Genomic DNA, 113,319 nt, shown 5'->3' with positions numbered 1-113,319 from the left:
GAGTAGCCGCGCACCTCGGCGCCCAGCTCGCGCAACCACAGCGCCAGCCATCCGCCCTTGAAACCACTGTGCCCGGTCAGCAGTACCCGGCGCCCGCGCCAGACGTCCGGGTTCAGCGCCACAGGTGCCACTCCGCTTCGCCACTGCGCCAGCGGTCTTCCAGCAAAGTGCGGTCGCGCAGGGTGTCCATCGGCTGCCAGAAGCCGTCGTGGGTGTAGCTCATCATCTGCCCGTCGCGCGCCAGGTTGCGCATGGGCTCCAGTTCCCAGGAGATCGCATCGTTGTGGATGTAGTCGATCACCGAGGGTTCGAGGACGAAGAAGCCACCGTTGATCCAGCCGCCATCGCCCTGGGGCTTTTCCTGGAAGCCCGCGACACGTTGGCCGTCCAGCTCCAGCGCGCCATAGCGCCCCGGCGGCTGCACCGCAGTCACGGTCGCCAGGCGGCCGTGCTGGCGATGGTAGGCAACCAGCGCACCGACATCGATATCGGCGACGCCGTCACCATAGGTGAAACAGAAGGATTCGCCATCCAGGTAGTCGCGCACGCGCCGTAGGCGACCGCCGGTACCGGAGTTCTCGCCGGTATCGACCAGGGTCACACGCCAGGGCTCGGCGTGACGCTCATGGATGTGCATGCGGTTCTCGGCCATGTCGAAGGTGACGTCCGAGGAGTGCAGGAAGTAGTTGGCGAAGTACTCCTTGATGACGTAACCCTTGTAGCCCAGGCAGATCACGAAATCGTTGATCCCATAGTGGGAGTAGATCTTCATGATGTGCCAGATGATCGGCTTGCCGCCGATCTCGATCATCGGCTTGGGCTTGAGATGGGACTCTTCACTGATCCGAGTTCCCAGGCCGCCGGCCAGGATTACCGCCTTCACGTGCACCTCCGCGTACGAGCACGGGCCTGCGCCCGTTTCAGGGGGGCATAGTAGCTTATGCCCAAATTGCCATCACGCTCAGAGTTTGTTGAACAGGCTGAGCTGGCTGATCCGCGCAAACGCGGCCTGGGCCGCTTCGAGCATGGTCTGCTGCAACACCAGTTGCGACGTCGCCGCGGCCATGTCGGTGTCGCGGATCGAGGATTGGGTCGTGGTATTGGTCAGGGCCAGGCTCTGGTTTTCCTGGGTCAGCACGTCGATGGTGTTGAGCCGTGCGCCGATCGACGACTGGGTCGCGAGCACCTGGTCGCTCGCCTTGTCCAGATTGGTGAGTGCAGTGGCCACCATGTTGCGGATGTTCAGCTGCGCCTGCGGGTCGCCGGCCGTCGGGGTATCCAGCGCCTTGCGCAGGTCGCCGATGGTGTTGAGGATGTTCTGCCGCTCCGGCGAGCTGGCGGTGACGCTGAACTGGTCTCCGGCTGCGGGGGCCGCGCTGATGCTCATGTCCACGCCGGCGACGGTCACCGTCTGCGGGAAGGTCGCGCCCAGCGTGCCGGTGGACAGCGGCGTGGCGCCCTGGCTGGTGGGCAGCGCGTAGACCTCGTAGGCGGTGGCGCTGGTGAATTTGAGCTGCACACCGCTGTTGGGGAACTGCGTGGTATAGGCGGTGTTGTTGCTCACCGTGGCCGAGGTGATCTGCGCGGTCGAAGTGTTGGTGGCGTTGCGCTTGATCGACAGGCTGTCCGACGCGGTGCCGAAGCTGAAGCTGTAGCCGCCGACCAGGCTGTCCATGGCGGTGGCGTCGTCGGTCTTCTGCAACGAGACGTCCAGCTGGAACTGCGAGCCGCGGAAGTTAATGGCGTTGCTGTCGGTGGACGTGGCGTCGTAGATACCGTTGGTAGTGGCCTCGCTGGTGACGTCGTTGCCATTCTTGTCAAGGATCTGGTACTGCGTGCCGCTGAGCACTTTCAGGGTGTACGGCGCGCCGTCACGGAAGCTGGCGTTGTACTGGCTGTCACTGGTGACGGTGCCCTGGGAGAGGAACACGCGCTGGGTGCCGTCGGTGTTCGGGTTGCTGGTCACCGAGCTGATGGTGCGACTGGCATTGGCGGCCATCTCGAAGATGCTCCAGCCATTGTCGTTGGTCGACATCTGCAGGCTGTCGGAGATCTGCAGCTTGAGCGTGCTCTGGTCGCCCTGGTAGCTGAAGCTGCCGTCGGCATTCTGCACGAAGGGCTGCACGGTGCTCTTGCTGCCGGAGAACAGGTAATTGCCGCCGGCGTCCTTGCTGTTCATCAGGGTCAGCAGCTGGTTCTGGATGGCGCCCAGTTCATCGCTGATGGCGCCGCGGTCTTCGTCGGTCATCGAGCCGTCGCCGGCGCGCAGCGTCAGTTCACGGGCGCGCTGCAAGGCAGTGGTGATGGAGTCGAGGACGCTCTGTTCCTGGTTCAGGCTGTTGGTCGCGCTGGTCATGTTGCCGCTGTACTGGGTCAGCAGCGCCTGCTGCTGTTCCAGTTGCAGCAGACGCGCGGCGCCGACGGGGTCGTCGGCGGGCGTCTGGATGCGCGTGCCGCTGGAGATCTGCTCCTGCAGCTTGGACAGGGTCGCGTAGCCGCGGTTGTAGTTGTCGATGTTGGAGTTGAAGATCTGCGGGGTGGAAATTCGCACTACCATTTCGGCCTCCTCAGATGTTGTTGATCAAAGTGTCGAAGAGCGTCTGCGCGGTCTTGATGACCTGCGCGGAGGCCGTGTAGTACTGCTGGAACTTGACCAGGTTGGCCGCTTCCTCATCGAGGTTCACCGCCGACAGCGAATCGCGCGTGCCTTGTGCCTGGGTCAGCACCGCCTCGGTGGCGGTGGCGTCGAGCTTGGCCTGGTTGGCGGTGGCGCCGACGGTCTCCGTCAGGCTGCTGTATGCGCCGGTCAGGCTCATGCCGCTACCACTGCCGGTGCCGCTGCCAACGGTCTTGGCACTCTGCAGGTCGATCAGCTTCTGCGCGTTGGTGTTGTCGGCGTCGCCGTCGCTGTTGAAGGCCACGGAGAAGCTGTCGCCCTGCCCCGGATAGCCGGCGATGGTGGTCTCGAAGGTGAACGATGGCGTGCCCGGCACGGTAATGCTGAGGTCGTTGCTCTGCCCCGGCACGATGTTGCCGGTGCCCAGCGGATTGCCGGCCGAGTCGTAGATGGTATAGCCCTGGGTGCCGCCGCTGGCGGCGTCGAACACCAGCTTGACCGGCAGGCCAGCCTTGATTGCCGCCGACATGGCCGCGCTGTTGGTCGAGTCCAGCTGCGAGGTCAGGCTGGTGCCGCTGATGGTGCCGCTACCGATGTTGCCGGTGGTGGTGCTGGCGGTCACCGCCGAGGCGAAGGCCAGGCGGTTGGAGTCGGTCATGGTGACCGAGATGTCCGCTGCGGCGGTGCGGGTCGGGATCACGGTGAAGCGGTCGCCGGCCTGCACCGTGCCGACGCTCTGCTGGCTGATGCTGAAGCCGTCGAATTCCTTCGGCGGGTTGTCGGTCAGGTCACCGCTGCCCAGCACCGTGCCATCGGAGGAACGCTTGATGGTGTAGCCGGTGGCAGAGGTGAAGGTCACCTCGTAGTCACTGGTGGTCAGCGCGCCGCTGTCGGTGATGTTGACGTTGAGGTTGCCGGTACCGGTGTTATGGGTGTTGGCCAGGCTACGGTTGCCGATCACGCTGGCGTCGTTGATGTCCTTGAACAGCTGCGCGCCGAAATTGCCGTTCAGGTCCAGGCCCTGGGCCAGCTGGCTGTTGAAGGTGTCGGCGAGGACGATGGCCATGCGCCCGAGTTCGTTCTGGGTCGTGTCGAGCACATCGCTGCGGTAGCGCAGCAGGCCACCCATCTGGCCGCCGGTGACCACCGAGGTGACGTCCATGGTCGAGCTGCCGGAGCTCAGGCTCAGGCTGAACTGCGACGGGTTGTTGGCGCTCGGCCCGGCAGTCAGGGTGGAGGAATTGGCGCCCACCACCAGCGGCTGCCCGGAGCCCAGGTAAAGGTTGAGGCTGCTGCCCTGCTTGACCACGCTGACGCCGATCATGCCCGAGAGCTGCAGCACCGCCTGGTCGCGCTTGTCCTGCAGGTCGTTGGCGCTGGCGCCGCCGGCCTCGGCGGCAATGATCGCCTGGTTGTACTGGGCGATGGTCTTGGCCAGGTCGGTGACCTGCCCGGCCAGGCTGTCCATCTGGGTGTTGACGTAGCTGTTCTGGGTGCCCAGCTGGGTGGAAATCGAATTGAAGCGCTGCGCCAGGTTGTTGGCCTGGGTCAACACCAGCTGGCGCGAGGCGGCGTCGGTCGGCGTGGCCGAGGCGGTCTGCAGCGAGGCGAAGAAACTCTGCATGACCTTGGACAGGCCGGTGGTGCTGTCGGACAGCAGCGAGTCGATCTGGTTGACCTGGGACAGGTAGGTCTGCGCATCGCTGTCCACCGAGGTGGCGCCGCGCAACTGGTTGGCCAGGAACTCGCTGTACATCCGGCGCACGTCCTGCACCGTGGTGCCGGTGCCGACGTAGTACTGCCCGGCGAACTGCTCGGCAGAGGTCACCTGCGACGTCGACTGGCGGGTGTAGCCGGCCGTGTTGACGTTGGTGATGTTGTTGCCGGTGGTGCTCAGTGCCGCTTGCGAGGCATTGAGTCCGGACAGTCCGATGGATAGTAGGCTCATGGGCTTTCCTTAGAGCGTTCCCTTGAGGTGGGCATCAAAGGGCGCGGGTCGGGGCGTCGGCCATCGCCACGGTCTGGTAGACCTGCATCTGCTTGGCGATCTGGTTCACCTTCCGTGCGTACTGCGGGTCGGTGGCGTAGCCGGCGCGTTGCAACTCCTTCATGAATTGGTCCGGGCGCGCGGCGGAATCCAGCGCGCCCTGGTAGCGGTCGTTGTTCTGCAGGAAGCTCACGTAATCCTGGAAGCTCTGCTCGAAGGAGTTGTAGGCGCGGAACGACGCCACCTCCCGGACCTGCTTGCCGTTCTCGAATTCGGTCGTGGTGGCGCGGGCGGAATCGCCCTTCCAGCTGGAGCCGCTCTTGATGCCGAACAGGTTGTGGCTGCTGCTGCCGTCGCGCTGGGCGATCATCTTCTTGCCCCAGCCGGTTTCCAGCGCGGCCTGGGCCACCAGGTAGCGCGGGTCGACGCCAATGCGCTTGGCGGCGCGCTCGGCCATGGGCAGCATGGTGCTGATGAAGTCGTCGGCGGAGGCGAACATCGACTTGCCCGGCTTGGTGGAGATGGCCGAGGTGTCGACGTCAGCGACCGGCACGCGGGTATCGATCTGCTGCGTGTAGGCGCGGTTGCCACGCCAGTCGTTGCTGGCCAGCTGCGCCGGCTGGCCGGCGCTGGAAGCCACGGCGTTGCCGCTGTCGGCGCCCGGCACGATACCGGCGGCGATGCGCTGGGCGAGCTTGCCCGGCAGGGCCAGGCGACGCGAATTCAAGGCCTGGCGATCATCGCGGCCGGCTTCGGGCTGGGGCAGGTCCTTGCCGTTGGACGACCACAGGCTGCGGGCTTTCTGGCGGTCGGAGGCGGCCGCGGTGGCCGTCGCGCTCGGCGTCGCGTCGGCAGCGGCCTGGGCACCTGCCTGGGCGAACGGGTTGTTGCCGGTGTGGCGCACGCCCCGCATCTTTTCCATCTGCTTGACCAGCACGTCGGCCAGGCCGATGCCATGGCCCTGGGTGGCCAGCGACACCGACAGCTGGTGGTCGTACATGTCCTGGTACTGCTTGGAGGCCTCGCTGTTCATCGGGTTGTCCTTGGCGAACACCTCGTTGGCCGAGCGCATGGACTTGAGCATCTCGTTCATGAACAGCGATTCGAATTCCTGGGCGACCTTGCGGATGTTGCCGGCGCTGTCGCGGGCCGAACCGGTCTTCATCGCCGACAGGCGATTGAGGTCGGTGTAGGACCCGCTGTCGGTGCTGGAAGTGCTGGAGGAAAGCAGTCTGGCGTCCACGTCGGCGTCCTCAGATCACGATCAGGTCGGCTTGCAGTGCGCCGGCCTGTTTCAGGGCTTCGAGGATCGCCATCAGGTCGCTGGGCGCGGCGCCCACCTGGTTAACGGCGCGGACGATTTCATCCAGCGTGGTGCCCGGGCCGAACTTGAACATCGGCTTGGCTTCCTGGTCGGCGTTCACCCGCGAACGCGGGACCACGGCGGTCTGGCCGTTGGAGAACGGGCCGGGCTGGCTGACGATGGGGTCTTCGGTGATGGTCACGGTCAGGCTGCCGTGGGTCACGGCAGCCGGCGACACGCGCACGTTCTGGCCGATCACGATGGTGCCGGTCCGCGAGTTGATGATGACCTTGGCCACCGCTTCGCCGGCCTGCACGTCGAGGTTTTCCAGCACCGACATGTAGTCCACGCGCTGGTTCGGATCCAGCGGCGCGCTCACGCGCACCGAGCCGCCGTCCACTGCCTGGGCGACGCCCGGGCCGAGCAGTTCGTTGATGCGGTCGACGATGTGCTTGGCGGTGGTGAAGTCCGGGCGGTTGAGGTTCAGGGTCAGGCTGTTGCCCTGGTCGAAGCCGCTCGGCACGGCACGTTCCACCGTGGCGCCCGCCGGGATGCGGCCGGCCGACGGCACGTTGACGGTGATCTTGGAGCCATCGCGGCCCTCGGCATCGAAGCCGCCGACCACGAGGTTGCCCTGGGCGATCGCGTAGGTCTGGCCGTCGATACCCTTGAGCTGGGTCATCAGCAGGCTGCCGCCACGCAGGCTCTTGGCGTTGCCGATGGAGGAGACGGTGACGTCGATGGCCTGGCCCGGCTTGGCGAACGGCGGCAGGTCGGCATGGATGGACACCGCCGCGACGTTCTTCAGCTGCACGTTGCCCGAACCGGCCGGGACCTTGATGCCGAACTGCGCCAGCATGTTGTTGAAGGTCTGCAGGGTGAAGGGCGTCTGGGTGGTCTGGTCGCCCGTGCCATTGAGGCCGACTACCAGGCCGTAGCCGATCAGCTGGTTGTTGCGCACGCCCTGGATGGTGGCGATGTCTTTCAGCCGCTCGGCCTGTGCCATCGGCACCGCCAGCAACGCACAGAACGCCACCAGAACGTAGGAGCGGACTCGGCCCGCGATCGCCACCAGCGTTTTTCCAGAGAAGGCCATGCTCATCATCCTCAGAACGGGAACAGCGGGCTGAGGAAGAAGCGATCGAACCAGCCCGGCTGGCTCGCATCGGCGAACGCACCGGTGCCCGAGTAGGTGATGCGCGCGTCGGCCACGCGGGTGGACGGTACGGTGTTGTCGGTGGCGATGTCGTCGGCGCGGACCAGGCCGGCGATGCGCACCAGCTCGTTGCCGGTGTTCAGGGTCATCCACTTTTCGCCGCGCACGGCGATGATGCCGTTGGGCATGACGTCGGCGACGGTGACGGTGATCGAACCGGTCAGGCTGTTGCTCTGCCCGGCCTGGCTGTCGCCCTTGCTCTCCCGGTTGCCCGAATACTCGGCGGAGAGGCTCAGGTCACCGCTGCCCACCGGGTTGTTGGTGGTCAGGCTGCTGCCGAACATCGAAGTCAGGCCGAGCTTGTTCTTGCTGTCCTTGGAGATGTCCGAACTGGCCTTCTTGCTCGCCTGGGTCTTCTCGTTGAGGGTGATGGTGATGATGTCACCCACGCGGAAGGCCTTGCGGTCGCCGTAGAGGTTGTTCTCGAACCCGGCCTGGTAGATCGACCCGTTGTTCTGCGCAGCCGGCGCGGGCGTGCGCGGCAGCACCGGCGCGTAATAGGGGTCGTCCGGCTTGGGCGGCGGGCTCACGCACCCTGCCAACGCGGCGATGGCCAGCAGCGGAAGGAGGTGGGAACGGTTCATCTACAGCTACCTCTCGGGGAGAGCGACTACGGGATCAGGACTTACAGGTTTTGCGTCACGAACGAGAGCATCTGGTCCGCGGTGGAGATCACCTTGGAGTTCATCTCGTAGGCGCGCTGGGTGGTGATCATGTTCACCATCTCCTCCACCACGCTGACGTTGGAGTTCTCCAGGGTGTTCTGCAGCACGGTGCCCAGGCCGTTCAGGCCGGGAGTGCCAACCTGCGGCGCGCCGCTGGCAGCGGTCTCCAGGAACAGGTTGTTGCCGGTGGCCTGCAGGCCCGCCGGGTTGATGAAGTCGGCGGTCTGGATATTGCCGATGATCTGCGGCGTGGCGTTGCCGGCGACGGTGACCGAGACGGTGCCGTCGTTGCCGACGGTGAAGGTCTGGGTTTCCGCCGGGACGACGATGGCCGGCTCCAGGGCGTTGCCGTTGGAGGTGACGATCTGCCCGTCGGAGTTCAGGTGGAAGCTGCCGTCACGGGTGTAGGCGACGGTGCCGTCCGGGGTCAGCACCTGCAGGAAGCCACGGCCGTTGATGGCCATGTCCAGCGGGTTGTCGGTGGTCTGCAGGCTGCCGGCGGTGAAGTTCTTCTGGGTGCCGACGATGCGCACACCGGTACCCAGTTGCAGGCCCGAGGGCAGCTGGTTGTCCTGGGTAGTGTTGGCGCCGGGCTGCCGCTTGATCTGGTAGAGCAGGTCCTGGAACTCCGCGCGGTCACGCTTGAAGCCCGTGGTGGACACGTTCGCCAGGTTGTTCGAGATGGTCGTCAGGTTCATGTCCTGGGCGGACAGACCGGTCTTGCTGACCCAAAGTGCCGGAAGCATGTTTTCTCTCCTCGGGCGCCGGATTCATGGCGCCTCGAACGGGTAATCAGGTGTTATCAGCTGAATTGCAAAACACGCGCCATGGCCTGGGAGTCATCCTCGGCGGTGCGCATCATCTTCACGTGCAGCTCGAACTGGCGGGACAGCGCCAGGATCGAGGTCATCTCTTCGACGGCGTTGACGTTGCTGGCTTCCAGCACGCCGGACTGCAGGCTGGCGTTGGCATCGGCCTGCGGCGCGGGCTGCCCGGCCTTCAGGCGGATCAGGCCATCGGCGCCCTTCTCCAACTGCTTGGGATCAGGAGTGACCAGCTTGATGCGGTCGACGGTGGCCAGCGCATTGGGCTGGTTGCCCAGACCACGGACGGTGATGGTGCCGTCGTCGCCTATCTCGATCTTCTCTTCCGGCGGCACGGCAATCGGCCCGCCATTGCCGATCACCGGCATGCCATTGCCGGTGCGCAGCTGGCCGAGGGCGTCGATTTCCAGGCTGCCGGTGCGCACGTAGGCTTCGCCGCCGTCGGGCGCCTGCACGGCGATCCAGGCGTCGCCCTTGGCGGCGACATCGAGGTCACGGCCGGTTTCCTGCAGGGCGCCGGCGGTGAAGTCGGTGGCCGGGCGCTCGCTCATGGCGTAAACGCGCGCCGGAAAGCTGTCACCGAAGACCGGCATCGCGCGCGCCTGTTCGAAGTCGCGACGAAAACCGCTCGTGGAAATGTTCGCCAGGTTGTTGGCGTGAGCCTGCATGGCCAGGGTGTTCTGGCTCGCTCCGCTCATGGCGACATACAGCATTCTGTCCAAGGCATTCCTCCAGTGCCGGGTCGGATTCCCGGCGGTGCTGGAGGGACTTCAGCAAGGGTTGTGCCAGAACGCTGAAAACAAGTGCAAGACGCTGACAGAGAAGGATTTATCAAAAAACAAAGGCTCCCGAAGGAGCCTCGATGAGCGTCAGGCGGCGAAGGACTGCCGCCTGCGGCAAAGGACGATTTGCCGACGGAGAGCGTTGTTGCCGGCAGACCTCATCAACGCAGGTTGATGATGGTGTCGGAAATGGTGCTCTCGGTCTGTACGGTCTTGGCGTTCGCCTGGTAGTTGCGCTGGGCGACGATCAGGTTCACCAGCTGCGCCGTCAGGTCGACGTTGGATTCCTCCAGCGTGCCCGAGCCCACCGAGCCGAGGGTGCCGGAGGTCGGCGTGCCGATCACTGCCTCGCCCGAGGCCAGCGACTGCTTCCAGCCGGTATTGCCGACCGGGGTCAGACCCTGAGTGTTGGCAAAGTTGGCCAGAATCACCTGGCCGATCACCTTGGACTGGCCGTTGGTGTAGGTGGCGTACATCTGGCCGTCCTCGGCGAACGACAGGCCGGACATCTGGCCGGTGGCGTAGCCGTCCTGGGTCACCGCGGTCACGGCGAAGGAGCCGTTGGTCTGGGTGGTCTTGGTCAGGTCGATGCTGATGCCGCCGGTCGCCCCCGCCGCGCCGTTGGCGCCCCAGGTCACCGGGCTGGTGGTGGAGTCGGTGACAGCTGCCGGCGTCCAGCCCGTCAGGGTCATGGTCCTGTCGGCGTTGACGGTCATGCCGGTGGAGGTGATGCCCGTCAGTTGGCCGGCGCTATTGAAGGTGATGTCGCTGCTCAGCGGCGTAGTGCTGGTCGGCGTCTGCGGGTTACGGCCGTCGACCAGGGTGTACATGCTCCAGTTGTTGGCGGCGTCCTTGACGAAGTAGTTCGTCATGGTGTGCGAGTTGCCCTGGGAGTCGTAGATGTCCACGGAGGTCGACCAGTTGTAGCTGTCCGAGTCGGTGGCATCGAACGGCGTGGTCTTGGGCGTGGTGGCGTTGGAGTTCAGGCTCAGGGTCGAGGTGATCTTCGAAGTCGGGCTCGGCGGCTGGTTGGCGGTATCGACCTTCAGGTCGGTGATCACGCCATTGACGATGTTGCCGTTGGCGTTGACGCCGTAGCCCTGCAGGCGGTTGCCCGAGCCATCGACGATATAACCGCTGGCGTCGGTGTTGAAGGTACCGTTGCGGGTATAGACGCGGCTGCCGTTGTCGCTGGTCATGAAGAAGCCGTTGCCGCTCACCGCCAGGTCCAGGCTGCGCCCGGTGGTGCTCAGGTTGCCCTGGGTGAACTGCTGCGAGACGGACTGGGTGACCACCCCGTTACCCACGGCGATGCGGCCGGTGCCGAGCATCGAGGAGGCATAGAGGTCGGCGAACTCGGTACGCGACGACTTGAAGCCGGTGGTGCCGACGTTGGCGATGTTGTTGCCGGTGACGTTCAGGTCCATCGACGCGGCGTTGAGTCCACTCAGGGCGGTGTTGAAAGACATGTGTTGCTCCTGTGCCGAAACGCGGCGTTATTTTCCGATGGTCTGAATGCTGGAGGCGGAAATGGCGCCGATGCCCGCCAGGTTCAGGGTCATTTCCCCACCGTTCTGGCCCAGCGTGACGCTGTTGACCGTGGCCGGCAGGTAAGTGGTCAGGGCGGTGCTGGTGCCGTCCAGGGTCGCGGTGGCCTTGACGGTGTAGGTACCGGCACCCACCAGCTCGCCACCGTCGTCCTTGCCATCCCAGGTGAAGTCGATGTTGCCGGCCTTCTGGCTGCCCATGTCGACGGTACGCACCAGATCACCGGAATCGTCATAGATTTTCAGCGTCACGCCATCGCCTTTGGACGGCATCACCAGCGAACCCTTGACGCCAGCGGACGGGTCGTCGACCTGCACCTTGCTGGAATTGACGATCACCGAGCGGCCGACCAGCGACGAGGCCTGCAGGGCCTGCGAGGACTGGAACGAGGAGTAGAAGGTCCCCAGGGTGGTGTCGAGGTTCTGCATGCTCTCCAGGCTGCTGAACTGCGCCAGCTGGGAGACGAACTCGGTGTTGTCCTGCGGGTCCAGCGGGTTCTGGTTGTTCAGCTGGGTGACCAGCAGTTGCAGGAACGAGTCCTTGCCCAGCGCACTGGTGCCGGTCTCGGTGGTGGACGACGAGTTCTTGGAGCCTGCGTTCAGCGAAGACAGGATCGAGCTCGTGCTGTTGTCGGTATTGATGCTCATGGGGCGTCCTCTGCGCTTACTGACCCAGGGTCAGGACCTTCTGCATCATCTGCTTGGCGGTATTCATCATTTCCGCGTTGCTCTGGAAGGAACGGCTGGCGGAGATCATGTCGGCCATTTCCTGCACCACGTTCACATTCGGGTAGTAGACGTAACCGTCCTTGTCGGCAGCCGGGTGGTTCGGCTCGTAGCGCGGCACCAGCGGGCTCTGGTCCTCGACCACGCCCAGCACCTGCACGCCCGAACCCGCCTGGTCGGTCTCGCCGAACAGCGAACCCTGGTCGCTGCCGCCCTGCGCCTGGTTGAGCATCGCCGAGAACACCGGATGGCGGGCACGGTAGGTCTGGTCGATGCTCGAGGACACGCTCTCGGCGTTGGCAAGGTTCGAAGCGGTGGTGTTCAGACGGGTAGTCTGGGCACTCATGCCGGTACCGGCGATGTTGAAGACACTGGCGAGGGACATGATTACTCTCCGCGCAGGGCGTTCATCAGCCCTTTGAACTTGCTGTTGAGGAAGGTGAAGGAGGCCTGGAACTGCACGGAGTTCTCCGCATAGTTGGCCTGCTCGATCTGCGCATCCACGGTGTTCTGGTCGATCGAGGGCTGGTTCGGAATGCGGTACTTCAGCGATTCGTCACCCATGGCCAGGCCATCTGCCTCGATGTGACGAGCGTTGGTCAGGGCGGTGCTGAAGGTGCCGTTCTTCAGCTTGTCGGACTGCGCCGCTAGCACCGAAGCGAAGTCCAGGTCACGCGCCTTGTAGTTGGGCGTGTCGGCGTTGGCCAGGTTGTTGGCCAGCACTTCAGCGCGCTGGGAGCGGAAGCTCAGTGCTTGCTGGTGGATGCCGAGGGCTTTGTCGAAGCTGATGCTCATGGTCGCGAACCTGTTTGCCGGTGTGGGCTTGCCAACACTTCAGCAAGGTGCGTGCCAAACATCTATTTCCTTTATATTCAATGGCTTGAGTAGCCAGCAAGGGCGGCAAGGAGCGGCAAAAGGCGGCAAAGCGGCAACCGATTTCCTTGCCGCCCGCCTCCCGCCGTTGCCGCTCGACGCATCCCGCGGCAACAAGCCGGCTCACTCCAGCGAAAGGTTCCTACGCTTGCGCCAACGCCAGGAACGCGCTCGGCAACCGTGCCTGCCGCCGATCCTTCAGGCAATACAGGTACTCGTCGATCAGGCTCGCGCCCTTGATCTCCAGTACACACAGCTGGGGGTTATCCGGTACTTCCTGGCGGGCAATGATGCTCACGCCCAGGTTGCGGATCACCGCCTCGCGAATCGATTCACGGCTGCCGATTTCCAGCACCGAGGCGGGTACCACTCCGGCCTGCTGCAACATTGCCTCGGTCAGTTGGCGAGTGGTCGAACCCGCCTCGCGCATCAGCAGGCAATGCTGGCGCAGTTCGCCGAGGTTCACCGACTGCATGGCCGCCAGCGGATGGCTGCGGTGCACAGCCAGCACCAGCGGATCGCTGCCCAGCACCACGCGGGTCAGGCGCGCATCATCCACCTGTTGCGAAGAGGCGGCCAGGTCGACCCGGCATTCGATGAGCGATTCGAGCACCTGCTGGGAGTTGCCGATCTCCACCGACACTTCTATCTGCGGGAAGCGCTCGCGGAAATCCTTTATCAGCCCGAGCACATAATAAGGAGAGGTGGCGCCGATACGCAGGGCGCCCTGCATCTGCCCGCAGTTGCGCAGGTAGAACTCGATGTCGGCTTCCTGCTGCAGCAGCGCCTCGACCATCGGCAGCAGGCGCGCGCCCTCGTCGCTCAGGGTCAGGCGCCGGCCGCCGCGATAGAACAGCTCCACCGCGTACTGGCTTTCCAGGTGGCGGATCTGGGTAGTCACCGTTGGCTGGCTGAGGCCGAGCTTTTTCGCCGCCTGGGTAATGCTGCCCAGCTTGGCAACGCGGTGGAACGCCTTCAGTTCAGCGCTGAGCATCGGCGACCCACCTCTTCGAAAAATTCATCAACAGTTTTTCTCAACGCTGCCGGCAAACCGGCGCCAGCCCACTGGCGACGCGGCCTTCAGCCAAGCGACAAAAGCCCTTAAAAGGTCAATGTACCTGACCTGTATCACTGGCATCAGCAGTTGGCGCTGGACAGCCCGGAGTTGAGCGACTTTCATTGCCCTTGGAAAAATCCCACCTGGAACCCGAAGGCGGCCTCACAAGGGTGCGCCCAAGGAGCAATTGATGAAGTACAAAGTCACCATGGTTTTCGGCACCCGTCCGGAAGCCATCAAGATGGCCCCGCTCGCCCGCGTCCTTCGCCGTACCCCGGAAATCGAACTGCGCATCTGCTCCACCGGCCAGCATCGCGAAATGCTACAGCAAGTGCTGAACTCCTTCGAACTGGAGGTCGACGAAGACCTCGACGTCATGACCCAGGGCCAGACACTGAACAGCCTGTCCCTGCAGATGATGGGCAAACTGGATGACAGCTATGACCGTCATCGCCCCGACATCGTGCTGGTCCACGGGGATACCACCACCAGCTTCATCGCCGCCCTCACCGCCTTTCACCGGCAGATCCCGGTGGGCCACGTCGAGGCAGGGCTGCGCACCGGCAATATCCACCAGCCGTGGCCGGAAGAGGCCAACCGCCGCCTCACCGCGGTGATCGCCGACCTGCACTTCCCGCCGACCAAGGCCGCGCGCGACAACCTGCTGCGCGAAGGGGTGAACATCGACCAGATCGAGGTCACCGGCAACACGGTGATCGACGCCCTGCTGTGGATGCGCGAGCACCTGCACGAGACCGATTGGAAGCCCGCCGCCGATTCGCCCCTGGCCAAGTTCACCGGCGACCGTCGTCTGGTCTTGATCACCGGACATCGTCGGGAAAACTTCGGCAAGGGCTTCGAGCGCATCTGCCTGGCCCTGGCCGAGCTCGGCCAGCGCTTCCCCGACGTGGACTTCGTCTACCCGGTGCACCTCAACCCGCAGGTGCAGAACGCCGTCTACGGCCTGCTCTCGGACAAGCCGAACATCCACCTGATCGCCCCGCAGGACTACCAGCACTTCGTCTGGCTGATGGACCGCGCCTACATCATCCTCACCGACTCGGGCGGCATCCAGGAAGAAGCCCCGGCACTGGGCAAACCGCTGCTGGTGCTGCGCCGCGTCACCGAGCGCCCTGCCGTGCTGGAGGGTGGCACCGTGGTGCTGGTGGGGACCAACACCGGCCGCATCGTCAGCGAAGCCAGCCACCTGCTGCGCGACGACGACGTCTATGAACAGATGAGCCGGGTGTTCAGCCCTTACGGCGACGGCCACGCCAGCGAGAAGATCGTCGCCCGGCTGCTGTCCTGGTTCGGTGAATCACGCACGCGTAGCGAGTTCGAATGAGCCTCGAACTGGTCGATATCCTTACTTACGTTCTCTATGCCCTGAAGTACCTGGCGATCATCCTGGCCGCGCTGATGTTCCTGCTCGGTCTGGATGACCTGTTCATCGACCTGGTGTACTGGGGCCGGGTGCTGGTGCGGCGCTTCCGCATCTACAACCGCTTCGATCGGGCCGACGAGGAACGCCTGTTCGCCGCGCCGGAAAAGCCGCTGGCGATCATGGTCCCGGCCTGGAACGAAGTCGGCGTGGTCGGCGAAATGGCGCGCCTGGCGGCCTCGACGCTGGACTACGAGAACTACCAGATCTTCGTCGGCACCTACCCCAACGACCCACAGACCCAGGCGGACGTGGACGCGGTATGCCTGCATTACCCCAACGTGCACAAGGTGGTCTGCGCGCGCCCCGGCCCCACCAGCAAGGCCGACTGCCTGAACAACATCATCGACGCCATCCTGCGCTTCGAGGCCGATGCCCGCATCGAGTTCGCCGGCTTCATCCTGCATGACGCCGAGGACGTGATCTCGCCGCTGGAGTTGCGCCTGTTCAACTACCTGCTGCCGGCCAAGGACCTGATCCAGATCCCGGTCTACCCCTACGCCCCGGAATGGAGCGGCTTCACCGCCGGCCACTATGTCGACGAATTCGCCGAGAACCACGGCAAGGATGTGCCGGTGCGCGAAGCGCTGACCGGCCAGGTGCCCAGCGCCGGTGTCGGCACCTGCTTCAGCCGCCGCGCCATCGCCGCGCTGCTGGAGGACGGCGACGGCATCGCCTTCGATGTGCAGAGTCTCACCGAGGACTACGACATCGGCTTCCGCCTCAAGCAGAAGGGCATGAAGTGCATCTTCGCCCGCTACTCCATCACCGATCCGCAGCTGGCGCTGAAAAGCACCTGGGTGCCGGGTATGGACCGGCGCTTCTCACAGGTCATCTGCGTACGCGAACACTTCCCGCGCACCTGGCAGCACGCCATTCGGCAGAAGTCTCGGTGGATCACCGGCATCGTCTTCCAGGGCACGCGCAACCTGGGCTGGAGCAGCAAGGGCATGCTCAACTACTTCCTCTGGCGTGATCGCCGCGGGCTGATCGCCTACCTGCTGAGTTTCCTGGTCAACCTGCTGTTCCTGGTGCTGATCACCATGTGGCTGATCACCACCCTGTCGCCCAACGCCTGGCGCTTCCCGTCGATCCTCGAAGGTAGCCAATTGCTGGTGGTGCTGCTGTTCCTCAACGGCCTGATGCTCCTCAACCGGCTGTTCCAGCGCTTCTGGTTCGTCACCCGCTTCTACGGCATCTTCGAGGGACTGCTGTCGGCGCCGCGGATGATGTGGAGCAACTTCGTCAACTTCTTCGCCAACCTGCGCGCGCTCAAGCAGGTAATGGAGATGGGCGATTCGCGCCGCGTTGCCTGGGACAAGACCACCCACGAATTTCCCGCCCTCGCCGGCCCGCAGCGCACGCCGCTGGGCCAGCGCCTCAAGGAAAAAGGCCTGATCAGCGAAGAACAGCTGCAATCGGCACTGACCAGCCCGGTGCGCCGACGGCTGGGCCGCGAGCTACTGCTGCGCAAACTGATCACCAGCACGCAACTGGTGGAAACCCTGGCGGAGGAACTGGGCGAGGAATGGGCGCCGCTCAACCCCTTCACCCTCGATGAAAAACTGATCGAAACCCTGCCGCGCAAGCTGGCCCTGCGCTACGCCGTGCTGCCGGTGGCCGTCGAGGGCGAAACCCTGGTCCTGGCCAGCGAACAGCAGATCAGCCAGGTCTCCCTCGGTGCCATCAGCCGGCAGCTCAAGCGCCCGGTACGCGGCCGACTGGCCCCACAAGGCCGTGTCACCCTCGGCCTGCGCCACTGGTACGGCGGGCGCCACCAGACCGATGAAACCCGGGCCATCGTCGAGGTGCTCCGGCGACGCCAGGGCGACGAATCCCTCATGGAACGTCTCTGTGGTCACGTGGTGATGTTCGGTGCCTTGCTGCAGGTACGCGGCATGGTCCCGCCCAGCCTGTTCAACCAGGCCCTCATCGACTTCGACCCGGAACAGGACTCGCTCGGCGAACACCTGATCAAGCGCGGCATGATCACCCAGCAGGTGCTCGAGGAAGCGCTCAAGGAACAGGCCAGCGAACAGCACGAGGCCTATCGCATTGCCCGGGAGGCCGTGTGAAACCGCAACAAACCCTGCTTTACGGGCTCATCCTGGCGAGCATCGCCGCGCCGCTGGCGCAGGCCGCCGACGACCAGCTCAGCGAATTCCAGCGCTTCCGCAGCTATCCCTTTCTCGACAAGGGCTACAAGGAAGCGAAGAAGAACAACTGGGCGGAAGTCGAACGCCTTATGCGCCACCTGCTCGACCGCGTGCCGAGCAACACCGAGGCGCGTGCCCTGCTGATCCAGTCCCTGGCCAAGCAACAGCGCTACGCCGACGCCGAGAGGGAGGCCCAGGCCCTGGCCGGGACCGACGCCGGTGCGCAGGCGCTCACCGAGCTGCGCCTGGACCTGATCGAAAACGGCCCACCGCCCGAAGCCCAGGTCAACCAGTGGCTGGCTCACACCAGTAACGCCAACGAGCGCGTGCGCCTGTGGCAAGCCTACAGCCTCAAGCTCGGCCAGACCCAGGGAGCGGCCAAGGCACTGGACTGGCTCGGCACGCTGCCGCCCGGCAACGACGGCCGCGTGCTGCGCGAGGCCCGTGCCAACTGGGCCGAACAGCTGCGCGACTGGGACACCACCATCGCCCAACTGGCACCGCTGGCTGCCGCGCACCAGCTTTCGGCCGACGACTGGCGACGCCTGGCCAACGCCTACGCCCAGCGCCTGGAAGAAAAGCCGCTGGAGCAACTGATCCAGCAGGCACCTGACGCCGACTCGGCGCGCAGGGCACGGCTGGCGATCATCGACCGCGCCATCGCCGTCGAGCAGACCGAAGTGGCCAAGCGCTGGCTGCTCACCCTGCCCGAGCAGGACCGCCGCGACCCGACGCGCCAGGCACAGCTGCTGGAAGTCGCACGCGACAGCAGCGACGCAGCGCTGGTTACACAGCTCAGCGACGCGCAGAACCGCCCCTGCCTGGAAACCACCGAATGGTTGTCGCGTCACGACCAGGCAGCGGCACTGGCGAAGCTGCAGCAATGCAAGCCCACTGACGATCCGAAGACCTGGCTGGTCCTGGCCCAACGCCTGGAGGCCACCGACCTGCTGGAAAACACCCGGCTGCCCGAGCCCTGGGACACCGCCCGCCGCGACCAACTGGTGGACTCCTGGCGACGCCAGGGCCGCACCGACCTGGCGCTGGCCTGGCTGTCGCGCCAGCCACAGACACCCGACACCGTTCGCCAGCGCGCCGAGCTGCTGCAGGCCCGTGGCCGCACCGGCGAGGCTGCGGCGCTGTGGGAACAGCGCTACCGCCAGACCGGCGATCTCAAGGCACTGGACCAGGCCAGCTACCTTGCGCTCAACGCCGGGCGCACCGAGCGCGCCAAGCAGCTGCTGGAAAGCGCCTACGACCGACGCGGCGGCAACCTGCCGCCCACGTTGCTGCAGCGCCTGGCCGGCATCCATGCGCGCAGTGATACACCGCTGGACGTCGCCCGCATCGAAGCCCTGCTGCCCAAGGCAGACCCGGTCTCGCGCGGCTACCTGCTCGGTCGCCTGGCCGAAGCCGGGCGCTGCGATGCCCTGCAACGCTACCTGAGCCCGGATTCCAACACCCCCGGCGACCTGCGCGCCCTGGGCCGCTGCGCCATGCCCGCGCGCCCCGGCGAAGCGGTGGTCTACTACCAGGCCGCCATCGCCCACGGCGACAAGGACAGCCAGCTGCCGCTGGCCTATGCACTGGAGGCCGCCGGCGACCCGGTCGGCGCCCTGCGCATCTTCAATGCCCTGCCCGCCAGCGAACTCAACGACAATGCCCGCCTTACCGCCAGCCGCGCCGCCCTGCTCACCAACGACAATGCCGGCGCCGAGCGCTACTGGCAGCAGGCGAAGAAAGGCAGCGCGGACGATTGGGCACTGGGCGCCAACATCGCCGACGCCCGTGGCGACTATCCCCTGGCACTCACCCGGCACCGCGAGGCCCTGCAACACGAGCCCAACGGCCAGCACTACTACAATGCCGCCGGCAGCGCCCAGAAGGCCGGCGACAAGCAGCAGAGCAAACTCTGGCTGGCCGAGGCGGTACGCCGCGAGCCGAACAACCCGCGCTTCCGCGCCGACTACGGCATGCGCCTGGCCGGCACCGAGACGCCGGAAGAACGCCGTACCGCGATCCCCTACCTGGAGCGCGCCACCCGCGACTACCCCGAGGACTTCCGCCTGGGCGAAACCCTCGCCTGGCGCTACGACGAGGCCGAGGACAGCTTCGCCGCCCGCCGCGAGTTGCGCCGGGTCATCGACCTGGAGCAGGACCCGGTGGCCGCCGACGACGAATACGGCAGCCTCGAAGCTCGTCGCTTCCGTCAGCGCCGCGCGCATCAGACGTTGTCCCAGCGTGACAACCTGACCATCGCCAGTACCTGGTCGCCGGCGGGCGTCACCACAGTGCCGATCCTCAACGGCGACACCCAGACCGGTGACCGCCGGCGCGCCCAATCGCAGAACCTCCAGACCTTCATCTGGGACCACGCACTGGGCGAGGAACCGACACGCAACGGCAGTACCCTCTCGGTATATGGCCGGGCGATCGCCGGCAACGAAGGGCGCAAGAACTACACCCAGACCCTCGCGGCCGGCTTCGGCCTGCGCTACAAGCCTTTCGGCGACTACAACCTCAACCTCTACGGCGAGCTGTACAAGCAGAACACCGTGAACGACGACGTCGATCCTGAGGACGCCTTCGACGGTCTGCGCTGGCACGAGATCGGCACGCCGGAGAAGTTCGAGCGCTACATCCGCAAGCGCGACAAGTACGGTCAGACCAGCACCGACTTCCTGCTGCGCGCCACCGCTTCCTTCCTCGACCAGGGCGAGTACCGCAACGACTGGCGCGTGGACGAGAGCGACTGGGACGAACGCTTCCTCTACACCGACTTCGCCTGGTGGACCCACGCCGGCGACCACCAGTGGGTCTCGCGCTACCAGCAGGGCCACACCTGGAAACTGCCGGTGGATTCGCCGCAGACGATCATGCCCTACGGCTTTGCCGAATTTTCCGCACAGGACCCCAGCAACGACTGGCGCCAGGACCTGCGAAGCGGCGTCGGCCTGCGCTGGCAGTACTGGTACGGCGAGGACCGCTACAACGCCTACCGCGCCCACGTCACCGTGCGCACCGAGTACCAATTGGGCATGGCGGGCAATCTCTATGAAAAGGCCAACGGCTGGCTGGTGGGACTCGAGGTGAACTTCTGATGCGCCGCCTGATTTACGCCCTCGCCCTGCTCTTCTCCACCGTCGCAGCGCACGCCGACGACCAACTGTTCTATCAACCGCTGAATGTCGATGCCGCACTCAGCGAAGCGCAGTGGCAACAGATCTGGCGCGCCAGTGCAGCCCAGGGTGCGAAGACGCTGATCGTGCAATGGACCGCCTATGGCGACTCCGACTTCGGCGGCGCCACCGGCTGGCTCGCACATGCCCTGCAAAGCGCCCACGACAACGGCCTGCAACTGGTCCTCGGCCTGTACATGGACCCGGCCTACTACCAGCGCCAGAGCGAACTGGACACACCCGGTCTGGAGGCCTACTGGCAACACCAGCTCGGCCGTTCCCTGGCGCAGCAACGGCAAGTGAGCGAGCAATGGAAACTCCCCGTTGCCGCCTGGTACCTGCCGATGGAGCTGGATGACTGGCACTTCCAGGCCGCCGAACGCCGACAAGCCCTGCAACGCCAGCTCAAGGACTTCGCCGGCCAGATGAAGGCCCCGCTGCAACTGAGCGCATTCTCCGGCGGCAAGCTCGCGCCACAGGTATACGGCAACTGGCTGGGCGAGATCGCCGGCCTCGGCGTACAGGTCTGGTGGCAGGACGGCGCCGGCACCGGCGCGCTGCCCGAGCGAGTACGCCAGGCTTACGCTGCCGCTCTACCCTGCTCGGTTGGCATCGTCCGCGAAGCCTTCCGCCAGACCAGCGCTGCTGGCCAGCCCTTCCGCGCCGAACCTTCCACCCCCTCCAGCGCATCCACCGGCTGCCACGCCAGCGCCGTGTTCGAAGTGCGCTACCGGCCCTGGGGCAAGGTGCTGCTGGACAACCAGCGCGCCCACTCCGCCAGCTCCGCAACGCCCTGAAACAGCCGCCCAAACACATGCCCCGCGCCCGTGCGCGGGGCATAGTGAGTTCAGCTATGCTCGCGCAAGCGACCCCACACGCGCACAGGGCGGTTCATGTTCAAGACCATTGAATCCGAAGTACTCAAGCAAAGCGTTCCGGCCGGGATCAGGGCCGAATTCCTCCAGCACGACTTCGAACGACTCCATGGTTTCTGCCTGCTGGTATTTGGCGTCAGCATCGCCATGTGGCTGCTCTTCGACCTGATCGTCAGCTTCCAGGCCGGCCAGGGCTTCACCTGGGTTTCGGTGGCCTTTCTGGGGGCGTTATTCCTCATCACCGCCCTGACCATCTTCGTGCGCAAGGCCGTGCATTTCTACTGGCTCAACCTGGCCTTCGTCTTCGTCTTCTGCCTGGGCGCCCGCCTGGTGATCGACGGCGTTCCCGAGGCCGTCCGCCAGACCTGGCTGGTGATCGCCGCGGCAACTGTGCTCTACAGCGCAACGGCCATGCCGCTGAACAATCCCGCCTTCTATTCGGTCATGACGGTGACCTGGGTCTTCCTCAATCCACTGCTCGGCGACGTGCCGGACTTCGACGCGCGGCGCAGCCTGCTGGTGTGCTACCCGCTATTCATCAGCGCCTTGTCCATCTACATCTTCAACCACCTGAGCAAGGCCAAGCTCTACAACTATGCCATGGCCCGCCTGCTGCTGGACCAGGCCTATCTCGACGTGCTCACCGGCATCCCCAATCGCCGCTCCTTCATGACCCGCGTCGGACAGCGCCTGGCAGACGATGGCGACCAGCGTTACCTGGTGATGATCGACATCGACCACTTCAAGCGCGTCAACGACACCTACGGGCATGACATCGGCGATGAAGTGCTGACTCGCGTCGCGCGGGCCATCAAGAGCGAGATGCACGACTTCGAATTCGCCCGCCTGGGCGGCGAGGAGTTCGGTCTGTACCTGTGGGGCATCAACGCGGAGGACGCGCAGTCTCGGGTCGAACAATTGCGCCGCATCACCGCCGAGTTGCCCGGCACTCCCAGCGTCACCATCAGCCTCGGCCTGGCCCACGTCACCGCCGACGGCACCCTGAGCCAGGCGCTGATCAAGGCTGATCAGGCGCTATACAGCGCCAAGCACAATGGTCGTAACCGGGTGACCTATTCGCCCTGACGCATGACCGGTGCAGAAACGAAAAAGGCCCGCGAATGCGGGCCTTTTCATGCTGGTGTCCCGGAGAGGGGTCGAACCTCCAACCTTCCCCTTAGGAGGGGGACGCTCTATCCAATTGAGCTACCGGGACAATCGGGTCGGCATGTTAACCACCGACAAGCGTTTTGTCATGCCACCGCCACCGGAGCGGTCCATAATTTTGCCGTCAGCCGGAGAATCACCATGACCTCAGAAGACGGCGCCCTGCCCGACTCACCCTTCGCCACCTTCGATGTACGCGTCGCCACAGTCGAGGACGCTGCAGCCCTCGCTCCGCTACTGCAGCAACTGGGCGCCCGCGACCCGCTGCCCGACACCGCGCTGCTGGCCCTGGCCCTGGGCAACCAGTTGCCGTCGCGAGTGACGCTTGTCGCCGAGCGCGATGGAGCCTTGCTGGGCACCTGCACCCTGCACCTGATCGAACACATCGCCCACGGCTTCGCCCGCTCGGCGATCCTCGAAGACATGGTGGTGGACAGCCGTGCGCGCGGCCAGGGCATAGGCCAGGCGCTGATCGCCCGCGCCGTGGAGTGGGCCCGGGACTGGAAGTGCTACAAGCTGGCGCTCTCCAGCCACCAGGACCGGGAAATGGCGCACCGCTTCTACGCCGCAATGGGCTTCGCGCCCCACGGCGTCAGCCTGTCGCTGAGTCTGGACTGACCTCAGCTGGCCTGAGCATCCGGAGGAGCGAGCAGGTTCAGCAGATGGCCGACGGTCACATCCAGGGATACCGAGTTGTCCAACTCCACCAGCGGGCCCGACAGGCCATCGGCGAAGTGCGCATTGCGTGCCAGGCGCTCCTCGATTTCCACCGGCGTCTCCCGCCCACGCTTGAGCAGTCGCTGGCGCAGCACATCGGTCTCGACCTTCAGCAGCACCGCGATCAACGATGGATAGCGACGGCGGGCTTCAGGCAGGTATTTGCGTGAACCATTGACCAGGACGTCGTGACCAGCGGCGAGCCAGTCATCGATCTCGCGGGGGATTCCGTAGTGCAGGCCATTGGCACGCCAGCTCATGGCGAAAGCACCGGAACGCTCCAGGCGAGAGAACTCCTCGACGCTCACCGAAAGCGCCTCCTCGCCACGCGCTTCCGCGGAACGCGTGATGACGCGCCGGACGATCCGGCAATCCATTGCGGCCAGGGGAACGCTGGCTGCCTGCAATACGCTGTCCTTGCCGGATCCCGAAGGGCCCATCAGGAAAATCAGTCTACCTGGGGTCATAAGACTCTCGGTGCACCGGCGGCTCGGCGCTACTTCAATTCTGATCCGCGGGCCGGATAATACGCCGAGCCTTGTGGGATACCAGTGAAACTCGTGATGAAAGCCCCCTGAAGCGGGCATCCGCTGACTCGCCGCCGGGCGCTGTGCCATCATGAAAGCCTGCGTCGAAGCGAGAGTATCGGGCCGCCCAACGGCAGGCAGCCACGGACGACATATCGACTACGCTGACGGATATGGGCACATCGCCAGCTTTCCCCTTAACTCCCATCTAAAGAAAGGTCTGCCTAGGCGGTCTCATTTCGGACGATTGGTGCTGGCATTTAGCCTTCACCCAAGACACAATATGCCGAAGGTTTGACGTCAAGTTATTGGATATTTTCACAAAAGCTTTGACGACGCGCTGAACGGCCATTGGAAATCGCTGTCAAAGGGCCTGAACGAACGCTGACCCATGGCATCGGCCTCCCTGACTTACAGGTTTAAAGTATGCGCCCATTGAAACAGGCAACCCCCACCTACTCCAGCCGTACCGCTGACAAATTCGTCGTACGCCTGCCCGAAGGCATGCGTGAGCGTATCGCCGACGTCGCCCGCAGCCACCACCGCAGCATGAACTCCGAGATCATCGCGCGTCTCGAACAGAGCCTGCTGCAGGAAGGTGCCCTGCAGGACAACCTGGGCATCCGCCTGGACAGCCCGGAACTCAGCCTGCACGAACGCGAACTGCTGCAGCGTTTCCGCCAGCTGACCCATCGTCAGCAGAACGCTTTGATCGCCCTCATCGCGCACGATGCCGAGATGGCGCAGAACGAAGCCTGATTCGTTCGCGATAACCGAAACAGCCGGCCTTGAGCCGGCTTTTTCATGCCCGTGCTTTCGTGCCCTCCAAATCCGCATGACGGACACAAAAAAGCCGCCTCGCGGGCGGCCTTTTCGGCGGGGCGGGCACTACATCAGGAACAGCGTGGCCAACCCGAGGAAGATGAAGAAGCCGCCGCTGTCGGTCATGGCGGTAATCATCACGCTGGAGCCCATCGCGGGATCGCGCCCCAGGCGCAGCAGCGTCATCGGAATCAGCACCCCCATCAATGCAGCAAGCAACAGGTTCAGCGTCATGGCGCCGGTCATGACGGCGCCCAGCTCCCAGTTGCCGTAGAGGTAGAAGGCGACCAGGCCGATCACCCCACCCCACACCAGGCCGTTCACCAACGCTACGCCCAGCTCCTTGCGCAGCAGGCGGTTGGCGCTGCTGGTCTGGATCTGGTCCAGAGCCATGGCGCGGACGATCATGGTGATGGTCTGGTTGCCGGAATTGCCGCCGATGCCGGCCACGATGGGCATCAGCGCCGCGAGTGCCACCAGCTTCTCGATGGAGCCTTCGAAGAGGCCGATCACCCGCGAGGCGATGAAGGCGGTGACCAGATTGGTGGCCAGCCAGGCCCAGCGGTTACCGACCGACTTCCAGACCGAGGCGAAGATATCTTCCTCTTCACGCAGACCGGCCATGTTCAGGACTTCGCTTTCGCTTTCCTCACGGATCAGGTCGACCATCTCGTCGATGGTCAGACGGCCGATGAGCTTGCCGTTCTTGTCCACCACGGGGGCGGAAATCAGGTCGTAACGCTCGAACGCCTGGGCGGCGTCATAGCCGTCCTCATCAGGGCTGAAAGTCACAGGGTCGGTGGCCATGACTTCCGCCACGTCCTTGTCCGGATCGTTCACCAGCAGGCGCTTGATCGGCAGCACGCCCTTGAGCACGCCGTCATAATCGACCACGAAGAGCTTGTCGGTATGGCCCGGCAGCTCCTTCAGGCGGCGCAGGTAGCGCAATACCACTTCCAGGCTGACATCGTCGCGGATGGTGACCATCTCGAAGTCCATCAGCGCGCCGACCTGGTCTTCCTCGTAGGACAGTGCCGAGCGCACGCGCTCGCGCTGCTGCGCATCGAGGGTTTCCATCAGCTCGTGGACCACATCGCGCGGCAATTCCGGCGCAAGGTCGGCGAGTTCGTCGGCGTCCATGTCCCGAGCCGCGGCGAGAATCTCGTGATCGTCCATGTCGGCGATCAGGGTTTCCCGCACGGAGTCGGATACTTCGAGGAGGATGTCGCCGTCGCGCTCGGCCTTGACCAGTTGCCAGACCGTCAGACGGTCATCCAGCGGCAGCGATTCGAGGATGTGGGCGATGTCGGCCGGGTGCAACTCGTCCATCTTGCGCTGCAATTCGGCAAGGTTCTGGCGGTGCACGAGGTTTTCGACGAGGTCTTGATGCTGGCCTTCCTGACGGTGCGTCAGGTCTTCCACCAGCTTGTGCTTGTGCAGCAGGTCGACCACCTGGTTGAGGCGGTCCTGCAGGCTTTCCTGCGGCTTCTTGGCTTCTACTTCGGTCATAGCACGCTCCACCCCCAGTGGCAGAACGGGCCAGAGGGGATCAATACATCAGGTCGTGTGTACGCAATCGGGGTTCTGAGTAACTACTGGGTAAGTCCATGGTGGTGTCCCATGCGCCCATCGAGGGCAGATGCGGGAAATGATAACACTCCGGGGTGTATTGCGCGTTACAAAATGGCGGCTAGAACAATCGCTTGCAGGTGAAAGTTCACTGCCGAATCACTGCCCGGTTCGACGCCCGAAAGCTCCCACAGGACACCCGGCTCCGACTGACAAATTCCACTCCTAGTCTGCAGGCAGGCCCGCCATCATGGAGGAACCATGCGCCTGTCTGCCCTGCTCTATTTGCTCCTGATTTCACAAGTACCGACCAGCCAAGCGGCCTCTGTGTTCCGCTGCACCGCAGCCGATGGCAGCGTGCTGTTCAGTCAGTATGGCTGCCCAACCGAACGGCAGCAGGAAATCCAGGAAGCCAGTAATCAAACACCCGGCTCGGGCGAGCCAGTTCCCATGGCCGCAGTAAAAGCGCCGGCACCACAGAAGGCTCCTGCACGCAGCAAGGGCAAAGGCGGGGAACTCGAAGATCGCTCACTGGTTATCGTGGGAGAGCAGCAGAACGGTTGCGGCAACCGCGTTACCGGCAGCGCGCGGCGCAAGGCGATCATCGAAGGCAGGATCAAGACAGGCATGACCCGCAGCGACGTCGAGAGCGCGTTCGGAAAGCCGGATAAGGTCAGCCAGCACAACGAGACGCTGCGCTATCACTATGACGCGAACAAGAGGCACGGCGCGCGTACCGTGACATTCGACGAGGACGGCTGCGTGACGGGCAAGGCAAAGCGCTGAGCACGCTGCGAAGACTTTTTCGAGAGCAAAGAAAAAGGGCCTGCATTTCTGCAGGCCCTTCCGGTATATGGCGCACTCAGGAGGATTCGAACCTCCGACCGCTCGGTTCGTAGCCGAGTACTCTATCCAGCTGAGCTATGAGTGCGTCGTTGGTAAAGTTTAACCAGATTCACCAACTGGTTGCAGCTAATGGCCTTTCAGCCCCTTCGCCACTGAAGCCCCGCTTTCGCGTTGCCTCGTATATGGCGCACTCAGGAGGATTCGAACCTCCGACCGCTCGGTTCGTAGCCGAGTACTCTATCCAGCTGAGCTATGAGTGCGCTGATGAGGGCGCAAATTCTAGAACGATTTTTCTGATTCGTCAACAAGATTTTTCAATCTTTTCAGTAACTTACGTTACCTGACAAACCATCGCACCAGAGGATGCAATGGCGGAGAGGGGGGGATTCGAACCCCCGACACCCTTTTGAGGTGTACTCCCTTAGCAGGGGAGCGCCTTCGGCCACTCGGCCACCTCTCCGCAACACGGGGCGCATGATATCCATGTTTTCCCCGTTTGCAAAGAAAAATTTTAGAAAAATTAATGGTTTGGTTCTTGGTCTTTCTCTTTCTGGATGCGCTGGTAGATTTCCTCACGGTGCACAGCAACTTCCTTCGGCGCATTCACACCGATACGCACCTGATTTCCTTTGACGCCCAGTACAGTCACGGTGACGTCATCACCGACCATCAGGGTCTCTCCGACCCGGCGAGTCAGAATCAGCATTCCTTTCTCCTTACGTGTTACGGGATAAGCAGTCTGCAAAAAAAGAAATGGTGGCAGATTCGTATAGATCAAGTGCACGAATCCTTCACCCAAGTATTGACCAGTCCTGCCGGAAAGAAAGTTCCTGTCAGACAGTCAAAAACGACAAAAGGCGCGGGGTAGCCGCGCCTTTCGGTAGTTCTCGCCTTACTCGCCCTGTCGGGCCGGGGCGTCGAGTTCGAAAGCGGTATGCAGAGCACGGACCGCCAACTCGAGGTACTTTTCTTCGATGACCACGGAAACCTTGATTTCCGAGGTGGAGATCATCTGGATATTGATGGTCTCCTTGGCCAGGGCTTCGAACATGCGGCTGGCCACACCGGCGTGGGAACGCATGCCGACGCCGACGATGGAAACCTTGGCGATGTTGGTGTCGCCGGTGGCTTCGCGCGCACCGATGCTGGCGGCGGTCTGCTTGAGGATTTCCAGAGCGGCCTGGTAGTCGTTGCGGTGCACGGTGAAGGTGAAGTCGGTGGTGTTATCGTGCGCGACATTCTGCACGATCATGTCGACTTCTACATTGGCGGCACTGATCGGGCCGAGAATCTTGAAAGCAACGCCGGGGGTATCCGGTACGCCACGGATGGTCAGCTTGGCTTCGTCGCGGTTGAAGGCGATGCCGGAGATGATCGGCTGTTCCATGGATTCCTCTTCATCAAGGGTAATGAGGGTGCCCGGACCCTCCTGGAAGCTGTGCAGCACGCGCAGCGGGACGTTGTACTTGCCGGCGAATTCCACCGAACGGATCTGCAGCACCTTGGAACCGAGGCTGGCCATTTCCAGCATCTCTTCGAAGGTGATCTTGTCCAGGCGGCGGGCCTGCGGCACGACGCGCGGGTCGGTGGTGTAGACGCCATCGACGTCGGTGTAGATCTGGCACTCATCGGCCTTCAGCGCCGCCGCCAGGGCCACACCCGTGGTGTCGGAACCGCCACGGCCGAGGGTGGTGATATTGCCGTGCTCGTCCACACCCTGGAAGCCGGCGACCACGACCACGCGGCCAGCCTTCAGATCTGCGCGAATGTTCGCATCGTCGATGCTGAGGATACGCGCCTTGGTGTGGGAACTGTCGGTCAGGATACGAACCTGGTTACCGGTGTAGGACACCGCCGGCACGCCGCGCTTCATCAGCGCCATGCTCAGCAGGGCGATGGTCACCTGCTCGCCGGTGGAGACCATGACGTCCAGCTCGCGCGGGATCGGCTGGTCCATGATCTGTTTGGCCAGACCAATCAGGCGGTTGGTCTCGCCGCTCATGGCGGACACCACCACGACGATGTCGTCGCCCGCTTCACGGAATTTCTTCACCTTCTCGGCTACCTGCTCGATTCTCTCGACGGTGCCGACGGAGGTCCCTCCAAACTTCTGTACGATCAAAGCCATTTCAAAAGCCGCCTGATTCCTGAAGGGCGCCCATTAAACATGCATCACCGCATGCTGCCAAGGCCCGCCGGACGCGCTGCGGGCCCCGTATTTCAGGGCCTTTAGAGGCCCTGTTCGACAAATGTCACTGCCAGCGCCAGCGCTTCGTCCAGCTTGCCGGCATCCACGCCACCGCCCTGGGCCATGTCCGGGCGACCACCGCCCTTCCCGCCCACGGCCGCAGCGGCCTGCTTCATCAGATCGCCAGCCTTGAGCTTGGCGGTCAGGTCCTGGGTCACGCCGGCGACCAGTACGACCTTCTCTTCGAACATGCCGCCCAGCAGGATCACGCCGCTGCCCAGCTTGTTCTTCAGTTGGTCGACCAGCGCGAGCAGCGCCTTGCCATCGAGGCCGTCGAGACGCGAGGACAGCACCTTCACGCCACCGACGTCCACGGCGGAACCCGCCAGGTCGTCACCGGCTGCGCTGGCGGCCTTGGCCTTGAGCTGCTCCAGCTCCTTTTCCAGCTGACGGTTGCGCTCGATCAGGCCGGACAGCTTGTCCAGCAGGTTGTCGCGGCTGCCCTTGACCAGGCCGGCCGCTTCCTTGAGTTGCTCTTCGGCGCCATTCAGGTAAGCCAGCGCAGCAGCGCCGGTGACCGCTTCGATACGGCGCACGCCGGAGGCCACACCGCCTTCGCTGGTGATCTTGAACAGGCCGATGTCGCCGGTACGGGACACGTGGGTGCCGCCGCACAGTTCGACGGAGAAGCTGCCACCCATGCTCAGCACGCGCACCTGATCACCGTACTTCTCGCCGAACAGCGCCATGGCGCCCTTGTTCTTGGCGGATTCGATGTCGGTCTCTTCGGTCTCCACCTCGGAGTTCTTGCGGATCTCGGTGTTGACGATGTCTTCCAGCTGTTTCAGCTGCTCGGGCTTGATCGCCTCGAAGTGGCTGAAGTCGAAGCGCAGGCGCTGGCTGTCGACCAGCGAGCCTTTCTGCTGGACGTGATCGCCCAGCACCTGGCGCAGCGCGGCGTGCAGCAGGTGGGTAGCGGAGTGATTCAGCGCAGTGGCCTGGCGCACGGAGGCGTCGACTTCGGCTTTGACAGCCGCGCCAACGCTCAGGCTGCCCTGGGCAACCACACCGTGGTGCAGGTGCGCGCCGCCGGCCTTGGTGGTGTCGCGCACGTCGAAGCGCACGCCGGCACCCTGCAGGTAGCCGCTGTCACCGACCTGGCCGCCGGACTCGGCGTAGAACGGGGTCTGGTCGAGGACGACGACGCCCTCCTCGCCTTCGTTCAGTTGCTCGACGGCCTTGCCGTCCTTGAACAGGGCGATGATCTGGCCGGCACCGGAAACGCCCTGGTAGCCGAGGAAGCGGGTGTCGCCGTCGACTTTCACCAGGCTGTTGTAGTCCATGCCGAAGGCGCTGGCGGAGCGGGCACGCTCGCGCTGGGCCTCCATCTCGCGCTCGAAGCCTTCCTCGTCGAGGGTCAGGCTGCGCTCGCGGGCGATGTCGTTGGTCAGGTCCACCGGGAAGCCGTAGGTGTCGTACAGCTTGAACACCACGTTACCGGGGATGACGCTGCCCTTGAGCTCGGACAGGTCCTGCTCGAGGATCTTCAGGCCCTGCTCCAGGGTCTTGGCGAACTGTTCTTCCTCGGTCTTCAGCACGCGCTCGATGTGCGCCTGCTGCTGCTTGAGCTCGGGGAAGGCTTCGCCCATCTCGCCGACCAGCGCGGCCACGATCTTGTGGAAGAAGGTGCCCTTGGCGCCCAGCTTGTTACCGTGGCGGCAGGCGCGACGGATGATGCGGCGCAGCACATAGCCACGGCCTTCGTTGGACGGCAGTACGCCGTCGGCGATCAGGAAGCCGCAGGAACGGATGTGGTCGGCCACCACTTTCAGCGACGGGGCGTCGTCGTTGGCGCAGCCGATGGCGTCGGCCGACGCCTTCAGCAGGCTCTGGAACAGGTCGATCTCGTAATTCGAGTGGACGTGCTGCAGCACGGCGCTGATGCGTTCCAGGCCCATGCCAGTGTCCACGCTCGGCGCCGGCAGCGCGTGCATGACGCCGTCCGCGGTGCGGTTGAACTGCATGAAGACGTTGTTCCAGATCTCGATGTAGCGGTCGCCATCTTCTTCCGGCGAGCCGGGCGGGCCGCCCCAGATATCGGCGCCGTGGTCGAAGAAGATCTCGGTACACGGGCCACACGGACCGGTGTCGCCCATCGCCCAGAAGTTGTCGGAGGCGTATGGCGCGCCCTTGTTGTCGCCGATACGGACCATGCGCTCGGCCGGAATGCCGACTTCCTTGGTCCAGATGTCGTAGGCCTCGTCATCGGTGGCGTAGACGGTGACCCAGAGCTTGTCCTTGGGCAGGTTCAGCCACTTGTCCGAGGTGAGGAATTCCCAGGCATAGGTAATGGCATCGCGCTTGAAATAGTCGCCGAAGCTGAAGTTGCCCAGCATTTCGAAGAAGGTGTGGTGGCGCGCGGTGTAGCCGACGTTTTCCAGGTCGTTGTGCTTGCCGCCGGCACGCACGCACTTCTGGCTGGTGGTGGCGCGGGTGTAGGCGCGCTTTTCCAGGCCCAGGAAGCAGTCCTTGAACTGGTTCATGCCTGCGTTGGTGAACAGCAGGGTCGGGTCGTTCGCGGGGATCAGCGAACTGGACGCTACGCGGGTGTGCCCCTTCTCTTCGAAGAAGCGGAGGAAGGCTTCACGGATTTCAGCGCTTTTCATAGGTTCTTCCACGGAAAAATGCGGCCACGAATCGCCGGCAAAGGGCCGCATTATATCGGCCCCGCATCAAGGTTGTAGTGTCTTTGCGCGATAGTTAACCCCTATCGCGCAATAATTTCTGTCAGGAACGACGAAAGGCGGCAAAAGCTTCGACGATACGCGGGATATCGGTGCTTTTCACATCGAGGTGGGTGACCAGGCGCAGGCGCGCCGCCGGGCTGACGCGGATGCCGCGCTCGGCCAGGTGCTCGCCCAGCACGCCGGCCTGCTCGCCGATGCCAACGTAGACCATGTTGGTCTGTACCGGCTCGATGCTGTAGCCCAGCTCAGCGAGGCCACGGCCCAGCGCTTCGGCATTGGCATGGTCATCGGCCAGGCGCTCGACCTGATGGTCCAGCGCGTAAATCGCAGCCGCTGCCAGGCCGCCGGCCTGGCGCATGCCACCACCGACCATCTTGCGCAGGCGGCGCGCGCGGCCGATCAGCTCCACATCGCCGCAGAGCACCGAGCCCACCGGCGCACCCAGGCCCTTGGACAGGCAGACCGAAACGGAATCGAAGTGACGGGTGATCTCGGCGGCGTCCACGCCCAGCTTCACCGCCGCGTTGTACAGGCGCGCGCCGTCGAGGTGCAGCGCCAGGCCGCGACGGCGGGTCATTTCACGCGCAGCCGCCAGGTAGGTCAGCGGCAGGACCTTGCCTTGCATGGTGTTTTCCAGCGCCAGCAGGCGGGTGCGGGCGAAGTGGAAATCGTCCTGCTTGATCGCTGCCTCGACCTTGGTCAGATCCAGCGAACCATCGGCCTCGCCATCGATGGGCTGCGGCTGGATCGAGCCCAGCACGGCGGCGCCGCCACCTTCATATTTATAGGTGTGCGCCTGCTGGCCGACGATGTATTCGTCGCCGCGGCCGCAATGGGCCATCAGGCCGAGCAGGTTGCTCATGGTGCCGGTGGGGACGAACAGCGCGGCAGCGAATCCCAGGCGCTCGGCCAGGGTCGCTTCCAGGCGATTGACCGTCGGGTCTTCGCCGTAGACGTCATCGCCCAGCTCGGCCCGTGCCATCGCCTCGCGCATGCCGGCGGTGGGCAGGGTCACGGTGTCGCTGCGAAGGTCGATGATGGACATGGCAAGGCTCCTCGGGCATCAGGCACAAAGAGCCGATGCTAAGCGCTCGCCAGTGGGGAAACAAGGCGCGCGATGGGCGCGCGCCGGGGAGATCAGAGCTCGGTGGGAACGACCAGGATGCCGGCGCGCAGGCCGTTCTTCACCCGCGGATTGGGGAAGATGATTCGTGCACCCTGCTCTTCCACGATCCAGCGCGTTCCGCCGATGTCCTCGGCCAACAGGAAGCCATGGTCCAGCTCGGTGAAGTTGTCCACCGCGTCGTCCAGGTGCAGGCGGAAGTGGTCGCTGTGCTTGATCACTTCGCGGGAAACGGCGAACAGCTGCAGGCCGTCGATCTGCGCACCGTCTGCCTCCTGGCCGCTGATCACGGCTTCGAGCATGGCTTCCAGGCGATCCAGGTTCACCGCCTGGTTCTGCCCGAACGGCCGCGCCTTGCCCAGCTCCAGGGTAAAGGCCTCGGCGCCCAGGTGGCTGTAGGTGTAGGCGCTGAAGGTGATGCCCGGCTTGCTCTGCAACAGCACGGCGTCGATGCCGGCGCTGCGCAGGCGCGCCAGCTCCTCGCGGGAATGTTCGCGGCCGCTGGCCCAGGGGTAGAGCGCGAACTGCTCGATCTTCGAGCCGCGGATCGCGGTGTGCAGGTCGTAGTGCAGGCGCGGGCGGCCTTCGCGGGCGAAGAACGCGGCGGCCAGGCGCTCGAGCTCGGCTGCGCGCAGGGCCTCGTTGCCGCTGCCCTCTTCATGGCGACCGCAGAACAGGCGGTTGATGTCCTGTTCCAGGTAGCGCTCGCCACGGCGCATGGCCTCGGGGTTGCCGAGCAGGAACAGCACTCGCGCCGACGGCTTCAGCTCGCCGCGGGCGATGCGGTGCACCAGGCGGTCGAGCAGCTCGATGGGCGCGGTCTCATTGCCATGGATACCGGCCGAGAGCAGCAGGTCGCGGCCATTGTCCCGCGCCACCGGCGGAGTAATTTCAAGGGCGCCTTCGGCCAGCCAGTGCAAACGGGTGCCGTCTGCGGTGAGCTGAATCTTTTCCGTCGGCTCACGGCCGGCGAGGGTCAGTTCGAGCAGTTTGCCCAGGGCTAGCATGCGGACGCCTCCATCATGTCCTGCGGCCTGGCCGGCCGTGGACTCCGCGGTCAGTGGTGGTGGTCACATCCACAGTCTGGACCATGTTCGTGGACTTCGGCGGCTTCCAGCTCCAGGCTCAGGCCCAACTGGTTCACCGCCTGCGGGCGCACCACCAGCAGCGGGATCTCGGCATCGTCCTCATGGGAGTCGGCGTAGATCACCAGGCCGCCCTTGCCGTCGGCTTCCAGCCACAGCTCGCGCCCTTCCAGGCGGATGGCCAGGCGCGCGGTGTGGGTCTCGCGGCGTTCGCCCTGGTTGTCTTCGAGAATCAGCGGAAGGCTTTCGGTCATGTCGTTCACCTGACCCGTTCAATACCTCGCCGAGCGTAGCTCAGGCGAGGCAAGAACAGGCGAAAGAGCGCAGTTTACGCGCTGTAAATGAGCATCTTGAGCCTGTTCCTAACGCTGCATGAGCAAGCGCAGGCAGGCAGTGGGCGGGTCGTCAGTTCTGCTGGAACGGATAAACCGAGCCCAGTTTAAGGATCTGACTCAATTCATCCAACGCCGTCCGGCACTCGACCAGCAGTTGCGGGTCGGCCAGATCGGACTCGGCCAGGCGATCGCGGTAGTGCTTGTCGACCCAGGTGACCAGGGTGTCGTGCAGGGTCGGGGTCATGATCACGCCGGGATTGACCGCCGCCAGTTCGGTGTCGTTCAGCGCCACGCGTAGGCGCAGGCAAGCGGGGCCGCCGCCGTTCTGCATGCTCTGCTTGAGGTCGAACACCTTCACCTCGCGGATCGGGCCGTCCTCGGCCGTCAGGCGCGACAGGTAGTTCCACACGCGCTCGTTCTTGCGGCACTCCTCCGGGACGATCAGCAACATGTTGCCGTCGGCGCGGGTGAGCAGCTGGCTGTTGAACAGGTAGGACTTCACCGCGTCCTCGACCGTGACCTGGTCGCGCGACACGCACACGGCGCGGAAGCGGCCGCCACGGCGGCCCAGCTTGTCGTGCAGTTCGGCGAGGACGCGCTCGGTATCGAGGAAGGCGTCTTCGTGGTGGAACAGCACTTCGCCGTTGCCAACCGCGATCACGTCATTGTGGAACACGCCCTGGTCGATCACCGCCGGGTTCTGCTGGGCGTAGACGACACCGTCATCGCTCAGGCCATGCAGGCGGGCCACCGCCTGGCAGGCTTCCAGGGTCTGCCGCGCCGGGTAGCGTTGCGGCGCCGGGAAGCGGCTGTCGAAGGCGCTGCGGCCGAACACGAAGAACTCCACCCCGGCTTCGCCGTAGGACTTGCAGAAGCGCGTGTGGTTTGCCGCGCCCTCATCGCCGAACTGGGCGGCCGCCGGCAACGCGGCGTGGTGGGCGAAGCACTGCTCGTCGTTGAACATCGCCGCGAGGATGCGGCTGGTCTGCGGATGTTCGATGGAACGATGGAACTTGCAGTTCAGGTTGGCGGCGGTGAAATGCAGGCGGCCATCGGCAGTGTCGGCGCTGGGGCTGACGGTGGCGGCGTTGGCGGTCCACATGCAGGACGCCGAGCTGACGGCGGCCAGCAGCGGCATGGCTTCCTTGGCCGCCTTGGCGATCACTTCGGCATCGCTGCCGGAAAAGCCCAGGGCGCGCAGCGAGGCCACAGCCGGACGCTCCTGCGGGGCGAACACGCCCTGCTTGAAGCCCAGCTCCATCAGCGCCTTCATTTTCGACAGGCCCTGTTTCGCCGCTTCGCGCGGGTTGGACGCCGCCTGGCTGTTACTCTGCGAAGCGACGTTGCCGTAGGACAGGCCGCCGTAGTTGTGCGTCGGCCCGACCAGACCGTCAAAGTTCATTTCATAGGCGGTCATCACAGGCTCACTCCCGGAGTCAGGGTTGCAGGCAGGCTCAGGCTGTCGCTCTCCAGCGAGGCGACCGGGTACGCGCAGTAGTCGGCTGCGTAGTAGGCGCTCGGGCGGTGGTTACCGGAGGCGCCGATGCCGCCGAATGGCGCGCTGCTGGCCGCGCCGGTCAGCTGTTTGTTCCAGTTGACGATGCCGGCGCGGCTCTCGATGAGGAAGTCCTCGTAGCGCTCGCGCGAGTCCGACAGCAAGCCGGCAGCCAGACCGTACTGGGTGGCGTTGGCTTCGCGCACGGCGGCGTCGAAGTCGGCGTAGCGGATCACCTGCAGCAGCGGGCCGAAGAACTCTTCGTCCGGGCGCTCGGCCACGGCAGTCACATCGAGGATGCCGGGGGTCAGCAGCGCGGCGGTAGCCAGCGGCTGGGTCATCGCCAGCAGCGGCTTGGCGCCCTTGGCCAGCAGATTGTCCTGGGCCTTGATCAGATGCTCGGCGGCGGCAAGGGAAATCACCGAACCCATGAAGGGCGCCGGCTGCTCGTCGAAGCGGCCGACCTTGATGGTCGAGGCCACGGCGACCAGGCGCTCCAGCAGCGCGTCGCCCCAGGTCCCCTGCGGCACCAGCAGGCGGCGGGCACAGGTGCAGCGCTGGCCGGCGGAAATGAAGGCGGACTGGATGATGGTGTAGACGGCGGCGTCGACGTCTTTCACTTCGTCGACCACCAGCGGGTTGTTGCCGCCCATCTCCAGCGCGAGGATCTTCTGCGGGCGACCGCCGAACTGGCTGTGCAGCAGGTTGCCGGTGCGGCTGGAGCCGGTGAAGAACAGGCCGTCGATGTCGTCGTTGCTTGCCAGCGCCACGCCGGTATCGCGGGCGCCCTGGACCAGGTTGATCACGCCAGCGGGAATGCCCGCCTCGACCCAGGCCTGCAGGGTCAGCTCGGCCACTTTCGGAGTCAGCTCACTGGGCTTGAACACCACGGCGTTGCCTGCCAGCAGCGCCGGCACGATATGGCCGTTGGGCAGGTGGCCGGGGAAGTTGTACGGGCCGAACACGGCAACCACGCCGTGCGGCTTGTGGCGCAGCACGGCGGTCGCGTCGGCCAGCGGGCCGCTTTTCTCGCCGGTGCGCTCACGGAAAGCCTGGACCGAGATGGCGACCTTGTTGACCATGCTGGTCACTTCGGTGGCAGCTTCCCACAACGGCTTGCCGGTTTCCTCGCCGATGGCGCGGGCCAGTTCCTCGGAACGGCCTTTCAGCGTAGCAGCGAAGCGCTCCAGCACGGCGATGCGCTCTTCCACCGGGCGGCGCGCCCAGGCCGGGAAGGCGTTGCGTGCGGCAGCGACAGCAGCGGCGACCTGCTGCTCGGAGGCAGCACGGCCGGACCAGACAACGGCCTGGCTGACCGGGCAGAGCGATTCCAGCGGCTCGCCTTCGCCTGCCAGCCACTGGCCGGCAATGTAGTGGGTATTCATCATCAGGCTCCCCTGACGCCGGGCGGCGTCAGTTGCGTTTTCCGGAGAGAGGCACCGCGCGGACCGAGGCCCCGGCGGACAGGCGCAGGCGCTTGGCAGTCTGCGCATCGACCACCAGCGAACCGGCGGCCAGGCGCGCGGGCGCGGCGGTGATGCGACACTCCTCGCGCTTGCGGTTGTGGATCAGGAAGGGCTCGGCGTCATCGCCCGGCGTGCCGATGGCCAGCACCAGGTTCTGGCTGTCGGCGATGGCGCGGATCTTCTCGGTCGGCGCCTCGATGGCGGGGCCGGCATCGAAGATGTCGACGTAGCCCTGGTAGCTGAAGCCCTCGGCCTTGAGCATGGCCAGCGCCGGCTCGGTGTCCGGGTGGACACGGCCGATCACTTCACGCGCATCCTCGGAGAGGAAGCAGCTGTAGAGCGGGAACTTGGGCATCAGCTCGGCGATGAAGGCCTTGTTGCCCACGCCGGTCAGGTAATCGGCCTGGCTGAACTCCATCTTGAAGAAGTGCCGGCCCAGGCTTTCCCAGAACGGCGAACGGCCAGTCGCGTCGGACATGCCGCGCATCTCGGCAATCACCTTGTCGCCGAACAGCTCGCGGAACTCGGCGATGAACAGGAAGCGCGCCTTGGACAGCAGACGACCGTTCAGGCCGGCGCGGTGGTCGGCATGCAGGAACAGCGAGCACAGCTCGGACTGGCCGGTGAGGTCGTTGGCTAGAAACAGCGTGGGAATTTCGCGGTGGATACCCAGCTCTTGCGAAGCGCTGACGGTCAGGCCGACGCGGTAGTTGTACCAGGGCTCGCGCAGGCCGACAGCACCGGCGACGGCGGAAATCCCCACCACCTTGCCGTCATCGTTTTCGAGGACGAACAGGTAGTCGGCATCGGCGCGCTCGGCCTCACCGCGGAAGGCTTTTTCGGCCCAGTTCACGCGGTGCTGCAGACGCTGTTCATTGGCCGGCAGTGTGGTCAGGCCGGTGCCGGTGCTGCGCGCCAGATCGAAAAGAGCCGGCAGGTCGGCGCTGGTTACGGGACGGACGATCATGCTCTCTCCCCTCAGATCGCAACCAGGCGCACGCTGGCGCCCTCGCCGATGCCCAGGGCTTCGGCGGCTTGCTGGTTCAGAGTCACGGGCTTGCCCGGTACCCAGTCGAGTTCGACGACGATGGCGCGGAAATCCTGCAACTGGCCGTTGGTCACCAGGTAACCGCGATTGCCCTTGCCGCCCTCGCCGATGCGCACCGGCACCTGGCGACTCTGGGCGATGGAACGGACGCCCGAGGTGCGCGCGTGCAGCGCCGGGCCGCCGTCGAAGATGTCGACGTAGTTGTCGGATTCGAAGCCGTCGCGCATCAGGATGTCGAAGGTGATCTGCGCGCGCGGATGCACCTGGCCCATGGCCTCCTGCGCGTCATCCGGCAGCAGCGGCACGTAGATCGGGTAATGCGGCATCAGTTCGGCGAGGAAGGTGCGGCTCTTCAGCCCCGAGAGCTTCTCGGCCTCGGTGTAGTCGAGGTCGAAGAAGTTGCGCCCGATGGCGTTCCAGAACGGCGACTGGCCCTGCTCGTCGCTGTAGCCGACGATCTCCACCACCACCGCGTCGGCGAAGCGCTCCGGGTGGCTGGCCATGAACAGCAGGCGGCCACGGGAGTTGAGCTCGGCGATCGGCGTGTTCACCAGTTCGCGCTCGACGTAGAAGCTGGTCAGCAGGCTGTTGCCGGTGAGGTCGTGGCACAGCGAGAGGACGTGGATCTTGTTGTGGATCTTCAGCTCGCGGGAGGCGTGCACGAAGGTCTCGTTGCGGAAGCTGTAGAACGGTTCGGAGAAACCGGCCGAGGCGACGATGGCCGAGCAGCCGACCAGGCGGCCGGTGTCGGTGTCCTCGAGCACGAAGAAATAGCTCTCTTCACCGTTGAAGCTCACTTCGGCGGCGAACGAGGCCTCCGAGGCAAGGATCTTCTCGCGCAGGCGTTCCGCGTCGTCCGGCAGCGACGTGACGCCGACCGGGCTGTCCGCGGCGAGACGCTGCACTTGCTGCAGGTCGGCCACTTGGGCGGGGCGCATCACCAGCATGGCGTCACTCCTCTAACCAGACAAAATTCGTGATTGGCAGGCGCGACACAACCCGTGCCGCACTCATCAGGGCATTCGAAAGCACCAGCCGGGACGACCCGGCCGGTCAGGCGGCGAGGCGCGTGCCCCGCCGCTTCAGCGTAGCCGGGGGATCAGCCGCGGGTCAGCTTGGCGATGGCGCGCTCGAGGCGATCCAGGCCTTCGTCGATGTCGGCGTCCGGGATCACCAGGCTGGGCGCGAAACGCACCACGTCCGGGCCGGCCTGCAGGACCATCACGCCTTCCTTCTCGGCGGCGTTGAGCACGTCCTTGGCCTTGCCCTTGAAGGCGTCGTTGAGCACCGCGCCGATCAGCATGCCCATGCCGCGCACCTGGGTGAAGATGCCGTACTCGGCGGCGATCTTCTCCAGGCGGACCTTGAAGCGTTCGTGCTTGGCTTTCACGCCTTCGAGCACTTCCGGGGTGTTGATCACGTCGAAGGCGGCGCCAGCGACCGCACACGCCAGCGGGTTGCCGCCGTAGGTGGTGCCGTGGGTGCCGACGACCAGGTGCTCGGCGATCTTCGCGGTGGTCAGCATGGCGCCGATCGGGAAGCCGCCGCCCAGGCCCTTGGCGCTGGAGAGGATGTCCGGGTTCACGCCGTAGTACTGGTGGGCGTAGAGGTAGCCGATACGACCGAAGCCGCTCTGCACTTCATCGAAGATCAGCAACGCGTTGTTCTCGTCGCACAGCTTGCGCACGCCTTCCAGGTACGCCTTGTCGGCCGGCAGCACGCCGCTCTCGCCCTGCACCGGCTCGATGATCACGGCGCAGGTCTTGTCGGAGATGGCCGCCTTCAGGGCTTCCAGGTCGTTGAACGGAATGTGCGTGATGCCTTCGACCTTCGGGCCGAAACCATCAGAGTACTTGGCCTGGCCACCGACGTTGACGGTGAACAGAGTGCGGCCGTGGAAGCTGTTGACCATCGAGATGATCTCGTACTTCTCGGGACCATATACGTCATGGGCATAGCGGCGTGCCAGTTTCAGCGCGGCCTCGTTGGCCTCGGCGCCGGAGTTGGCGAAGAACACGCGCTCGGCGAAGGTGGCATCGATCAGCTTCTTGGCCAGGCGCAGGGCCGGCTCGTTGGTGAACACATTGGAGACGTGCCAGATCTTGCCGGCCTGCTCGGTCAGCGCCTGCATCAGCGCCGGGTGGGTGTGACCCAGCGAGCTCACCGCGATACCGCCCGCGAAGTCCACCAGCTCTCGGCCGCTCTGATCCCAGACTCGCGAGCCTTCGCCACGCACCGGAATGAAGGCAGCCGGCGAATAGTTGGGAACCATGACCTGGTCGAAGTCGGAGCGTTGGACCTGAGCTTGCGGAGCGGACATCGGTGTTCTCCTGCCTGGTGAGGCGGCTATCGATGAATGGATTGTAGGGACGATCAGCGGGCCGGCATTGCCGCCATGCGACAACTTGTTATAGCGCCAACCCGCGAATTGCCGAGGCTTACGGAAATGCGACAGAAAGCGTCGGGAAGGCGCAGTGTAAGGCTTGCGGACTGCTGCGGGTACAAGAGGGCGTGGAATTTGTTCGCACGGCGAACGAACGGTCAGGAATAAGACAGAGAGGGTAATTCTGTAGGAGCGAGCTTGCTCGCGAACCGCATGAAGCCGACGTATCCGGCGAGAGAGTCGTAGGGCGCATAACGCGCCAGCGTTATCCGCCGTGCCCGGAACGGCGGATAACCTGTTCCAGGTTATTCGCCCTACGGCGCTACAGAATGAGCCGTCAACCGCGCTCGGCGACCACCGGAGCGGCTTCGGCGGCGCCCTGGCCGCGGCGCTGGTTGCGGTCTTCGCGTGGGGTCACGCCGAAGAAGTTGCGGTAGGCGCTGGAGAAGTGCGGGCCGCTGGAGAAGCCGCAGGACAAGCCGATCTGGATGATCGACTTGCTGGTCTGCATGAGCATCTGCCGCGCACGGTTCAGGCGCAGCTCCAGGTAGTACTGGCTGGGCACGCGGGTCAGGTACTGCTTGAAGATGCGCTCCAGCTGGCGGCGCGAGACGCACACGTGCTGGGCGATCTCGTCGGTGGTCAGCGGCTCCTCGATGTTCGCCTCCATCAGCAGCACCGCCTGGGTGAGCTTCGGGTGGCTGGAGCCGAGGCGGTTCTTCAGCGGGATACGCTGGCGCTCGGAGCCTTCGCGGATGCGCTCCACCACCAGCTCTTCGGAAACCGCGCCCGCCAGTTCCGCACCGTGGTCGCGGGACAGCACGGCCAGCAGCAGGTCGAGCACCGCCATGCCGCCGCAGGCGCTCAGGCGGTCGCGATCCCACTCGAACAGGTGATTGGTGGCGATGACCTTCGGGTAACGCTCGGTGAAGTCGTCGTGCCAGCGCCAGTGCACGGCGGCGCGGTAACCATCGAGCAGGCCCAGCTGCGCCAGCGGGTAGATGCCGGCAGACAGCGCGCCGATGCTCACACCACTGCGCGACAGCTGCTTGAGCACGGCGCCCAGCGGCGCGGAGACCGTCTGGGGAATCTCGTCAGCGACCAGGAAGATACGCTGGCACTGGTCCAGCACACCGTTCCAGGACTGCCCCGGCAGGCGCCAGCCGTCCGCTTCGGCCACCGGCTCGGCACTCATGAACACTGGTTCGTAGAGCGCTTCAGGGTGCAGCCGGCGGGCGACCCGCAGGGCCTCCTCGGCCAGCGCGAGGGTCAGCGCCCGCGTGTGCGGCCAGAGCAGGAATCCGATGCGTTGTGCGGTCATGCGGCAGGTTCACCCAACGGTGCGAATAACAGACAGCTTACTTCAAGCTGCCGGAAAGGAACTGCTTGAGCCGTTCCGATTGCGGATTGGCGAGGACTTCCCTCGGGCAGCCCGTCTCTTCCACCAGGCCCTTGTGCAGGAACACCAGCTGGTTGGAGACCTCGCGGGCGAAGCCCATTTCATGGGTCACCACCACCATGGTGCGGCCTTCCTGCGCCAGGTCCTGCATGACCTTCAGCACTTCGCCAACCAGCTCGGGGTCGAGCGCCGAGGTCGGCTCGTCGAACAGCATCACTTCCGGCTCGACCGCAAGGGCACGGGCAATCGCCACGCGCTGCTGCTCGCCGCCGGACATGTGTGCGGGATAGGCATCCTTGCGGTGCGCCACGCCGACTTTCGCCAGGTAGTGCTCGGCCTTCTCCAGCGCCTCTTTCTTCGACACGCCGAGCACATGGACCGGCGCTTCGATGACGTTCTCCAGGGCGCTCATGTGCGACCACAGGTTGAAGTGCTGGAACACCATCGACAGGCGCGAGCGCATGCGCTGCAGCTGCTTGGCGTCGGCGGCCTTGAGCGCACCGTCCTTGTTCGGGGTGAGCTTGAGCTCTTCGCCGTTGAGCAGGATCTTGCCGGCGTGGGGCTGCTCCAGCAGGTTGATGCAGCGCAGGAAGGTGCTCTTGCCCGAGCCGGAGGAGCCGATAATGCTGATCACGTCGCCTGCCTTGGCCGCCATGGAGACGCCCTTGAGCACCTCATGGGTGCCGTAGCGCTTGTGCAGGTCCTGGATTTCAAGTTTGTACATGGTGTCGGTTCTCGAATTCAGTCGTTGATCAGCCGGCCCTTGCGGAACGGCTCACGCCCGGCCACCTTGGCCAGCCAAAGCCCTGGCTGGGCGTAGCGCCCACGCTCGATGGCGAACAGCACGCCGGAGGTCCCGGCGCGTACGGTGCTGACCTTGTCGTTCAGCGGGTCGACCACTTCGAACAGCGCGTCGCCCTTCTCCACCCACTCCCCCGCCTTGCGCAGGTAGCTCACGACACCGACGTGGGGCGCGTAGAGGTATTCGGTACCTTCGAAGGGCATGCCTTCGCAGCACTCGGCCGGAGCCGCCGGCCAGTCACCGGCGATCAGGCCCTGCTCGGCCAGGAAGCCGAGGATGGCTTCGCAATTGTCCTGCGCCTGGTCGACGCGGGTATCGCCTACGCCGCCCAGCTCGACGGTGGTCGCCAGGCACGCCAGCGGAATCGCCGCCTGCGGGAATGCTTGCGCCAGGCGCAGCCAGGGCAGCGAGCAGGATTCATCGAAGGAACTGCCACCGGAGTCTTCGGCGAGCAGCGCCACGCCAGCCTTCAGGCGCGCGGCCAGGGACTTCCAGCGCGGCCAGTGCTGCGGGATCGCGTAGACATGGATGGCGGCGTCGAAGTCGCAGTGCAGGTCGAGTACGACCTCGGCATCACAGGCGTGGCGCAGCAGGATGCGCTGCATGCCCTGCAGCTCGGACGAGGCCGGCGGCAGCGCGTCGAGGCCGTCGCGCATGGCCTGGCGGATCAGCTCGACGTTGGCGGCTTCGTCAGCGCCCAGCTTTTCGCCGACACGCTCGGCAACCAGAGCGCTCAGCTCGACGAAATCGCGGTTGAAGTTCTTCCCGCTGGCGAACTCGAAACGGCCCAGGTGGCTGGCCTGGAGGGTCTGACCCAGGCCGATGGGGTTGGCCACCGGCACCAGTTCGACAACGCAGTTCAGTTGCCCGCGCGACTCGAGGTCGGCCAGGCGCTGCTTGAGTTCCCAGGCGGTGCGCATGCCCGGCAACTCGTCGGCATGCAAGCTGGACTGGATATAGACCTTGCGCGAGCCCTTGCCGTAGCGGAATACGCTCAGGCGACGTTCGCTGCCCAGGCTGCTCCACGGCAGCAGATGATCGATACGTTCCACGGTCTTTTCCTCAGTGCTTGCGCGGCGCGAGATAGGCCAGCCAGCGGCGTTCGGCCAGCTTGAACAGGCGCACCAGGGTGAAGGTCATGATCAGGTAGAAGATGCCGGCGGTAATGAACGCCTCGAACGGCAGGTAGTACTGCGAGTACACGGTGCGCGCGGCGCCGGTGATATCCACCAAGGTGACGATGGACGCCAGGCTGGTGGTCTGCAGCATCATGATCACTTCGTTGCTGTACTGCGGCAGTGCGCGGCGCAGCGCCGAGGGCAGCAGGATGCGGCGATACATCTTCAGGCGCGACATGCCCATGGCCTTGGCCGCTTCGATTTCGCCATGCGGCGTGGCGCGAATGCTGCCGGCGAGGATCTCGGCGGTGTAGGCGCTGGTGTTGATGGCGAACGCGGCGCAGGCGCAGAAGGTGGCGTTGGACAGCCACGGCCAGAGGAAGCTTTCGCGCACCACGGCGAACTGCGCCAGGCCGTAATAGATGAGGAACAGCTGCACCAGCATCGGGGTGCCGCGGATCACGTAGGTGTAGAGCCAGGCGGGCAGGTTCACCGCCGGGTTCTTCGAACAGCGCATCAGCGCCAGCGGCACCGCCGCGAGCAGGCCGAAGAACAGCGAGATGGCCAGCAGCTTGAGGGTCACCAGCAGGCCGCTGAAGTAGAGCGGCAGGCTGTCCCAGATGACGGAGAAGTCGAAGATCATGATCAGGCTCCCGAGGACCTGTTGATGTTTGGCAATGAGCCGCGTTGCCGCGACAAATCACGCCAGGCTAGACGCGGGACGCCGGCAATGGTCGCTCCCTTGGCAAGTCCCGCAACGACGCATGGCGTGATTTGCCGCGCAACCCGAAGGGACGGGCCGCATTTTGCGCAGTGCTGCGTTACTCGTCGGTCATTTGGAATCACCAAATCTCTCTCCTCGCGCCTTGCCCTGCGCAAAATGCGGCTCCGTCGCGGTCATTGCCAAACATCAACAGGTCCTCCTACAGCTCGGCGACTTTCACGCCGACCGAATAGCGGCGTTCGAGCATGCGCAGCAGTACCAGGGAGACGGTGGTGACCACCAGGTACAACGCCGCCACGGCGAGGAAGTAGGTGAAGGGTTCGCGGGTGGCGTCCGAGGCCTGCTTCGCCTTGAACATCATGTCCTGCAGGCCGACCACGGAGATCAGCGCGGTGGCCTTGACCAGCACCAGCCAGTTGTTGGTGAAGCCCGGAATGGCCAGGCGGATCATCTGCGGTACCTGAATGCGGAAGAACACCTGAAGCCCGCTCATGCCATAGGCGAAGCCGGCCTCGCCCTGCCCTTTCGGGATGGCCATGAAGGCGCCACGGAAGGTCTCGGAGAGGTACGCGCCGAAGATGAAGCCCAGGGTGCCGACACCGGAGGCGAACGGGTTGAGGTCGATGTAGTCGTCATAGCCGACCATCGGCGCGACCCAGTTCACCGCGGCCTGGCCGCCGTAGAAGATCAGCAGGATCAGCACCAGGTCCGGTACGCCGCGGATCACGGTGGAATAGAGGTCGCCGCACCAGGCCAGCCATTTCACCGGCGACAGGCGGATGGCCGCACCGAGCAGACCCAGCGCGATCGCCAGCGCCATCGACAGCAGGGAGAGCTGAAGCGTCAGCCAGGCACCATCGACGATGGTGGCTCCGTAGCCATTGAGCATAATTTCCTACCTCATGAAACCGGACGCCGCCCGCAACGACACGGACGCTCAGGGCGAGCGCCATTGCAGGCTCACCCCCAATAAAAAAGTGGCACAAACTTCAGGGTCAGGCCTGGGTTTGCGCCACTTCCGGACGTGGATCAGTTCTCGCCGTAGACGTCGAACTTGAAGTACTTGTCCTGTACTTCCTTGTACTTGCCGTTGGCACGGATGCCGGCGATGGCCGCGTTGAATTTCTCGGCCAGGGCGGTATCGCCCTTGCGCACGGCGATGCCGGCGCCACCACCGAAGTACTTCGGATCGTTGTATTCCGGACCTACGAAGGCGTAGCCCTTGCCGGCGTCGGTTTTCAGGAAGCCGTCGTCGAGGTTGACCGAGTCGGCCATGGTCGCGTCGATGCGGCCGGAGACCAGGTCCATGTTGGCTTCGTTCTGCGAGTTGTAGCGCACCACTTCGATGCCGGCCGGGGCCAGGACGTCGGTGGCGTAGCGGTCGTGGGTGGAGGCGCGCAGCACACCGACCTTCTTGCCCTTCAGGTCGACCAGCGGGTCATTCAGGGTCACGCCTGCCTTCATCACGAAGCGCGCAGGGGTGTGGTAGTACTTGTTGGTGAAGTCGACGGACTTCTTGCGCTCGTCGGTGATGGTCATCGACGAGAGGATGGCGTCGATCTTGCGAACCTTCAGCGCCGGGATCAGGCCATCGAACTCCTGCTCGACCCAGGTGCACTTGACCTTCATCTCTTCGCACAGGGCGTTGCCGATATCCACGTCGAAACCGGCGAGCTTGCCATCGGGCGTCTTGAAGGAGAAAGGCGGATAACCGGCTTCGATGCCGATGCGGACCGGCTTGTCGTCAGCGTGGGCAACCAGGGAAAGCGCGGACAGGGCCAGCGCACCGAGAAGTGCAAACTTCTTCATCAGTAACTCCTTCGAGGGTAGGACTTCGATTGGCAGGAGAAAGGGGTTGGCCCAGGCTGCCCGTGCAGAAGTGAAGGTTATTGTTCGTCTGCGCATTGCCGGCGCGATTCTTGTGAAAAGCGCGCCTACCGGGGTGAGCGGCATTCTAGCGACAGCCCCGAAGCGGTTATTTCTTCAATGCGACAACTAATTATAGAAGCGCCGGAGACAGAGCCCCGGCGGCTTGACGGCGCGGATTTTACGTGATCTTAAAGCGGGGAGTAAAACCTAATTTACTTGCAGTTATTGGGCCATAAACACCCATACCCTGACACTGCGCGGGGTGCGCGATATTGACTCATTCCGCACTGACAGAAAAGACACTCCCAAGCTGTGCGAATTGTTTCCTGACGCCTCATTTTGTCGCAGGGAAATGTTACCGGTGGGCAGGAAGCACACGGTAAGAGCGGATGGACCTGCCGCGGCGACAGACTTGAACAAGCTCACAAGCCAGGAGCGGACGCCCTCCCACCAAAAGCACAAATAGAAAAACGCCCCGGCAAGCGGGGCGTTTTCATCGGCTGACAGATCAGGCCGCGCGCATGGCCTGGTGCGTGTCGATCAGGTGCTGTACCACACCAGGATCGGCCAGGGTGGAGATATCTCCCAGGGTGTCGTACTCGGCCGTGGCGATCTTGCGCAGTATGCGGCGCATGATCTTGCCCGAGCGGGTCTTCGGCAGGCCGGGCGCCCACTGGATCACGTCCGGGGTAGCGATCGGGCCGATCTCCTTGCGTACCCAGGCCTTGAGCTCCTGGCGCAATTGCTCGCTGGATTCCTCGCCGGCATTCAGGGTGACGTAGACATAGATGCCTTGTCCCTTGATGTCGTGCGGTACGCCAACCACCGCGGCTTCGGCGACTTTCGGGTGGGCGACCAGCGCGCTCTCGATCTCGGCGGTGCCCATGCGGTGGCCGGAGACGTTCAGCACGTCATCGACGCGACCGGTGATCCAGTAATAGCCGTCCTCGTCGCGACGAGCACCGTCGCCTGTGAAGTACATGCCCTTGAAGGTCTTGAAGTAGGTGTCCACGTAGCGGTCGTGGTCGCCGTAGAGGGTACGCGCCTGACCCGGCCAGGAATCGAGGATCACCAGGTTGCCCTCGGTGGCCCCTTCCAGGATGTTGCCCAGGTTGTCCACCAGCGCCGGCACCACGCCGAAGAACGGCTTGGCGGCGGAGCCCGGCTTCAGGCCGTGGGCGCCCGGCAACGGGGTCATCAGGCAGGCACCCGTTTCGGTCTGCCACCAGGTGTCGACGATCGGGCAGCGCGACTGGCCGACAGTCTCGTAGTACCACTGCCAGGCTTCCGGGTTGATCGGTTCGCCGACCGACCCCAGCAGGCGCAGGCTGGAGCCGTCGGCGCCTTCGACTGCCGCCTTTCCCTCGGCCATCATGGCGCGGATGGCGGTCGGTGCGGTGTAGAGGATGTTGACCTTGTGCTTGTCGACGATCTTCGCCACGCGGGAGATGTCCGGGTAGTTCGGCACACCCTCGAACAGCACGGTGGTCGCGCCGTTGGCCAGCGGGCCGTAGACGACATAGGTGTGGCCGGTGACCCAGCCGATGTCGGCGGTGCACCAGAAGACCTCGCCCGGACGGTAGTCGAACACGCGCTCATGGGTCAGCGAGGCGTAGACCAGATAGCCGCCGGTGGTGTGCAGCACGCCCTTGGGTTTGCCGGTGGAGCCGGAGGTGTAGAGGATGAACAGCGGGTCCTCGGCGCCCATTTCCTTCGGCGCGCAGGTGGTGCCGGCGACCTTCATCAGGTCCTCGAACCACACGTCGCGGTGCTGGTTCCACTTGATGTTCGAACCGGTGCGCTTGCAGACGATGATCTTCTGCACGCTGTTGGTTTCCGGGTTGGTCAGCGCGTCGTCGACGTTGGCCTTGAGCGGGGTCTTCTTGCCGCCCCGCAGACCTTCGTCGGCGGTGATCACTACCTTGGAACGGCAGTCGATGATGCGCCCGGCCAGTGCTTCGGGGGAGAAGCCGCCGAATACCACGGAGTGGATCGCACCGATGCGGGCGCAGGCCAGCATGGCGACCACGGCTTCCGGGATCATCGGCATGTAGATGGTCACCACGTCGCCACGGTGCACGTCCTGGCCACGCAGGGCGTTGGCGAACTTGCAGACCTGCTCGTGCAGTTCGCGGTAGGTGATTTCCTTGTGCTCGGAAGGATCGTCGCCTTCCCAGATGATGGCGAGTTGGTCGCCGCGCTCGGCCAGGTGACGGTCGAGGCAGTTGTAGGAGAGGTTCAGGGTGCCGTCGGCAAACCACTTGATGTCGACGTGATGGTCGTCGAACGAGGTCTGCTTGACCTTGGTGAACGGCTTGATCCAGTCGATGCGCTGGGCCTGTTCGCGCCAGAAGCCGTCGGGGTTGACCACCGACTGCTGGTACAGCTTCTTGTAGGTGGCCTCGTCGGTCAGAGTGGTCGCGGCCACTTCGGGACGCACGGGGTACACGGATGCCGCTGTCATGGCGTTTTACCTCGGTGAAGAGTGTTGTTTTTGTTGCCCTAAGTTGTAACGGCGACACCCTTCCCCGAACCATACGACCATGGTCTTACCAATCCTTAGTCGTAGTGATGGGCCCCATAACTCCTACTGCCATGGGGCCGCGACAACCTGTCACATGCCCAGCGCGTGCGGCAGCGCCAGCGAGATGTAGGGCACGTAGGTCACCAGGATCAGGAACAGCAGCAGGATCATCAGCCACGGCAGCGCGGCGCGGATGGTCGAGCCCAGCGGCAGGCCGGTGACCGCCGAGGTGACGAACAGGTTGAGCCCCACTGGCGGGTGCACCAGGCCGATCTCCATGTTCACCACCATGACTATCCCCAGGTGGATCGGGTCGATCCCCAGGCGCATGGCGATGGGGAAGAAGATCGGCGCCAGGATCAGCACGATGGCCGACGGCTCCATGAAGCTGCCGGCTACCAGCAGCACGATGTTGACCATCAGCAGGAAGCCGATTGGCGTCAGCCCCTCCTGCATCACCCACTCGGTGATCTGCTGGGGAATCTGCTCGGTGGTCAGCACGTGGGCGAAGAGCATGGCGTTGGCGATGATGAACATCAGCATGATGCTCAGCCGCCCCGACTCCACCAGCACCTTGGGGCAGTCGCGCAGGCGCATGTCCTTGTAGACGAACAGCGCGACGAAGGCCGAGTAGACCGCCGCCACCGCCGCCGCCTCGGTCGGCGTGAACAGCCCGGAGTAGATGCCGCCGAGGATGATCACCAGCAGCAGCAACCCCCAGCCGGCACGGCGTGCAGCGGCCAGCCATTCGCGCAGGCTGGCGCGCGGTTGTGCCGGGAGATTCTTCACCCGCGCGACGATGTAGATCACCACCATCAGGATCACGCCCAGCAGCAGGCCCGGCACCACGCCGGCGACGAACAGCTTGCCCACCGAAGTCTCGGTGGCGGCGGAGTACACCACCATGACGATCGACGGCGGGATCAGGATGCCCAGGGTCCCGGCATTGCAGATGATCCCGGCGCCGAACTCGCGCGGGTAGCCCGAGCGCACCATCCCAGCCACGGCAATCGAACCCACCGCCGCCACCGTTGCCGGCGACGAACCAGACAACGCGGCGAACAGCATGCACGCCAGCACTGCGGCAATCGCCAGGCCGCCACGGATGTGGCCGACGCAGGCGTTGGCGAAATCGATCAGCCGGCGCGCCACGCCACCGGTGGTCATGAAGGCGCCGGAGAGCAGGAAGAACGGAATCGCCAGCAGCGTGTAGGCCTCGGAGGTCTCGAACAGCTTGATCGCCAGCGAGCGCACCGAGTCCGGGCTGAACAGCAGGATCGTCAGCGCCCCGGAAAGCCCCAGGGAAATGGCGATGGGCACGCCGATGAACATGAAGACGAACAGCAGGAGGAACAGCATCATCACGGTCATGGACGATTCTCCGCGGCTTCTTCGCCAGCCAGTTTCGAGGCCTCCGCAGCCTCGTCGGCAAGGCCCAGGCCGAGCTGGCGGCCGCGCAACAGGTTGACGAGGATTTCCAGGTAACGCAGGAGCACCAGGCCGAAGCCGACGGGCACGATCACCGCAATGTAGGCCTGGAGGATGCCGAAGTGGTCGAGGTCTTCGGCGCCGATGCCGGCGATGAACAACGTCTTAACCCAGTCGAAGCTCGCGACCATGAACAGCCCGGCATAACCCAGGCAGCAGAGGCAGGCGAGCACACCGATGAACCGCTGCAGCGGACGCGGCGCCAGCTTCACCAGCGCATCCACGCCCAGGTGGCCGGCGGTGCGCACGCCATAAGCGATGCCGAAGAAGATCAGCCAGCCGAACAGCGCCTTGGTCAGGGCGTTGCTCCAGGACATGTCCTGGGCGACGCCGAGGATGGCGTCACCGATGGCGTAAAACACTCCTTGCAGCGAGGGCACGCGGTCGCCCAGGTCATAGAACAGGGTGAAGACGTTGGTCATCACCACGTAGACGAAGGTCACCAGCGTCATGGCCGCCAGCAGGAAGGCGATGGCGCCCTCCTCGAAGTGGTTCCAGACGCGCACGAGTCGATTCATGGAATAAGCTCCAGAAAGCCCCGCCATCCGGCGGAGCCGGACGGATCAATGGGGGCGGTTGGAGGCTTCGGCGGCCTGGAGAAAGTCGGCGCCGACGTTGTCGCGGAATTTCTGCCACACCGGCTGCATCGCCTCGCGCCAATCGGCGCGCTGCTGCGCGGTAAGCGTGTGGATCTCGCTGCCGCCGCTGGCGAGGATGCGCTGGCGGGCGTCACGGTTCAGGCGCTCGGCTTCCAGGTTCACCTGCACAGTGACCTCGGCCATGATCTTCTGCAGCTGGGCGCGGATGTCCCGCGGCAAGCCATTCCAGAAGGTCGCGTTGGTGATCACCATGTAATCCACCAGCCCATGGTTGGACTCGGTGAAGTACTTCTGCACCTCGTTGACCTTCTGGCTCTCGTAGTTCGACCAGGTGTTCTCGGTGCCATTCACCACACCGGTCTGCAGGCCCTGGTAGACCTCGGCGAAGGACATCTTGCGGGAGATGGCGCGTAGCGTGCGGAACTGCTCGTTGAGCACATCCGAGGCCTGCACGCGGAACTTCAGCCCCCGCGCATCGCCCGGCTCCAGCAACAAGCGGTTGGCCGACAGCTGCTTCATCCCGTTGTGCCAGTAGGCCAGGCCAAGGATGCCCTTGCCCTGCATGCTGGTCAGCAGGTTCTGGCCCTGCGGGCTGCGCTGGAAATTGTCGACAGCCTGGATGTCGTCGAAGAGGAATGGCAGGTCGAATATCTGCACCTTCTTGGTGTACTGCTCGAACTTGGCCAGAGACGGCGCGAGCATCTGCACGTCACCCAGCAGCAGTGCTTCCATCTCCTTGCCGTCGCCGAACAGCGAGGAGTTCGGGTAGACCTCCACGCGCACCCGGCCGGGCAAGCGCTCTTCGGCCAGGCGCTTGAACATCAGCGCACCCTGCCCCTTGGGCGTGTTCTCCGCGACCACGTGGGCGAACTTGATCACTATGGGTTCATGGATAGTCGGATCATTGGCAGTTTGCGGTTCATCGGCAGCCTGCGTGGCAGTAGCGCAGGCCAACGCCAGGACGGCGAGCATCGCCCGCCCCATGGTTCCAAACATCGCGTCACCCTCAATTTGTTCTTGTGCTTGCGAGGTGAGCCTGGCGGCAGGCTCGCAGGGAGACTGACGTAAATGTTGGCGTTCGGAGAATTCATCTTTTCCCAAAGCAGCGTTCGCCAGAGCGGAACGCAAAAAGCAAAAAGAGGCGCCCGGCAGATGCCGGGCGCGAAAAGATTCAGAAGCTCAAGTCTGCGAGATGACGCGTCAGCCGGTTACCCGCGTCCGGTGGTCGAGCATCATCCGCTCGTGCTCTTCGAGCATGCCCGGCACGCAGTCACGGAGGAACTCCACCCAGGTACGGATTTTCGCATCGAGGTACTGACGCGACGGATACAGCGCATAGACGTTGAGGTGGAACAGGCTGTAGTCCGGCAGCACGCGCACCAGGCTGCCGTCCTTCAGGCCCTGCACGGCGGAGTACACCGGCAGCGCACCGATGCCCATGCCGGCGCGTACCGCTTCGGTCATCGCGTCAGCGGTGTTGACCTGGAAGTGGCTATGGTTGATGCCGACCATTTCCTGGCCGTCGGGACCATCGAACAGCCACTTGTCCAGGGACATCACCGAATTCACCAGGCGCAGGCAGCGGTGATCGGTGAGTTCTGCGAGCTTCTTGGGCATGCCGTGCCGCGCCACGTACTCGGGGGATGCGCAGAGCACGCTGTAGGTCTTGCCGATGCGCTTGGAAACGAAGCCCGAATCCGGCAGCTCCTGGGCGATGACCACGGAGATGTCGTAGCCCTCGTCGAGGATGTCGGTGATACGGTTGGCCAGCGTCAGGTCGAAGGTGACCTCCGGATAGATCTCGCAGTACTGCGAGATTGCGCGTATCAGGTAGTGCTGGCCGATACCGGTCATGGCATGCACCTTCACCTTGCCGTGGGGCCGGGCGTGGGCGTCGCCCGCCTCGGCCTCGGCCTCCTCGATGTAGCCGAGGATCTGCTGGCAGCGCTGCAGGTAGCGCTGGCCGGCTTCGGTGAGCGCGATGCGGCGGGTGGTGCGGTGCAACAGTCGGGTGCGCAGGTGCGCTTCGAGTTTGGCCACCGTCCGCGAAACGTAGGCGGTGGTGAGGTCCATGCGCTGGGCGGCGGCAGTGAAGCTGCCGGTCTCGGCGACACAGACGAAAGCACGCATGTTGTGCAGCAGGTCCATCATTTCTCCTGAAGAGCCTGTCCCGGCGCCACGGCGGGCGGCCTCTGCAACGGCGCTCGACCGAGCAACGCCTTGTTACAGATTCATGACAGGCGGCGAATTGTCGCACAGGTGCGGCGCAGGGATTATTGTACTTTCAGGTAACAATAATTCGCCCATCCGTCAGCTTATCCTGCCCCCGGCGCACTTCTAGAATCGCCCTCCCCAACGCGGCCTGCCGCGACACCCCAGGATTCGCACCCGTGCTCCGCCTTTCGTGCAACGTGCTTCCAGCCCTTCGCTCCGCCTTCGAACTACAGGGTTCTGAAAACCCGGCCCAGCCCGACCACCGCCTGCCGAGATAAGCCTGATGAGCAGTCTGTCCGTGCGCCTGCCCAAGGCCGCCGCGGTGCGCTTCGCCCTGTCCGACTGGGCGCACACCGACGGCGTCACCTGGATGTTCATCCTCAAGACGCTGATCACCGCCTTCACGGCCTTGTGGCTGGCCTATCGCCTGGAACTGCCGCAGCCCAACACCGTGCTGGTGAGCGCCTTCATCGTGCTGCAGCCGCAGAGCGGCCAGGTACTGGCGAAGAGTTTCTACCGCATCCTCGGCACCCTGGCCGGGCTCACGGTGATGGTCACCTTCATCGCCCTGTTCGCCCAGGAGCGCGTGCTGTTCCTGCTCTGCGTGGCGATCTGGGTCGGCCTGTGCACCGCGGGCGCCGCGCGTTATCGGGATTTTCGCGCCTACGCCTGTCTGCTGGCCGGCTATACGGCGGTGATGATCGGCATCCCCGCAACGCTGCATCCCGAAGGCGCCTTCATGCAGGCGCTGTGGCGGGTGATCGAGATCACTCTGGGGATTCTCTGCACCGGCGTGGTCAGCGCCATCGTCCTGCCGCAGACCAGTACCGCCGCCCTGCGCAATGCGCTGAACACCCGCTTCGGTGACTTCGCCGGTCTTGCCAGCGCCGGCCTCAATGGAACGCTGGAGCGCGAGCGTTTCGAGCAGGCCAGTGCGCGCATTGCCGCCGAAGTGGTGGGCCTGGAAAGCCTGCGCAACGTCACTGCCTTCGAAGACCCGCACATGCGTCTGCGCAGTGGCCGCCTGGCGCGGCTGAACAGCGAGTTCATGCAGCTGACGACACGCTTCCACGCCTTGCAGCGCCTGCTCGACCGCCTGCGCGAGCGGCAGGCCAGCAATGTACTGGAAGTGCTGATGCCCTGCCTGATCGATGTCAGCGAACTGCTCGCCAGCTGGCACGGCCGGCCACTCGCCGAAGCGGATGCCGAGCGCCTGAGCGTGCAGCTCGAACTGTGCAAGCATCACCTCATGCCGCGCATCCGCGAAGCACGCGCCAGCCTCGGCCACACCTGCCCGCGGGAGGCCGACCAGTTGGATTTCGAGACCGCCGCCGAGCTGCTCTTCCGCTTCGTCGACGACATGCACAACTATGCGCAGACCCACGCCTCGCTCGCCGCGCACAAGCACGAGCGCGAGCAGTGGAAGGAGCGCTTCACGCCCAAGGCGAATGCGCTTGCCGCCGCCGTCGCGGGCTTCCGTTGCGCGCTGCTGGTGATAGTCGGCGGTGTGTTCTGGATCGAAACATCCTGGCTCAGCGGCGCCACCTTCGCGCTGACCTCGGTACTGATCGCAGCGCTCTCCTCCGCCTCACCCAATCCCAAGCGCCTGTCGCTGCAACTGACCCTCGGCACGCTGCTGGGCGCCACGCTGGGCTTCATCCTGACCTTCCGCGTGCTGCCGCATATCGACGGCTTTCCGCTGCTGTGCTTCGTGCTCGCCCCGGTGTTCGCCCTCGGCGCCTTCCTGATCACCCGGCCGAAGTGGAGCGGCTACGGCGTCGGCCTGCTGGTGTGGTTCTGCATCGCCTCGCTGCCGGCGAACCTGGCGCACTACGACGCTTACACCTTCATCAACGAATACCTGGCGATGCTGCTGTCCATGGGCATGGCGGTGGTCGCGGCGATCGTCATCCTGCCACCCAACCGGCCATGGTTGTGGGAGCGCCTGGAAGCCGAGCTGCGCCTGCGCGTGGTACGGGTGATCAGCGATCCGCTGAAGGGCCTGTCGTCCAGCTTCGAGAGCGGCACCCGCGACCTGTTGAACCAGGCGTATGGGTTATCCACAGGCCGCCCGGACGTACAGCGCCGGCTACTGCGCTGGACCTTCCAGGTGCAGGAGATCGGCCTGTCGATCATCGAGTTGCGCCGCGAGCAGGAGGCCCTGCCGAAAGAGCCCTGGTACGCCGAGCGCATGCCCTGGCGCCGGGCCATCCGCGCCCTGGGCCGCGCGCTGATCCGGCTGTTCATCCAGCCCAGCGAGAGCAACCGCCAACGCGCGCTGGCCGCGGTGGAACACGCGATCCACGCGACCCGCAACACCGATGACCGCCGCCCGCCGCACTTCGACTCCTCACCCTTGCGCCGCGTGTGCAGCTACCTGCACTTCATCCGCACGTCACTGCTCGATCCGCAGTCGCCGCTGCGCGATTGAGTCGTCGCCATCGCACCGAAGCCCACCCTAACAAGATCAAGAGCCCCTCACCCTAACCCTCTCCCGCAAGCGGGAGAGGGGACCATTCGTGCAGGATGAAACCCTGGTGTCCGCCGGCACGTACGGCTCCCTCTCCCTGGGGAGAGGGCTGGGGTGAGGGGAATGCGCAGGCACCGGACTCACCTGGCTAAGACAGTTGCTCCTACCCGCCCTGCAACCACGTCCCAAACTTGACCGAAACTGCGACGACCCGCCGCAAGAACACCCCTGCAACCCGCGTCAATCCTGGATTGTTGCCTCTGAGTACGAAGTCTTGTTGGCGCCTGGATATATGACTCAGGTCAGGCAAATCCTATTATTTCCGTGCTGTTACAGCGCGCGCCGCAACACCACCCAAGACCCGTAATCAACCCCAACGATTCCCGACGCAGCCATCCGCTGAACGTCACGGACCCGTCACGTCCGGACACCGGGAACAAGGCAGGTAAATTCATGAAAGCTGTAGTCATCCTGGCCATGCTGGGCTTCTCTTCGCTCGCCCTCGCCGAGCAGGTGAACGCCGCCGACCAGGCGCCAAGCGCGGCCGTGGAGCAGTACACCTACGACATGAAACTGGACGTCGCCCACGTGATCTCGACCACCGACGTGTCCAACGAGTGCGGCATCGTGCCGGCGCGCATGACCTACGAAGATACCCAGGGTCAGCGCCACACCGTCGAATACCAGGTGTGGGGCAACGGCTGCTCCGGCGGCTAAGCGACTTGTGCCGTTGCGCCGGGGCCCACGCAGCCCCGGCGCAACGGCCAGCCCTCTTTTACGGCTGCAGGGCCGCCTTCGCGATATTGCGACTGTGCGCACCGAAGTGCCGGATCAATTGCAGAATCTGCTCATCCAACGCCTCATCGTGCCGGAACGGCTCCGGTGAGTTCCCCGTACTGAAATCCCCCGCCGGCGCCTTCTCGTTTTCCAGCCAATGGCCGATCGCTGCATCGAACGCCGCCGCATGGGCATGGGATTCGCTCGCTACCACCTCACGCAGGTACTCCGTCGAGTACGGTGGATAGGTGCCGTCGGTACTGATATCCGCATAGGCCGTCAGCAACGGCGACTGCCCGCCCAGGCGCAGCGTCTCGCGCAGCCAGTCCACCTGATAACGCTCCACGCCCGTATGCCGGTCCGCCACGCGCTGGATCGCCGCCTGCTTGTCGGCATCAAAGCCCGCCATGGACTTGCCCGCCGTCCACAGCATGCTGGCGGTGGTCTCGCCCGGCAGCGGCGTCGAGTGATAGGGCTGCGTCATGTCCTGGATGTAATGCATCGCCCAGCCAAGGAAGCGGTAGCCCCAGTACGGGTGCCCCTTGTCGAAGGCAAAACGGGCCAGGCCGAAGAACTGGTACGCGCGCCACTCCGGCCAGTTGCGCTCCAGGTACGGTGCGCCGGTGAAGATGATCGCGTCCTCGTGGTAGAAGCCCATGTGGAACGGCGCCTGGGAGCTGAACTCGTAGCGCGGGTCGCCGAACGGCTGGGTGCCGAAGCCGTAGCGCTGGCCGGCTTCGCCAGGGTTGTCGCTGAACAGGTTGATGTCGTGACCGAAGTCCGGCTCGTCGGCGGCGCTGGCCAGCACGTCGATGGCCGGAATCTTTTCGCCAGCCTGCAACTGCACGAAGCGCCACTGGTTCCAGCCGGACAGGTTGCGGAACACCAGCACCTCGGCCGGCTGCAACGCCACATGATTCGGCAACTCACCACCAGGCGGAGGCTGCACGGCGGTGGCCAGTTTGATCTCCGGATTCAGGCGCAGCGCCATGAGGAAGGCCTGGCGCAGATCGTCGCGGCCATCCTCGGTGAAGCGCAGGTCATCCGGACGCGGCGGATACTCGCGGAAATGTTCGCGCGCATAGGCTTCCTGCTCGTCCAGCAGCTTCACCAGGCCGGCACGCTGCTGGCTGATGAAGCTCTCCAACGGCTCGACCTCGACGTCCGGCGCCTGGACGACGGCTGGCAACTGCTGCAGGGCGATGTAGCTGCCCAGGGTGTGATTGGACCAGGCCCAGAGACTTTGCGGCAGGACCAGCAGGCCAGCCAGCAGGCAGGTGGAAAGACGCTTCATCGGCTTTTCGCTCTTATTTGGCAATGCAATGCGGAAAATTCCGACGCAGACTAACAACACAAAGCCCTGCCGGCACTGTCGAAGCTTGCCAGCACAAGTCACCGATAACGCCACGCCTGACCATCATCAATGGCGCATACGGCCCCAGCCACTACACTTGCCCGGCATGGACAGGCACCGGTTCCACACGCGTGCCGACCACTTGAAATAAGGGCGTCCCCATGCTGCAGTCCGTTTCACCCAAGCACGACCTCCCCCTCAAGCCCGATCCAGCCGAACCTCGCAGTGGCGTACTCGCCCCCTTCAGCATCGCCGCGTTCCGCATCATCTGGATCTGCAACCTGTTCGCCAACCTGGGCACCTGGGCGCAGTCGGTCGCCGCTGCCTGGGTGGTCACCGAGGCCCACGCCAGCCCACTGATGGTTGCGATGATCCAGGTCGCCTCGGCATTGCCGCTGGTGCTGCTGTCGATCATGTCCGGCGTGCTGGCCGACAACCACGACCGCCGCAAGATCATGCTGGTGGGTTTGAGCGTCGAACTTTCCGGTGCCGCACTGGTGACGGTGCTGGCCTTCATGGGCTATCTCGACCCGCTGATGCTGATCGTGTCGATCCTCTGGCTGTCCCTGGGCAGTTCGATCACCATTCCCGCCTGGCAGGCGGCGGTCAACGAGCAGGTACCACCGCGCATGCTCGGCGATGCAGTGCTGCTCAACAGCGTCAACTACAACGTCGCCCGCGCCGTCGGGCCGGCCATTGGTGGTCTGCTGCTGTCGGCCACCGGCGCTTCCTGGGTATTCCTGTTCAACTGCATCTGCTACGCCTCGCTGATCTGGGCGATCTGGCAATGGCGCCGCGACGTACCCAAACGCACCTTGCCGCCAGAACACATCTTCGAAGGCGTGATCGCCGCGCTGCGTTTCACCCAATACTCCAGTGTCACCCGGCTGGTGATGCTGCGCTCGGCGGTGTTCGGCCTATCGGCCAGCGCCATCTGGGCCCTGCTGCCGCTGCTGGCGCACCGCAACCCGGACGGTAGCGCCTCGGTCTACGGCTACATGCTGGGGGCACTCGGGCTAGGCGCCATCGTCGCCAGCACCGTGGTGAGCAAGGCTCGCCAGTGGCTCGGCAGCAGTCGGTTGATCAGCTTCGCCGCCGCCACCCTGGCGCTGGTCATGCTGACCCTGGGCTGGGTCGACAACCTCTGGGTGATCTTCCCCGCGCTGGTGCTGGGCGGCGCCTGCTGGATCGCCGCGGTGGCCACCTACAACTCGGCCGTGCAGATCCTTGTGCCCGACTGGGTCAAGGCGCGGGCCCTGGCGCTCTACCAGACCGCGATCTATGGCGGGCTGGCGGCGGGCTCCTTCCTCTGGGGCCACTTTGCCGAAACCATGGGCGTACAAGGCGCATTGATCGCCGCCGGCTGCCTGCTGCTGATCTCCGTGGCACTGCTCTACAACTCGCGCCTGCCGGAGCTGAACTCCGCCAGCATCGCCCGTGCACCGGGCGGCGTGCCGGGCCAGCCGACCTTCGTGTTCAACCCCGAGCGCGGCTCGGTCCTGGTGTCCATCGAGTACCGGATTCCCGCCGAGCGCACCCGCGACTTCGTCCGCGCCGCCAAGCCGTTGCGCCGCCTGCGGTTGCGCAACGGCGCGGAACGCTGGGCACTGTATCGCGACGTGAGCAACCCGGAAATCTGGCAGGAATTGTTCCTGGTGGACAACTGGATCGGCCACCTGCGCATGCTCGACCGCCTCACCCTCGAGGACAAGACCATCATCGACAACGTCACTAGCCTGCACGCCGGCGATACGCCACCGGTGATTCGCCACGGGGTGAGCTACGAATCCGGCAGCTACGAGGCGCCGCCGGAAACGCTGGGCTAGCGGCGCACGAACAAAAACGCCTCTCGGTCAGGAGAGGCGTTTCCAGTGACGCGGAAGGCTTACTCCGCCGCCGGCTTCTTGCGTTTGAGCGGCGCCAGGCCATCCTGGCTCACGACCTTAGATGGGCCAGACCTGGGCTTGGCTGCGGGCTTCTTCTTCGCCAGTGACTTGCTGCCGGTCTTCTTCGCATCATCCTTTTTCTTCTTGGTACCGGCGGCCTTGCCGGATGCCTTGACCTTCTTCGGCCCCTTGTAGGTGCCCTTGAGTTCCTTGATGGTGCGCAGCTCGAAGCGCAGCTTGAGGTAGCGCTCGATGCTCGACATCAGGTTCCAGTCGCCATGGCCGACCAGCGAGATAGCGGTGCCGCCGGCGCCTGCGCGGCCGGTGCGGCCGATACGGTGCACGTACTCATCACCGCGACGCGGGATGTCGAAGTTGATCACCAGGTCCAGGCCGTCGACGTCCAGGCCACGGGCAGCCACGTCAGTGGCGACGAGAATCTTCACCGCGCCCTGCTTCAGGCGCTCGATGGCCAGCTTGCGGTCCTTCTGGTCCTTCTCGCCGTGCAGCACGAAGACCTTGTGCCCGGCAGCGATCAGGCGGCCGGTCAGGCGGTCGGCGGCGACGCGGGTGTTGGTGAAGACGATGGCCTTCTCATAGGTCTCGTTGGCCAGCAGCCACTGCAGCAGCTCTTCCTTGTGGCCGACGTGGTCGGTCAGGATCACCTGCTGGCTGACATCCTCGTTCAGCTCGCTGACGCGGTTGAGCTGCAAGTTCTCCGGTTCGCGCAGGACCTTTTCGACCATCTCGTGCAGGCCGTTGCCGCTGGTGGCGGAGAACAGCAGGGTCTGGCGCTCGGCCGGGCACTGCCCGGCGAGCTTGAGCACGTCCTCGGAGAAGCCCATATCGAGCATGCGGTCGGCTTCGTCGAGGATCAGCACTTCCACGTCGCCCAGCGGCAGGTTGCCGGCGTTGAACTGCTCGTTCAGGCGGCCGGGTGTACCGATGATGATTTCCGGATTTTTGCGCAGCCGCGCACCCTGCACCTTGAAGTCTTCGCCACCAGTGATCAGGCAGGCCTTGATGAAGGTGAACTGGGCGAAACGCTCGACTTCCTTGAGCGTCTGCTGGGCCAACTCGCGGGTGGGCAGCAGGATCAGTGCGCGGGCGCCGCTCTTGGGCTTCTCCTCAGCGAGCAGACGGTGCAGCAGCGGCAACACGAAGGCGGCGGTCTTGCCGCTGCCGGTCTGCGCCGTCACCCGCAGGTCGCGTCCCTCCAGGGCCTTCGGGATGGCCGCGGCCTGGACCGGAGTCGGCTCGGTGAAGGACAACGAATCGAGCGCCTTGAGCAGGCGTTCGTGGAGGGCGAATTGGGAGAACAAGGCAGACCTCGATATCACGTAAAGACCAAATAGCTGCATAGCTTAATGTTTGCCGAGCCTGTTCGCTGGAAATATTGCCGCCGACCACCAGGGACGCACTGCCGCGTCAATAATCCGACAAACGCACCGACGCTCTACAAAGGGCGATGCCATGCTCTGATGAGCCTGACAAAAAGGAGCACACAGGTGCCATCTCTCATTTACTACGTTGCGGCCAGCCTTGACGGCTACATCGCTCGCCCCGACGGCAGCGTGGATTGGCTCGAAGGCTATGGCGGCGAAACCGATGACCATGGCTACCATGCCTTCTATTCCAGTATCGACGGCCTGATCATGGGGCGCGCCACCTACTTGTTCTGCCTGAACCAGGGCGAATGGCCGTACCCCGACAAACCCGCGCTGGTCATGACCCGCTCCAACCACCTGCCCAAGGCCGCACCGCAGGTGGAGCTTGAGCACTATGCACCGGTAGACGCCCTCGCCTCTCTGGAGGCACGCGGCTGCCAGCGTATCTGGCTGGTAGGCGGCGGTAGCCTGGCAGGCAATTTCCTCGCCGCAGGCTTGCTCGACGAAGTGATCGTCAGCATCATTCCGCACTTGCTCGGCGCCGGTATTCCCCTGTTCAGCATCGGGCTCGAGCAACGCCTGCAGCTGCTGGAGCAGCGCAGCTTTCCCAGCGGCATCGTACAGATGCGCTACCAGGTTCTGAAGGAAACGCCCTCGCCATGAGCTCCACGATTCGTATCGCCGCCGCCTGCCTGCTCGATGACACAGGACGCTTGCTACTGGTACGCAAGCGTGGCACCCGCGCCCTCATGCTGCCCGGCGGCAAGCACGAACCCGGCGAGACATCCGTGCAGGCCCTGTTGCGCGAGTTGCACGAAGAACTCGACCTTCGCCTTGCAAGCTCCGCACTGACACCGCTCGGCCACTTCCAGGCCAAGGCCGCCAACGAGCCGGATATGCGGGTGGACGCGCATGTCTTCATTGCCACCCTACCCCATGCCGTCCAACCCGCCGCCGAGCTGGAAGAGCTCGCCTGGCTGGACACCGCCGGCGTCTACCCGCAAAACCTTGCCCCGCTGCTCCGCGAACAGGTCATTCCCGCGTTACTCGCCCATCTGGGCTGATTCTTTCAGCTCAATTACCTGCATTTCGTCGGGTTTTTCCTTAAGAAGCCTTAAGTGTCTGGCTTTTGGCTACTAGCCCGCCAGCTTTCCGTCGCGTGGCCGAAAGTCCCGTTTTATAGGGCTTCCGGCTATAAGGTCAGGCCGTGACTGATGCGTCTGAACACATGTCACGCAGCGTCCTACAAGTCACAGGGGAATTGTGAGAATCGACAGACGGTACGAACTGTCATGAAAAGTCGTTCAGAATGCGTGGAATTTTTGAGCGGACCAAAGGAAACCACGCCGACAACAATGGCGATCCAGCGGAGTCTGGGCGATATCAACCAGCAAGAAGACATGCCGAATGCGAAGTACCCTTTTGACATGCCTTTCCATAGGCTTGGCGACCCTCTTGGCCGCCACCGAGGCAACCGCCTCCTCCAAGATCACGCGCACCTATCAACCTGCACCGGTTGATCTGCGAGTCCCGGTCCAGGGCAGTGCCCTACTGACCTTCAATGCCAAGTCGGTCAAGCCGACCAAGAGCGAGGCGCACCAGGTCACCCAGCGTGCCTACAGCATGATCGGCACGCCATACCGCTGGGGCGGCACTTCGCCCAAGCGCGGCTTCGATTGCAGCGGCCTGGTGAACTACGTGTTCCAGAACGTCGACGAAGTCGACCTGCCACGTACCGCGCAGCAGATGTACAGCATGCGCGGCAACTCGAAAGTGGCGCGTGGCGATCTGCAGCCCGGCGACCTGGTGTTCTTCCGCATCCACAATCGCCGCAATGTCGACCATGTCGGCATCTACGTCGGTGACAACCAGTTCGTCCATGCGCCGCGCCGCGGCCAGAAAGTCCGTGTCTCCGACCTCAGTGGCGACTACTGGAAGAAGCACTACACTGCTGCCCGCCGCATCCTGCCGGAAACCCTGGCCAAGGCTGACGTCGGCGGTCGCTACGACTGATACTGAGCGCTCTCCCCTTGCGGGAGAGCGCCTGCCCCTCATCTACAAGCCGCGACGCGCCTGCCGGCGCAACAGTCGCGCGCTATCCCAACCGGTCAGCAGCACGGCAATCCAGATCGGCCCGTAGGTCCAGATCTGCGCCGGGTTGAATGCCTCGCCCAGAAACAGCACGGCGATGGCGAACAGCAGCACCGGTTCGACGTAACTCAGAATCCCGAACAGTCCCATGGGCAACAGCCGGCTGGCCGCCATCATGGCGCCGAACGCCAGCGCGCTGATCAGGCCCAGCAGCGGCAGCAGCGCCCACAGGCGCGGCACCTCTTCCAGCACCCCGACGCTATCAGTTATCCACAAGGCGGCCAGGGCGAACGGCAGCAGCACGATCATCTCGAAGACGAAGCCGGACAACGAATCCACCGCCATCTTGCGGCGCAGCATGAAGTACGGCGGATAGCCCAGCGCGGTAATCAGGGTGAACCACGAGAACGCGCGAGTGAGCCACAACTCGTGCAGCACACCCGCCAGCGCGAAGGCGACGGCAATGCCCTGCAACGTGGTCAGACGCTCGCCATAGAACACCCGGCCGCAGAGCACCATGGTCAGCGGCAGCAGGAAGTAGCCCAGCGACAGCTCCAGCGTGCGCCCAACCATGGGCGCCCAGATGAACACGCCCCACTGGATCAGCATCATCGCCGCCGTCAGCGGGAAGCACGCCAGCAGCCATGGCTCGCGCAGCAGCCTCCGACCCGCATCGCGCAGCACACCGCCCTGACGGGTGAAAAGCACCAGCAGCAGGACCATGGGAATCGACCAGACCACCCGGTGGGCGATCACCTGGATGCTGGTCAGCGGCTCCAGCGAATGGATGTAACCCGGCAGGGTCACGAACAGCACGGAAGACGCCAGGGACAGCGCTACGCCACGTCCGGAGATATTCATGCGCAGCGCTCCTTGCGACGACGCAGGCCAAGGCGATTGACGCCTAGCGACGCAACGATCACCGCACCGCCCAGCGCCAGGCGCGGCAAGTCGGCGGCCTCGTTCCAGATCAGCAGGTTGATCAGCAGGCCCACCGGCACGTGCAGGTTGTTCATCACCGCCAGGGTGCCGGCATCCACCATGGTGCCCCCCTTGTTCCACCAGAACTGCCCGAGCGCGGTGGCCAGCAGCCCCATCCAGATCAGCACACCCCATTGCAGGTCGGTGGTCGGCAGCTTCTGCGGATTGCCGAACAGCAACCAGCCCGGCAGGGCGACCAGCAGCGCACCGACGAAGAAGTAGCCGAAGCGGCGGTACTGCGGGATGTCCGAGGGATAGCGTCGTACCAGGTGCTTGTAGAACACCTGCCCCGCTGCGAAGGTCGCGTTGGCCACCTGCAGCAGGAGGAAGCCCTGTATGTAGTCGCCGCTGACGCCGTCGTAGCGGATGATCCCGGCGCCCAGCACCGCCACCGCGGCCGCCAGCAGCGCCCAGGCATTGAAGCGCCGGTTCAACGCGTCATCGATCAGCGCCACGTGCAACGGCGTCAGCACGGTGAACAGCAGCACCTCCGGGACAGTCAGCACGCGGAAGCTCTGGTAGAGACAGACGTAGGTAATGCCGAACTGCAGCGCGCCTGCCAGCATCACCCCGCCGATGAAGCGTGGCTCGACGCCGCGCCAGCGGGTCAGTGGCAGGAACACCAGGCCGGCGAGCACCACGCGGGTCAGCACGGCGAAATAGCTGTCGACCTGCCCGGCGAGGTATTCGCCGATCAGGCTGAAGGAGAACGCCCAGAGGACGGTGACGAAAAGCAGATATGGCATGGAGATAGCGACCGGAACGGGGCGGGCACCATAGCGCCAGTCTCGGCTTGGAGAAAGCGCTGCGCGCCCGCGCCAGCGATAGGCAGAAACGAAAAAGGGCGACCGAAGTCGCCCTTTTCCTTGGATGGTGAATCAGGGATTAGCCCTGGTTCTCCATCTGAGCACGGATCAGATCACCGATGGTGGTCGGACCAGTGGCTTCTACGTCTTGCTTGTGACGCAGTTCTTTCATCGCATCTTTCTCGTCATCAACGTCTTTCGACTTGATGGAGAGGGAGATGACGCGGCTCTTACGGTCGATGCTGATGATCTTGGCTTCGACTTCTTCGCCTTCTTTCAGAACGTTGCGAGCGTCTTCAACGCGGTCACGGCTGATTTCGGAGGCTTTCAGGATGCCTTCGATTTCGCCGCCCAGGCTGATGACAGCGCCTTTGGCGTCCACTTCTTTCACGGTGCCGCGAACGATGGTGCCTTTCTCGTTGAGCGAGGCGTAGTTGGAGAACGGATCGTCTTCCAGCTGCTTGATGCCCAGGGAGATGCGCTCACGCTCCGGATCAACGGAGAGGATGACGGTTTCCAGCTCGTCGCCCTTCTTGAAGCGGCGAACGGCTTCTTCGCCAACTTCGTTCCAGGAGATGTCGGACAGGTGAACCAGACCGTCGATGCCGCCTTCCAGGCCGATGAAGATACCGAAATCGGTGATCGACTTGATGGTGCCGGAGATCTTGTCGCCCTTGTTGAAGCGGCTGGAGAAGTCTTCCCACGGGTTGGACTTGCACTGCTTGATGCCCAGGGAGATACGACGACGCTCTTCGTCGATGTCCAGAACCTGAACTTCCACTTCGTCGCCAACCTGAACGACTTTCGACGGGTGGATGTTCTTGTTGGTCCAGTCCATTTCGGAGACGTGTACCAGGCCTTCCACGCCCTCTTCCAGCTCGGCGAAGCAGCCGTAGTCGGTGAGGTTGGTGACGCGCGCGGTAACGCGGGTGCCTTCCGGGTAACGGGCTTTGATGGCAACCCATGGGTCTTCGCCCAGTTGCTTCAGGCCCAGGGATACGCGGTTGCGCTCGCGGTCGAACTTCAGAACCTTGACATCGATCTCGTCGCCAACGTTGACGATTTCCGACGGATGCTTGATACGCTTCCAGGCCATGTCGGTGATGTGCAGCAGACCATCGACGCCGCCCAGGTCAACGAACGCACCGTAGTCGGTGAGGTTCTTGACGATACCTTTGACCTGCTGGCCTTCCTGCAGGGATTCCAGCAGAGCTTCGCGCTCGGCGCTGTTCTCGGCTTCCAGCACGCTGCGGCGGGAAACGACAACGTTGTTGCGCTTCTGGTCCAGCTTGATGACCTTGAACTCGAGCTCTTTGCCTTCCAGGTGAGTGGTGTCGCGCACCGGACGCACGTCGACCAGCGAACCCGGCAGGAACGCACGGATGCCGTTGACGTCGACGGTGAAGCCACCCTTGACCTTGCCGTTGATGACGCCTTTGACCACTTCGTCGGCAGAGAAAGCAGCTTCCAGAACGATCCAGCTCTCGGCACGCTTGGCTTTTTCGCGGGACAGCTTGGTTTCACCAAAGCCGTCTTCTACCGCGTCAAGCGCAACGTGGACTTCGTCACCCACATTGATGGTCAGCTCGCCCTGTTCGTTGTAGAACTGCTCGACCGGGATGACGCCCTCGGATTTCAGACCGGCATGGACGGTGACCCAGTCACCATCGATGTCGACCACGATGCCGGTGATGATTGCACCCGGCTGCATGTCGAGGGATTTAAGACTTTCTTCAAAGAGTTCTGCGAAGCTTTCGCTCATGTCTATACCTGTAGTCAAAGGCTTGTAAGCCCGATTCCGCGCCACCAGCGAACACGGTCAAGTGATGAAAAAGAAGCCAGCAGGATCAAGACTGGTATCCTGCCGGCCCCCTGTTGCACCCGCCGAAACGGATGCTCCACATTCAGATTTTAAGGGAACGCTTCGCTCAATATGGGCGAAACCCTCCCGATACAAGGTCTGGAATGGTAGCAACGGACGTCGGTTGCGTCAATCGGCGCCCCTGGTTTCCGATGTCCTTCACGACTCCAGCTTCATTCCTTCATTTTCGCCCAGCCTCGGAGGACGGGAGGACCGCCTGTCAGATCCGTCCTGCAACGCACCCGCCTCGGGAAAGAAAAATCCCCGGCTGGCCGGGGATTTTCATGAGCCGTTCGACTAGTCCGCCAGGCCGCGACGAGAAACCTCGGCGAGGATACTGTCCACGACCTCTTCGATGCTCATCGAGGTGGAGTCCACCAGGATGGCGCCTTCGGCGGGCTTGAGCGGAGCCACGGCACGCTGGCTGTCACGCTCGTCGCGGGCGCTGATTTCCTCCGCCAGTTGCGCCTGATCGCTGTCGATACCCTTGCCCTTGAGCTGCAGGTATCGGCGACGGGCGCGCTCTTCGGCCGACGCTGTCAGGAATATCTTCAGCGGCGCGCTGGGGAAGACCACGGTGCCCATGTCGCGGCCGTCGGCGACAAGGCCGGGGGCTTCGAGGAAGGCGCGCTGGCGTTGCAGCAGCGCATCGCGCACCGCCGGCAGCGCGGCGACTTGCGACGCGCCGGCGCCGACCTGCTCCGTACGGATGGTATCGGTGACATCTTCGCCTTCGAGGATGATGTGCTGACCCTGTCCGCCCTTGGCATGGGTGAACTGCACGTCCAGGTGTGCGGCCAGGACCTTGAGGGCTTCCTCGTTGGTCAGGTCGATACCGTGGTTACCGGCAGCGAACGCCAGCAGGCGATACAACGCGCCGGAGTCCAGCAGGTTCCAGCCCAGGCGCTTGGCCAGCAGGCCGGCGACGGTGCCCTTGCCCGAGCCGCTGGGGCCATCGATGGCGAGGACCGGCCATTCGCCGTTCATCAGTTTTTCTCCTCGGCGACGCGGATGCCCGCGCCGGACGCCAGCCCGAGGAAGTTCGGGAAGGAGGTCGCGACGTTGGCGCAGTCGTGGATGCGGATAGGCGCACCGGCACGCAGGGAAGCCACGCTGAAGGACATGGCGATACGGTGGTCGCCGTGGCTCCAGACTTCGCCGCCGCCATAGCTGCCGCCGTCGATGATGATGCCGTCCGGGGTCGGCTCGCACTTCACGCCCAGGGCCAGCAGGCCGTCGGCCATGACCTGGATGCGGTCGGATTCCTTCACCCGCAGTTCTTCCGCGCCGCGCAGCACAGTGCGGCCAGAGGCAGAGGCGGCGGCAACGAAGAGCACGGGGAACTCGTCGATGGCCAGCGGCACCAGGTCTTCGGGGATGTCGATGCCTTTGAGCTGCGCCGAGCGCACGCGAATGTCGGCAACCGGTTCGCCGCCCACTTCTCGCTGGTTTTCCAGGGTGATGTCGGCGCCCATGAGCTTGAGGATGTCGATGACGCCGGTACGGGTCGGGTTGATGCCGACGTGCTCCAGAGTCAGGTCGGAGCCTTCGGCGATGCTCGCGGCAACCAGGAAGAAGGCGGCGGAGGAAATGTCGGCCGGGACTTCGATCGAGGTGGCGGTGAGCTTGTGGCCGGACTCGACGCGAGCGGTGGCGCCTTCGACGTCGACCGGGTAGCCGAAGCCGCGCAGCATGCGCTCGGTATGGTCGCGGGTCGGGGCCGGCTCGGTGGTGGAGGTTTCACCGGCAGCGTAGAGGCCGGCAAGCAACAGGCAGGATTTCACCTGGGCGCTGGCCATGGGCATGTCGTAGTGCATGCCGGTGAGCTTCTGGCCACCACGGATGGTCAGCGGCGGACGGCCTTCGGGGCCAGTCTCGATCACTGCGCCCATCTCGCGCAGCGGCTTGGCGACGCGGTTCATCGGGCGCTTGGACAGCGACGCATCGCCGGTCAGGGTGGTGTCGAACGGCTGGGCGGCGAGCAGGCCACTGAGCAGGCGCATGGAGGTGCCGGAGTTGCCCAGGTAGATCGGGCCGGGCGGCGTCTTCAAGCCATGCAGGCCCACGCCGTGCACGGTCACGCGGCCGTGGTGCGGGCCTTCGATGACCACGCCCATGTCGCGGAAGGCCTGGATGGTGGCGAGGGCATCTTCACCCTCGAGGAAACCTTGTACCTCGGTCGTGCCTTCGGCCAACGAGCCGAGCATGATCGAGCGGTGGGAAATGGACTTGTCGCCCGGTACGCGAACGCGCCCGGAGAGGCGGCCACCCGGCTGGGCCAGGAAAATCAGGTCATTGTTGTGCATGGCGTCCACATAGGCCCGGCGGGCCAGGATTTTGCTGAAATGCTCGCGGGCAACCCGGGCGCGGGTGAAGACGCCCATCAGTTGTTGCCCGTCCCCTTGATCGACGGCCTCGCGCAAGTCGTCGAGGTCGTCACGGAATACATCGAGGATGCGCAGCACCGCCTCGCGGTTGGCGAGGAAGATGTCGTGCCACATCACCGGGTCGCTGCCGGCAATCCGCGTGAAGTCGCGGAAGCCGCCAGCGGCATAGCGGAAGATTTCCAGATTCTCGCTGCGTTTGGCCAGCGAGTCGACCAGCGTGAAGGCCAGCAGGTGCGGCAGGTGGCTGGTGGCGGCGAGGACTTCGTCGTGGTGTTCGACGGCCATCTGCTCGACATCCGCGCCCAGCTCGCGCCAGAGGCTCTCGACGCACTGGATCGCGTCCGCGTCGGCATTATCCAGCGGGGTGAGTATGACTTTATGACGGCGGAACAATTTCGCGTTGGCCGCTTCCACCCCGCTCTGCTCGGAACCGGCGATGGGATGGCCGGGAACGAAGCGCGCCGGCATGCCACCGAACACGGCTTTCGCAGCGCGCACCACATTGCCCTTGGCGCTGCCCACGTCGGTGAGGATGGCATTGCCGATGTCGAGAGTGGCGAGTTCCCCGAGGACCTTCTCCATGGCCAGGATCGGCACCGCAAGCTGGATCACGTCAGCCTCGCGGCAACCGGCAGCAAGGCTTTCCTCGCAGCGGTCGACCACTCCCAGTTCCACCGCCAGGCGACGGGTTTGCGGGTCACGGTCGACGCCGACCACTTCCTCGAACAGGCCCTTTTCGCGGATGCCCTTGGCGAAGGAGCCGCCGATCAGGCCGAGCCCCACCACCACCAGGCGCTTGCGCTGAACAACATCAGGCACGAGCAAGCACCTTGGCCAGCGCTTCGAGGAAGCGGGCGTTCTCGGCCGGCAGGCCGATGGAGATGCGCAGGTGCTGCGGCATGCCGTAGCCACCCACCGGACGGACGATCACGCCTTCGGCGAGCAGCGCCTGGTAGACCGGGCCGGCGTCACGCTTGAGGTCCACGGCGATGAAGTTGCCCTTGGAGGGAATCCAGTGCAGGTCCAGGGCGCGCAGGCCGTTTTCCAGCTGCGCCATGCCTTCGTCGTTGATGCGCTTGCCTTGGGCCAGGTAGTCGGCATCGTCCAGCGCCGCACAGGCGGCGACCAGGGCCAGGCTGTTGACGTTGAACGGCTGGCGAACGCGGTTGAGCACATCGGCGACCTGCGCCGAGGAGATCGCGTAACCGACGCGCAGCGAGGCCAGGCCGTAGGCCTTGGAGAAGGTGCGGGAGACCAGCAGGTTCGGGTAGCGGGCCAGGTACTTCAAGCCGTCCGGCAGCTCCTCGCCTTCGGCATACTCGATGTAGGCCTCGTCGAGCACCACGAGGACGCTCTCCGGCACCTGCGAGAGGAAGCGCTCCAGCGCGTCCGGACCGAACCAGGTACCGGTGGGGTTGTTCGGGTTGGCGATGAAGACCACGCGGGTGTTGGCGTCGATGGCCGCCAGCATGGCTTCCAGGTCGTGGCCCCAGTCTTTCGCCGGCACGACCTTGCCCTGGGCGCCGACGGCCTGGGTAGAGATCGGGTAGACGGCGAAGGCGTACTGGCTGAACACGGCGTTCAGGCCAGGCGCCAGGTAGGCGCGGGCCACCAGGTCGAGAATGTCGTTGGAGCCGTTGCCCAGGGTGACCTGCGCGGTATCGACGCCGCAGCGGGCGGCCAGGCGGGACTTCAGCTCGAAGCCGTTGCCGTCGGGGTAGCGGGTCAGTTCGGCCAGTTCGGCGCGAATGGCGTCGAGGACCTTGGGGCTCGGGCCCAGCGGGTTCTCGTTGCTGGCCAGCTTGACGATGCCAGCGGGGTCGAGCTTCAGCTCGCGGGCCAGTTCATCGACCGGCTTGCCGGGCACGTAGGGGGAAAGCTTCTGCACGCCCGGCTGGGCCAGGGCAAGGAAATCACACGACATCGCTAAAAGCCTCAAGCTATGGGCCGCAAGCCATCAACCATCCACCGACGTGTCGGCAGCTTGCGGCCCTGGCTTGCGGCTCGCGGTCTCAGAGGACCGCTTTGGGGTACGAACCCAGCACCTTAAGGGCAACGGCTTCGCTGTTGATCTTTTCCAGCACGTCCTTGATCAGCGGGTCCTTGTGGTGGCCGACGAAGTCGATGAAGAACACGTAGGTCCACTTGCCGCTGCGCGACGGGCGGGTCTCGATGCGAGTCAGGTCGACACCGTTGCTGTGGAACGGCACCAGCAGCTCGTGCAACGCGCCCGGCTTGTTGCGCATGGAGACGATGATGGAAGTCTTGTCATCGCCCGTGGGCGGCACTTCCTGGTTGCCGATCATGAGGAAGCGCGTGGAGTTGTCCGGGCGGTCCTCGATCTTCTCGTGCAGCTTGTCCAGGCCGTACAGGCTGGCCGCCATGTCGCCGGCAATCGCAGCACTGTTCCACTCGCTCTTCACCCGCTTGGCGGCATCGGCGTTGCTGGAAACCGCCACGCGCTCGACGTTCGGGTAGTGCGCGTCCAGCCACTTGCGGCACTGGGCCAGGGACTGGGCGTGGGAGTAGATGCGGGTGATGTTGTTGGTCTTGGTGTTCTCGCCCACCAGCAGGTGGTGGTGGATGCGCAGTTCCACCTCGCCGCAGATCACCAGGTCGTGCTCGAGGAAGCTGTCGAGGGTGTGGTTGACCGCACCCTCGGTGGAGTTTTCCACCGGCACCACGCCGAAGTTCACCGCGCCGGCAGCAACTTCGCGGAACACTTCGTCGATGGCCGCCATCGGCGTGCTGATCACCGCATGGCCGAAGTGCTTGAGCGCCGCGGCCTGGGTGAAGGTGCCTTCCGGGCCGAGGTAGGCCACTTTCAGCGGCTGCTCCAGGGCCAGGCAGGAGGACATGATCTCGCGGAAAAGACGAGCGACTTCCTCGTTGTCCAGCGGGCCCTTGTTCAGCTCCATGATGTGCTTGAGCACCCAGGCCTCGCGCTCGGGCCGGTAGAACACCGGCTTCTCGCCTGCGGGCAGGGCGGCCATTTTCACGCGCGCCACATCGGTGGCGCAACGTGCGCGTTCGCTGATCAGCTCGAGGATCTTCTCGTCGAGGCTGTCGATGCGTACGCGCAAAGCCTTGAGCTGGTCAGCGTCGCTCATCAGCCGTGCTCCTTCTCGAACTCGGCCATGTAGCCGACCAGGGCTTCGATGGCATCCAGGCCCAGGGCGTTATAGATGGAGGCACGCATGCCGCCCACCGAACGGTGACCCTTGAGGTTGAGCAGACCGCGCGCGTCGGCACCGGCGAGGAAGGCCTTGTCGAGCTTCTCGTCGGCCAGGCGGAACGGCACGTTCATCCAGGAGCGGGCGCTGGGCTGGATCGGGTTGGTGTAGAAGTCGCTGCTGTCGATGAAGCCGTACAGCATGTCCTTCTTCGCGCGGTTGCGCTGTTCCATGGCGTCGACACCGCCCTGCTCCTTCAGCCACTGGAAGACCAGGCCGGAGAGGTACCAGGAGTAGGTGGCCGGGGTGTTGTACATGGAGCCGTTATCGGCAGCGACCTTGTAGTTGAGCATGGTCGGGCAGATGCTGCGGGCGCGGCCCAGCAGGTCTTCGCGAACGATGACCACCACCAAACCGGACGGGCCGATGTTCTTTTGCGCGCCGGCGTAGATCAGGCCGAACTTCGATACGTCGATCGGGCGGGAGAGGATGTCCGAGGACATGTCCACCACCAGCGGGACATCGCCGACTTCCGGAATCCAGTCGAATTCCAGGCCACCGATGGTCTCGTTGGACGCGTAGTGCAGGTAGGCCGCGTCCTTGGACAGGTTCCACTCGTTCTGGCCGGGGATCGCGAAGTAGTCGTACTGGGATGCGCTGGCGACGACGTTGACGTTGCCGTAACGGCGAGCCTCTTCGATGGCCTTCTTCGACCAGATGCCGGTTTCCACGTAGTCGGCCACGCCGTCTTCGGGCAGCAGGTTCAGCGGAATCTCGGCGAACTGCTGGCTGGCGCCGCCCTGCAGGAACAGCACCCTGTAGTTCGACGGGATCGCCATCAGGTCGCGCAGGTCCTGTTCGGCCTTCTCGGCGATGGCCACGTAGTCGTCGCTACGGTGGCTCATCTCCATGACCGACAGGCCCTTGCCCTGCCAATCCAGCAGCTCGGCGCGGGCGCGCTCCAGCACCTCGGTGGGAAGCGCCGCGGGACCGGCGCAGAAGTTAAAGGCTCGCTTGCTCACATCCACTCTCGCTATCAGTCTTCGCTGGCTTGCGGGGCTTCTTCAGCCGCGACTTCGCCTGCTTCTTGGTTCTCGTCCGCTACTTCACCCTCGACGGTCTCGCCGTCGACGATCTCGCCTTCGATCTCTTCGCCTTCGACGACGGTCGGCTCCTGCACCCGCTCCAGGCCTACGACGGTCTCGTCGGCGGCCAGCTTGATGAGGATCACGCCCTGGGTGTTACGGCCAGCGCCACGGACTTCGTCGACGCGGGTACGCACCAGGGTGCCCTGGTCGGAGATCAGCATGATCTCCTCGCCGTCCAGCACCTGCACGGCGCCTACCAGGTTGCCGTTACGCTCGTTGATCACCATGGCGATCACGCCCTGGCCGCCACGACCGCGACGCGGGTAGTCGGCCAGCGGGGTGCGCTTGCCGTACCCGCGCTCGGAGGCGCTGAGAATCTGCGCTTCGCGGCACTCGGGGATCAGCATGGAAATGATCCGCTGGCCTTCGCCCAGGCGCATGCCGCGCACGCCACGGGCGTTACGGCCCATGATGCGCACCTTGCTTTCCTTGAAGCGGATCACCTTGCCGGCGTCGGAGAACATCATCACGTCCTTCGAGCCGTCGGTGATGGCGGCGGCGATCAGCGAATCGCCCTCCTCCAGTTTCAGCGCGATCAGGCCGTTGGAGCGCGGCTTGGTGAACTGGATCAGCGGGGTCTTCTTCACGGTGCCTTTCATGGTGGCCATGAAGATGTACGCGCCGGTCGGCTCGTCCTGGCTGAAGTCGGCGTCGTCGCCCTCTTCGCCTTCTTCGGCTTCCACCACTTCGGCGACCTGCTCGGCGACCACGTCGTCATCGTCGTTCTCGTCACCGGCGAACTGGGCGCGCACAGCTTCCAGGTCGATCTGCAGCATCGCGGTGATGCGCTCGCCTTCGTCCAGCGGCAGCAGGTTCACCAGCGGACGGCCACGGGCGGTACGCGAGGCTTCCGGGATCTCGAAGGTGCGCAGCCAGTAGACCTTGCCCTTGCTGGAGAACAGCAGCAGGGTGGCGTGGCTGTTGGCGACCAGCAGGTGTTCGATGTAGTCCTCGTCCTTCACGCCACTGGCCGACTTGCCCTTGCCACCGCGACGCTGGGCCTCGTAGGCGGCCAGCGGCTGGGACTTGGCGTAGCCGCCGTGGGAGATGGTGACCACGCGCTCTTCTTCGGTGATCAGGTCGGCGATGGTCAGGTCCATCTGCGACGCGACGATCTCGGTGCGACGGGCATCGCCGAACTCCGCCTTGACCTTCTCCAGCTCCTCGCGGATGACTTCCATCAGGCGCTCGGGGTTGGTCAGGATGCGGATCAGCTCGCCGATCAGGGTGAGGATTTCCTGGTACTCGGACAGGAGCTTCTCGTGCTCCAGGCCGGTCAGGCGGTGCAGGCGCAGTTCCAGGATGGCCTGGGCCTGCTCCGGCGACAGGTAGTACTTGCCTTCGCGCAGACCGTACTGCTCATCCAGGTCTTCCGGACGGCAGGAATCGGCGCCGGCGCGCTCGACCATGGCTTCCACGGCGCTGGATTCCCAGGCCGTGGCGATCAGGCGTTCCTTGGCCTCGGCCGGAGTCGGCGAGGTCTTGATCAGCTCGATCACCGGGTCGATGTTCGACAGGGCGACCGCCTGGCCTTCGAGGATGTGGCCGCGCTCGCGGGCCTTGCGCAGTTCGTAGACGGTCCGGCGGGTCACCACTTCACGGCGGTGGCGAATGAAGACCTCGAGCATGTCCTTGAGGTTCATCGTGCGCGGCTGACCATCGACCAGGGCCACCACGTTGATGCCGAAGACGCTCTGCAGCTGGGTCTGGGCGTAGAGGTTGTTCAGCACGACCTCGCCCACTTCGCCGCGGCGCAGCTCGATGACCACGCGCATGCCGTCCTTGTCGGACTCGTCGCGCAGCTCGGTGATGCCTTCGATCTTCTTCTCTTTCACCAGCTCGGCGATCTTCTCGATCAGGCGGGCCTTGTTCAGCTGGTAGGGCAGCTCGGTGATGATGATCTGCTGGCGGTTACCGCCCTTTTCCATGTCCTCGATGGTGGCGCGGGCACGGATATAGATGCGGCCACGGCCGGTGCGGTAGGCCTCGATGATGCCCGCACGACCGTTGATGATGCCGGCGGTCGGGAAGTCCGGGCCGGGGATGTACTGCATCAGGTCGTCGACGGACAGCTCGGGGTTGTCCATCAGCGCCAGGCAGCCGTCGATCACCTCGGTGAGGTTGTGCGGCGGGATGTTGGTCGCCATGCCCACGGCAATACCGCTGGAACCGTTGACCAGCAGGTTCGGGATCTTGGTCGGCATGACCGCCGGGATCTGCTCGGTGCCGTCGTAGTTGGGCACCCAGTCGACGGTTTCCTTGTCGAGGTCGGCCAGCAGTTCGTGGGCCAGCTTGGACATGCGCACTTCGGTGTATCGCATGGCCGCGGCGTTGTCGCCGTCCACCGAACCGAAGTTGCCCTGGCCGTCGACCAGCATGTAGCGCAGCGAGAAGGGCTGGGCCATGCGCACGATGGTGTCGTACACCGCGGTGTCGCCGTGCGGGTGGTACTTACCGATCACGTCACCGACCACACGGGCGGATTTCTTGTAGGGCTTGTTCCAGTCGTTGCCCAGTTCGCTCATGGCGTACAGGACGCGACGGTGCACGGGCTTCAAGCCATCGCGCGCATCGGGCAGGGCACGACCGACGATCACGCTCATGGCGTAATCGAGGTAGGACTGTCGGAGTTCGTCTTCGATGTTGACCGGGAGGATTTCTTTGGCCAGTTCGCCCATGAGAAGCCTGGTTCCTTTTTCAAATGGGTCTCCGTCATGCCCGTCCCGGGCCTGGCGGAGCGCGGTGCGCTATCAAAGCGCCACCGACTCTCTACAAATCAACGACTTGGCCGTTGATCCGCGATGCTGTGGGGGCCGTAAAAATGCCCCATCAAGAACCGTCGGAGCTTACCACAAGCCAGGGTCAAACCCTACCCTCGCCCAAGCCCCTCGATGAATTGCCGCAGGCCCCATCAATGCAGGCGCTTGCGGCTCATCAACTGGGCCATCCGCTCGGCGTCCGGACGCTCGACGACGCCGCGCTCGGTCACGATGGCGTCGATCAGGTCCGCCGGGGTCACATCGAATACCGGGTTGTAGGCATCCACGTCGGCGGCGACACGTTTGCCGCCGATTTCCAGGAGTTCGCGACCGTCGCGCTCCTCGATCGGGATGTCCTCGCCACTTTCCAGCCCCATGTCGATGGTCGAACTGGGCGCCACCACCATGAAGCGCACGCCGTGGTGCATAGCGTTGACTGCGAGCTGATAAGTCCCGATCTTGTTGGCAACATCGCCGTTGGCCGTGATGCGGTCGGCACCGACGATGACCCAGGTGATGCTTTCGGTCTTCATCAGGTGCGCGGCGGCCGCGTCCGCGTTCAGGGTGACCGGCACACCTTCGTTCGCCAGCTCCCAGGCGGTCAGACGCGCGCCCTGCAGCCAGGGGCGGGTTTCGTCGGCGTAGACGCGCTCGATCAACCCTTCCAGGTGCGCCGCGCGCAGCACGCCCAGCGCGGTGCCGAAGCCGCCGGTGGCCAGGGCGCCGGTATTGCAGTGAGTGAGTATCTTCTGCGGGCCGCCGTGGTGCTTGCGGATCAGCTCCACGCCCAATTGGGCCATGGTCAGGTTCGCCTCGCGGTCGCTTTCGTGGATCGCCACCGCCTCGGCTTCGAGCAGCGCCAGCGGGTCCTCACCCGGCTTCAGGCGCTCCAGACGGTCACGCATGCGGTTCAGCGCCCAGAACAGGTTGACCGCGGTGGGACGCGATTCGGCGAGCACGGTGAAATCTTCTTCCAGCGCCGTACGCCAGTCGCCGCCGGCGGCCAGGCGGGCGCGCAGGCCCAGCGCCAGGCCATAGGCGGCGGCAATGCCGATGGCGGGTGCGCCACGCACGACCATCTGGCGGATGGCCTCGGCCACGCCTTCGGCGGTCTCGAAGGACAGCCAGGTTTCCTCCAGCGGCAGCAGGCGCTGGTCCAGCAGTCGGAGTGTGCCCTTGCGCCAATCAATGGCCGTGACCCGTTCGGCCGCCAACAGTCGCTCACGCATGGAACACCTCTTCAATTCAATGGAATCGCGGGCCTTTCCCGGCCCCCAGGAATCTTCCCGCGCAGGCGGGTAAAAGCGCCGAGTATAACGAGCCTGCGGCGGTGGCGCTCGGCTATACTCGGGCGCTTTATTATCGCGCCCAGGATGCGCCATATGCCCACCACCAAAGTCCCGCTCGACCTGCTGCTCTTCCCCACCTGGATTGTCCCCGTGGAGCCCGCCGGCATCGTCCTGCGTGACCATGGCCTGGGCATCCGCGACGGTCGCATCGCCCTGCTCGCTCCGCGCACCGAAGCGCTGCGCCATCCGGCGGCGGAAACCCGCGAACTGCCGGGCATGCTGCTCTCCCCCGGCCTGATCAACGCCCACGGCCATGCGGCGATGAGCCTGTTCCGCGGCCTGGCGGACGACCTGGCATTGATGACCTGGCTGCAGGAGCACATCTGGCCGGCAGAAGCCAAGTGGGTCAGCGAGGACTTCGTCCGTGATGGCACGGAACTGGCCATCGCCGAGCAGCTCAAGGGCGGCATCACCTGCTTCTCCGACATGTATTTCCTGCCGCAGGTGGCCTGCGAGGTGGTGCACAAGGCCGGCGTTCGCGCGCAGATCAGCGTGCCGGTACTGGATTTCCCGGTCCCCGGCGCCCGCGACGCCGACGAAGCGATCCGCCAGGGCCTGGCACTGCGCGACGACCTCAAGCATCACCCGCGCATCAAGGTCGCCTTCGGCCCGCACGCGCCCTACACGGTCAGCGACGACAAGCTGGAAAACATCCTGATGCTTGCCGAGGAACTGGACGCCGGCATTCATATGCACGTCCATGAGACTGCCTTCGAGGTCCAGCAGGCGCTGGAGAAGCACGGCGAACGCCCGCTGGCCCGCCTGCATCGCCTGGGGCTGCTCGGCCCGCGCTTCCAGGCCGTGCACATGACCCAGGTGAACGACGAAGACCTGGCCATGCTGGTGGAGACCAACAGTTCGGTGGTGCACTGCCCCGAATCCAACCTCAAGCTGGCCAGCGGCTTCTGCCCGGTGGAGCGCCTGTGGCAGGCCGGAGTCAACGTGGCCATCGGCACCGACGGCGCGGCCAGCAACAATGACCTCGACCTGCTCGGCGAAACCCGTACGGCCGCCCTGCTGGCCAAGGCCGTGGCCGGCCAGGCCACCGCGCTGGACGCCCACCGTGCCCTGCGCATGGCCACCCTGAATGGCGCCCGCGCGCTGGGCATGGAACAGGAAACCGGCAGCCTGGAACTGGGCAAGGCTGCCGATATCACAGCCTTCGACCTTTCCGGACTGGCCCAGCAGCCGGTGTACGAGCCGGTTTCCCAGTTGATCTACGCCAGCGGCCGCGACTGCGTGCGCCACGTCTGGGTCGGCGGCAAGCAGTTGCTGGATGACGGCAAGCTCACCCGCCTGGACGAAGAGCGCCTGATCGCCGTAGCAGGCGAGTGGGGACGCAAGATCGCCGGTGCCTGAGCCCCTGCCGTCCTGTCGCAGCGCCTGCGTCGGTCCAGCGCTGCGACAATCTGTCATGCCGCGCCCCATCCATTCGACGAAGCTGGCATCATAGCCAGTCTTCGTTTCCAGCTTTTTGATCAATAGGGACACCATGAGCAACGTCGACCACGCCGAGATCGCCAAATTCGAGGCCCTCGCCCACCGCTGGTGGGACCGCGAAAGCGAGTTCAAGCCCCTGCACGACATCAACCCGCTGCGGGTCAACTGGATCGACGAGCGCGTCAGCCTCGCCGGCAAGAAGGTCCTCGACGTCGGCTGCGGCGGCGGCATCCTCAGCGAAGCCATGGCCCAGCGCGGCGCTACCGTCACCGGCATCGACATGGGCGAAGCGCCCCTGGCAGTCGCCCAGCTGCACCAGCTGGAGTCCGGCGTGCCGGTGGAATACCGCCGCATCACCGCCGAAGAGCTGGCCGAGGAAATGCCCGAGCAGTTCGACGTAGTGACCTGCCTGGAAATGCTCGAGCACGTGCCCGACCCGGCCTCGGTGATCCGCGCCTGCCACAAGATGGTCAAGCCCGGCGGCCAGGTGTTCTTCTCCACCATCAACCGCAACCCGAAGGCCTACCTGTTCGCCATCGTCGGTGCGGAATACGTGATGCGCCTGCTGCCGCGCGGCACCCATGACTTCAAGAAGTTCATCCGCCCCTCCGAGCTGGGTGCCTGGTCGCGCGACGCCGGCCTGGCGGTCAAGGACATCATCGGCCTGACCTACAACCCGCTGACCAAGCACTACAAGCTGGCCAACGATGTCGACGTCAACTACATGATCCAGACCCTGCGGGAGGAGTGAATCGCATGCTCAAAGCGGTTCTCTTCGACATGGACGGCACCCTGCTGGACACCGCGCCGGACTTCGTCGCCGTGTGTCAGGCGATGCTCAAGGCCCACGGTCGCGCGCCGATCGACGACCAGCGCATCCAGGACGTGGTGTCCGGCGGCGCCCGCGCCATGGTTGCCGCGACCTTCGACATGGACCCGGAAGCCCCCGGCTTCGAGACCCTGCGCCAGGAGTTCCTCGACCGCTACCAGGAGCATTGCGCCGTCTTCACCCGTCCGTACGAGGGCATGGCGGAACTGCTGGAGAGTATCGAGCGCTCCCGCCTGATCTGGGGCGTGGTGACCAACAAGCCGGTGCGCTTCGCCGCGCCGATCATGCAGCAGCTGGGCCTGGCCGAGCGCTCCGCGGTGCTGGTCTGCCCGGACCACGTGAAGAACAGCAAGCCGGACCCGGAAATGCTCCTGCTGGCCTGCAGCCAGCTGAACATCGACCCGTCGCAGGTGCTGTTCATCGGTGACGACCTGCGCGACATCGAGTCCGGCCGCGCCGCCGGGACCAAGACCGCCGCCGTGCGCTACGGCTACATCCACCCGGACGACAACCCCGCGCACTGGGGCGCCGACGTCATCGTCGACCATCCCCGCGACCTGCTGGCGGTTCTCGACCGCGCCCTCTGCTCCTGCTGAACCGAACCTCGCGAGCCCGCCAGCGCGCTGACGGGTTCCGCCAAGGAGAAACCATGTTCGACTATTCCGCCCGCCCCGACCTGCTCAAGGGCCGCGTGATCCTCGTGACCGGCGCCGGCCGCGGCATCGGCCGGGCCGCCTCGCTCGCCTTCGCCGCCCACGGTGCGACCGTGCTGCTGCTGGGCAAGACCGAGGACTACCTCAACGAGGTCTATGACCTGATCGTTGCCGCCGGCCACCCGGAACCGGTGGTCATCCCGCTGAACCTGGAAACCACCCTGCCGCACCAGTACGACGAGTTGGCGGCCATGATCGAGAAAGAGTTCGGCAAGCTCGACGGTCTGCTGCACAACGCCTCGATCCTCGGCCTGCGCTCGCCCATCGAGCAGATTTCCACCGACAACTTCACCCGTGTCATGCAGGTGAACGTCAACGCCATGTTCAGCCTCACCCACACCCTGCTGCCGCTGCTCAAGCTCTCCGAGGACGCCTCGGTGGTCTTCACCTCCAGCAGCGTCGGCCGCAAGGGCCGCGCCTACTGGGGCGCCTACGCGGTGTCGAAGTTCGCCACCGAGGGTCTGATGCAGGTTCTGGCAGACGAGTGCGAGGACATCACCCGCGTGCGCGCCAACAGCGTCAACCCGGGCGCCACCCGCACCGCGATGCGCGCTCATGCCTACCCGGGCGAGAACGCTTACAACAACCCGGCGCCCGAAGACATCATGCCGGTCTACCTGTACCTGATGGGTCCGGACAGCAAGGGCGTGAACGGTCAGGCCTTCAACGCCCAGGACTGAGGTCCGGCCCTGCACAATCGGTACTGGCGTACCAGCGGCGTCGGCCTGCAGCCCAGCAACCACGCCGCCTCCCGCCATTTTTCTGGCTCCGCCCCGCTCTCCCCTCCGGCAAAGTGCCACCATTTCGCCAGACTTCTGGCGAAACCTTTCCCCGACTGGGAACCCTGACCACCACCGATCGGTCAATACGGCGTCTTTTCAGGCCTTTCCGCGCCCTGGCACGGAAATCGCTCTGTCCCTGCAAACGCCGTAAAAATGGTCGCCGCCATGGTTCCTCCCAAGCACTCCAATACCATCGATTTCGATGCTGCCAAGCTCCAGCGCGCGGCCAGCCAGGACATCCGCACACCCTCGCGGCGTCCGCTGGAGCTGCTGGAACTGCGCCAGCAGCTGAACCTGCAATTGCAGGTGAGCCTGGAGGCTGACCGCATCCTCGCGGTGTTCTTCCGCGAGATCCAGCAGTTGCTGCCAGTGGCCTACCTGGCGTACTACCACGCCGGCGCCGACCTGCGCCTGGAGTTCGGCGAAGCGGCCCGGCACAGTGCCGACTACCGCCTGACCCACGCCAGCGAATACCTCGGCGAGATCAGCTTCCGTCGTGCCCGGCGCTTCTCCGAGGTGGAGCTTTCGCAGCTGGAATCGCTGATGGCCTGCCTGCTCTATCCCCTGCGCAACGCCCTGCTCTACCGCGCCGCCGTGCAATCGGCGCTCCGCGATGCGCTGACCGGCACCGGCAACCGCATTGCCATGGACCAGACCCTGGGGCGCGAGGTCGAGGTAGCCCGGCGCCACCTGCTGCCACTGTCGATCCTCATGCTCGACCTGGACCACTTCAAGCAGATCAACGACGAGCACGGCCACAGCGTCGGCGACGACGCCTTGCTCGCCGTGGCAACGGCGCTGAAGAACAGCCTGCGCAATGTCGACATGGTGTTCCGCTTTGGCGGCGAGGAATTCCTCGTGCTGCTGTCCAACACCCCCGGCGTCGCCGCCGTGCAGGTAGGCGAACGGCTGCGGGCTGCCGTGGAGGAGCTGAACCTGGCCGCCGGCGGCAAACGCTTGCCGCTATCCATCAGCCTGGGCTGCGCCACCCTCAATGGCGGCGAGTCGGTGGATGATCTGCTGCGCCGCGCCGACAGCGCGCTTTACGAAGCCAAGCGCGACGGACGCAACCGCCTGGCCTGCGCCAGCTGACCCGGCGAGAGCCCCTGTAGCAGCGAGCTTGCTCGCGAACGGATGTCCCGGCAGCTCTGGCGTCAAGCGGGTTTGCGAGCAAGCTCGCTCCTACAGAAGACTTCCGCTAAATCGCAGGCAAGAAAAAGGGCTCCGAGGAGCCCTTTTCCATTTACCGCTGACGCTTAGCGCTTGAAGCCCGGACGCATGCCGTCACCGGCAGCCTGCGGACGGCGCTTGGCGATCGGCTTGCGCACCGGCTTGCCGGGACGCTCGGCCAGCGGGGCGCCTTTTTCACGCGCCGGACGGTCGCTCGGAGCCTTGCGCGGCGCACGGTTCTCACCGGCATCGCTACGCGGGCCACGGGCCGGACGATCACCGGCATCGCGAGGAGCGCGAGCAGGACGATCACTGCCAGCGTCACGCGGCTTGCGCGGAGCGCGGCCTTCACCAGCGTCGCTACGCGGGCCACGGGCAGGACGATCACCGGCATCGCGAGGAGCGCGGGCAGGACGATCACTGCCAGCGTCACGCGGCTTGCGCGGAGCGCGGCTGTCAGCGGAATCGCCACGCGGGCTACGGGCAGGACGATCACCGGCATCGCGCGGGGCACGAGACGGACGCTCGTCGGAATCGCGCGGACCACGAGCCGGACGCTCGCCAGCCGCCGGGCGCGGAGCACGCTGCGGACGCTCGCCTTCGGCGCGCTCGGTGCGGGTGCGCGAACCACGGCCCGGACGCTCGCTGGGCGCGAGCTTCTTGCCGAGCTTGCGCTCCTGGCGCTCGACCTTTTCCTTGGTCTTGGTGGAAACGGCCGGCAGGGCGACCGGGGTCAGGCCGACCTCCTCGCTGAGGATGTCCAGCTCGCGCTGGCCCATTTCGCGGTAGCGGCCCATGGTCAGTTCGGAGGTCAGGAACACCGGTCCGAAGCGCACGCGCTTCAGGCGGCTGACGATCACGCCCTGGGATTCCCACAGACGACGAACTTCGCGGTTACGGCCTTCCATCACCACCACGTGGTACCAGTGGTTGAAGCCTTCGCCGCCAGGCGCTTCCTGGATGTCGCTGAACTTGGCGGGGCCGTCTTCGAGCATCACGCCGGCTTTCAGGCGTTCGATCATCTCTTCGTCGACTTCACCGCGCACGCGTACGGCGTACTCGCGGTCCATCTCGTAGGACGGGTGCATCAGGCGGTTGGCCAGCTCGCCGTCGGTGGTGAACATCAGCAGGCCGGTGGTGTTGATGTCCAGACGGCCGACGTTGATCCAGCGGCCGCTGCGCAGGCGCGGCAGGCGGTCGAACACGGTCGGACGGCCTTCCGGATCGTCGCGGGTGCAGACTTCGCCTTCGGGCTTGTTGTAGATCAGGACGCGGCGCACATGCTCTTCGATCTTCTCGCGCTTGAGCAGGCGGTCATCGACGGCGATGGCATCGCGGTCGCCCACGCGCTGGCCAAGGGTGGCGACGGCGCCATTGACCTTGACCCGGCCTTCCTCGATCCAGGCCTCGACGTCGCGGCGCGAGCCCACGCCCATGCGGGCCAGGACCTTCTGCAGCTTTTCGCCTTCCGGAGCGGGGGTCAGTTCGGTGTTTTCGTGCTGGTCGTTCATCTCGGCACCTCCCGGTGTGTCGTGCAACGAAGAAAAAGGTCGCGCATCATACGCGCTTGTGCGCGGCAAAGCACCGCCCGCAGTCGGGAAAGACTAGTCGACTTACAGGGGAATGAAGCCATGCAGCGCGAAGACGACTTCACCGGGGCCAAGCTGGCGCTGTTCCATGGGGGCCAACTGGTGGTCTACAAGCGCGACGACAAGCCGGGAATCCCCTACCCCGGTTGCTGGGACTTTCCTGGCGGCGGCCGCGAAGGCGACGAGACCCCGGCGCAATGCGCGCTGCGCGAGTTGGAAGAAGAGTTTGGCCTACGCCTGGGCGAGCAACGCATCGAATGGCAGCGCCGCTACCCTGCTACGCACGGCCCCGCGCCCTGGGCCTGGTTCCTGGTGGCGCGGCTGCAACAGAACGAGTTCGAGGCCATCCGTTTCGGCGATGAAGGCCAGTACTGGCGGCTGATGCGCGTCAGCGAATATCTCGCCGAGGAACAGGCGGTGGGTTACCTGCAGGAACGCCTGCGGCATTTCCTCGCAGGGCGCATGGACATCGCCTGAATCCGCGCGCCGGGCCGCTGATACGCATTTGAGCGGCCCATCTGAATCTGTTTCCCCCGCCCGCATTTTTCTAGATTGCCCGCTCACCGGAGCGCCCTGGTTTTCCTCCAGGGGTGCGCCCGGACGTTCTGTCACAAGCGGGAATCCAGCATGAACTCGAGAAGCACGGAGCAGGCGTACAACTACAAGGTGGTTCGCCAATTCGCCATCATGACGGTGGTCTGGGGCGTCGTCGGCATGGCCATGGGGGTACTGATCGCCTCCCAACTGGTCTGGCCGCAACTGAACCTGGACCTGCCATGGACCAGTTTCGGGCGCCTGCGCCCGCTGCACACCAGCCTGGTGATCTTCGCCTTCGGCGGTTGCGCGCTGTTCGCCACCAGCTACTACACGGTGCAGCGCACCTGCCAGACGCGGCTGTTTTCCGACAGCCTCGCGGCCTTTACCTTCTGGGGCTGGCAGGCGCTGATCGTGGTGATGATGATCAGCCTGCCGCTGGGCTACACGACCACCAAGGAATACGCCGAGATCGAATTCACCGGCGCCGTGTGGATGGCCATCGTCTGGGTCGCCTACGCGGTGGTGTTCTTCGGCACGCTGATGAAGCGCAAGACGCCGCACATCTATGTGGGCAACTGGTTCTTCGCCGCCTTCATCCTGGTCACGGCGATGCTGCACATCGTCAACCACCTGGCCATTCCGGTGGACTGGTTCAAGTCCTACCCGGTCTACTCCGGCGCCACCGACGCCATGGTGCAGTGGTGGTACGGGCACAACGCGGTGGGCTTCTTCCTCACCACCGGCTTCCTCGGGATGATGTACTACTTCGTGCCCAAGCAGGCCGGACGCCCGGTGTATTCCTACCGACTGTCCATCGTGCACTTCTGGGCGCTGATCACTCTCTATATCTGGGCCGGCCCGCACCACCTGCACTACACCGCCCTGCCCGACTGGGCGCAGAGCCTGGGCATGGTGATGTCGCTGATCCTCCTGGCGCCGAGCTGGGGCGGGATGATCAACGGCATGATGACCCTCTCCGGCGCCTGGCATAAGTTGCGCACCGACCCGATCCTGCGCTTCCTCGTGGTTTCCCTGGCGTTCTATGGGATGTCGACCTTCGAGGGCCCCATGATGGCGATCAAGACCGTCAACGCCCTGTCTCACTACACTGACTGGACCATCGGCCACGTCCATGCCGGCGCGCTGGGCTGGGTAGCGATGATTTCCATCGGCTCGCTCTATCACCTGATTCCCAAGGTCTTCGGTCGCGAACAGATGCACAGCATCGGTCTGATCAACGCTCACTTCTGGCTGGCCACCATCGGCACGGTGCTCTACATCGCCTCGATGTGGGTCAACGGCATCACCCAGGGCCTGATGTGGCGGGCGGTGAACGCCGACGGCACGCTCACCTACTCCTTCGTCGAAGCGCTGCAGGCCAGCCACCCCGGCTTCGTGGTGCGCATGACCGGCGGGCTGATGTTCCTCAGCGGCATGCTGCTGATGGCCTGGAATACCTGGGTCACCGTGCGCCAGGCGCGCCCCGAGGCGATGCGTGTCGCCGAGCGGATGGCCTGAGATGACACTTTGGCTGGGGCTGGGCGGCCTGCTGGCACTGTATTTCGGCGTCGGCTGGAGCCTGCGGGCGCACCGCCAGCGCGGTATCGAGGAGGCCAGCATGCTGCCCTTCGCCGATGACGAGGAAGTGGCCCGGCGCATGGAAAAGGCCACCGGGCGCAGCCGCACCGGTTGCGCCTGCCCCGGCCAGTGCAGGGGCGACTGCGAACACTGGCGCGACTGGCAGCCCTAGCGCGCCAGTTTGCGGGCAGGCCTGCGACAGAGCGCCACATCACCTTCATCAATTTTCATTAGCAAGCACATCAATTTCCCGGCGGGCGTGCGGAGGCGGAATATCACTCCCGTGCCCCGCCACCTGATGGACGCCTGCAGCATCGTCCCCTGTCCTGTCTGGACCCCAGGACAGACATCATCGATGCCAGTGCTCCCCGGTGGGGCTCTCCATCCCACTCAAGGATCCCTGACCGGGTCCTTCACCGAGGAAATAAAGAATGAAGCTTGCCTCTGTCGTGTCGGCTGTCATCTCCAGCCTCGCCCCGATGGCTTTTGCCCAGGACGCAATCAAGAACCCCGGCGCCGACCTGCCGGTCACCGAATACCACTACGGCATGTCCCTGGACGTCGACAAGGTCCTGCACCGCACCGACAACTCCGGCAAGGTCGGCATCGTGCCGGCGTACATGGTCTACCAGGATCACGAAGGCCAGACCCACAAGGTCCGCTTCCTCGAATGGGGCGGCAGCACCAGCCAGGGCTGAGCCTTGCCTAGCATCGCCCTCCGGCCGTCTTGGCCAAACCCCGCGAGCCAGTGGTGGCGACCGGGGGGCGATCCTGATGAGTGGCCCGCCGCCAGGTGATGTCGCTCAGTTCCAATGCCGCCGCGAAGCGCGACGGTTGTCCCCCAGGCCGACCAGCGCCGCCACCGAGGCCATCAGTACCTCGGCGATCCATGCCAGCAACAGACCACCGGCCAGCGCCCAGCCAATTGCCTCGGGCTCCAGCATCACCTGGTAGCGGTAGTTCTCGTAGGTTTCCTGCAGCAGTTCGTGATTCGGCGAGGTGAGCATGTGCAGTGCGCGCTGGTACCAGGTGCCCTGCAACGCCTGCCACTCGTTGTCGAACAACTGGGCGCGACGCATCAACCGCTCGATATTGTCGGCGTCGCGCTGGAATACCGGGTCGGCGCTGCCGCGGTAATGCGCCACCAGGGCGCTCAGGTCGCCCTTGAAGAACTGCCCCGAGGTGTCCTTGAAGCCTTGCAGCGCCTGCGTTGCCTCGATGCGGTGGGCATCGACGCGTTGCGCGTAGTCCTTGATGAAACCCGGAATCTGGACCGCGACCATCAGACCCAGTGCGAACAGCACCATGCGTACATAGCTGCGCAGCATTCTTTCCCCCTTTCGTTCTTATGATGTGCAAGGCAACGCGGGATTCTCCCGCTTGCCGCGTTCACGTTCCGGGAATGCTTCACGTCCCGCTCAGATGCGCCCCTGGGTGACGATCTCGCCACGCCACCAGAGCATCCACTCGCCGCCCTGCATCAGGGTCCAGTTCTCGTTGTCGGTCAGCGGCTCGGTGGCGATCACCGTGACCACGTCGTTGGGTGTGGTTTCCGACTGGAAGTCCACGGTGACATCGGCGTCCTTCAGGCGCGCAGGCCCGAAGGGCGCACGGCGGGTGATCCACGCCAGCTTGGTGGAACAGAAGGTGAACAGCCAATCACCGTCACTGAGCAGGCAGTTGAACACCCCCTTCTCGCGATAGGACGCGCAGGCAGTCACCAGCGTGGGCAGCAGCACCTCCACCGGTACGGGCTCGGGAAAGGCACGCCGCACGCGGTTGAGCAGGTCGCAGAAGGCCGCTTCGCTGTCGGTGTCGCCCACCGCGCGGTAGAGACCGGGTTCGGGATGGAAGTCGGCGAGCTGGCCGTTGTGGGCAAAGGTCCAGTAGCGGCCGCCCATCTCGCGCACGAACGGATGGGTGTTGGCCAGGCAGACCTTGCCGACGTTGGCCTGGCGGATGTGGCCGATCACCGCTTCGCTCTTGATCGGGTAGCGCTGCACCAGCCGCGCGACTTCCGAGTCGACGCTGGCGGACGGGTCCTGGAACAGCCGCACACCGCGCCCCTCATAAAAGGCGATGCCCCAGCCGTCACGGTGCGGGCCGGTGCCGCCGCCGCGCTGCATCAGCCCGGTGAAGCTGAAGACGATGTCCGTCGGGACGTTGGCGCTCATGCCGAGCAACTCGCACATGAATCAGTTCTCCTCCATCAGTGCCTCGCGCAGCTGATGCAGCTCGCGTTCCAGGCGATTCTGCATCCTTTTCCGCCCCAGTGGCAGGAACCGCGTCAGCGCGCGCAGCAGCAGGGCTGGCAGGTCGTTCAACTCACGCGGGATAAGGTGCAGATGAAAATGTGCGACGTGCTGGTTGGCCGCGGGGCCGTCGTTGACCAGCAGGTTGATGCCGACTCGCCCGTAGCCGGCGCGACGCAGCACCCGCTCCATGCGTTCGGCCAACGGGATCAGGTCCTGCTGCGCAGCCTCGGAGAGCTGGTGCAGGAAGGCCGCGTGCTCGCGGGCGACCAGCAGCAGGTGCGCGGGGCGCAGCGGATAGATGTCCAGCAGCACGATGAAATGGTCGTCTTCGTAGAGGGTACGGGCCGGCACGCGACCGGCCGCGATGGCGCAGAACACGCAGTCCATGGGAACTCCTCGAAAGGCCGTTCAGTTCATGCTGGACGCGTGCGGGGCAGTACGCAAGGCCGGACTACAGGCGCGGTTCGATCCGCATGCGGCGCTCGCCGTGATCGTCGGTGTGGCTGTCAACGTCGGGCATGAGCTGCGGTTGCATCAGCTGGCGCAGGGTCGGCTCGTCTTCGTCGACCTTTTCCTGGCGGCGCTTCTTCAGCGAGCGCTCCAGCGGCCAGCGGATGAGCACGAACAGCAGGTACACACCGAATGCCGCCAGCAGCACCAGGGCAAGGTCGGAGACGGCGCGCCAGGCGTTGTTGCCAACCTTGAACACCACGTCCAGCGCGGTGATCGCGATAGCCGGAGCGTACAGGTTGTTCGCCGGGTCCACCGGGGTCGGGGTGAACAGCAGGACGATGACGATCACCCGCAGCGGCTCGCGCAGCCAGCGCCACATCCAGCCGGTCATCAGGAACCAGACCAGGGTCAGGCCAAGGCCGGCGGCGATATAGGCGCCCCAGGCAAGCGTGTAATCGTGTTCGTTCATGCGCGTGCGTGCGGTGTCGACAGAGGGGTGCGTATGATAGCCGCTTTTCCCCATGGGTGCGCATCCGGGCGTCCCCCATGCCGTCCCGAGGAGCCACCATGACCGACCGCCAGCCCCCCATCGCCCGCCGCGAAGCCGCCGCCGATCCGTATGCCTGGCTGGAAAACCGTGACGCCGAGGACGTCCTCGACTACCTGAAAGCAGAAAATGCCTACCTGGAAGATCAGCTTCTTCCTCAGACGAAACTGCGCGAAACCCTGTTCCAGGAGATCAAGGGCCGCATCCGCGAAACCGACCTGTCGCTGCCCACGCCCTGGGGCCCCTGGCTCTACTACCAGCGCACCACTGCCGGCGACGAGTACCCGCGCCACTACCGCAGCCCCCGCCCGGCCGACGGCTCGCTCACCGTCGACGCGAGCGCCGAAGAGCTGCTGCTGGACCCCAACGCCCTGGCCGGCGATGGCTTCCTGTCCGTGGGCGCCTTCAGCATCAGCCCCGATCATTCGAAGCTGGCCTACAGCCTGGATACCAGCGGCGACGAGATCTACACCCTGTACGTGAAGGAACTGGCTGACGGCAGCGTCACCACCCTGCCCTTCGAGGACTGCGATGGCAGCCTGACCTGGGCCAACGACAACCGCACCCTGTTCTTCGGTGAGCTGGACGACACCCACCGCCCGCACAAGCTCTACCGCCACAGCCTGGGCGAGAGCGGCGCGCAGCTGATCTTCGAGGAGCCCGACGGGCGCTTCTTCCTCAACTGCTACCGCGCCAGTTCCGAACGCCAGCTGATCCTGCTGCTCAACAGCAAGACCACCAGTGAAGCCTGGGTACTGGATGCCAATACGCCCGAGGGCGAGTTCGTCTGCCTGGCACCACGGGAGGAAGACCACGAGTACTACCCGGACCACGGTCGCCTGAACGGCGACTGGGCCTGGATGATCCGCAGCAACCAGGCCGGCATCAACTTCGCCCTCTACCACGCCAGCGAGACGCAACCCACCCGCGCCCACTGGCAGGAGCTGGTGGCGCACCGTGACGACGTGATGCTGGAAGGCCTCACCCTGAACGCCAGCGCACTCACCCTGAGCCTGCGCGAAGGCGGCCTGCCGATCGTCGAAGTCCATCCCCATGGACAACCGGCACACCGGGTGGACCTGCCGGACGCCGCCTATAACCTGTACGTGCAGGACAGCCTGGAGTTCGACAGCGCCACGATCCGCCTGCGCTACGAGGCCCTCAACCGACCGGCGCAGATCCGACAGTTGAATCTTTCAAGCGGAGAGCAAAAGGTTCTGAAGGAAACGCCGGTAGAAGGCCCGTTCGACGCCGACGCCTACGAAAGCCGCCGCCTCTGGGCCGACGCCGCTGACGGCGTACAGGTGCCGATCAGCCTGGTCGGCCGCCGCGACGTGCTGGAAGACGTCGCCCGCGGCAAGCCCGCCCCGCTCTATCTCTATGGCTACGGCGCCTATGGCGAGAGCCTCGACCCCTGGTTCTCCCACGCCCGCCTGAGCCTGCTGGAGCGTGGCTTCGTCTTCGCCATCGCCCACGTTCGCGGCGGCGGCGAGCTGGGCGAAGCCTGGTACCGCGCCGGCAAGCTGGCGCACAAGCAGAACACCTTCAGCGACTTCATCGCCTGCGCCGAACATCTGCTGGACCACGGCTACAGCACCCCGGCGCAACTGGCCATCAGCGGCGGCAGTGCCGGCGGCCTGCTGATCGGCGCGGTACTCAACCAGCGCCCACAGCTGTTCGCCGCGGCCATCGCCGAAGTGCCCTTCGTCGATGTGCTCAACAGCATGCTCAACCCCGACCTGCCGCTGACCGTCACCGAGTACGACGAATGGGGCAACCCGCAGGAGCCGGAGGTCTACGCACGGATCAAGGCCTACGCGCCCTACGAGAACGTCAGCGCCCAGGACTACCCCGCCCTGCTGGTGGTGGCCGGCTACAACGACAGCCGCGTGCAGTACTGGGAAGCCGCCAAGTGGGTAGCCAAGCTGCGCGTCAGCAAGACCGACGACCGCCTGCTGCTCCTCAAGACCGACCTGGGCGCCGGCCACGGCGGCATGAGCGGACGCTATCAGGGCCTGAAGGACGTAGCGCTGGAATACGCCTTCCTGTTCAAGGTGCTGGGCATCGAAGGCAACGCCTGATGCTCTACACCTGCCCGTGCTGCGGCTACTTCAGTTTCGGCGACCCTCCTGGGTCGTACGAAATCTGCGAGATCTGCTTCTGGGAAGACGATCACCTGCAACTCTGCTTCCCCGACGCACGCGGCGGCGCCAATGCCGTCAGCCTGATCGAGGCGCAGGTCAACTTCGTGCAATGGGGCGCATGCGAGCGGCGCTTCCGCGCGCAGGTGCGCCCGGCGACCATCGACGACGAGAAGGACGAGCGCTGGTTTCCGCTCTGGGAAAAGCGCGTGGACCTGCCGGATGGCGAGGCTCCACTGACCGGTGAGGAAGCCTGCTACTGGTTGCGCACACCCACGCCGGGCTGACTCAGCCGGCGCGGAAGATCAGGTGTTCTTCCCAGTCGTCCTCGGGCACCGAACCCTCCGCAAGCATGCGGCCGGACTGCGAGATGCGCTCATGGTGCACCGCCTCCGGATCACCGCAGACAAGGTGGTGCCACAGCGGCAGGTCCTTGCCCTCGGCCACCAGGCGGTAGCCGCAGGTCGGCGGCAGCCACTGGAACTCATCGGCCTGGGCCGGGGTGAGCTGGATGCAGTCGGGCACGCTGGCACGGCGATTGGCGTAGTCGGTGCAGCGGCAGGTCTTCAGGTCCAGCAGCTTGCAGGCGATGCGCGTGTAGTAGACGGTGCCGTCGTCCTCGTCCTCCAGTTTCTGCAGGCAGCACAGGCCGCAGCCGTCGCACAGCGACTCCCACTCTTCCTGGTCGAGCTGGTCAAGGGTCTTGCGTTTCCAGAAGGGCTCTACTTTGGCGGCCATTTTTTGTACAGGGGCAATTTCACGGGGCGCAAAGTCTAAGCCCGCCGCGCTCGCAGGCCAAGCGCAGGCGACCATTGACCGCGCGAGACTTGCCAGAGCGGGCCGTGCTGGTTAGTTTGATCGCCCCACGGGCCCGGTCCGCCGACACATCAGGCAGGACTCGCCAGCCGCTTCCCGCAGCCGCGCCGCCCGATCCCACCGCGATGCCCGGCCGACCACGGCACCATCGGCAGATTCCACGCCCTTCAAGGAGCCACCATGAGCGCCAACCCTCGCGTTTCCGAGCACCCCATCGACCCGCAGTTCATCAATCGCTGGTCGCCCCGCGCCTTCAACGGCGAAGCCATTCCCCAGGAGACCCTGCTGAGCTTCATCGAGGCCGCGCGCTGGGCACCGTCCTCCTTCAACTCGCAGCCCTGGCGCTTCCTCTTCGCCCGGCGCGACACGCCGAACTGGCAGCGCTACCTGAACCTGCTGGGCGAGTTCAATCGTGGCTGGGCGCAACACGCCTCGGCGCTGGTCGTCGTTCTGTCCAAGACCACCTTCGCTCCGCCCGGCTCCAGCGAAGAAAAACCGGCTCTGTGGCACAGCTTCGACACCGGCTCCGCCTGGGGCTTCCTCGCCCTGCAGGCGAGCCTGGCTGGCTGGCACACCCACGGCATGGCCGGCTTCGACCGCGAGCTGGCGCGCACCGAATTGAAAGTCCCGGCGGATCATGAGATCCACGCAGTGATCGCCATCGGCAAGCTCGGCGACAAGTCGATCCTCTCCGAGAGCCTGCAGGCCCGCGAAGTGCCCAATGCTCGCCGCCCGCTGGCGGAGATCGTGGCCGAGGGCGATTTCTCGCTCTGACGCCCAGCGCCGGACTTTCCGCCCTACAGCAGAACAAAAGAAAAGGCCCCGATCGGGGCCTTTTTTATGTCATCGGTGCGACAGCGATCAGTAACCGCGGGAGAAATCCACCTCGCCACGCATGGTCTGTCCCGCCCAGAAGCGGGTCAGGTTGTCGCGGAACAGCTCGATGAGCAGGCCCGGTAGGGTCGGCGCCGCCGTATGGCCAGTCAGCAACAGGCGCGGCGTGTGCCAGAACGGGTGCGACGTCGGCAACGGTTCCTGGCGGCAGACATCGATCACTGCGCCGGCCAGTTGGTTGGCTTCCAGCGCCGCGACAAGGTCCTCGTCCACCACCGAAGTGCCGCGCCCGGCGTTGAGGAACAGCGCGGTGGGCTTCATCCGCTGGAACAGCGCCAGGTTGTAGATATCGGCGGTTTCCGGCGTATCGGGCAACAGGTTGATCACGTAGTCGGCGGTCTCGGCCAGACGCGGCAGGTCATCCAGCCCGCCCATGCGGCCAAAGGGCACCAGCGCGCGCGGGTTCTTCGCCACGCCGACCAGTTCGACGCCGAACGGCGCGAGCATATGCGCTACGGCCTGGCCGATCTCGCCCGTGCCGACGATGAGGATCTGCCGGCCGCTCAGGCTGCCCGGCGAGCGGTCGTCCCACTGCACGCCGACCTGGCTGGCCAGGCGACCAAGGAACTGGCGCTCGTGGGCAAGCATGTAGGTGAGCAGGTATTCGGTCATGACCTGGCCGAAGATGCCGACGGCGCGGGTCAGCGCGTAGTCCTTGGGCAAGTCGTCGGCCAGCAGCGGGGTGATGCCCGCCCAGCTGGACTGGATCCACACCGGGTGCACGCCGTGGCGCAACAGCTGCGCGGCCAGGGTTGGCTCGCCGAGCCATACCGGGCACTCCGCCGCCGCTTCCACCAGGCCATCGGGGTTGTTGCCGGAGATCACCGTCAACCGGGGTTCGGCCGCCATCAGCAGGGCGGCGTAAAGGGAGTGTTCGCGATCGAGTACGAGCAGGCGCATGGTCAGGCCTTTCGCTTCGAGCGGTGGTGCATTTCCGGCTGGCGCATCTGGACTCGCTTCAAGGGAGCTTCCCTGGGATAAAACGTGGTCAGTTCTAGGGAAGTCAGGCGGCTATAGACACAGCCAAAGACCAAGCGTTCCGCTCCGTTGAACCCTATTCTCCGCGCATAATGCGCTCAAGCCGCGAACTTGCACAGTGCCAGCACTGGGCAAATCCGCGGCCTGAGCGCAGTGACGAGCCAGTCGGGATCAGACTGGATCGTTTCGCCGCAGCAGCTCTTCGGGCAGGTGCTCGATGTACTCGTCTTCGGCCGGTGGCATCTGCAGGTGGAAACCTTGTTTCTCGATGTTTTCCAGCACCACGTTGATGTCTTCGCGAGCCAGCTGGCGCTCGGGACTCAGGACCAGGTCGAAGGTGTGCTTCGGCGCGCCAAAGGCCGCCAGCAGCGCCTCGGGAACGCGGCTTAGGGCTTCGCGCTTGTCGACGTACAGGTACATCTCGTTCTTGCGCGGACTCTTGTAGATGGAGCAGATGCGTTTCATGTCGGTTCTTTCTGCGTGATGGGGTGGGCCGCGTTATTCGGCAGTCGGGGCAGCCAGGCTGTCCAGCAGGGCCTGCCCCATCAGCTCGCGGCGCCAGCCTTGCAGCGAATCGGGCAGTTGATAGGGGCCATTGGGCCAACCGGTCTTGAGCAAGGCCTCGAGAATCTTCTTGCGCAGCATCAGCTCGGGCGCCATGTCCAGGCGCTCGGCCTCCTTCTGGCCGACTTCGCGCAGCTTCTTCAGCACCGGGGCGATCTCGCGCGGCAGCGGCTCGGGCAGGGGCTGGGGGCGTTCTGCCTCTGGCAGCTTCGCTGCATGAGCGATCAAGGCGATCAGGGTGTCGCCGTCCTGGCGCACCGTACGTGGGTGCATGTCGTCGATGCGTGCCAGTGCAACCTTGTCGGCAGGCTGGAAGCGCGACAGCGGCCACAGGGTATGCTCGCGCAGCACATGGTTGCGCGGCTTGTTGCGCAACCGCGCCTGCTCCTCGCGCCAGACACACAGTTCGCGCAGCACGGCCAGTTGCAGGGGATTGAGCTTCCACGCCAACTTGACGTCGAGGTAAGCCTGCTGCGGATCGCTGACGCGGCTCTGGTTCTGAGTGAGGTCGGCACCATCGGCCAGCAGCCACTGCAATTTCTCGTCGCTCAGGCGCGGCGCCAGTTTCACGTAGACCTCGGCCAGGTGCTGCACGTCCTCGGCGGCGTAACGCACCTGCATGTCGGTCAACGGGCGCTGCAACCAGTCGGAGCGGGTTTCATCCTTGGGCAGGTCGAGGCCGAGGATTTCCAGCACCAGTTTGGAGTAGCCCATGGAGTGCGGCATGCCCAGGTAGGCGGCGGCCAACTGGGTATCGAACAGCGGCTGCGGCAGGCTGCCGGTCAGGCGCTGGAATACTTCCAGGTCTTCGCCGCAGGCATGGAACACCTTGACCACCAGCGGCGATTCGAGCAACGCGGCAAACGGCGACCAGTCGCGGATCAGCAGCGGGTCGATCAGCCACACGCCGCTGCCGTCACCCACCTGCACCAGCCCGGCTTCCGGGTAGAAGGTATCGACACGCATGAACTCGGTATCGAGCGCGAGGTACGGCAGTTCTTTCCAGTCCTGGCACTTGCGTTCCAGGGTGGTATCGTCGCGAATCCACTGTATATCGAGGGCGGTCACGAACATCTCCTTCGTTTCGGTGCGCGCAGTATATAGAGATGCATGATGTGCGAGCATTCCACTCGGCCATCGGTGTGTGACGATCGGCCAGCGGTCTCTACGCTTTGCCCCGCTCACAACAACAATAAGGCAGCTTTACATGAAGAAGCTTCTCGGGTTGGTCGTCCTGCTGGTCGCCGCCCTCGCCGTTTACCTGGCCTTCACGCCCAGCCCCATCGATCCGCTGGCCTGGACGCCGCCCAAGGCGCCGCCGATGACCGGCGTGATGGAACCCAACGACACGCTGATGAAGGCCGAACTGCTTGCCCAGGGCCAGATCGTCGGCCCCGAAGACACCGCCGTGGACAGCCAGGGCCAGGTGTTTGCCGGCCTGGACGACGGACGCATCGTGCGCATCGGCGCCGACGGCAAGGCGCAAACCTTCGTCGAAACCGGCGGACGCCCGCTCGGGCTGGCATTCGACCAGGCCGGAAACCTGATCGTCGCCGATGCCTGGAAAGGCCTGCTTCAGATCGATCCGCAGGGCAAGATCCGCGTACTGACCGACTCGGCCGACGGCGTGCCCTTCGCCTTTACCGATGACCTGGACATCGCCAGCGACGGGCGCATCTATTTCAGCGACGCCTCCAGCCGCTTCCATCAGCCCGACTACATCCTCGACCTGCTCGAAGCCCGCCCCCACGGCCGCCTGCTGCGCTACGACCCGGCCACCGGCAAGACCGAGACGCTGCTCAAGGACCTGTACTTCGCCAACGGCGTGGCGCTGTCGCAGCACGAGGACTTCGTCCTGGTCAACGAGACCTACCGCTACCGCATCACGCGTTACTGGCTCAAGGGCGAAAAGGCCGGGCAACACGACGTGCTCATCGACAACCTGCCAGGCCTGCCGGACAACCTCGCCAGCGATCGCAGCGGCACCTTCTGGGTCGCCCTGCCCTCGCCGCGCAAGGCAGACGCCGATGTGATCCAGCAGATGCCCTGGCTGAAACGCCAGCTCACCAAGCTGCCGCGCGCGGTCCTGCCCAAGCCGGTGCCCTATGGCCTCGTGATCCAGGTGAACGAGAAGGGCGAGATCGTGCGCAGCCTGCATGACACCAGCGGCCAGCACCTGCGCATGGTGACCTCGGCCAAGCCGGTGAACGGTGTGCTGTACCTGGGCAGCCTGGAGAACGATCGTATCGGACGGCTGCCCATCCGCTGAAGGCTCCTGATTCACTGACGCCTCAGGCCGGCGTCTGCTCCTTAAGGGCAGGCGCCGGTACGGGCACGGTGGAGGGCTCCAGCAACTCCAGCATTCGCTCGCGCACCTCACTCATCAGGGCATCGACGCCATGCTCGGTGAACCGGGTGGAGTCGATCGGTGCGCCGACATGCACTTCCACCGGCATGCCAAGATTCAGCTTCAGGCCGCCAGCCGGGAGCAATTGCTGAATGCCGCGAATCGCCACCGGGACAATGATCGCGTCGGTCTGCTGCGCCAGGCGGAAGCAGCCCTTCTTGAATGGCTGCAGCTTGCCATCCTTGGAACGCGTGCCCTCCGGCGCAGCCCAGAGCACGATACCGCTCTCCATCATCGCGCGCGCCCTGGCGAGGTCCGCCACGGCCTGGTGGCGGTTGTGCCGGTCGATGGAGGGGAACTCTGCCGCCCGCATGGCCGCGCCCCATACCGGCACGGCAAACAGCTCACGCTTGGCCAGCATGCGGATCGAGCCGGGCATGGTCACGAAGATCGCCGGGATGTCGTAGAAGCTGGAATGGGTGCAGAGGATCATGTAACGACGGCCATCGCCGAAGTCCGGTACCTCACCGTGGCGGCTCAGGCGCGCACCGGTCAGGCTCAACAGGCTGGCGGACCAGTCGCGTGTGAAGCCGTCGACCTTGGCGCGGCGAAGCCGGCCGATGGCCCCCAGCAGCAGGACCCGGACGCTGTAGCCCAGGGTGATCAGAACGGTCGCCAGGCCCACCAGGGCGACTCGCAGCGGGCCGGCCTTGCGCGGCGCCGATTGCAGGTTGAGCATGTTCGCCAACTCCCCACCAACTTTTCTTCATACAAGCCTTATGATGCGTTTCGGCCCCGTCACGACACAGGAACGCGCCCATGACCCAAGCCCGCCTGCTCACGCCCGAGCAACTGGCCGCCCGCCTCGATGACCCGAACCTCGTCCTCCTCGACTGCCGCTTCGCCCTCGAAGACCCGGCCTACGGCGCACGCAGCTACCAGGAGAATCATATTCCCGGCGCGCATTTCGCCGATCTCAACCGCGATCTCTCCGCCCCGGTGCGGCCGGGTGTAACGGGCCGCCATCCGTTGCCTGACCCGCAGCACCTGCTGGAGAAGCTGCGTGGCTGGGGGCTGAATGCCGACAGCGAAGTGGTGCTGTATGACGATGGCCCCGGCGCCTTCGCCGCCCGCGCCTGGTGGCTATTGCTGTGGCTGGGCAAGAGCGAGGGCGTCTATCTGCTCGATGGCGGCCTGAGTGCCTGGCGCAACGCCGGCCAGCGCCTGACTACCGCCGAAACGCCGGTGCGACCCGGCGACTTCAAGGGCCAGCCGGACAACAGCCTGTTGATCAGTGCCAGCGAACTGGCCAGCAAACTCGGCGACGCCGAGCTGCCGCTGATCGACGCCCGCGGCCTGCCGCGCTTCCGTGGCGAGGTGGAGCCCATCGATCCGGTGGCCGGGCACATTCCCGGCGCCCAGTGCGCGGCCTTCACCGACAACCTGGGCAATGACGGCCGTTTCCTGCGCCCCGAGCACCTGCACCAGCGCTTCGCCGGGCTGCTGCGCGGCCGCCCGGCCGAGGATCTGGTGGCCTACTGCGGCTCCGGCGTCACCGCCTGCCACAACCTGTTCGCACTGAGCCTGGCTGGCTACCCGCTGGGTCGCTTGTATGCGGGCTCCTGGAGTGAATGGATCACCGATGCGCGGCGCCCGGTGGCAACAGGCGACTGATTGCCCACTTCCGGCAATAAAAGCGGAAGACGCGTCACACCAGCGTCTTCCGTTCTCATGGATAGGTGTAAAGGCATCCGTCAGACTCGTGCCCAATCTTCAAAGGAGTGATCCCCATGCCCTCGCGCATCCACCAGACCCTGCTCGCCAGCCTGCTGCTTGGCCTGTGCAGCACTGCCCCGGCCTACGCCACCGAGCTCGAAGCCACCCCCTGTGAAATCCAGGACCAGTGGTCCGACCTCTATGGCGACGACCTGGTGAAAGCCGCCAAGGCTGGCCACGCCAGTGCGCAGTACACGCTCGGCCTGGAATACGACTCCGGTAGCGACGAGTACGACCAGGACTACGAGAAGGCCGCCTACTGGTACGAAAAGGCCGCCAGGCAGGGCCATGCCTGTGCCCAGTACAACCTGGGTAACGCCTACGACAACGGCGACGGCGTCGAGCAGGACTCGGCCAAGGCGGTGTACTGGTATCAGAAAGCCGTCGACCAGGGCGACAAGGACGCCCAGTTCAACCTGGCAATCATGTACGAGAACGGCACCGGCGTGACCCGCAGCTACAAGAAGGCTTTCGCCCTCTACCTGCAGTCGGCCGAGCAAGGGGATGTAGACGCCGAGTTCCAGGTAGCGGAGAGCTACGCCAAGGGCCGCGGCGTGGCGAAGAACCCCGCGCAGGCGCGCTCCTGGTACCAGAAGGCGGCGGAACAGGGCCACGAAGAGGCAGCGGAAAAGCTCGCTGCGATGCCGGAGTTACCGCCGAGCATCTAATCGCCAGAAGGAATATGAAGGAAAGCGGCGCCGACTAAACAATTTAAAAACAGTCCTTTACATCACATTCATCGCACTACACTTCAATTCGAGCGGCTAAGTCCGCTTCCGGCGGGGCCGAGGATAATCATCAGAAGCTGCCAAGACGCCCAGCCCCGCCGGTCATTGATGACGAGGATGTCATGGGAATCGCCGCGAACGATCTCTGCCAGTATGTGATCCGCCCCACCCTGCACTACCTGGGGCGCCACAGTATCGCGGCCGAATCGCTGCTGCTGGGGGCAGCAGCCTGTCAGTCGGCGCTGGGGAGCGCCCTCGATGACAGCCATGGCCACGGGTTGTATCGCATCGGTGAGCAGCGGCACCAGACGCTCTGGGATGGATTCCTGGCGCTGGACCCCGAGCTGGCCAGCCGCGTCCGGGGGCTGGCCAGCCAGCATGCTTTCCTCGACGCACCGCATCTCGAACTGACGGTCAACCTGCGTTACAGCACGGCCATTGCCTGGATGCTGGTCGAGGCGGAACACCTTTCCCTGCCACTGGCGGACGACCCCATGGAACTGGCTCGCATCTGGCGCCAGGTGTTCCACCCTCACGGGCGCCTCCACGACTTCGTCGACGCCTGGCACAGCTATGTCGGCAATTTAAGTCGAGTCGCCTAGTACTTCCGTACCCGAAGCGTGACCGATCGGTCAGAAATTATTTACATACAGCGACGAACGGACATCATTCAGATGGAACGCTCGTTTGAGCCCTGAAGCCCAAGGTAGAGCGCCTGCCAACCACTACCCAAGACCCGGGAATCTTGGTAGCTTGCGCGCCGATAAACACAGGAGTTGCTCTTACAATGAAAACAACATGGCTCAAGACCACCCTAGCCCTGACCATTAGCGCTGCCTCTGCCCAGGCCCTGGCCAACGGCATCGCCATCAACGAGCAGAGCGCTAGCGGCGCCGGCACCGCTTACGCGGGCCGTGCTTCTTCGGCATTGGACGCCAGCACCATCTACGGCAACCCGGCCGGCCTGTCCAAGCTCAAGCGTGCTGAAGTCAGCGGCGGTCTCGCCGTTGTTTCCGCCAAGGACGACATCAGTGACGCACACAGCACTGCCTCCGGCTCCAACAAGGGCGACTCCGTCCCTCTGGCCGCCGTGCCCTTCGGCTACTTCGCCACTCCGCTGGATGACAAGGTCAGCGTCGGCCTCGGCATCTATGTGCCGTACGGCATCATCAACGACTACGAAAGTGGCTTCCAGGGCCGCTCCCACGGTTCCTACAGCAAGGTCCAGGTCATCACCGTCCAGCCGACCATCAGCTACAAGTTCAACGACGTGGTATCCGTCGGCTTCGGCCCGACCATCAACCGCATCGACGGCAAGCTGGAAAACTACCTGAACACCGGCGCGCTGAACGGCGCCCTGGGCGGTAACGGCGACGACACCAAGATCAGCATCAAGGGCGACGACACCGCCGCCGGCTTCAACGTCGGCGTACTGGTCACCCCGACCGAGAGCACCTCCATCGGCGCCACCTACCACTCCAAGGTGAAGTACGAGCTCAAGGGCCACACCACCGTCTCCAACTCGCCGGCCGGCCTGTTCGATTCGCGCATGGATGCCAGCCTGGACATCACCCTGCCCGAGTCCCTGGACCTGTCCCTCACCCAGAAGCTGGATGACCGTTGGACTGTCTACGGTGGCACCACCTGGACGCGCTGGAGCCGTCTGAAGTCCATCGAAGTGCAGAACACCGGCGCCCCGATCTCTTCCTTCGACACCATCGGCGAAGACCTGAGCTGGCACGACACCTGGTCGGCCGCCATCGGTACCTCCTATCAGTGGAACGACCAGTGGGTGCTGCGTACCGGCTTCGCCTACGATCCGTCGCCGACCACCAACGAGCACCGCAACGTGCGCATCCCGGTGGGCGATCGCAAGATCTTCACCCTGGGCGCCGGTTACTCGCCCAATGCCGACATGACCATCGATGTCGCCTACGCCTACCTGTGGGAATCCACCGCCGGCGTAAACCAGCCGGACGGCCAGGAACTGGCAGGCCTGCAACTGCAGCCGGCCTACAGCGCCAAGTATGACAACAGCGCCCACGGTCTGACCGCGCAGATGACCTATCGCTTCTGATAGCGCCGCGGCGTAACGAAAAGCCGGGCTCATGCCCGGCTTTTTCTTGCCCGCGAATCGGCTCAGTGGACATCAGGCCACTTGATCGGGCTCGGCATGCTCGCGGCAGATCAGCTCGCCCTCGCCGCTCTCCAGCCGCTCCCCGGTCAGACCGCACAATCCACCGCCGTCCAGTTTCTGGTGGAAGCGGCAAGTACGGCAAAGGCCGAAGCCCGGCACGTCTTCCTGACGCTGCACGGTTGCCAGTAATTCCCTCAACAGCGAGACCAGCAGTTCGCTACGCTCCCCCAGCGCTTCCTCTGCGCGACGCAGGAAATCCGGCGGCACCAGTGCATCGATCAGCCCCCTGCCCTCCCGAGTCAGCTCGAGGTGCACGCTACGGCGGTCCTGGGCATCCGGGCGTTTCTCGATCAGCCCCTTGGCCTCCAATGCCTTGAGCGACTGGGAGACCGTGCCCTTGGTCAGCCCGAGGAAATCCGTCACCCCCAGCGGCGTATTCGAATAGCGGTTGCAGCGCGCCAGGTAATTGAGCGCGCTCAATTGGATCGGCTGCAGATCCGCCATCAGCGGCTGCTCACGAGCCCAGGCGCGCATCAGGCTAGCAATGCGTTCGAGGTAGTCGTAAAGGGTCGTATCGGTCATGGGCTAATCCTCCCGATAGATAGTATCGATCAAAAACCAGTTTGACAGAAGGCCCATCTCGCTCGCAGACTTAAGTGGTATCGAATCGATACATAGCTGATCAGGAGAAGGATCATGAACAAAGCCGTTTACTACCATGCCGGTTGCCCTGTCTGCGTCGAAGCCGAGCGAGCGTTGTTGCCGTTGCTGAACCGCGAAGTCGAAGTCGTGCACCTGGGCGAGCAGTCGCCGCGCGTGGCCGAAGCCGAGGCCGCCGGGGTGAAATCCGTACCGGCGCTGGTGGTCGATGGGCAGGTGCTGCACCTGAACTTCGGCGCGGCATTGGCTGACCTCAAATAAGGCCTGGCGAGATGAGCGACTACCAGCCGTTGCATTGCGATCTCCATGACTACCTGGAAATCGCCTGCCTCTACCGCTACTGGCTGCGTATCGAGTTGCGTGACGGCCTGGTGTTCGATGCCCAGGCCTTCACCACGCGCACTCAGCGAATCGAAGACGGACCGCTGGAGGAATATGTCGAAGTACGAGTGGACGATGCCAGCCGGGAGTTCCGGCTGGACCGCCTGCGCGCCATCACGCCGTTGTCGGCGACGGCGCAGTTCGGCAGGGTGCAGCTGGGCCCCGCCTGAAACCGGACCACCGCAACCTCACCACATGAGATCGTCGGGCACCACGTAATCCTTGTACGGATCGTCCTCGTCCGGTTCGCCGCTGGGCTCGCTGAGCAGGATGATACGGCGCTCGTCGCGTTCCTGGATGCGCAGTGCGGCATCACGCGGGACGATCTCGTAGCGGCCGTCGTAGCTGACGATGGCCAGGCTGCCGCGACTGAGCTTGTCGCGGATCAGGTCGTTGACCGCGATGCGCTTGACCTTCTTGTTGTCGACGAAGTTGTAGTAGTCGTCCGACTCCAGCTTGGGCAGGCGCGTGCCCTCGATCAGTTGCTTGATCTGCGCGGCCTTGGCCTTCTTCTCGGCCTTTTCCTGCTGCTGGCGGTTCAGTTCGGCGTCGCGAGCCTGCTTCTCGGCCTGGGCCTGCAGGGCAGCCTGACGCTGACTGTCGTCCTTGGCCACCTGGTTCTTGTGCTCCAGGCGCTGCTGTTTCTGCTTCTGCTTGCCGGCCTGCTTGGCCTGCTTCTCGTTGACCAGCCCGGCTTTCAGCAACTGATCACGCAATGACATGCTCATGAATCAAGGCTCTCCAACAGCCCAATTGATGCAGGACAACTCCCAGACCAACGCATGGGTGCTGCGGGACTGTCCTCAGGGGGTATAATCCTCGGGCCTGTGCCAGCGCAGCGCAAGTGCCTGGCTCGAATTCACTCATCTGGAGCGGACTCGTTACCTCCATGCTGAAGCTCATCGTTCTCGCGATACTGGCCATTTTCCTCATCGCCATTCTCTACGTGCACCTGCGCGGCAAGGTGCGCCTGCCCTTCCTCCGCCAGGTGGTGAACCACTCGGCGTGGTTCGCCCCCTACAACTCGCTGATGTACCTGAACTCCAGCGTACCGTCCAAGCCGTACCTGGACCGCGAGCGCTTCCCCGAGCTCGACAAGCTGCGCGACAACTGGCAGACGATCCGCGAGGAAGCCGAGAAACTCTTCGATGAGGGCTACATCCGCGACGCCCTGAACAACAACGAAGCCGGTTTCGGCTCCTTCTTCAAGAAGGGCTGGACCCGCTTCTATCTGACCTGGTACGACGGCCCCCTGCCCTCGGCGCAGCAGCTGTGCCCGAAGACCGTGGAACTGGTGAGCAGCATCCCCAACGTCAAGGGTGCGATGTTCACCCGCCTGCCGCCACGCAGCCACCTGAACAAGCACCGCGACCCCTACGGCGGATCGCTGCGCTATCACTTGGGCCTGGCCACACCGAACTCCGACGACTGCCGCATCTTCGTCGACGGGCAGCCCTACGCCTGGCGCGATGGCCAGGACGTGATGTTCGACGAGACCTTCGTTCACTGGGTGAAGAACGAGACGGACGAGTCGCGCCTGATCCTTTTCTGCGACATCGAGCGACCGCTCAAGTCGCCGCTGCTGACCCGCGTAAACCGCCGCGTCAGTGCCTTCCTCGGCCGCGCCACGGCGCCGCAGAACGTCGAGGGCGAGCGCGTCGGCGGGATCAACCAGGCCTACTCGGTACTGATTCGCCTCGGCGACGCCGTGGGCAGCAAGGTGAAGGTGTTCAAGCGCGCCTATCCCAAGGCATACCGTATTGGCCGCCCGGTGCTGGCAGTGGTGCTGCTGGTGCTGATCCTGCGCTGGCTGTTCGGCTGACGAGCAGACACCACGCGCCAACAGCTCGCTCTTACGAAGAGAAATAAAAAGCCCCGCAATCGCGGGGCTTTTTCATGGGCGCCAATTCAACGGAGGCAGCACTTATCCACAGCTGAGCGGATTCTTCTCGTCACGCTTGGCAGCGCCCCACAGTTCGTCCATCTCTTCCAGGTTGCTGTCTTCCAGCGTACGTCCTTGGTCGCGCAAGGCCGTCTCGATATAGCGGAACCGGCGCTCGAACTTGGCATTGGCGGCGCGCAGGGCGGTTTCCGGATCGACCTTGAGCTTGCGCGCCAGGTTGACCACCACGAACAACAGATCGCCCACTTCCTCAGCCTGGGCTTCGGTGTCGCCGCCGGCCATCGCTTCGAGCACTTCGTCCAGCTCCTCGCGAACCTTGTCCACCACCGGCAGCGCGTCGGCCCAGTCGAAGCCGACCTGGGAGGCGCGCTTCTGCAGCTTGGCAGCGCGGCTCAACGCTGGCAGCGCGTTGGGCACATCGTCCAGCAGCGACAACTGCACCGGCTCCGCGGCCTTGGCGGCGCGCTCCTCGGCTTTCAACTCTTCCCAACGCTGCTTGACCGCCGCTTCCTCCAGCTTCGCTGGGTCCGGCTCGCCGTAGAGGTCGCCATCAGGGAAGACATGGGGATGGCGGCGAATCAGCTTGTTGGTAATGCCGTCGACCACTGCGTCGAACTCGAAGCGGCCCTCTTCACGAGCCAGCTGCGCGTAGTAGACGACCTGGAAGAGCAGGTCGCCCAACTCCTCGCGCAGGTGGTCGAAGTCGCCGCGCTCGATGGCATCAGCGACCTCATAGGCTTCCTCGAGGGTGTAGGGGACGATGGTCGCATAGCTCTGCTTGAGGTCCCAGGGGCAACCGTTCTGCGGGTCACGCAGGCGGGCCATGAGGTACAGCAGGTCTTCGAGCTTATGCATCCTTGGCACCCGCGCGATCACGCCGCGCCTCGATGATGTTGGGCAACTGGGAGATGCGCGCCAGCAGGCGGCCCAGCGAATCGAGACCTGGAATCTCGATGGTCAGGCGCATGATCGCGGTGTTGTCTTCCTTGTCCGAGCGGGTATTCACCGCCAGCACGTTGATGCGCTCGTTGAGCAGCATCTGCGAGACGTCGCGCAACAGGCCGGAACGGTCGTAGGCGCGGATGACGATATCCACCGGGTAGGTGCTGACCGGCACCGGGCCCCAGCTGACCTGGATGATCCGCTCCGGCTCGCGCCCGGCCAGTTGCAGTGCGGTGGCGCAGTCCTGCCGGTGGATGGTCACGCCGCGGCCGAGGGTGATGTAGCCGACGATCGGGTCGCCTGGCAGCGGCTGGCAGCAGCCGGCCATCTGCGTGAGCAGGTTGCCGACGCCCTGGATCTGGATGTCGCCGCGCTTGCCATGGCCGATCTTGCTCGGCTTGCGCGGAATGAGTTCGAGCTGCTCGTTCCCGCGCTCGGGCTCGACCAGTTGCTGCGCGTAGTTGACCACGTGGGCCAGGCGCAGGTCGCCGGCGCCCAGGGCGGCGAACAGGTCTTCGCCGGTCTTGTAGTTGGCCTTCTCGGCGAGCTTTTCGAAGTCCACCGGCGGCAGAGCCAGGCGGCCGAGTTCGCGCTCGAGCATGGCCTTGCCGGCGGCGACGTTCTGGTCGCGCGCCTGCAGCTTGAACCAGTGGACGATCTTGGCTCGCGCCCGCGATGTGGTGACGTAGCCCAGGTTCTGGTTCAGCCAGTCGCGGCTCGGCCCACTTTGCTTGCCGGTGATGATTTCCACCTGCTCGCCGGTCTGTAGGCTGTAGTTCAGCGGCACGATGCGGCCGTTGATCTTGGCGCCGCGGCAGTTGTGACCGACCTCGGTGTGCACGCGGTAGGCGAAGTCCAGCGGCGTGGAGCCCTTGGGCAGGTCGATGGCGTGGCCGTCGGGAGTGAAGACGTAGACCCGGTCGGGCTCGATATCCACCCGCAACTGCTCGGCCAGGCCGCCGATGTCGCCCAGTTCCTCGTGCCATTCGAGCACCTGGCGCAGCCAGGAAATCTTCTCTTCGTAGTGGTTGGAGCTGGCCTTGACGTCGGTGCCCTTGTAGCGCCAGTGCGCGCAGACGCCCAGTTCGGCTTCCTCGTGCATCGCGTGGGTGCGGATCTGCACTTCCAGCACCTTGCCCTCGGGGCCGATCACCGCGGTGTGCAGCGAGCGGTAGCCGTTTTCCTTGGGGTTGGCGATGTAGTCGTCGAATTCCTTGGGGATGTGGCGCCACAGGGTGTGCACGATGCCCAGCGCGGTGTAGCAGTCGCGCATTTCCGGCACCAGCACGCGCACGGCGCGCACGTCATAGATCTGGCTGAAGTCCAGGCCCTTGCGCTGCATCTTCCGCCAGATGGAATAGATGTGCTTGGCGCGTCCGGACAGGTCGGCCTTGATGCCGGTGGCGGCCAGGGCATCCTTGAGCTGCTGCATAACAGTAGCGATGTACTGCTCGCGGTCCAGCCGGCGCTCGTGCAGCAGTTTGGCGATCTGCTTGTACTGGTCGGGTTCCAGGTAGCGGAAGGACAGATCCTCCAGCTCCCACTTGATGTGGCCGATGCCGAGGCGGTGGGCCAGCGGGGCGTAGATGTCGAAGACTTCTCGGGCGACGCGCATGCGCTTCTCTTCGTCGCCGTTCTTCACCGCACGGATCGCGCAGGTCCGCTCGGCCAGCTTGATCAACGCGACGCGGACATCGTCGACCATGGCCACCAGCATCTTGCGCAGGTTCTCGATCTGCGCCTGGGTGCCGAGCACCAGCGACTGCCGAGGGCTGAGACTGGTACTGATCGCAGCCATGCGCAGCACCCCTTCGATCAGCTTGGCGACGACAGGGCCGAAGCGCTGCGCCACGTCCTCGAGCTTGACCTTGCCCTCGCGCACGCCGCGGTAGATCACCGCGGCGACCAGGGACTCCTGGTCGAGCTTCAGGTCCGCCAGGATCTCGGCGATCTCCAGTCCCGTCTGGAAGCTGGAGGTGCCATCCGCCCAGGAGTTGTCAGCCGTGCTGACAGCCCTGTCTTCCACCTCGCGAGCGAACTCGCAGGCTTCCAGCAGGACCTGGCGATCCAGGCCCGGGACCAGGGTCTGGACATGGTCCAGCCAGGCCTCGAGATTGATGCTGCCGTCCGTGTTGACCGGCTGATGCGCTCTCACCTGTACCATCGTGTCTACCCTTCCCCACGGTGCGCCACAACACACCGCTCACTGCGCCGGCCTTTCTTCTTGCTTGAGCCGGTCGGATTGCGCAGGCCTTCCTAGCCTGCCTCGAACAAAGCCATGGCCTCGACATGGGCCGTCTGCGGGAACATGTCGAGGATGCCGGCGCGCTTCAGGCGATAGCCCTGTCGGGCCAGTTCGCCAGCGTCGCGCGCCAGGGTCGCCGGGTTGCAGGACACATAGAGTACCCGCTCCGCGCCCAGTGAACGCATCTGCCGCGCCGGCTCGAAGGCTCCGTCACGCGGAGGATCGAGCAGCACGGCGGTGAAATCCTCCGCCGCCCAGGGGGCTTCGGCAAGCGGTTTCGTCAGGTCCGCCTGATGGAACCGGGTGTTGGCCAGCCCGTTGGCATGGGCATTGGCAGCAGCACGCTCGACCATGGTCTGCACACCTTCCACGCCCACTACTTCGCGCACCTGGCGCGCCAGCGGCAGGGCGAAGTTGCCCAGGCCACAGAACAGGTCCAGCACGCGCTCGTCGCTGCCGGGCTTCAGCCAGTCCAGCGCCTGGGCGACCATCGCCTCGTTCACCGGCTCGTTCACCTGCACGAAGTCGCCGGGCCGGTAGGCCAGGGTCAGATTCCAGGCTTCGAGCCGGAAGCCGAGCTCCCGGTTCCCGCCGTTTTCTGCGCCGCTGGAACAGAGTGTCGGCTCGCCGTCGCCCTGCAACCACAATTGCACATCCCGTGCCGAACAGAATTCCAGCAGTCGCGCGCGATCGCTATCGGACAAAGGTTCGATATGCCGTAGCAGCAGCGCGCTGGAGGTGCCGTGGAACAGCTCGACATGGCCCAGCGACTGCGGCTTGGCGAAGCCGCGCAGCAGCGCCGGCAACTCGCGGGCGAGAACCTGCAGCTCGGGCACCAGCACCAGGCAGTCGTCGAAGGCGACGATGGCCTGGCTGGCAGCCGCGCGGAAGCCGACGTCCAGGCGCTTGGCCTTGACGTCCCAGCGCACGGCGAGACGAGCACGGCGCCGGTAGCCGAATTCGGGGCCGACCAGCGGCGCGGCCCACTCTTGCGGAACCAGGCCGGAGAAACGCTCCAGCTGCTCGGCCAGGGTGCGCTGCTTGAGCGCCAGCTGATCGGCGTGGGGCAGGTGCTGCAGGCTGCAGCCGCCGCAGGTGCCGGCTACCGGGCAAGGCTCGGTGCGACGGTTGGCGGCGGTGCTGAAGAGGCGTTCGCTGCGGGCGTCGACGATCTGCGCGCGTGCCGACAGCACACGGGCTTCCACCGCTTCGCCCGGCAAGGCGCCGGCGACGAACCAGGTGCGCCCGTCGGCGTGGGCAATGCCGCGGCCGTCATGGGCCAGGCGCTCGATGTTCAGGCGCTGCTTCTTGCCCACGGGTACCGCGGGGCTGCGGGCGCCACCGCTGGGCTGGAAGCGCAGGCCGGATCGTTGTTTGGCCATGTCAGTTGGCGTCGAACACGCCCGAGGACAGGTAACGGTCGCCACGGTCGCAGATGATCGCCACCAGGGTCGCGTTTTCCAGTTCGCGCGAGAGACGCAGCATGGCCGCCACCGCACCGCCGGAAGACACGCCGCAGAAAATGCCTTCTTCGCGAGCCAGGCGGCGCATCACGTCCTCGGCTTCGGTTTGCTGCATGTCGACGACGCGGTCGACGCGGGTGGCGTCGAAGATCTTCGGCAGGTATTCCTGCGGCCAGCGACGGATGCCGGGGATGGCCGAGCCTTCCATCGGCTGCAGGCCGACGATCTGCACGTTGGGGTTCTGCTCCTTGAGGTAGCGCGACACGCCCATGATGGTGCCGGTGGTGCCCATGGAGCTGACGAAATGGGTGATCTCACCGCCAGTCTGCTGCCAGATTTCCGGGCCAGTGGAATGGTAATGGGCGATCGGGTTGTCACCGTTGGCGAACTGGTCGAGCACCTTCCCCTGCCCTTCGCGCGCCATCTGGTCGGCGAGGTCGCGGGCGCCTTCCATGCCCTGCTCCTTGGTCACCAGGATCAGCTCGGCGCCGTAGGCGGTCATCGCGGCCTTGCGCTCGGCGGTGGAGTTGTCGGGCATGATCAGGATCATGCGGTAACCCTTGATCGCCGCGGCCATCGCCAGGGCGATGCCGGTGTTGCCGGAAGTGGCCTCGATCAGCGTGTCGCCGGGCTTGATGTCGCCGCGCAGTTCGGCACGGGTGATCATCGACAGCGCCGGGCGATCCTTCACCGAACCCGCGGGGTTGTTACCCTCGAGTTTCACCAGCAGGGTGTTGGAGGTTTCCCCGGCCAGGCGCTGCAGGCGCACCAGCGGGGTATTGCCGACGCAATCGGCGATAGTCGGGTACTGCACGGTCATGGAGGCACTCGGATCTGGAACAGGGCGCCCTATGATACCGGCAAAAGACGCCCTGCCATACGAAACTTCCTAACAAGCCGTGTTCAGGGTCCGGTGCACGCCTCAGGCCGCCGCCGCATCCGCCAGGCGCAGGTGAACGCGCAGACCAGCGTCGGCGCAATCCGCCCAGAGTTCGCCACCCTGCATGCGCAGCGAGCTGCGGGCGATGCTCAGGCCCAGGCCGAAACCTTCGCCGGTGCGAGCGTCGGAGAGCCGGGTGAAGGGCAGGAAGATACGCTCCAGGTCGCTTTCCGCCACGCCCGGGCCATCGTCCTCCAGCCACAGGTGCCAGCCGCTCGGTTCGCGCCGGCCACTCAAGCGGATACGACCCTCCTCCGGGGAGTGGCGGATGGCATTGCGCAACAGATTTTCCAGCGCCTGGGCCAGCCCATTCAGGTGACCGCGCACGCGGCAGTCCGCCGGCACCTGATAAAGGAAGCGCTCCGAACTCCAGCCAGCCTCGAAGCGCGCGTCGTCCACCAGCAGATCCCACAGCGAACGCAGGTCGATCTCTTCCAGCTCCACGCGCGGGCGCTCTGTATCCAGCCAGGCCAGTTCCAGCGTATCGGCGACCAGTCGCTGCATCACGTCCACCTCACGCTCCACGCGCTGACGCAGCGCGGTTTCGCTGATCGGACTGTCCCCTGCCACGCGCAGGCGGCTCAGTGGCGTACGCAGTTCGTGAGACAGGTCGCGCAACAGTTGGCGCTGCAGGCTGACATGGCCGCGCAGGCGCTCGGCCATGTGGTCCAGCGCGCGGCCCAGCTCGCCCAGTTCGTCGCGGCGGGTGACCAGTTCGGGGCCGGCGACCGAGCCCAGGTTATCCGCCTGCAAGGAATTGGCGTGCTCGCGCAGACGCCCCAGCGGGCGTACCAGATGCCGGTAGATCAGCCCACAGAGCAGCAGCGCGAGGATCGCCGGCACCAGTGCATGGCTGATGGACTGGCGCAGGAAACTCAGGCCACCGGGGAGGAAGCGCTGCGGCAGCTGCAGCACCAGGCGGCCGGCAGCCGGGTCGTCGGGAAACGGGATGCCGATGTGGGGCAGGTTGACCGAGCGCGAGCTTACCGGCCAGTCCAGCCCGCGCTGGAAGGTCAGGTGCGCCACCTCAGCCATGGGCAGCGGCTGCGTGCCCAGCGACTGCAGGCGACCGTCCACCACCACCATCCACACCGGCTCGCGCTGCCTCATCCCCGCCAGCCAGCTGTCGACGCCCGCCGCCCCGCCGCTACGCCTGCTGCGCCTCTTCGGCATAGCCACCCAGGACACGCCGCGCATCCTCGGAGAGGTTGTAACTGTCGCGCTCCATCTGCTTGCCCCAGTTCCAGGACAGCCAGATCACCGACAGGCACAGCACCACCAGGGCAAAGGCGAGCTTCCAGAACAGCGAGTGGCGGCCGGGCATGTCAGTCCTCGGCCTCTGCAAAGACGTAGCCTTTGCCCCACACGGTGTGCAACTGGTGGCGCGCGTAGCCTATAGCCTGAAGCTTGCGGCGCAGGTGGCTGACGTGCATGTCCAGGCTGCGGTCGTGGGCGGTGAAGGCGCGGTGCAGTACGTGCTGATAAAGGAAGGGTTTGCTGAGAGTCTCGCCCTGGCTACCCAGGAAAGTCTCCAGCAGGCGGTACTCGGTGCCAGTCAGACCGGCCCACTGGCCATCCAGCCCGACGTCGTCCTTCTGCGGGTCCATCTGCAGGCCGGTGACCGTACTGCCGAGGGACTGGCTGCCGCGTTCCAGCGCGACGCGGCGCAGCACTGCATCCACCCGCACGCTCAGCTCGGCGAGGCTGAAGGGCTTGGGCAGGTAGTCGTCGGCGCCCTGGGAGAAGCCGGCGATACGGTCCTGCTCGGCGCCCAGGGCCGACATCAGGATCACCGGCACCGCACGCTCGCGACGCAGGGTGCGGAGGATATCCAGGCCGCCAGTGCCGGGCAGCATGATATCCATCAGCACCAGGTCGTAATCGCCGCGGCGAGCCTGGGCCAGGCCTTCGTCGCCGTCCTGGCACCAGGTGACGTCGAAGCCGCGTTCGATCAGGTGGGACGACAGGTGGGCGCCCAGGGTTGGGTCGTCCTCGATGGTCAGCAGGCGCAGGCCGGACGAAGCGATGGCATTCATATCAAATAAGAGTGATTAGCAATTGCGCGAAGTATTCACGATTCCGCGTCGTCTCGGCAAGGCAAAGGGCTCCCGCCCCAGGTCCGAACCGCTACACTGCCGGGGATAAACGCATCGGAGGAAACGCGTGTTCAAGGATCTCGGCATCAAGGGTCGGGTACTGCTGCTCACCCTGCTGCCCACCAGCCTGCTGGCGCTGGTGCTGGGCGGCTATTTCACCTGGGTGCAGCTGGCGGACATGCACGCCCAGCTGATCGAGCGTGGGCAACTGATTGCCGAACAACTGGCGCCGCTGTCAGCCCCGGCCATGGCCCACCACGACAAAGAGCTGCTCGAACGCATCGCCAACGAAGCGCTGGACCAACCCGACGTACGCGCCGTGACCTTCCTCAACCCGGACCGGGAGAAACTGGTCCACGCCGGCCCCAGCATCCTCACCCCCATTCCTTCCGGTGACGGCTCGCACCTGAGCATGTCCAGCAACCTGGACACCACGCACTTCCTCCTGCCGGTGCTGGGCAAGCACCGCAGCCTCTCCGGCG

Annotated in this window: 102 protein-coding genes, 4 tRNA genes and 1 pseudogene (2 of these 107 cut by a window edge); 35 read left to right on the top strand and 72 right to left on the bottom strand. The window is 64.8% G+C overall.

Annotated elements, in window-relative coordinates; translation table 11 throughout:
- From rfbG to GJV37_RS03685, 14 genes are all read right to left on the bottom strand, one after another.
- Positions 1–122: the 5' end (the start) of a CDP-glucose 4,6-dehydratase gene (gene rfbG / locus GJV37_RS03750; protein ID WP_170858294.1), read on the bottom strand. Its footprint begins 943 nt before the window's first position; 122 of the gene's 1,065 nt are visible here — the first part of the coding sequence; it begins with the start codon at positions 120–122; its stop codon lies beyond the left edge, outside the window.
- Entirely contained in the window at positions 113–883 is a 771-nt protein-coding gene (gene rfbF / locus GJV37_RS03745) for a glucose-1-phosphate cytidylyltransferase (protein ID WP_170858293.1), read from the bottom strand. Before rfbF ends, rfbG begins: the two co-directional genes overlap by 10 nt.
- Before the next feature lie 78 nt (positions 884–961).
- Positions 962–2,557 (bottom strand): flagellar hook-associated protein 3, encoded by a 1,596-nt coding sequence (locus GJV37_RS03740; protein WP_205896334.1) that lies wholly within the window; start codon positions 2,555–2,557, stop codon positions 962–964.
- Positions 2,558–2,567: 10 nt separating this feature from the next.
- On the bottom strand, positions 2,568–4,565 hold the full coding sequence (gene flgK, locus GJV37_RS03735) for a flagellar hook-associated protein FlgK (protein ID WP_170858292.1): 1,998 nt from the start codon (positions 4,563–4,565) through the stop codon (positions 2,568–2,570).
- Between the two features lie 34 nt (positions 4,566–4,599).
- Positions 4,600–5,847 carry a flagellar assembly peptidoglycan hydrolase FlgJ gene (gene flgJ, locus GJV37_RS03730; RefSeq protein ID WP_169889538.1) on the bottom strand — a complete coding sequence of 416 codons (1,248 nt, stop codon included), beginning with the start codon at positions 5,845–5,847 and terminating at the stop codon, positions 4,600–4,602.
- Positions 5,848–5,857: 10 nt separating this feature from the next.
- Entirely contained in the window at positions 5,858–6,913 is a 1,056-nt protein-coding gene (locus tag GJV37_RS03725) for a flagellar basal body P-ring protein FlgI (protein ID WP_235376402.1), read from the bottom strand.
- Between the two features lie 101 nt (positions 6,914–7,014).
- Positions 7,015–7,707 (bottom strand): flagellar basal body L-ring protein FlgH, encoded by a 693-nt coding sequence (flgH, locus tag GJV37_RS03720; RefSeq protein ID WP_037014602.1) that lies wholly within the window; start codon positions 7,705–7,707, stop codon positions 7,015–7,017.
- 41 nt (positions 7,708–7,748) lie between these two features.
- Complete coding sequence (flgG, locus tag GJV37_RS03715) at positions 7,749–8,534, bottom strand: flagellar basal-body rod protein FlgG (protein ID WP_024764918.1); 786 nt, start codon at positions 8,532–8,534, stop codon at positions 7,749–7,751.
- 56 nt (positions 8,535–8,590) lie between these two features.
- The gene (flgF, locus tag GJV37_RS03710) at positions 8,591–9,334 is read right to left on the bottom strand and encodes a flagellar basal-body rod protein FlgF (RefSeq protein ID WP_024764917.1); all 744 of its coding nucleotides are present in this window, start codon (positions 9,332–9,334) and stop codon (positions 8,591–8,593) included.
- A gap of 221 nt (positions 9,335–9,555) precedes the next feature.
- Positions 9,556–10,863: a flagellar hook protein FlgE gene (gene flgE, locus GJV37_RS03705; RefSeq protein WP_170858291.1), complete on the bottom strand. Its 1,308-nt coding sequence runs from the start codon at positions 10,861–10,863 to the stop codon at positions 9,556–9,558.
- 27 nt (positions 10,864–10,890) lie between these two features.
- Positions 10,891–11,589, bottom strand: coding sequence for a flagellar hook assembly protein FlgD (flgD, locus tag GJV37_RS03700; protein WP_170858290.1), 699 nt, complete (start codon positions 11,587–11,589; stop codon positions 10,891–10,893).
- Between the two features lie 16 nt (positions 11,590–11,605).
- Complete coding sequence (gene flgC / locus GJV37_RS03695) at positions 11,606–12,052, bottom strand: flagellar basal body rod protein FlgC (RefSeq protein ID WP_024764914.1); 447 nt, start codon at positions 12,050–12,052, stop codon at positions 11,606–11,608.
- Positions 12,053–12,054: 2 nt separating this feature from the next.
- Positions 12,055–12,462: a flagellar basal body rod protein FlgB gene (gene flgB / locus GJV37_RS03690; RefSeq protein WP_024764913.1), complete on the bottom strand. Its 408-nt coding sequence runs from the start codon at positions 12,460–12,462 to the stop codon at positions 12,055–12,057.
- A 220-nt stretch (positions 12,463–12,682) separates the two neighbouring features.
- The gene (locus tag GJV37_RS03685) at positions 12,683–13,534 is read right to left on the bottom strand and encodes a LysR family transcriptional regulator (RefSeq protein ID WP_024764912.1); all 852 of its coding nucleotides are present in this window, start codon (positions 13,532–13,534) and stop codon (positions 12,683–12,685) included.
- A 253-nt stretch (positions 13,535–13,787) separates the two neighbouring features.
- On the opposite strand from GJV37_RS03685, the gene wecB reads away from it, so the two are divergent.
- The 5 genes from wecB to GJV37_RS03660 all read left to right on the top strand — a co-directional run bounded on the left by wecB (position 13,788) and on the right by GJV37_RS03660 (position 22,334).
- Entirely contained in the window at positions 13,788–14,942 is a 1,155-nt protein-coding gene (gene wecB / locus GJV37_RS03680) for a non-hydrolyzing UDP-N-acetylglucosamine 2-epimerase (protein ID WP_024764911.1), read from the top strand.
- A complete protein-coding gene (gene nfrB, locus GJV37_RS03675) occupies positions 14,939–17,113 on the top strand; it encodes a cyclic di-3',5'-guanylate-activated glycosyltransferase NfrB (RefSeq protein WP_084357460.1) in 2,175 nt (724 codons plus the stop codon). Before wecB ends, nfrB begins: the two co-directional genes overlap by 4 nt.
- On the top strand, positions 17,110–20,295 hold the full coding sequence (locus tag GJV37_RS03670) for an NfrA family protein (protein WP_170858288.1): 3,186 nt from the start codon (positions 17,110–17,112) through the stop codon (positions 20,293–20,295). The genes nfrB and GJV37_RS03670 overlap by 4 nt, the downstream gene beginning before the upstream one ends.
- The gene (locus GJV37_RS03665) at positions 20,295–21,170 is read left to right on the top strand and encodes a DUF4434 family protein (RefSeq protein ID WP_170858287.1); all 876 of its coding nucleotides are present in this window, start codon (positions 20,295–20,297) and stop codon (positions 21,168–21,170) included. The genes GJV37_RS03670 and GJV37_RS03665 overlap by 1 nt, the downstream gene beginning before the upstream one ends.
- A 96-nt stretch (positions 21,171–21,266) precedes the next feature.
- Complete coding sequence (locus tag GJV37_RS03660; RefSeq protein WP_038803635.1) at positions 21,267–22,334, top strand: GGDEF domain-containing protein; 1,068 nt, start codon at positions 21,267–21,269, stop codon at positions 22,332–22,334.
- A 53-nt stretch (positions 22,335–22,387) separates the two neighbouring features.
- Here the strand turns inward: GJV37_RS03660 and GJV37_RS03655 are convergent.
- Positions 22,388–22,464: transfer RNA gene (locus tag GJV37_RS03655), tRNA-Arg, on the bottom strand.
- Positions 22,465–22,556: 92 nt separating this feature from the next.
- Here GJV37_RS03655 and GJV37_RS03650 point away from each other — a divergent pair.
- Complete coding sequence (locus tag GJV37_RS03650) at positions 22,557–23,033, top strand: GNAT family N-acetyltransferase (protein ID WP_037007205.1); 477 nt, start codon at positions 22,557–22,559, stop codon at positions 23,031–23,033.
- 2 nt (positions 23,034–23,035) lie between these two features.
- Here GJV37_RS03650 and phnN read toward each other — a convergent pair whose 3' ends face one another.
- On the bottom strand, positions 23,036–23,599 hold the full coding sequence (phnN, locus tag GJV37_RS03645; protein WP_084357464.1) for a phosphonate metabolism protein/1,5-bisphosphokinase (PRPP-forming) PhnN: 564 nt from the start codon (positions 23,597–23,599) through the stop codon (positions 23,036–23,038).
- Between the two features lie 486 nt (positions 23,600–24,085).
- Between phnN and amrZ the strand changes: the two genes are divergently transcribed.
- A complete protein-coding gene (amrZ, locus tag GJV37_RS03640; protein ID WP_024764908.1) occupies positions 24,086–24,418 on the top strand; it encodes a transcriptional regulator AmrZ in 333 nt (110 codons plus the stop codon).
- A gap of 129 nt (positions 24,419–24,547) precedes the next feature.
- Here amrZ and mgtE read toward each other — a convergent pair whose 3' ends face one another.
- On the bottom strand, positions 24,548–25,990 hold the full coding sequence (gene mgtE / locus GJV37_RS03635) for a magnesium transporter (protein WP_038803637.1): 1,443 nt from the start codon (positions 25,988–25,990) through the stop codon (positions 24,548–24,550).
- Between the two features lie 321 nt (positions 25,991–26,311).
- On the opposite strand from mgtE, the gene bamE reads away from it, so the two are divergent.
- A complete protein-coding gene (bamE, locus tag GJV37_RS03630; protein ID WP_170858286.1) occupies positions 26,312–26,836 on the top strand; it encodes an outer membrane protein assembly factor BamE domain-containing protein in 525 nt (174 codons plus the stop codon).
- 68 nt (positions 26,837–26,904) lie between these two features.
- On the opposite strand, the gene GJV37_RS03625 is transcribed toward bamE, so the two are convergent.
- From GJV37_RS03625 to GJV37_RS03505, 25 genes are all read right to left on the bottom strand, one after another.
- Positions 26,905–26,981: transfer RNA gene (locus tag GJV37_RS03625), tRNA-Arg, on the bottom strand.
- Between the two features lie 98 nt (positions 26,982–27,079).
- Positions 27,080–27,156, bottom strand: a tRNA-Arg gene (locus GJV37_RS03620).
- A 109-nt stretch (positions 27,157–27,265) separates the two neighbouring features.
- Positions 27,266–27,356, bottom strand: a tRNA-Ser gene (locus GJV37_RS03615).
- A gap of 60 nt (positions 27,357–27,416) precedes the next feature.
- The gene (gene csrA, locus GJV37_RS03610) at positions 27,417–27,602 is read right to left on the bottom strand and encodes a carbon storage regulator CsrA (RefSeq protein WP_003085981.1); all 186 of its coding nucleotides are present in this window, start codon (positions 27,600–27,602) and stop codon (positions 27,417–27,419) included.
- Between the two features lie 186 nt (positions 27,603–27,788).
- On the bottom strand, positions 27,789–29,024 hold the full coding sequence (locus tag GJV37_RS03605) for an aspartate kinase (protein ID WP_037011532.1): 1,236 nt from the start codon (positions 29,022–29,024) through the stop codon (positions 27,789–27,791).
- 101 nt (positions 29,025–29,125) lie between these two features.
- Positions 29,126–31,750, bottom strand: coding sequence for an alanine--tRNA ligase (gene alaS / locus GJV37_RS03600; RefSeq protein WP_170858285.1), 2,625 nt, complete (start codon positions 31,748–31,750; stop codon positions 29,126–29,128).
- A 121-nt stretch (positions 31,751–31,871) separates the two neighbouring features.
- Complete coding sequence (gene ltaE, locus GJV37_RS03595; protein ID WP_084357467.1) at positions 31,872–32,876, bottom strand: low-specificity L-threonine aldolase; 1,005 nt, start codon at positions 32,874–32,876, stop codon at positions 31,872–31,874.
- 92 nt (positions 32,877–32,968) lie between these two features.
- Positions 32,969–33,961, bottom strand: a complete 993-nt coding sequence (gene astE, locus GJV37_RS03590) for a succinylglutamate desuccinylase (RefSeq protein WP_024766340.1) — start codon at positions 33,959–33,961, stop codon at positions 32,969–32,971.
- Between the two features lie 50 nt (positions 33,962–34,011).
- Complete coding sequence (locus GJV37_RS03585; RefSeq protein ID WP_024766339.1) at positions 34,012–34,293, bottom strand: GTPase; 282 nt, start codon at positions 34,291–34,293, stop codon at positions 34,012–34,014.
- A gap of 151 nt (positions 34,294–34,444) precedes the next feature.
- Positions 34,445–35,791, bottom strand: a complete 1,347-nt coding sequence (gene astB / locus GJV37_RS03580) for an N-succinylarginine dihydrolase (protein WP_193452147.1) — start codon at positions 35,789–35,791, stop codon at positions 34,445–34,447.
- Positions 35,791–37,257 carry a succinylglutamate-semialdehyde dehydrogenase gene (gene astD / locus GJV37_RS03575; RefSeq protein ID WP_193452146.1) on the bottom strand — a complete coding sequence of 489 codons (1,467 nt, stop codon included), beginning with the start codon at positions 37,255–37,257 and terminating at the stop codon, positions 35,791–35,793. Before astD ends, astB begins: the two co-directional genes overlap by 1 nt.
- Positions 37,258–37,282: 25 nt before the next feature.
- Positions 37,283–38,302 (bottom strand): arginine N-succinyltransferase, encoded by a 1,020-nt coding sequence (gene astA, locus GJV37_RS03570; protein ID WP_170858282.1) that lies wholly within the window; start codon positions 38,300–38,302, stop codon positions 37,283–37,285.
- Between the two features lie 11 nt (positions 38,303–38,313).
- Complete coding sequence (gene aruF, locus GJV37_RS03565; RefSeq protein WP_170858281.1) at positions 38,314–39,330, bottom strand: arginine/ornithine succinyltransferase subunit alpha; 1,017 nt, start codon at positions 39,328–39,330, stop codon at positions 38,314–38,316.
- Between the two features lie 152 nt (positions 39,331–39,482).
- On the bottom strand, positions 39,483–40,703 hold the full coding sequence (locus GJV37_RS03560; RefSeq protein WP_045210109.1) for an aspartate aminotransferase family protein: 1,221 nt from the start codon (positions 40,701–40,703) through the stop codon (positions 39,483–39,485).
- Positions 40,704–41,103: 400 nt separating this feature from the next.
- Positions 41,104–42,087, bottom strand: a complete 984-nt coding sequence (gene argR / locus GJV37_RS03555) for a transcriptional regulator ArgR (RefSeq protein WP_170858280.1) — start codon at positions 42,085–42,087, stop codon at positions 41,104–41,106.
- 37 nt (positions 42,088–42,124) lie between these two features.
- Positions 42,125–42,889, bottom strand: a complete 765-nt coding sequence (aotP, locus tag GJV37_RS03550; RefSeq protein WP_024766334.1) for an arginine/ornithine transport ATP-binding protein AotP — start codon at positions 42,887–42,889, stop codon at positions 42,125–42,127.
- A gap of 17 nt (positions 42,890–42,906) precedes the next feature.
- On the bottom strand, positions 42,907–44,019 hold the full coding sequence (locus tag GJV37_RS03545; RefSeq protein WP_170858279.1) for a succinylglutamate desuccinylase/aspartoacylase family protein: 1,113 nt from the start codon (positions 44,017–44,019) through the stop codon (positions 42,907–42,909).
- A gap of 10 nt (positions 44,020–44,029) precedes the next feature.
- Positions 44,030–44,728, bottom strand: a complete 699-nt coding sequence (locus GJV37_RS03540; protein ID WP_037017106.1) for an ABC transporter permease — start codon at positions 44,726–44,728, stop codon at positions 44,030–44,032.
- A gap of 280 nt (positions 44,729–45,008) precedes the next feature.
- Complete coding sequence (locus GJV37_RS03535; protein WP_169889832.1) at positions 45,009–45,698, bottom strand: ABC transporter permease; 690 nt, start codon at positions 45,696–45,698, stop codon at positions 45,009–45,011.
- Positions 45,699–45,838: 140 nt separating this feature from the next.
- Entirely contained in the window at positions 45,839–46,618 is a 780-nt protein-coding gene (locus GJV37_RS03530) for an ABC transporter substrate-binding protein (protein WP_024766330.1), read from the bottom strand.
- A 568-nt stretch (positions 46,619–47,186) separates the two neighbouring features.
- Positions 47,187–49,142 (bottom strand): acetate--CoA ligase, encoded by a 1,956-nt coding sequence (gene acs, locus GJV37_RS03525; RefSeq protein ID WP_065327875.1) that lies wholly within the window; start codon positions 49,140–49,142, stop codon positions 47,187–47,189.
- A 150-nt stretch (positions 49,143–49,292) separates the two neighbouring features.
- Positions 49,293–50,573 (bottom strand): C4-dicarboxylate TRAP transporter large permease protein DctM, encoded by a 1,281-nt coding sequence (gene dctM / locus GJV37_RS03520; RefSeq protein ID WP_038803318.1) that lies wholly within the window; start codon positions 50,571–50,573, stop codon positions 49,293–49,295.
- A complete protein-coding gene (locus GJV37_RS03515; RefSeq protein WP_065327876.1) occupies positions 50,570–51,208 on the bottom strand; it encodes a TRAP transporter small permease in 639 nt (212 codons plus the stop codon). The genes dctM and GJV37_RS03515 overlap by 4 nt, the downstream gene beginning before the upstream one ends.
- 45 nt (positions 51,209–51,253) lie before the next feature.
- Positions 51,254–52,285 carry a TRAP transporter substrate-binding protein gene (locus GJV37_RS03510; RefSeq protein WP_193452145.1) on the bottom strand — a complete coding sequence of 344 codons (1,032 nt, stop codon included), beginning with the start codon at positions 52,283–52,285 and terminating at the stop codon, positions 51,254–51,256.
- A 204-nt stretch (positions 52,286–52,489) separates the two neighbouring features.
- Positions 52,490–53,437, bottom strand: a complete 948-nt coding sequence (locus GJV37_RS03505; protein WP_024766326.1) for a LysR family transcriptional regulator — start codon at positions 53,435–53,437, stop codon at positions 52,490–52,492.
- A 349-nt stretch (positions 53,438–53,786) separates the two neighbouring features.
- Between GJV37_RS03505 and GJV37_RS03500 the strand changes: the two genes are divergently transcribed.
- Both GJV37_RS03500 and GJV37_RS03495 read left to right on the top strand, forming a co-directional pair.
- Positions 53,787–55,934, top strand: a complete 2,148-nt coding sequence (locus tag GJV37_RS03500; RefSeq protein WP_084357475.1) for an FUSC family protein — start codon at positions 53,787–53,789, stop codon at positions 55,932–55,934.
- Between the two features lie 492 nt (positions 55,935–56,426).
- Positions 56,427–56,690, top strand: a complete 264-nt coding sequence (locus GJV37_RS03495; RefSeq protein ID WP_024766324.1) for a DUF2790 domain-containing protein — start codon at positions 56,427–56,429, stop codon at positions 56,688–56,690.
- Between the two features lie 58 nt (positions 56,691–56,748).
- Here the strand turns inward: GJV37_RS03495 and GJV37_RS03490 are convergent, their stop codons facing one another.
- The gene (locus tag GJV37_RS03490) at positions 56,749–58,044 is read right to left on the bottom strand and encodes a phospholipase C/P1 nuclease family protein (RefSeq protein ID WP_084357476.1); all 1,296 of its coding nucleotides are present in this window, start codon (positions 58,042–58,044) and stop codon (positions 56,749–56,751) included.
- A 221-nt stretch (positions 58,045–58,265) separates the two neighbouring features.
- On the opposite strand from GJV37_RS03490, the gene GJV37_RS03485 reads away from it, so the two are divergent.
- Complete coding sequence (locus tag GJV37_RS03485; RefSeq protein ID WP_024766322.1) at positions 58,266–59,930, top strand: MFS transporter; 1,665 nt, start codon at positions 58,266–58,268, stop codon at positions 59,928–59,930.
- A 59-nt stretch (positions 59,931–59,989) separates the two neighbouring features.
- Here GJV37_RS03485 and GJV37_RS03480 read toward each other — a convergent pair whose 3' ends face one another.
- Positions 59,990–61,327, bottom strand: coding sequence for a DEAD/DEAH box helicase (locus tag GJV37_RS03480; RefSeq protein ID WP_089285742.1), 1,338 nt, complete (start codon positions 61,325–61,327; stop codon positions 59,990–59,992).
- 171 nt (positions 61,328–61,498) lie between these two features.
- Between GJV37_RS03480 and GJV37_RS03475 the strand changes: the two genes are divergently transcribed.
- The 3 genes from GJV37_RS03475 to GJV37_RS03465 all read left to right on the top strand — a co-directional run bounded on the left by GJV37_RS03475 (position 61,499) and on the right by GJV37_RS03465 (position 63,391).
- Complete coding sequence (locus GJV37_RS03475) at positions 61,499–62,041, top strand: dihydrofolate reductase family protein (protein ID WP_024766320.1); 543 nt, start codon at positions 61,499–61,501, stop codon at positions 62,039–62,041.
- The gene (locus GJV37_RS03470; protein WP_170858278.1) at positions 62,038–62,442 is read left to right on the top strand and encodes an NUDIX hydrolase; all 405 of its coding nucleotides are present in this window, start codon (positions 62,038–62,040) and stop codon (positions 62,440–62,442) included. The genes GJV37_RS03475 and GJV37_RS03470 overlap by 4 nt, the downstream gene beginning before the upstream one ends.
- A gap of 391 nt (positions 62,443–62,833) precedes the next feature.
- Positions 62,834–63,391, top strand: coding sequence for a C40 family peptidase (locus tag GJV37_RS03465; protein WP_413247433.1), 558 nt, complete (start codon positions 62,834–62,836; stop codon positions 63,389–63,391).
- Between the two features lie 42 nt (positions 63,392–63,433).
- Here GJV37_RS03465 and rarD read toward each other — a convergent pair whose 3' ends face one another.
- From rarD to mtnA, 10 genes are all read right to left on the bottom strand, one after another.
- The gene (gene rarD, locus GJV37_RS03460; RefSeq protein WP_169889837.1) at positions 63,434–64,330 is read right to left on the bottom strand and encodes an EamA family transporter RarD; all 897 of its coding nucleotides are present in this window, start codon (positions 64,328–64,330) and stop codon (positions 63,434–63,436) included.
- Positions 64,327–65,196, bottom strand: coding sequence for a carboxylate/amino acid/amine transporter (locus GJV37_RS03455; protein ID WP_024766316.1), 870 nt, complete (start codon positions 65,194–65,196; stop codon positions 64,327–64,329). Before GJV37_RS03455 ends, rarD begins: the two co-directional genes overlap by 4 nt.
- A gap of 139 nt (positions 65,197–65,335) precedes the next feature.
- A complete protein-coding gene (gene rpsA, locus GJV37_RS03450) occupies positions 65,336–67,018 on the bottom strand; it encodes a 30S ribosomal protein S1 (RefSeq protein WP_038803317.1) in 1,683 nt (560 codons plus the stop codon).
- A 396-nt stretch (positions 67,019–67,414) separates the two neighbouring features.
- Positions 67,415–68,104, bottom strand: a complete 690-nt coding sequence (cmk, locus tag GJV37_RS03445) for a (d)CMP kinase (RefSeq protein ID WP_024767051.1) — start codon at positions 68,102–68,104, stop codon at positions 67,415–67,417.
- A complete protein-coding gene (locus GJV37_RS03440) occupies positions 68,104–70,323 on the bottom strand; it encodes a bifunctional prephenate dehydrogenase/3-phosphoshikimate 1-carboxyvinyltransferase (protein ID WP_170858277.1) in 2,220 nt (739 codons plus the stop codon). Before GJV37_RS03440 ends, cmk begins: the two co-directional genes overlap by 1 nt.
- A complete protein-coding gene (gene hisC / locus GJV37_RS03435; RefSeq protein ID WP_170858276.1) occupies positions 70,316–71,428 on the bottom strand; it encodes a histidinol-phosphate transaminase in 1,113 nt (370 codons plus the stop codon). The genes GJV37_RS03440 and hisC overlap by 8 nt, the downstream gene beginning before the upstream one ends.
- A gap of 88 nt (positions 71,429–71,516) precedes the next feature.
- On the bottom strand, positions 71,517–72,614 hold the full coding sequence (gene pheA / locus GJV37_RS03430; protein ID WP_024767047.1) for a prephenate dehydratase: 1,098 nt from the start codon (positions 72,612–72,614) through the stop codon (positions 71,517–71,519).
- Positions 72,614–73,699, bottom strand: coding sequence for a 3-phosphoserine/phosphohydroxythreonine transaminase (gene serC / locus GJV37_RS03425; RefSeq protein ID WP_170858275.1), 1,086 nt, complete (start codon positions 73,697–73,699; stop codon positions 72,614–72,616). Before serC ends, pheA begins: the two co-directional genes overlap by 1 nt.
- Positions 73,700–73,713: 14 nt before the next feature.
- Positions 73,714–76,503: a DNA gyrase subunit A gene (gyrA, locus tag GJV37_RS03420; protein ID WP_024767045.1), complete on the bottom strand. Its 2,790-nt coding sequence runs from the start codon at positions 76,501–76,503 to the stop codon at positions 73,714–73,716.
- Positions 76,504–76,736: 233 nt separating this feature from the next.
- A complete protein-coding gene (mtnA, locus tag GJV37_RS03415; protein ID WP_024767044.1) occupies positions 76,737–77,813 on the bottom strand; it encodes an S-methyl-5-thioribose-1-phosphate isomerase in 1,077 nt (358 codons plus the stop codon).
- A 153-nt stretch (positions 77,814–77,966) separates the two neighbouring features.
- Here mtnA and GJV37_RS03410 point away from each other — a divergent pair, with 153 nt between their 5' ends.
- From GJV37_RS03410 to GJV37_RS03390, 5 genes are all read left to right on the top strand, one after another.
- Entirely contained in the window at positions 77,967–79,292 is a 1,326-nt protein-coding gene (locus GJV37_RS03410; protein ID WP_193452144.1) for a TRZ/ATZ family hydrolase, read from the top strand.
- Positions 79,293–79,425: 133 nt separating this feature from the next.
- The gene (ubiG, locus tag GJV37_RS03405; protein WP_024767043.1) at positions 79,426–80,124 is read left to right on the top strand and encodes a bifunctional 2-polyprenyl-6-hydroxyphenol methylase/3-demethylubiquinol 3-O-methyltransferase UbiG; all 699 of its coding nucleotides are present in this window, start codon (positions 79,426–79,428) and stop codon (positions 80,122–80,124) included.
- Positions 80,121–80,798: an N-acetylmuramic acid 6-phosphate phosphatase MupP gene (gene mupP / locus GJV37_RS03400; protein ID WP_169889845.1), complete on the top strand. Its 678-nt coding sequence runs from the start codon at positions 80,121–80,123 to the stop codon at positions 80,796–80,798. Before ubiG ends, mupP begins: the two co-directional genes overlap by 4 nt.
- 53 nt (positions 80,799–80,851) lie before the next feature.
- A complete protein-coding gene (locus GJV37_RS03395) occupies positions 80,852–81,595 on the top strand; it encodes a YciK family oxidoreductase (protein WP_065327882.1) in 744 nt (247 codons plus the stop codon).
- A 267-nt stretch (positions 81,596–81,862) separates the two neighbouring features.
- Entirely contained in the window at positions 81,863–82,789 is a 927-nt protein-coding gene (locus GJV37_RS03390) for a GGDEF domain-containing protein (protein ID WP_193452143.1), read from the top strand.
- A gap of 164 nt (positions 82,790–82,953) precedes the next feature.
- On the opposite strand, the gene rluB is transcribed toward GJV37_RS03390, so the two are convergent.
- Positions 82,954–84,378: a 23S rRNA pseudouridine(2605) synthase RluB gene (gene rluB / locus GJV37_RS03385; protein ID WP_164488279.1), complete on the bottom strand. Its 1,425-nt coding sequence runs from the start codon at positions 84,376–84,378 to the stop codon at positions 82,954–82,956.
- A 120-nt stretch (positions 84,379–84,498) separates the two neighbouring features.
- Here rluB and GJV37_RS03380 point away from each other — a divergent pair, with 120 nt between their 5' ends.
- The 4 genes from GJV37_RS03380 to GJV37_RS03365 all read left to right on the top strand — a co-directional run bounded on the left by GJV37_RS03380 (position 84,499) and on the right by GJV37_RS03365 (position 87,269).
- Entirely contained in the window at positions 84,499–84,933 is a 435-nt protein-coding gene (locus tag GJV37_RS03380; protein WP_024766466.1) for an NUDIX hydrolase, read from the top strand.
- A gap of 150 nt (positions 84,934–85,083) precedes the next feature.
- Positions 85,084–86,511 carry a cytochrome-c oxidase, cbb3-type subunit I gene (ccoN, locus tag GJV37_RS03375; RefSeq protein WP_024766465.1) on the top strand — a complete coding sequence of 476 codons (1,428 nt, stop codon included), beginning with the start codon at positions 85,084–85,086 and terminating at the stop codon, positions 86,509–86,511.
- A gap of 1 nt (position 86,512) precedes the next feature.
- Complete coding sequence (locus GJV37_RS03370) at positions 86,513–86,743, top strand: hypothetical protein (protein ID WP_024766464.1); 231 nt, start codon at positions 86,513–86,515, stop codon at positions 86,741–86,743.
- A gap of 259 nt (positions 86,744–87,002) precedes the next feature.
- A complete protein-coding gene (locus tag GJV37_RS03365; RefSeq protein WP_024766463.1) occupies positions 87,003–87,269 on the top strand; it encodes a DUF2790 domain-containing protein in 267 nt (88 codons plus the stop codon).
- Between the two features lie 105 nt (positions 87,270–87,374).
- Here the strand turns inward: GJV37_RS03365 and GJV37_RS03360 are convergent, their stop codons facing one another.
- The 4 genes from GJV37_RS03360 to GJV37_RS03345 form a co-directional block, all read right to left on the bottom strand.
- Positions 87,375–87,899 carry a DUF2937 family protein gene (locus GJV37_RS03360; RefSeq protein WP_024766462.1) on the bottom strand — a complete coding sequence of 175 codons (525 nt, stop codon included), beginning with the start codon at positions 87,897–87,899 and terminating at the stop codon, positions 87,375–87,377.
- Positions 87,900–87,989: 90 nt separating this feature from the next.
- Positions 87,990–88,763 (bottom strand): class II glutamine amidotransferase, encoded by a 774-nt coding sequence (locus tag GJV37_RS03355; protein ID WP_024766461.1) that lies wholly within the window; start codon positions 88,761–88,763, stop codon positions 87,990–87,992.
- A 3-nt stretch (positions 88,764–88,766) separates the two neighbouring features.
- A complete protein-coding gene (locus GJV37_RS03350) occupies positions 88,767–89,213 on the bottom strand; it encodes an HIT family protein (RefSeq protein ID WP_024766460.1) in 447 nt (148 codons plus the stop codon).
- Between the two features lie 64 nt (positions 89,214–89,277).
- Positions 89,278–89,748 carry an MFS transporter gene (locus GJV37_RS03345; RefSeq protein WP_169889851.1) on the bottom strand — a complete coding sequence of 157 codons (471 nt, stop codon included), beginning with the start codon at positions 89,746–89,748 and terminating at the stop codon, positions 89,278–89,280.
- A gap of 98 nt (positions 89,749–89,846) precedes the next feature.
- Here GJV37_RS03345 and GJV37_RS03340 point away from each other — a divergent pair, with 98 nt between their 5' ends.
- Entirely contained in the window at positions 89,847–91,907 is a 2,061-nt protein-coding gene (locus GJV37_RS03340; protein WP_065086361.1) for a S9 family peptidase, read from the top strand.
- Positions 91,907–92,254 carry a CPCC family cysteine-rich protein gene (locus tag GJV37_RS03335; protein WP_024766457.1) on the top strand — a complete coding sequence of 116 codons (348 nt, stop codon included), beginning with the start codon at positions 91,907–91,909 and terminating at the stop codon, positions 92,252–92,254. The genes GJV37_RS03340 and GJV37_RS03335 overlap by 1 nt, the downstream gene beginning before the upstream one ends.
- Position 92,255: 1 nt before the next feature.
- Here the strand turns inward: GJV37_RS03335 and GJV37_RS03330 are convergent, their stop codons facing one another.
- Entirely contained in the window at positions 92,256–92,705 is a 450-nt protein-coding gene (locus GJV37_RS03330; RefSeq protein ID WP_024766456.1) for a YcgN family cysteine cluster protein, read from the bottom strand.
- Between the two features lie 258 nt (positions 92,706–92,963).
- Here GJV37_RS03330 and GJV37_RS03325 point away from each other — a divergent pair, with 258 nt between their 5' ends.
- Entirely contained in the window at positions 92,964–93,557 is a 594-nt protein-coding gene (locus GJV37_RS03325; RefSeq protein WP_024766455.1) for a nitroreductase family protein, read from the top strand.
- Between the two features lie 87 nt (positions 93,558–93,644).
- Here the strand turns inward: GJV37_RS03325 and GJV37_RS03320 are convergent, their stop codons facing one another.
- The 3 genes from GJV37_RS03320 to rnd all read right to left on the bottom strand — a co-directional run bounded on the left by GJV37_RS03320 (position 93,645) and on the right by rnd (position 96,293).
- A complete protein-coding gene (locus GJV37_RS03320; protein WP_193452142.1) occupies positions 93,645–94,577 on the bottom strand; it encodes a D-2-hydroxyacid dehydrogenase in 933 nt (310 codons plus the stop codon).
- A 249-nt stretch (positions 94,578–94,826) separates the two neighbouring features.
- Positions 94,827–95,120 carry a YcgL domain-containing protein gene (locus GJV37_RS03315; RefSeq protein WP_024766453.1) on the bottom strand — a complete coding sequence of 98 codons (294 nt, stop codon included), beginning with the start codon at positions 95,118–95,120 and terminating at the stop codon, positions 94,827–94,829.
- Positions 95,121–95,153: 33 nt separating this feature from the next.
- Positions 95,154–96,293, bottom strand: a complete 1,140-nt coding sequence (gene rnd, locus GJV37_RS03310; RefSeq protein WP_170858270.1) for a ribonuclease D — start codon at positions 96,291–96,293, stop codon at positions 95,154–95,156.
- Between the two features lie 133 nt (positions 96,294–96,426).
- On the opposite strand from rnd, the gene GJV37_RS03305 reads away from it, so the two are divergent.
- Positions 96,427–97,488 (top strand): SMP-30/gluconolactonase/LRE family protein, encoded by a 1,062-nt coding sequence (locus tag GJV37_RS03305; protein ID WP_170858269.1) that lies wholly within the window; start codon positions 96,427–96,429, stop codon positions 97,486–97,488.
- A 22-nt stretch (positions 97,489–97,510) separates the two neighbouring features.
- Here the strand turns inward: GJV37_RS03305 and GJV37_RS03300 are convergent, their stop codons facing one another.
- Positions 97,511–98,305: a lysophospholipid acyltransferase family protein gene (locus tag GJV37_RS03300; RefSeq protein ID WP_024766450.1), complete on the bottom strand. Its 795-nt coding sequence runs from the start codon at positions 98,303–98,305 to the stop codon at positions 97,511–97,513.
- Positions 98,306–98,385: 80 nt separating this feature from the next.
- On the opposite strand from GJV37_RS03300, the gene GJV37_RS03295 reads away from it, so the two are divergent.
- The 4 genes from GJV37_RS03295 to GJV37_RS03280 all read left to right on the top strand — a co-directional run bounded on the left by GJV37_RS03295 (position 98,386) and on the right by GJV37_RS03280 (position 102,147).
- Positions 98,386–99,240, top strand: coding sequence for a sulfurtransferase (locus GJV37_RS03295; RefSeq protein ID WP_024766449.1), 855 nt, complete (start codon positions 98,386–98,388; stop codon positions 99,238–99,240).
- Between the two features lie 116 nt (positions 99,241–99,356).
- Positions 99,357–100,010 (top strand): tetratricopeptide repeat protein, encoded by a 654-nt coding sequence (locus GJV37_RS03290; RefSeq protein ID WP_024766448.1) that lies wholly within the window; start codon positions 99,357–99,359, stop codon positions 100,008–100,010.
- 182 nt (positions 100,011–100,192) lie between these two features.
- Positions 100,193–100,672, top strand: a complete 480-nt coding sequence (locus GJV37_RS03285) for a hypothetical protein (protein WP_024766447.1) — start codon at positions 100,193–100,195, stop codon at positions 100,670–100,672.
- Positions 100,673–100,857: 185 nt separating this feature from the next.
- Positions 100,858–102,147, top strand: a complete 1,290-nt coding sequence (locus GJV37_RS03280) for an outer membrane protein transport protein (RefSeq protein ID WP_170858268.1) — start codon at positions 100,858–100,860, stop codon at positions 102,145–102,147.
- Positions 102,148–102,219: 72 nt separating this feature from the next.
- Here the strand turns inward: GJV37_RS03280 and GJV37_RS03275 are convergent, their stop codons facing one another.
- Entirely contained in the window at positions 102,220–102,789 is a 570-nt protein-coding gene (locus GJV37_RS03275) for a MarR family winged helix-turn-helix transcriptional regulator (RefSeq protein WP_170858267.1), read from the bottom strand.
- 114 nt (positions 102,790–102,903) lie between these two features.
- On the opposite strand from GJV37_RS03275, the gene GJV37_RS03270 reads away from it, so the two are divergent.
- Together GJV37_RS03270 and GJV37_RS03265 are read left to right on the top strand one after the other, a co-directional pair.
- Positions 102,904–103,128 (top strand): thioredoxin family protein, encoded by a 225-nt coding sequence (locus GJV37_RS03270; RefSeq protein WP_037010264.1) that lies wholly within the window; start codon positions 102,904–102,906, stop codon positions 103,126–103,128.
- Between the two features lie 11 nt (positions 103,129–103,139).
- On the top strand, positions 103,140–103,418 hold the full coding sequence (locus tag GJV37_RS03265; RefSeq protein ID WP_170858266.1) for a Rho-binding antiterminator: 279 nt from the start codon (positions 103,140–103,142) through the stop codon (positions 103,416–103,418).
- An 18-nt stretch (positions 103,419–103,436) separates the two neighbouring features.
- On the opposite strand, the gene GJV37_RS03260 is transcribed toward GJV37_RS03265, so the two are convergent.
- A complete protein-coding gene (locus GJV37_RS03260; RefSeq protein ID WP_024766442.1) occupies positions 103,437–103,976 on the bottom strand; it encodes a DUF2058 domain-containing protein in 540 nt (179 codons plus the stop codon).
- A gap of 161 nt (positions 103,977–104,137) precedes the next feature.
- On the opposite strand from GJV37_RS03260, the gene GJV37_RS03255 reads away from it, so the two are divergent.
- Complete coding sequence (locus tag GJV37_RS03255) at positions 104,138–105,070, top strand: aspartyl/asparaginyl beta-hydroxylase domain-containing protein (RefSeq protein WP_065086363.1); 933 nt, start codon at positions 104,138–104,140, stop codon at positions 105,068–105,070.
- A 102-nt stretch (positions 105,071–105,172) separates the two neighbouring features.
- Here the strand turns inward: GJV37_RS03255 and mazG are convergent, their stop codons facing one another.
- From mazG to GJV37_RS03225, 6 genes and pseudogenes are all read right to left on the bottom strand, one after another.
- On the bottom strand, positions 105,173–106,006 hold the full coding sequence (mazG, locus tag GJV37_RS03250) for a nucleoside triphosphate pyrophosphohydrolase (RefSeq protein WP_170858265.1): 834 nt from the start codon (positions 106,004–106,006) through the stop codon (positions 105,173–105,175).
- A complete protein-coding gene (gene relA, locus GJV37_RS03245; protein WP_024766440.1) occupies positions 105,999–108,257 on the bottom strand; it encodes a GTP diphosphokinase in 2,259 nt (752 codons plus the stop codon). Before relA ends, mazG begins: the two co-directional genes overlap by 8 nt.
- A 92-nt stretch (positions 108,258–108,349) precedes the next feature.
- Positions 108,350–109,720 (bottom strand): 23S rRNA (uracil(1939)-C(5))-methyltransferase RlmD, encoded by a 1,371-nt coding sequence (rlmD, locus tag GJV37_RS03240; protein ID WP_024766439.1) that lies wholly within the window; start codon positions 109,718–109,720, stop codon positions 108,350–108,352.
- Between the two features lies 1 nt (position 109,721).
- The gene (cysM, locus tag GJV37_RS03235; RefSeq protein ID WP_037010266.1) at positions 109,722–110,621 is read right to left on the bottom strand and encodes a cysteine synthase CysM; all 900 of its coding nucleotides are present in this window, start codon (positions 110,619–110,621) and stop codon (positions 109,722–109,724) included.
- A gap of 102 nt (positions 110,622–110,723) precedes the next feature.
- Positions 110,724–112,065: pseudogene (locus GJV37_RS03230) on the bottom strand (HAMP domain-containing sensor histidine kinase).
- A 1-nt stretch (position 112,066) separates the two neighbouring features.
- The gene (locus GJV37_RS03225) at positions 112,067–112,777 is read right to left on the bottom strand and encodes a response regulator transcription factor (RefSeq protein WP_024766436.1); all 711 of its coding nucleotides are present in this window, start codon (positions 112,775–112,777) and stop codon (positions 112,067–112,069) included.
- 127 nt (positions 112,778–112,904) lie between these two features.
- On the opposite strand from GJV37_RS03225, the gene GJV37_RS03220 reads away from it, so the two are divergent.
- Positions 112,905–113,319: the 5' end (the start) of a response regulator gene (locus tag GJV37_RS03220; RefSeq protein ID WP_193452141.1), read on the top strand. Its footprint extends 2,357 nt past the window's final position; only the first 415 of its 2,772 coding nucleotides appear in the window; its start codon is at positions 112,905–112,907; its stop codon lies beyond the right edge, outside the window.

Origin of the sequence: Pseudomonas nitroreducens (assembly GCF_010994165.1) — a bacterium.
Taxonomy (GTDB): domain Bacteria; phylum Pseudomonadota; class Gammaproteobacteria; order Pseudomonadales; family Pseudomonadaceae; genus Pseudomonas; species Pseudomonas nitroreducens.
This window is presented reverse-complemented; position numbering and strand designations above follow the sequence as displayed.

Excerpts from the sequence above, each read along its gene's own strand:
- GJV37_RS03495 (WP_024766324.1), top strand. The coding sequence starts at position 56,427 with ATGAAAGCTGTAGTCATCCTGGCCATGCTGGGCTTCTCTTCGCTCGCC.
- GJV37_RS03275 (WP_170858267.1), bottom strand. The coding sequence starts at position 102,789 with ATGACCGATACGACCCTTTACGACTACCTCGAACGCATTGCTAGCCTG.
- GJV37_RS03360 (WP_024766462.1), bottom strand. The coding sequence starts at position 87,899 with ATGCTGCGCAGCTATGTACGCATGGTGCTGTTCGCACTGGGTCTGATG.
- astB (WP_193452147.1), bottom strand. The coding sequence starts at position 35,791 with ATGACCGCCTATGAAATGAACTTTGACGGTCTGGTCGGGCCGACGCAC.
- GJV37_RS03490 (WP_084357476.1), bottom strand. The coding sequence starts at position 58,044 with ATGAAGCGTCTTTCCACCTGCCTGCTGGCTGGCCTGCTGGTCCTGCCG.
- GJV37_RS03485 (WP_024766322.1), top strand. The coding sequence starts at position 58,266 with ATGCTGCAGTCCGTTTCACCCAAGCACGACCTCCCCCTCAAGCCCGAT.
- flgD (WP_170858290.1), bottom strand. The coding sequence starts at position 11,589 with ATGAGCATCAATACCGACAACAGCACGAGCTCGATCCTGTCTTCGCTG.
- dctM (WP_038803318.1), bottom strand. The coding sequence starts at position 50,573 with ATGACCGTGATGATGCTGTTCCTCCTGCTGTTCGTCTTCATGTTCATC.
- GJV37_RS03510 (WP_193452145.1), bottom strand. The coding sequence starts at position 52,285 with ATGTTTGGAACCATGGGGCGGGCGATGCTCGCCGTCCTGGCGTTGGCC.
- GJV37_RS03365 (WP_024766463.1), top strand. The coding sequence starts at position 87,003 with ATGAAGCTTGCCTCTGTCGTGTCGGCTGTCATCTCCAGCCTCGCCCCG.
- GJV37_RS03540 (WP_037017106.1), bottom strand. The coding sequence starts at position 44,728 with ATGATCTTCGACTTCTCCGTCATCTGGGACAGCCTGCCGCTCTACTTC.
- bamE (WP_170858286.1), top strand. The coding sequence starts at position 26,312 with ATGCGCCTGTCTGCCCTGCTCTATTTGCTCCTGATTTCACAAGTACCG.
- ltaE (WP_084357467.1), bottom strand. The coding sequence starts at position 32,876 with ATGTCCATCATCGACCTTCGCAGCGACACCGTGACCCTGCCCACCGCC.
- pheA (WP_024767047.1), bottom strand. The coding sequence starts at position 72,614 with ATGAGCGACGCTGACCAGCTCAAGGCTTTGCGCGTACGCATCGACAGC.
- argR (WP_170858280.1), bottom strand. The coding sequence starts at position 42,087 with ATGACCGCACAACGCATCGGATTCCTGCTCTGGCCGCACACGCGGGCG.
- GJV37_RS03395 (WP_065327882.1), top strand. The coding sequence starts at position 80,852 with ATGTTCGACTATTCCGCCCGCCCCGACCTGCTCAAGGGCCGCGTGATC.
- astD (WP_193452146.1), bottom strand. The coding sequence starts at position 37,257 with ATGATGAATACCCACTACATTGCCGGCCAGTGGCTGGCAGGCGAAGGC.
- gyrA (WP_024767045.1), bottom strand. The coding sequence starts at position 76,503 with ATGGGCGAACTGGCCAAAGAAATCCTCCCGGTCAACATCGAAGACGAA.
- rpsA (WP_038803317.1), bottom strand. The coding sequence starts at position 67,018 with ATGAGCGAAAGCTTCGCAGAACTCTTTGAAGAAAGTCTTAAATCCCTC.
- rluB (WP_164488279.1), bottom strand. The coding sequence starts at position 84,378 with ATGAACGACCAGCACGAAAACACCGAACTGACCCCCGCTCCGGAAGGC.
- relA (WP_024766440.1), bottom strand. The coding sequence starts at position 108,257 with ATGGTACAGGTGAGAGCGCATCAGCCGGTCAACACGGACGGCAGCATC.
- flgE (WP_170858291.1), bottom strand. The coding sequence starts at position 10,863 with ATGTCTTTCAACACCGCCCTGAGTGGACTCAACGCCGCGTCGATGGAC.
- GJV37_RS03455 (WP_024766316.1), bottom strand. The coding sequence starts at position 65,196 with ATGCCATATCTGCTTTTCGTCACCGTCCTCTGGGCGTTCTCCTTCAGC.
- GJV37_RS03325 (WP_024766455.1), top strand. The coding sequence starts at position 92,964 with ATGAGCGCCAACCCTCGCGTTTCCGAGCACCCCATCGACCCGCAGTTC.
- aruF (WP_170858281.1), bottom strand. The coding sequence starts at position 39,330 with ATGCTGGTGATGCGCCCCGCCCAAGTGGCCGACCTGCAGCAAGTGCAG.
- alaS (WP_170858285.1), bottom strand. The coding sequence starts at position 31,750 with ATGAAAAGCGCTGAAATCCGTGAAGCCTTCCTCCGCTTCTTCGAAGAG.
- amrZ (WP_024764908.1), top strand. The coding sequence starts at position 24,086 with ATGCGCCCATTGAAACAGGCAACCCCCACCTACTCCAGCCGTACCGCT.
- flgH (WP_037014602.1), bottom strand. The coding sequence starts at position 7,707 with ATGAACCGTTCCCACCTCCTTCCGCTGCTGGCCATCGCCGCGTTGGCA.
- aotP (WP_024766334.1), bottom strand. The coding sequence starts at position 42,889 with ATGTACAAACTTGAAATCCAGGACCTGCACAAGCGCTACGGCACCCAT.
- GJV37_RS03530 (WP_024766330.1), bottom strand. The coding sequence starts at position 46,618 with ATGAAGAAGTTTGCACTTCTCGGTGCGCTGGCCCTGTCCGCGCTTTCC.
- GJV37_RS03335 (WP_024766457.1), top strand. The coding sequence starts at position 91,907 with ATGCTCTACACCTGCCCGTGCTGCGGCTACTTCAGTTTCGGCGACCCT.
- flgC (WP_024764914.1), bottom strand. The coding sequence starts at position 12,052 with ATGTCCCTCGCCAGTGTCTTCAACATCGCCGGTACCGGCATGAGTGCC.
- GJV37_RS03500 (WP_084357475.1), top strand. The coding sequence starts at position 53,787 with ATGAGCAGTCTGTCCGTGCGCCTGCCCAAGGCCGCCGCGGTGCGCTTC.
- GJV37_RS03380 (WP_024766466.1), top strand. The coding sequence starts at position 84,499 with ATGCAGCGCGAAGACGACTTCACCGGGGCCAAGCTGGCGCTGTTCCAT.
- hisC (WP_170858276.1), bottom strand. The coding sequence starts at position 71,428 with ATGTCGTGTGATTTCCTTGCCCTGGCCCAGCCGGGCGTGCAGAAGCTT.
- wecB (WP_024764911.1), top strand. The coding sequence starts at position 13,788 with ATGAAGTACAAAGTCACCATGGTTTTCGGCACCCGTCCGGAAGCCATC.
- astA (WP_170858282.1), bottom strand. The coding sequence starts at position 38,302 with ATGATCGTCCGTCCCGTAACCAGCGCCGACCTGCCGGCTCTTTTCGAT.
- GJV37_RS03725 (WP_235376402.1), bottom strand. The coding sequence starts at position 6,913 with ATGGCACAGGCCGAGCGGCTGAAAGACATCGCCACCATCCAGGGCGTG.
- rnd (WP_170858270.1), bottom strand. The coding sequence starts at position 96,293 with ATGTTCGTGACCGCCCTCGATATACAGTGGATTCGCGACGATACCACC.
- GJV37_RS03515 (WP_065327876.1), bottom strand. The coding sequence starts at position 51,208 with ATGAATCGACTCGTGCGCGTCTGGAACCACTTCGAGGAGGGCGCCATC.
- GJV37_RS03255 (WP_065086363.1), top strand. The coding sequence starts at position 104,138 with ATGCTGAAGCTCATCGTTCTCGCGATACTGGCCATTTTCCTCATCGCC.
- GJV37_RS03270 (WP_037010264.1), top strand. The coding sequence starts at position 102,904 with ATGAACAAAGCCGTTTACTACCATGCCGGTTGCCCTGTCTGCGTCGAA.
- GJV37_RS03315 (WP_024766453.1), bottom strand. The coding sequence starts at position 95,120 with ATGAAACGCATCTGCTCCATCTACAAGAGTCCGCGCAAGAACGAGATG.
- GJV37_RS03295 (WP_024766449.1), top strand. The coding sequence starts at position 98,386 with ATGACCCAAGCCCGCCTGCTCACGCCCGAGCAACTGGCCGCCCGCCTC.
- GJV37_RS03340 (WP_065086361.1), top strand. The coding sequence starts at position 89,847 with ATGACCGACCGCCAGCCCCCCATCGCCCGCCGCGAAGCCGCCGCCGAT.
- flgB (WP_024764913.1), bottom strand. The coding sequence starts at position 12,462 with ATGAGCATCAGCTTCGACAAAGCCCTCGGCATCCACCAGCAAGCACTG.
- GJV37_RS03390 (WP_193452143.1), top strand. The coding sequence starts at position 81,863 with ATGGTTCCTCCCAAGCACTCCAATACCATCGATTTCGATGCTGCCAAG.
- mtnA (WP_024767044.1), bottom strand. The coding sequence starts at position 77,813 with ATGCGTGAGCGACTGTTGGCGGCCGAACGGGTCACGGCCATTGATTGG.
- ubiG (WP_024767043.1), top strand. The coding sequence starts at position 79,426 with ATGAGCAACGTCGACCACGCCGAGATCGCCAAATTCGAGGCCCTCGCC.
- GJV37_RS03355 (WP_024766461.1), bottom strand. The coding sequence starts at position 88,763 with ATGTGCGAGTTGCTCGGCATGAGCGCCAACGTCCCGACGGACATCGTC.
- GJV37_RS03740 (WP_205896334.1), bottom strand. The coding sequence starts at position 2,557 with ATGGTAGTGCGAATTTCCACCCCGCAGATCTTCAACTCCAACATCGAC.
- GJV37_RS03665 (WP_170858287.1), top strand. The coding sequence starts at position 20,295 with ATGCGCCGCCTGATTTACGCCCTCGCCCTGCTCTTCTCCACCGTCGCA.
- GJV37_RS03470 (WP_170858278.1), top strand. The coding sequence starts at position 62,038 with ATGAGCTCCACGATTCGTATCGCCGCCGCCTGCCTGCTCGATGACACA.
- GJV37_RS03285 (WP_024766447.1), top strand. The coding sequence starts at position 100,193 with ATGGGAATCGCCGCGAACGATCTCTGCCAGTATGTGATCCGCCCCACC.
- GJV37_RS03605 (WP_037011532.1), bottom strand. The coding sequence starts at position 29,024 with ATGGCTTTGATCGTACAGAAGTTTGGAGGGACCTCCGTCGGCACCGTC.
- GJV37_RS03535 (WP_169889832.1), bottom strand. The coding sequence starts at position 45,698 with ATGCTCAATGGCTACGGAGCCACCATCGTCGATGGTGCCTGGCTGACG.
- mgtE (WP_038803637.1), bottom strand. The coding sequence starts at position 25,990 with ATGACCGAAGTAGAAGCCAAGAAGCCGCAGGAAAGCCTGCAGGACCGC.
- GJV37_RS03260 (WP_024766442.1), bottom strand. The coding sequence starts at position 103,976 with ATGAGCATGTCATTGCGTGATCAGTTGCTGAAAGCCGGGCTGGTCAAC.
- acs (WP_065327875.1), bottom strand. The coding sequence starts at position 49,142 with ATGACAGCGGCATCCGTGTACCCCGTGCGTCCCGAAGTGGCCGCGACC.
- rlmD (WP_024766439.1), bottom strand. The coding sequence starts at position 109,720 with ATGGCCAAACAACGATCCGGCCTGCGCTTCCAGCCCAGCGGTGGCGCC.
- GJV37_RS03225 (WP_024766436.1), bottom strand. The coding sequence starts at position 112,777 with ATGAATGCCATCGCTTCGTCCGGCCTGCGCCTGCTGACCATCGAGGAC.
- GJV37_RS03345 (WP_169889851.1), bottom strand. The coding sequence starts at position 89,748 with ATGAACGAACACGATTACACGCTTGCCTGGGGCGCCTATATCGCCGCC.
- GJV37_RS03350 (WP_024766460.1), bottom strand. The coding sequence starts at position 89,213 with ATGGACTGCGTGTTCTGCGCCATCGCGGCCGGTCGCGTGCCGGCCCGT.
- GJV37_RS03300 (WP_024766450.1), bottom strand. The coding sequence starts at position 98,305 with ATGCTCAACCTGCAATCGGCGCCGCGCAAGGCCGGCCCGCTGCGAGTC.
- GJV37_RS03290 (WP_024766448.1), top strand. The coding sequence starts at position 99,357 with ATGCCCTCGCGCATCCACCAGACCCTGCTCGCCAGCCTGCTGCTTGGC.
- GJV37_RS03685 (WP_024764912.1), bottom strand. The coding sequence starts at position 13,534 with ATGCTCAGCGCTGAACTGAAGGCGTTCCACCGCGTTGCCAAGCTGGGC.
- rarD (WP_169889837.1), bottom strand. The coding sequence starts at position 64,330 with ATGAATATCTCCGGACGTGGCGTAGCGCTGTCCCTGGCGTCTTCCGTG.
- GJV37_RS03330 (WP_024766456.1), bottom strand. The coding sequence starts at position 92,705 with ATGGCCGCCAAAGTAGAGCCCTTCTGGAAACGCAAGACCCTTGACCAG.
- GJV37_RS03585 (WP_024766339.1), bottom strand. The coding sequence starts at position 34,293 with ATGACCGAAAGCCTTCCGCTGATTCTCGAAGACAACCAGGGCGAACGC.
- GJV37_RS03560 (WP_045210109.1), bottom strand. The coding sequence starts at position 40,703 with ATGTCCGCTCCGCAAGCTCAGGTCCAACGCTCCGACTTCGACCAGGTC.
- csrA (WP_003085981.1), bottom strand. The coding sequence starts at position 27,602 with ATGCTGATTCTGACTCGCCGGGTCGGAGAGACCCTGATGGTCGGTGAT.
- astE (WP_024766340.1), bottom strand. The coding sequence starts at position 33,961 with ATGCTAGCCCTGGGCAAACTGCTCGAACTGACCCTCGCCGGCCGTGAG.
- flgG (WP_024764918.1), bottom strand. The coding sequence starts at position 8,534 with ATGCTTCCGGCACTTTGGGTCAGCAAGACCGGTCTGTCCGCCCAGGAC.
- GJV37_RS03305 (WP_170858269.1), top strand. The coding sequence starts at position 96,427 with ATGAAGAAGCTTCTCGGGTTGGTCGTCCTGCTGGTCGCCGCCCTCGCC.
- cmk (WP_024767051.1), bottom strand. The coding sequence starts at position 68,104 with ATGAACGGCGAATGGCCGGTCCTCGCCATCGATGGCCCCAGCGGCTCG.
- ccoN (WP_024766465.1), top strand. The coding sequence starts at position 85,084 with ATGAACTCGAGAAGCACGGAGCAGGCGTACAACTACAAGGTGGTTCGC.
- GJV37_RS03280 (WP_170858268.1), top strand. The coding sequence starts at position 100,858 with ATGAAAACAACATGGCTCAAGACCACCCTAGCCCTGACCATTAGCGCT.
- cysM (WP_037010266.1), bottom strand. The coding sequence starts at position 110,621 with ATGACCGTGCAGTACCCGACTATCGCCGATTGCGTCGGCAATACCCCG.
- GJV37_RS03320 (WP_193452142.1), bottom strand. The coding sequence starts at position 94,577 with ATGCGCCTGCTCGTACTCGATCGCGAACACTCCCTTTACGCCGCCCTG.
- flgK (WP_170858292.1), bottom strand. The coding sequence starts at position 4,565 with ATGAGCCTACTATCCATCGGACTGTCCGGACTCAATGCCTCGCAAGCG.
- GJV37_RS03660 (WP_038803635.1), top strand. The coding sequence starts at position 21,267 with ATGTTCAAGACCATTGAATCCGAAGTACTCAAGCAAAGCGTTCCGGCC.
- nfrB (WP_084357460.1), top strand. The coding sequence starts at position 14,939 with ATGAGCCTCGAACTGGTCGATATCCTTACTTACGTTCTCTATGCCCTG.
- GJV37_RS03410 (WP_193452144.1), top strand. The coding sequence starts at position 77,967 with ATGCCCACCACCAAAGTCCCGCTCGACCTGCTGCTCTTCCCCACCTGG.
- GJV37_RS03370 (WP_024766464.1), top strand. The coding sequence starts at position 86,513 with ATGACACTTTGGCTGGGGCTGGGCGGCCTGCTGGCACTGTATTTCGGC.
- GJV37_RS03650 (WP_037007205.1), top strand. The coding sequence starts at position 22,557 with ATGACCTCAGAAGACGGCGCCCTGCCCGACTCACCCTTCGCCACCTTC.
- GJV37_RS03505 (WP_024766326.1), bottom strand. The coding sequence starts at position 53,437 with ATGGACCTGCTGCACAACATGCGTGCTTTCGTCTGTGTCGCCGAGACC.
- mazG (WP_170858265.1), bottom strand. The coding sequence starts at position 106,006 with ATGCATAAGCTCGAAGACCTGCTGTACCTCATGGCCCGCCTGCGTGAC.
- phnN (WP_084357464.1), bottom strand. The coding sequence starts at position 23,599 with ATGACCCCAGGTAGACTGATTTTCCTGATGGGCCCTTCGGGATCCGGC.
- GJV37_RS03265 (WP_170858266.1), top strand. The coding sequence starts at position 103,140 with ATGAGCGACTACCAGCCGTTGCATTGCGATCTCCATGACTACCTGGAA.